Consider the following 115,343-nt stretch of genomic DNA (forward strand, 5'->3'; position numbering starts at 1 on the left):
ATAAGAATATCGTTTGGCCATTTGATCGCCAGTTGATCCTCAGCCCTGATGAGAGGTTTGAGTACATCGTAGATCGCTAGTGCCGTCAGCGGAGCAATCGTTGACTGGGTGGAGAGTTCTTCTGGCGGCAAAACCGTCATGGTCAAAGCGACATTCCCTGCAGGGGTTTCCCACGGCCTGCCTAGTCTGCCTCTTCCTTCAGTCTGCTGATGTGCATAGACAGCAAATGAAGGTTTTTCTCCTTGCTGAATGAGCCTTTTCGCTTCATTATTTGTACTATCAATGGTGTCATATTGAAAAATCTTCATGTGTTCTCCTTTTGTTTCTTCTTGATATGGTCTTTTTATTATAACAAAATGAAGCTTACACGTTGATGAGGCTGCATGCTACCCATTTCGCTGGGCTTGAAATGTCTCTTTTTCTTCCTCTGTAAATGGGACAGATGCGCCTGTTTCTTTATTAATTTGCACCATGGTGACTGAGCCTGTAAAGCATGGTTCCTGCTGCTCGTTTTCTCCTAAATAATGAAGGATGAGTGAGCTTGATCCGACTTTTTCCGGCTTTACATACACACGAAGCCGCTCCCCAATCTCCACCTGTTTGATGTAATCACATTGCAGGTTTGCCACGACTGTAATCGTCTCTTTCACACGTTTCATTCGTTTATCCACAATTCCTGTTTTTTGAAAAAAGGCAATCCGTGCTTCTTCAAAATAAACAAAAGGGGTGACATTGTTCATATGGCCGAACATATCCGTTTCTGAAAAACGGACAGTCGTTTCGACATAAAATCGAAAGGATGCTCTCCATTCTTCAAATGGTTCCTCAATATATGATGGAAGTCTCACTTTATCATCTCCTTATTCATTAATAAACGCCTCTCCCATATTGGAAGAGGCGTTTATTTTGTGTTCCATCCAGCCTCTTGTAAACACTCATCATGATTGGCAAAGAGGACTGAATGTGATGTTATTCTGCGTGATCGCTTCCGAAGAAGTTACGGAAAGCTTGTAATGTTGTATCTCGGTTAAGTGCTGCAATTGACGTTGTCAGCGGGATTCCTTTCGGACAAGCCTGCACACAGTTTTGAGAGTTCCCGCAGTTCGCAAGACCGCCGTCTCCCATAATTTCTTCTAGACGGTCAGACTTATTCATCGCACCTGTCGGATGTGCATTAAATAGACGAACTTGCGAAAGCGGAGCAGGGCCCATAAAGGAAGACTTATCATTTACGTTTGGACAAGCTTCAAGGCAGACACCACATGTCATACATTTAGAAAGCTCATACGCCCATTGACGTTTTTTCTCAGGCATTCTTGGTCCAGGTCCAAGATCATATGTGCCATCGATCGGCACCCATGCTTTTACTTTTTTCAAGGAGTTGAACATGCGGCTTCTATCAACCTGCAAGTCTCTCACGACCGGGAATGTCTTCATCGGCTGGAGACGGATCGGCTGATCTAACTGGTCAATTAGTGCTGTACATGACTGGCGCGGTGTTCCATTAATAACCATGGAACAAGCGCCGCACACCTCTTCAAGACAGTTCATGTCCCAGTTGATCGCCGTTGTTTTTTCCCCTTGTTTATTGACCGGGTTACGTCTAATTTCCATGAGTGCGGAAATGACGTTCATATTTGGGCGGTAAGGGATTTCGAATTCCTCATCATAAGGCTTTCCATCTGCTGTATCTTGACGTGTGATTATGAAATGAATTGTGTTTTTTTCACTCATCTTATTTCTCCACCTTTTTCTTCGAGTAATCTCGTTTACGAGGTGCAATTAACGATACATCGACGTCCTCATAGTGGAATGCAGGCTTTTGATTTTTCCCTTTGAACGTAGCCATCGTTGTTTTAAGGAATTCTTCATCGTTTCTTTCTGGGAATTCCGGTTTATAGTGTGCGCCTCGGCTTTCATTCCGGTTATATGCCCCGATCGTAATGACTCTTGCCAGCTGTAGCATGTTGTCAAGCTGACGTGTGAAGGCAGCGCCTTGGTTGCTCCATGATGCGGTATCATTGATGTTGATCTTCTTGTAGCGCTCCATTAGTTCTTCGATCTTCTGATCTGTTTTTAAGAGTTTGTCATTGTAACGAACCACTGTAACGTTATCCGTCATCCATTCTCCAAGCTCTTTATGAAGCACGTACGCATTTTCAGTACCATCCATGCTGAGGATGTTGTCCCATTTCTCCTGCTCTTTCTTCACGGCGCTGTCAAATAGTGCAGAAGAAAGGTCTTCCGCAGATTTTTCAAGACCGTTAATGTACTTCACCGCATTTGGTCCAGCGACCATTCCGCCGTAAATCGCAGAAAGAAGTGAGTTTGCACCAAGTCTGTTTCCGCCGTGCATTGAGTAATCACATTCTCCGGCAGCGAATAGACCTTTGATATTCGTCATTTGATCATAATCGACCCATAATCCGCCCATAGAGTAATGAACAGCTGGGAAGATTTTCATCGGCAGCTTACGCGGGTCGTCACCCATGAATTTTTCATAGATTTCAATGATTCCGCCAAGCTTAATATCAAGCTCTTTTGGATCTTTGTGAGAAAGATCCAGATACACCATGTTCTCTCCGTTGATGCCAAGCTTTTGCTCGACACATACGTCAAAGATTTCACGCGTTGCGATGTCACGCGGTACAAGGTTCCCGTATGCTGGGTATTTTTCTTCAAGGAAGTACCAAGGCTTCCCGTCTTTATATGTCCAAACACGTCCGCCCTCACCACGAGCTGATTCACTCATAAGACGAAGCTTGTCATCTCCTGGGATCGCTGTCGGGTGAATTTGAATAAATTCTCCATTTGCATAATGCGCACCTTGCTGATAGACGATAGATGCTGCAGATCCAGTGTTAATCATAGAGTTTGTTGATTTACCGAACACGATTCCAGGACCGCCTGTTGCCATGATGACTGCATCTGATCGGAAGGATTCAATTTCCATTGTCGTCAAGTTTTGCGCGACAATCCCGCGGCATACTTCCTCGTCATCTAAAACAGCGCCAAGGAATTCCCAGCCTTCATATTTCGTGACAAGTCCTGCTACTTCATAGCGGCGAACCTGCTCATCCAGTGCATATAATAGCTGCTGGCCTGTTGTAGCTCCAGCAAACGCTGTACGGTGGTGCTGTGTTCCCCCGAAGCGGCGGAAGTCCAATAATCCCTCTGGTGTTCTATTAAACATAACACCCATACGATCAAGTAAGTGGATAATGGACGGCGCTGCTTCACACATTGCCTTTACTGGCGGCTGGTTGGCTAAGAAATCTCCGCCGTATACCGTGTCATCAAAATGCTCATAAGGTGAATCTCCTTCACCTTTTGTATTGACCGCTCCGTTGATTCCGCCCTGTGCACATACAGAATGCGAACGTTTCACAGGTACGATTGAAAATAGTTGAACAGCTGTTCCCGCTTCTGCTGCTTTAATAGTTGCCATGAGACCAGCTAAGCCGCCTCCGACAACGATGATGCTAGAATTACTCATTGTAGCCCCTCTCCCTCTTCTACTAATCTATTTCCTCTTAAACAAAAGCGAAAATTGCTCTTAGCCCTACATATGAAAGCGCTATAAATATACCTAATGTCACATATGTGGAGATTCGTTGTGAGCGTGGTGAAACGGTAATTCCCCAGCTGACAGCAAATGACCACAAGCCATTAGCAAAGTGGAAAATAGTAGATAAAACGCCGACAATATAGAAGCCTAGCATAAATGGAGAGCTTAAAATATTCGCCATCATGTCATAGTTGACTTCAGCTCCAAGCTGAGCTTGAATTCGTGTTTCCCATACGTGCCAAGAGACAAAAATCAATGTGATAATACCTGAAATCCTTTGCAGTCTGAACAGCCAGTTTCTTAAGTAACTGAAGCGAGACGTGTTGTTTTGTGCCGTAAAGGCTATGTACACCCCATAAACTGCATGATAGATCAGTGGTAAGAAAATCACGAACAGCTCAAGTGCATATCTGAAAGGAAGCTGTTCCATAAAGTGTGCAGCTTTGTTAAACGCCTCTGGTCCATTCGTCGCAAAGTGGTTAACCACTAAGTGCTGTATTAAAAATAGACCGACCGGAATGACGCCAAGCAAAGAATGCAATCTCCGATAAAAAAATTCTTTGTTCCCCGACATTACTTTACCCCCTAGAAAAAAAGTGCAATTGCTTGAAAATTGTCTTCCCCCGCTTCTTTCAATTGTAAGCACTTTATTCAAATTTATTGACAATTTCATTTTACTCCTATGTCAAATAAGCGTCAAGAAACCGCGTACATAAATTAAAATTTTCCGAAATTTAAAAGTTTTAAATCAAAATTCGTTTTACTACAATAAGAATTTCTTAGACTTCAGGGAAAACTCTGTCATCATATGCCCACATAAGCTATAATAAATTGTTGAAAGAGGGGAGCCGTACAATGAATAAATTCGAATCTAACTTAGAACAGCTAAAAGAAATTGAAGTCAATGGATTTGCCTACGAGCTGATACGCGAAGTTCTGCTGCCTGATATTCTTGGTCAGGACCATTCATCTATGATGTATTTTGCGGGTAAACTGCTTGCTCGTAAATTTCCTCAAGAGTCATGGGAGAAGATCCCCGAATTTTTCCATGATGCCGGATGGGGGACTCTCACGATGGTCCATTCGAAAAAACAGGAAATTGAGTTTGAGCTCGAAGGTCCGCTAGTATCAAATCGACTCACCTATCAAAAGGAGCCATGCTTTCAGATGGAAGCGGGTTTTATTGCTGAACAAATTCAGCTTCTAAATGAGCACGTGGCTGAATCCTACGAACAAGTGAAAAAGCGTGCTGAGAAAGTCATTTTAACCGTTAAATGGGATTTAAGAGACCCTAGCTAATACTCTTGATAAAAGGTGCGGACTTCAGGTCACGCCTTTTTTTATATGTCTACATCTATCATAGCATACTTAATGAAAGGGTTTACGCCCGTTTCAGCCGAATCCGAATCCATATAGAAAAAAGAGGCGACCCTCTTTCGTGAGATCACCTCTTTACCTTTTTAAGAGTGAGCAGCGGCGCTCACCTTTGATAAATCAAACGCGTCATGCAGCGCTTCAACCGCTTTGACCATATCATCACGGCCAACGACCGTTGAGACTTTGATTTCAGACGTACTGACCATTTTCACTTGAATGTCTTTTTGCGCTAACACAGCAAACATTTCAGCAGCTACCCCTGGATTTGAGACCATTCCAGATCCCACGATGGATACTTTCGCTAATTTGCTTTCTGTCTCAATCTGTTCGTAGCCAAGCGCCCCTTTATATTCTTCTAATACTTCAACTGTTTTGGACAAATCATCCGTTTTCACAGAGAAAGAGATCGACGTCTGGTTGGTGCTTGTGGCAGACTGAATGATGATATCAACATTGATATTCTGTTTCGCAAGCGTCGTAAAAATGGTCGATAATGTTGTTAAACCGCTTGAAAGTCCGCACACTGTCACACGTGTAATCTGATCTTCAAATGCGATGCCTCTGACGACTAAGTTTTGTTCCATGGATGATTCCTCCTCAATTAACGTACCCGATTCATTTTCAATACTAGAACGGACTTCTAGCGGGACTTGATAATTTTTCGCAAATTCAACAGCTCTTGGATGCAGAACCCCAGCTCCTAAATTAGCCAGCTCAAGCATCTCATCGTATGAAATGCCTGCAAGTTTCCGCGCAGATGATACATAACGCGGATCTGTCGTAAACACTCCTGGTACATCTGTATATATATCACATTTATCAGCTTTTAGTGCGGCAGCCAGAGCCACAGCTGTTGTATCTGATCCGCCGCGGCCAAGTGTTGTGATATGTAAATCATCTGCAATTCCTTGGAAACCTGCCACAACAACGATTTTCCCCGCACTTAATTCCTCTTTTATTCTTGATTCATCAATGTCCACGATTCTTGCATTTCCGTGTACATGCTCTGTTTTCATACCAGCCTGCCAGCCTGTAAAGGAAATGGCATCATAACCTCTTCTTTGGAGTGCCATCGCTAATAATGAAATGGTCACTTGCTCACCAGTTGCGAGCAGCATATCCATTTCTCTTTTGCTTGGATCGTCTGTGAGTTCTTTCGCTAGGTCTACTAGAACATCCGTTGATTTGCCCATCGCTGAGACAACCACAACCACATCGTGTCCTGCCTCGCGTTCAGCGATCACTCTCTCTGCGGCATTGCGAATTTTTTCTGTCGACCCAACGGAAGTTCCGCCAAATTTTTGTACAATTAGTCCCATGTCTACCACCCTTTTTCAAAAGTTCACGTGTGAGAGAAGAGGCAGCTTGGAGACTGTCCGCTCACTGCAAATAAAAAAGCAATGAGAGAACAAATCTCCCATTGCTTTAAAATCATCATTAAACGATGCAAACAATGAGATAGCCCTCCAAGAAATGAATTCTTGACAGCCCTACATTTCTTCAATGTACAGCCAGCGAATAAAATGAGTGGATTTTATTCACTTCGGCGACGCTCCCCTTTCAGCCCTCTTCTTAGATCCCATCGATCTCCGAAGGCTTACTCTTGAAGTTCGCACCTCTATCTTCAACAAACAACACGTTCATTTATTAAATTAGTCACATCTTAACAGACTTTTGGTAAAAGTACAATCTATTTTTTTAATGCTTCCATTAAAAGTTCAGCCGTCTGTTTCGGAATGCCAGCCTCCTGAAAGTCTTGGATAGAGGCTTCCTTCATCTTTTTCACAGAGCCAAAATGTTTGAGGAGCTGCTTTTTACGCTTTTCTCCGATACCTGGTACATCGTCTAAAATAGACTGGAATGCATTTTTTCCGCGGAGCTGCCTGTGAAAGCTAATGGCGAAGCGGTGCACTTCATCTTGAATGCGCTGCAATAAGTAAAAGGCCTGGCTATTCCGCTCCAGCGCAACAATTTCAAGTGTATCTCCCATCATGAGATTCGACGTCCGGTGTTTTTCATCTTTTACAAGACCTGCGACTGGGACAGACAGATTCAATTCATTTTCAAGCACATCGATGGCTGCGTTGATCTGTCCTTTTCCTCCGTCAATTAAAATTAAATCTGGCAGCGGCAGTTCATCCTTTAACACGCGGGTATATCGTCTTCTAATGACTTCACGCATGGATGCATAATCATCTGGCCCTGAGACGGTTTTAATTTTGTATTTTCGGTATTCCTTTTTATAGGGTTTCCCGTCCTGAAAGACGACCATGGCAGAAACCGGGTCTGCCCCTTGAATATTTGAGTTATCAAATGCCTCGATTCTGTATGGCATATAAATATTAAGTGCATCCCCGAGCTGCTTCACCGCACCAATTGTCCGCTCTTCATCACGCTCAATGAGCGAAAATTTTTCTTTTAAAGCGATTTTGGCATTTTGATGCGCAAGTAAAAGCAGATCCTTTTTCTTTCCTTTTTTCGGCTGGTGAACGTTCGTCTCAAGCAATTGCTCAATCATCTCTTGATCGACACTGTCCGGAACCAGAATTTCCTTCGGCAGAAAATGGTTGTTCTTTTCATAAAATTGCCCCATAAACGTGAGGAACTCCTCTTCAGGGTCCTGATACATCGGAAACAGGCTGACATCACGTTCAATCAATTTCCCCTGTCTGATAAAGAAAACTTGGACACACATCCAGCCTTTATCATAGGCATAGGCAAAGACATCTCGATCTGATAAATCACTCATCGTCATTTTCTGTTTTTCCATCGTTGAGTCGATATATGCAATTTGGTCTCTCAGTTCTTTTGCCCGTTCAAACTCTAAATTTTCGGCGGCTTCCTGCATCTTTTCGGTGAGTTCTTTTTTGATTTGCTGATGTCCACCGTTTAGAAACCTTGTGATTTCGTCTACGAGCTGCTTATTCGTTTCCTCGGAAATATCATACACACATGGTGCAAGACATTGTCCAAGATGATAATAAAGACAGACACGGTCAGGAAGGGTGGCACATTTTCTCAGTGGATATAGGCGGTCGAGCAGCTTTTTTGTTTCTCGAGCTGCTTGTACGTTTGGGTATGGACCGAAATATTTTCCTTTGTCCTTTTTTACATTGCGGGTGACGATCAGCTTAGGATGGCGTTCATTCGTAATTTTTATAAAAGGATACGTCTTGTCATCCTTGAGCATGACATTGTATTTTGGGTCATATTTTTTGATTAAATTCAGCTCTAAAATGAGCGCCTCGATATTAGAAGAGGTGACAATGTATTCAAAATCTTCAATTTCACTGACAAGCCGCTGCGTTTTGGCGTCATGTGATCCAGTGAAATAAGAGCGCACCCTGTTTTTTAAAACCTTTGCTTTTCCTACATAAATGATCGTATTTTGTCTATCTTTCATTAAGTAACAGCCTGGCTGATCCGGCAGGACTGACAGCTTTTCTTTGATTAGTTTGTTCATATTTTCATCCGTCCTTGTTTTCCTCTTTCACTCCTTCTAGTGTATCACGAACATTTGTTTTATACCATGTTGAAAGAAAAGCGGCTCTCGTCTTTACGAGAACCGCTTCAATGATTATGCCGCTTGGACATAAATCGGTTTATAGATGTTTGTTGACAAGCTCAGCAAGTGCTTCTTTTGGTTTGAAACCAACAGAAGTTTCTACAACTTCACCGTCTTTTAAAACAAGAAGTGTTGGGATACTCATAACGCCGTATTTACCAGCAGTTTCTTGGTTATCGTCTACATCAATTTTTACAATTTTCATTTTGTCGCCCATTTCTTGATCAAGTTCTTCAAGAACTGGAGCAATCATTTTACAAGGTCCACACCATGGTGCCCAAAAGTCTGCAAGAACAACACCTTCTGCAGTTTCTTGTGAAAATGTTGCGTCAGTAGCTTTTACGATTGCCATTATTCATTCCTCCAATGTAAATTATGCTTTTTAGTATAGCATCTACCAATGTGACTTGCGAATGAAATGCTTACGAATCATTTTTTAGGAAATGAATTAAAAAACAAACCGTATAATCGCACCAATAACAACAATCGCACCGATGATCATGAGAATGGTTCTAAGCATATGACATGACACCCTTTCCGCTTCATTTACAATGTATGATGCCCCAACATTCTTCTCATCAAACATCGAAATATGCAATTAAGCGAGGTCGACAGTTATCATGACCACTGACATTGGCGGCAGCTCCACCGTTAATTCGCCGGACTTTACAGTCATTTGCTGAAAGTCTTTTGGCTGAACAGAATGAGGTTCATCGAATGTATTATGGGCATTCATGCGATCAGCCGTCAGCACACGTCCAGTGACTTTCGTTTGTTCATCAATCCCTTCAATGGCAAGGGATATATCTGTTTGTTCATGCGGATTCAAGTGACAGTAGCTAATATGCATCTTCCCTGATGAACGCGAGGCTGACACACTGACCTGAGGAATTTTTTCACCTCTTCGTTCATACGGCGGTGAAACGAACTCCACTTCAAGCGCATCTTCCTCTTGATGCACTTGAAACATGTGAAATACATGATACGTAGGTGTCAGAAGCATCTTTTCGTCCTTTGTTAATACCATCGCTTGCAGCACATTGACCGTCTGAGCAATATTCGCCATATGAATCCGCTCGCAATGGCGATGAAAAATATGAAAATGGAGGGCGGCCACAAGGGCGTCTCTTAGTGTGTTTTGCTGATATAAAAACCCAGGATTTGTTCCTGGCTCTGGGTCATACCATGTCCCCCATTCATCAATAATCATCCCGATCCGCTTGTCTGGATCATAACGATCCATGATTTCTCCATGGTCTTTGACAAGCCGTTCCATCTCATAGGCTTTTCTCAGCGTGATAAACCATTCATCTTCATCAAATTCAGTCGCTGACCCCTTTTTCTCCCATGTACCAGGTACGGTGTAATAATGTAAACTGAGCCCATCCATCCACGGTGCAGCCCGCTCCATCAATACTTTCGTCCAATTCACGTCATTAGAGTTCGCACCGCAGGCGATTTTATAAATACGCTGCCCTGCAAATTCTCTTACGTACGTTTGATAGCGTTTATATAAATCTGCATAGTATTCAGGCGTCATATTCCCGCCGCAGCCCCAGCTTTCATTGCCTACACCAACATAGGTCAGCTTCCAAGGTTCTTGTTTTCCATTTTGAATGCGCCAGTCTGACATAGGTGTCCCTTTCGGAAATGTCATGTATTCGATCCAATCGGCTAATTCTTGAACAGACCCGCTTCCCACATTGCCGCAAATGTATGGCTCACATTCAAGCAGCTCACACAATGCCATAAATTCATGCGTACCAAATGCATTGGATTCAACCGTACCACCCCAATGGGTATTGACCATTGGCTTTCGTTCACTCAGATCACCTACACCATTTGCCCAGTGATACTCGTCTGCGAAACAGCCCCCCGGCCACCTCAGCACCGGAATATGTAATGCTTGAAGAGCCTTCAGCACATCGGTACGAATCCCCTCAATATGATCAATCTCTGAGTCTTTTCCTACCCAAATCCCGTCATAAATCCCTCTTCCTAAATGCTCCTGAAAGTGCCCATAAATGTGTTTAGAAATGCGTCCAATCACGTCATTGATTTTTACTGTCCCCTTCACTTGTCAACCGCTCCTTTTCTTCTTGATTACATACAAAAAAACCCAGAATACCTAGGCATTCTGAGTGTATGAGCGTTACGAGTGGATATTCATCTTTTTTAACTCTTCATTCAAAAGCGGTACCACTTCAAACAAGTCACCGACAATTCCGTAATCGGCGATTTTGAAGATTTCTGCTTCTGGGTCTTTGTTGATTGCCACAATGACTTTACTGTTGGACATTCCCGCTAAATGCTGAATCGCTCCTGATATCCCGCAAGCAATATAAAGGTCAGGTGTGACGACTTTTCCCGTTTGACCAATTTGCAGGGCATAATCACAATAGTCAGCGTCACAGGCGCCGCGCGAGGCTCCGACTGCTGCCCCCAGCGTCTCAGCGAGTTCATTCAGCGGTTCAAAGCCTTCCTTGCTCTTAACCCCGCGCCCTCCAGCAACAATGACCTTTGCTTCCGATAAATCTACACCTTCTGACGTTTTTTTAATGACTTCCTTCACGATCGTCCGAAGGTTCTGAATATCGACAGAAACTGGTGTGACTTCTCCGCCTCGTGACGCATCACGCTCAAGTGGTGCCACATTGTTTGGCCGGATGGTCGCTAGAAGCAGGCGGTCTGTCGAAATGACTTTTTCAAAGGCTTTTCCAGAGTAAATCGGTCTAGTGAAAACAAGATGTTCACCGGTAACGCTTACATCGATCGCATCTGAAATCAAGCCAGTCTGGAGACGTGCAGCTATTTTCGGCGACAAGTCTTTTCCGATCGACGTATGGCCAAAGAGCACAGCATCCGGATCGACCTGATCTAATATGGCTTGAAGTGCCTGCGCAAAACCATCTGACGTATAATATGAAAGGTGCGGATGCTCCACAATCATGACATGATCCGCTCCATAGTAAAGCAGTTCATCTGCTAGGTCTTTGACGTCATCCCCTATTAACACGCCAATGACCTCACCGCCACCTGCCACTTTGTGAGCGGCAGCAATGGCTTCAAATGTCACATTTCTTAACTTACCGTCACGACTTTCTCCAAGTACAACAACTTTTTTACTCATCTTCAAGCTCCCCCTTGTTCTCGTGATATCGTAAAGTGGATGTTTAGATGACTTTTGCTTCATTTCTGAGTAGATCTGTCAGTTCTTTGACTTGATCCTGAAGCTCGCCGCTCAGCACCTTGCCACCCTCTTTTTTCTCCGGTAAGAAACGTTCAATTGTTTTGATTTTATATGGTACATCGTCTTCATCCAGATCTAAATCATCAAGTTCCAATTCTTCTAAAGGCTTTTTCTTTGCCTTCATAATGCCTGGTAATGATGGATAGCGAGGCTCATTGAGTCCTTGCTGAGCTGTGACGACAAGCGGGAGTTCGGCAGAAATGACTTCCACATCCCCCTCTGCATCTCGTTCAATCGATACAGAGCCGCCGTCAATTTGAATACTTGTTATCGTAGTCACATATGAAAAACCGAGTAATTCAGCAAGACGCGGGGCTACCTGTCCAGAGCCGCCGTCAATGGCTACATTCCCTGCTAAGATCAAGGAAGCCTCTTTGTCTTTTAAATAGTGATAAAGAATAGTAGAAGCTGAATATTGGTCCCACTCTTCTAACTCATCCTCCACATTTAATAAGACGGCCCTGTCACAGCCCATAGCAAGCGCTGTTCTCAGCTGTTTCTCTGCATCCTCACCGCCAACTGTCACAACGGTCACTTCTCCCCCGTGTTCATCGCGAAGCTGAATGGCTTCTTCAATGGCATACTCGTCATAAGGATTAATAATGAACTCTGCTCCATCTTCTTGAATTGCACCAGACTGAATCGAAATTTTCTCTTCCGTGTCAAACGTACGCTTCATCAAAACAAATATATTCATTTATTTCTCCCCCTTGTGTCGTACTTATCCCTTATTCCCCTTTAAAGTTCGGTTTGCGCTTTTCGATAAAGGCCTGGATGCCTTCTTTGGCGTCATTTGATTGGAAAACCTCACCAAACTTTTTGGCTTCAAGCTTCATTCCGCCGTCATATGAATACAATTTTGTGGCGTTCAATAAATCAAGCACATATTCAAGTGATTTTGGGCTTTTCGCGGCAAATTTCCCCGCAAGTGTTTTAGCCGCTTCGAGCGCTTCTTCCTCTGTTTCTGCCAGCTTTGTAACAAGGCCGCACGTAAATGCTTCTTCACCTGTAATCGGTTCAGCTGTTCCCATCATTTCAAGTGCTTTAGCAGAACCAACGTAGCGCGGGAGGCGCTGCGTGCCGCCGAATCCTGGAATAATGCCAAGGTTTAGTTCTGGCAGTCCAAGCTTTGCATCTTTTGTTGCGATTCGGATATCACAAGACATAGCAAGCTCAAGGCCTCCGCCTAATGCTGCTCCGTGAATTGAGGCAATGACTGGCTTTGGACACTGTTCAATCCGTTCAAAGACTTGCTGTCCTCTATCAGCGAGGCTTGCATAATCAGACTCTTCCTGTAAAGTCGTAAATTCTTTAATATCAGCACCTGCTGAGAAGAATCTGCCTTCTCCGTGGATCACAATCGCTCTTACTTCTTCATTCTGTTCGAGCTTATCAAACATGTCATTAAGCTCAGTGAGCAGCTGAGAGGATAAGGCATTTGCAGGCGGGTTCTGAATCGTAATGAGCGCTGTCTGTCCTTCATGATGTAAGCTGAGTATTTTTTCCATGTCAATCATCCTTTTTCACCTTGTCTTTAGGATTGATGTATTCCGTTTAACAGCAGATCATGTACATTTTCTGCGAGTGCAGGCAGATCATACTTTTGATCATTCATGACCCATGTTGTTGCGGTTTCATCAATCGTCCCAAATACCATTTGTCTTGCTAAGCGGACATCTAAATTTTGTCTGAATTCTCCTGTTTTCTTTCCTTCTGTTAAAATCGACTCGAGCATATTTAAATACCCTTTTAGCACCTCATTGATTTTTTGCCGCAGCTCAAGGTTTGACTGCCTGAGTTCAAGCTGTGTCACAAGAGCCAAATGATGATTTTGCGCCAGCATGCGAAAATGCTCCTCGATCAACAGTAGAAGCTTTTCTTTTGCAGACGGCTTCTTTTGAATATCTGTCTCCATCCGTTCGATGAATTGTCCCATTTTTTCTTTGAACAATGAGATGAGAATATCCTCTTTGTTTTTGAAATAAAGATAAATGGTTCCGTCTGCCACCCCTGCTTGTTTCGCAATCTTTGAAACTTGTGATTGATGATAGCCGTTCTCCGCAATCACCACAACTGCTGCATCAATAATTTGCATGTACTTCGGTCTTTTCTGCTTCAATGTGCTTCGTCCCTTTCTAAATTGAATGAGCATTCATTCATAACTTTATGTTAAAAAGAAACGGGTGATTTGTCAAGTGATCTTCTTCTTTCTTTTCAACCTTTATCATACCAGAGCAGCCTGTCAGCATTCAAATCATCCGGTCGCTCGACCGGATGATGAAGGTCGTTATTTCTTCAATTGATCGACAGGTGTCTCAGATGATGAAGCTTGCTTTCTTTTTTCTTCTTCAATTAATACTCTGCGCAAAATTTTTCCGACAGCTGTTTTAGGCAGTGATTCTTTAAATTCATACACGCGCGGTACTTTAAATGAAGCAATTCTCGTTCTGACAAAGCGATCGAGTTCATCCTCTGTTAAATAAGCATCCTTTTTCGGTACAACAAACGCTTTGACTGTTTCGCCTCTATAAGGATCTGGTATACCTGCGACAACGACTTCTTGTACAAGCTCATGCTCATATAGGGCTTCTTCGACCTCTCTTGGGTAAATATTATAACCGCTCGCAATAATGACATCTTTTTTCCGGTCAACGATATAGAAAAAACCGTCCTCATCCATATACCCAATATCTCCGGTGAAAAACCATCCATCCCTTAATACAGCTGCTGTCTCCTCTGGCTGATTCCAATAGCCTTTCATAATTTGCGGCCCTTTGACGATAATTTCTCCGTGCTCATACGGCTCTTTAAGGCCACCCGTTTCCTCGCAATAAATGCCTGCGTCTGTCCCAGGCCACGGACAGCCAATGCTGCCTGTTTTGTTCGCTCCCCATAAAAAGTTAGAATGGGTCACTGGTGAAGTTTCTGAAAGACCATACCCCTCTACTAAACGCCCTCCTGTTAATTTCTCAAAGCTCTGTTTGACTTCAACAGGAAGAGCCGCCGAGCCGCTTAAACATGCAGTGATGGACGACAGGTCATATTTTTCAATGTTCGGATGATGCAGCAAGGCAATATACATGGTGGGTGCACCTGGAAAGAGCGTCGGTTTCTGTTTTTCAATCGTTTTGAGGGTATCAGCTGCGTCAAATCGCGGAAGGAGAATCATTGAATGCCCTTCTTTGACAGCAAGATTTAATACGGTCGTCATTCCGTATACATGAAAAAACGGAATGATGCCGAGGATTCGTTCTTTGCCTCTTGTCGTTTTATACATCCAAGAAGCGCACATTTCAGTATTCGCTAAAATATTTTCATGCGTCAGCATGACCCCTTTTGGTAAACCGGTCGTTCCGCCTGTATATTGCAAAACAGCGACATCCTCTTTCGGTTCAAAGGCAAGCGCCGGAATCTGTTCTTCTGACGATTCTTTCATGATTTGTGAGAAGTGATGAATGGTCTCACTTTTCTCGACTTCGATGACCATTTTATTTTTTCTTTTTTGGACGATAGGAAACAGAATGTTTTTCGGAAATGGTAAATAATCCTGTAGTTTGGTGATGATCAAGTGCTCCATACTTGTCAGCGCTTTCATTTTATAGGCCTTTGGATACAATAAATCCAGTGTAATCAGCACTTTTGAGCCGCTGTCCTCCATTTGATATGCCAGTTCTTTCTCCGTATAAAGCGGGTTCGTTTGAACAACAATGCCGCCTGCAATTAAAACAGCATAATAAGAAATGACAGATTGAGGACAGTTTGGCAGCATGATCGCTACTCTGTCGCCTTTTTTCACGCCAATTTTCATCAGGTAACCAGCTAGTTTCAATGCTTCTTCCTGGAGCTGTTCATAGGTGATGTTTTTTCCTAGAAAATGAATGGCTGTATGCTCAGGTGCAGCCTCTGCGGAGCTGAATAAGTAAGATTGTAACGTCTCATTTGGGATGGTGAGTTCGTGGGGAATTTGATTCGGGTAATGCAGAAGCCAACGTTTATCTGACTGCATAAAAACCCTCCTTCCTGAACTTTCGTACTATTTTATTATAGCAAACTTTTCCTTAAGGCAGTTTGCTTTTTTCAAATAGAGCTTGGTTCCATGCCATCTTTATTTCTTCCCTGGTGTTTCGATTGATGCTCTTTTTCCTTCATGATGCCACTTTTCATATAATCCACCGATTGCACGGAATGACTCATTTACTCTCTCCACGATCTGTTGATGGATACTCGGGTCATTAGGTAAATGAGTCTGGATGTTGTCGACTTGATACTGCCTCATCATGTCTATGTAGACTGTCAGAAAGATTGTGTCTTCTAAAATCCAGTAAATGACTTCATCTGCCGCTTTTGTTCTTTTGTGAAGCATTTGGATTCCTCGTTCATATTGAATGAGAATATAACCGCTCGAATCAATTTGAATATAAGGACTCAAATCATCAAAAAATCCAGTCGTTTGAAATGGACGTGCAATATACGGTTCATATATGTCTCTTGGCAGGGAAGTCATTTGGAGACAAGTATCAATACGCTTTATGAGTTCGTCTTTTTGCAGAATTTGTTTCATGTGATTCGCCGCCTTCGGGTGAGATAAAAGCTGCCAAGGATTCCCTGACAGCTTTCTCACTTTGTCTTCTTCATTTCACAGGAACATGTAAACGGCACCAATGACCGCAAAAGTGCAGGCAACTACGATTAATACTTTTGCTAGCTTTTCCATGTCGTCTCCTTAAATGCCGGCTGCTACTACGTAAGACAGCCCAACTGAAATAATGAGTGAAATAAACCCGACCGCTCTATTATCATTCTCAATCTCTTTGTCTACTTTAAATCGCGGTGTTAAAAATTCAAAAATGAAATAGCTGACAAGCAGCATCACAAAGCCGTATACGCCCCATCCAACCATTTGCAGAAGGGAATTGTGCTGTGCGATTGAATGCTGAAACACATTCGCAATCCCAAAAATCTTTCCGCCTGTTGCCATGGCAACAGCTAAGTTCCCACGCTGGATCTCTTCCCAGTTTTTATAGGAGGTAACGAGTTCAAAAATGGTTAGAAATAAGACAAGACATAGGACGGCCACGCTGTAATAGGCGGCAATTTCCACAAGTTCATTTTCCCAAAAGGCTTTCATGCGTTTTCTCCTTTTTACTTTAATTCGACGATGGTAACGCCTGATCCTCCCTCGCCTTGTTCCCCAAAACGAGCATTTTTCACACTTCGGTGCTGTTTCAGTAATTCCTGAACCCCTTTTCTAAGGGCGCCAGTTCCTTTTCCGTGAATGATTGACACTCGCGGATAACCAGCTAAGACAGCATCATCTAAATATTTCTCGACTCTGCTTAAGGCATTTTCATAACGCTCGCCCCTTAAGTCAAGCTCAAGCGATACATGATAGTCTTTTCCTTTGACTGCCGTAATGGCTTTTTCCTGCTTAAATTCAGGTGCTGATTTGATAAATTCCATATCTTTTTCTTTTACTTTCATTTTCAGAATGCCCATTTGGACACTCCATTCTTTGTCACCTGTTTGTTCAAGCAGCGTTCCTTTTTGCCCGAAGGTGAGCACTTTCACTTCGTCGCCTGATTTTAGCTGTCTTGCTGCTTTTTTCACCGGCTCTGGCTTTTTCTTCCGGTCAAACTCAGGAACTGCTTCTTCAAGACGCTTTCTCGCATCGATGAGTTCATGCTCTTTGAATGAGCGATGCTCATTTTTTATCGACCGAAGCTCTTGAATAATATCTTCTGCTTCTTTTGAGGCTTGTTCAATTTTTTTTGCCGCTTTTTGTTCAGCTTCTTCAAGCAGTTTGTCCTTTTGCTCATTCCATTCAAGAATTTGTCTCTGCAATTCTTTATGAAGCTTTTCTGCTTCTTTTCTATAGATTTCTGTCTCATGCAGCTCTTCTTCTGCTTGTTTCTTGCTGTCTTCTAATGAAGCAATCATTTGGTCTACTTCATTATGTTCGGCATGCATATCCGCTTTTGCCCGGTCAATGAGGTGATCTGGCAAACCAAGACGTTTAGAAATTTCAAATGCATTACTTCGTCCGGGCACACCGATGAGCAAGCGGTACGTTGGTGATAAGGTTTCAATGTCAAACTCCACGCTCGCATTTGTGACACCTTCTCGGTTATATCCGTAAGCCTTCAGTTCAGGATAGTGAGTCGTTGCGATGACGCGTGCGTTTGTCTGATGCACTTCATCTAAGATACTCATGGCCAGCGCGGCACCTTCAGCAGGGTCTGTTCCTGCCCCTAATTCATCAAATAACACGAGTGAATTAGATGTCAAATTCTTTAAGATATCCACAATATTGACCATATGAGATGAGAACGTACTCAAGCTTTGCTCAATCGACTGTTCATCTCCAATATCAGCAAAGACTTGGTCAAATACCGCCACTTCCGATCCTTCTTCAACTGGAATATGAAGGCCTGCCTGCGTCATCAGCGTCAAAAGACCAAGCGTTTTTAAGGTAACTGTCTTACCCCCTGTATTTGGACCAGTAATGACAATGGTTGAAAAATCTTTGCCGAGCTCGATGTCATTTGCCACAACCTGATCCCTAGGCAACAGAGGATGTCTTGCCCGCTTTAAATAAATCTCCCCTTGATCGTTCACAGCAGGCTTTGTGGCTTTTTCTGCCTTTGCATATTTGGCTTTAGCAAAAATAAAATCTAGCGTTTGAAGCTCCTTTACATTGTGAAGCAGTTCCTCAATATGTTCTGACACGCTCGCTGTCAGCATTTGCAAGATCTTTTCGACCTCTTGTTTTTCTTTTAAACGGGTTTGCTGCAAGGTGTTATTTAAATCCACAACCACTTGCGGCTCAATAAATAGGGTTGCTCCTGATGAAGATTGATCGTGAACAATTCCGCCGTAATTCGAGCGATACTCCTGCTTTACTGGAATCACGAACCGATCATTACGAATGGTAACAATCGTGTCTGACAGCATTTTTGAAGCAGATTGTGAGCGAATCATGGATTCTAATTTATCTCGAACTTTTGATTCTAATGAACGTAATTGCGTACGTATTGTTCGTAGCGCCGGAGTTGCGTGATCAAGCACTTCACCATTATCACCGATACAGCTTTCGATTTCTTTTCTGACTTCAGGCAGCAAAATCAGCGTCTCTGCATATATATGAAGGCGCGGTATATCTACACCATCTTCATACAGTGACGTGAGAAAGTGCTTCATATTTTTCGCAGTGTATAATAGCGCTGCAATTTCCATGAGCTCAGATGGGCTTAATGTACTGCCGATTTCTGCCCGTTTGACCCCGCGTCTAATATCCGTCAGCCCGCCAAATGGCACCGATCCCTTTAAGCGGATGACATCCTGTGCTTCAGCTACCTCTTCCAGCAAATGCTGAATGGTTTCTATATCCGTCAGCGGCGTTAAATCTTGCGCTCTTTCTTTTCCTAATGAGGATGCGGTATAGGACATGACTTTTTCTTTTACTTTATGAAATTCTAATGATGCTAACACTTTTTGTTGCAGCATGGTCCAGCCTCCTAACGACTACCTGTCACGCGTTAAAAACTTTTTGATCTCGCTTAGAGAAAAAGTATTCACGACATTTGCTTTTGGTGTCCAGCCTTTTCTTGCAGCTGTTACACCAACTTCCATATGATCCAGCATGGCGATATTGTGTGCATCTGTATTGATCATGATGTTCACACCTGCTTCGTTTGCTTTCATTAAATGCTCTGTTTTCAAATCAAGTCTTGACGGGTTGCTGTTGAGCTCTAGTGCTGTCCCCGTTTTCTTCGCAAGCTCTATGAGCTGATCTATATTTAAGGCATAGCCGTCCCGTCTGCCGATCAAACGGCCGGTTGGATGTGCAATTAAATCCACATGCTGATTCCGCAGGGCATTTTCAAGACGCTCCATAATGACTTCCTCCGGCTGAGAGAAGCTGGAATGGATAGACGCAATCACAAAATCCATGTCTGCTAAAAAGTCATCATCATAATCTAATGATCCATCCGGGAGAATATCCATTTCGACCCCTTTGAAAATGTGAAAATGCTCGAATTCTTGATTCAGCTTGTCAATTTCTTTTGCTTGCAGACGTAAACGTTCTTTTGTTAATCCGTTTGCTACTTTTAAATATTGCGAGTGGTCTGTAACCGCCATGTATTCATAGCCTTTTGCGATACATGCCTCTGCCATTTCGCGAATAGAAAATGCGCCGTCACTCCATGTCGAGTGCATATGAAGGTCGCCTTTAATATCTTTTAACTCTACAAATTGCATACTTTCTTTATACGTATCAATCTCCGCTCCGGTTTCACGAATTTCTGGCGGAATGAGCGGAAGTTCAAAATGCGCATAAAAAGCGGCCTCGTCTTCAAATGTTTTGACTTCTCCAGTTTCAATTGTTTCCACACCATATTCACTAATACGCTCTCCGCGTTCCTTCGCCAGCTGGCGCATGCGAATATTGTGATCTTTTGAGCCGGTGAAATGGTGCAGTGTTGTGGCAAACTGCTCTGTTGTCACAAGCCGGAAGTCTACACTGATCTCAAAATCAAGGGCAAGAATGACAGATACCTTCGTATCACCGCTTGCAATGACGTCTTTAATATCTTCAAGTGCAACGAGCTGCTCTCTGACTTGTTCAGGATTGTCAGTCGCAATGATATAATCTAAATCTTTGACAGTTTCCCGTGCACGTCTTAGACTGCCAGCTCTTGAAAAACGAAGAATACCCTTCATCTGTTCAAGCGCATGATCAATCCGCTCTGCCACATCTAATGCAAAGCCAATTGGCAGTCGTTCTGGCTGCTTTCCGGCCTCCTCAAGAGCAGCGAGAATCTTTTCTTCTGTTTTTTTACCGAAGCCAGCAAGCGCTTGTACTTTTTCCGCTTCACATGCTTCCTTTAACGATTGTGCATCATGGACACCAAGCTCTTGGTAAAGCTTAGCAATCTTCTTCCCGCCAAGTCCTTGCAATTTTAAGAGCGGGACAAGTCCTTCAGGCACTTCCTTTTTTAATTGTTCGAGTGTTTCTGATCGTCCTTTTTCGATATACTCTGTGATCACAGCAAAGGTTCCTTTTCCAATGCCGGGTAATGCTAATAGATCATCTATTTGAGAAAGGCTGCGGTCGTCTTGTTCCAGTGCCGCTGCTGCTTTACGAAAGGCAGAAATTTTAAAAGGATTATCTCCTTTTAGTTCCATATATACTGCAATTGTTTCAAGAAGTTTGATAATATCTTTTTTATTCATCTCTCATCCTCCAGCCGCTTTGGCATCTTCCTATATAAATATACAAACTTTCCCTTCATCCTACAACTTTCTGTCATGGAATGAGAAAAAACTTCTCCAGGAAAGGAGAAGTTTTTAAACTCCATACGTCGACCATAGGTCTTTGACAAGACCGGACAGGTAAGGGGTGTTGTTTACGATCACATCTGCTAACATTGATTTGCTCATCATTGTTTGCAGCGCATCTACTGGAAGTAATGCAGCGACAAACAATAGAATAAACACAAATAGATAGGTTTCCAGAAATCCTAAAACACCGCCAAGCAGTTTGTTCACCTGTTTAATCACAGGTATACTTGCAATGGTTGTGAGCAATCCGCCAATGATGGCGAGCAGGATTTTGGTCAAGATAAACAGAATGATAAACGCAATGGTATTATAATAAGCTGTTTCTAGATTCCCGCTAAAGAAAGCGAGCTGCGGTTGACCGCCGCTAAAATTAGGTGCCGGAATCCACGTAAGCTGTGGTGCAAGTGACTGATAAAACATGGAAGCCACTAAGATAGAAACAACAAAGCTGATCAATTTAATAAATTGAAGAATAAACCCGCGTTTTAGACCGACAAGCGTTCCCATAAGAAGCAAAAACAAAATGATGATATCGATCACGGTAATTTCATTCCTTTTCTTTTAGCTGAATCTCTAATTTTTCGTATTGCTCTTTTAATTTCAAGTAGTCGTGGACGACATTGACTGCTGTCAGTACAGCTAATTTGTTTATATCAAGGTATGGATTTTTTTCATTTATTTCTCTCATTTTATCATCAACAATTGACGCAACATGCCGCATATGCATCTTCGTTTCTTGACCGATGATCGTATAGGACTGTCCGTATATCTCAACTGTTGTTTTCGTTTTACCGCCGTCAGACAACGTTTCTCCTCCATTCCACGAGAATCCTAGTCTCTATCATAACATGTTTAGACATTGAATGGAAAGACGAGCCCTTACCTGTTATGGTACACTTTAGAAATGATATCAAGGTAAAAAGGAGTTATCCACTGTGCCCCAATCCGTTTTAAAAGCAACATCAGAAGACCTCAAAAAGATGAAGAGCGCGTATGCGCACCATTTAACAGACACTTTGCCGCCAGGCGCCCTCTTTCAAGCAAAAGTCCCTGGCTGTACGATTACAGCCTATCGATCTGGGAAAGTGCTCTTTCAAGGACAAAAGGCAGAAGCTGAAGCCAGTCAATTCAGCCACTTGCAAGCAGCTGATACGAAAAGTCAAAAATCTCCTGCTGTCACAAAATACAGTCCGCCGCCTGGCATTGCTTCCATGTCGGTCGTCGGGTCAGATGAAGTAGGTACAGGTGATTATTTCGGACCGATCACCGTCTGTGCGGCCTATGTTGATGCCAGCCAGCTTGCTTTAATGAAAGAGCTTGGCGTAAAAGATTCAAAAGGATTAAAGGACCCGCAAATTATCAACATTGCCAAAGATCTCATCAAAACCATTCCGTTCAGCCTTCTCGTTCTTCGAAATGAAAAGTACAATACGATGCAGGAAAAGGGCATGAGTCAAGGAAAAATGAAGGCACTGCTTCATAACCAAGTCATCACATCTGTGCTAGAAAAACTCAACGGAAAGCAGCCTGAGGCCATTTTAATTGACCAATTTGCAGAACCAGGCATTTATTTCAAGCATCTTGCTGGGAAAAAAATTATCCGGGAGCGGACGTATTTTAGTACAAAAGCAGAAGGCATCCATTTGTCAGTCGCTGCAGCTTCCATTATCGCAAGGTACGCCTTTTTAATTGAAATGGACAAATTATCGCAGGCTGCAGGTTTTGACATCCCCAAAGGGGCCGGTCCTCATGTAGACAAGGCTGCCGCCAAGCTCATCAAAATGCATGGTGAAGATGCTTTACGTCAATTTACAAAGCTGCATTTTGCCAATACACAAAAAGCGAAAAAAATGCTATAAAAAAAGCTAGGGCTCATGAGGGGACTGACCCCATAAGATGAGACAAATAAAAAACACCTTCAAGTTTGAAAATGGATCGTTGTGATCCGAAATAAAACATGGAGGTGTTTTTCTATGGGGACAAGAGTGAGTTATCCGGTTGAAGTCAAACAGAAGGCTGTAGAAATGAGATTGGCAGGCTTATCAATGAAAGAGATCATGCAAGAATTGAATATCAAAAATAAAACGCAGGTTCAAACATGGGTGAGGTGGTATCATGCTGGGGATACACACCGGTTCGAACAGCCTGTTGGAAAACAATATACCCATGGAAAGGGTCCCGAGTACTCTTCCGAATTAGAGAGACTGCGGGCAGAAAATCGCTATCTGAGTCAACAGAATGAAGTTTTAAAAAAGTACAACGAATTGGAAAGGAAGTTGATAAGAAAACGTCAATCAAACGGGTAGAAGAATTGCGCAAAAAGATGACAGTACAGGACATCTGTGTCCATTTAGGCATCTCTCGCGCTTCGTTCTATAGATGGAAAAAGAATCTGACTCAGAATCATTCTAAAAGACAACTAGAGAAACAAATCGGCACGTTGTGCCGAGAGCACAAGTATCGATATGGATACCGAAAAATTACAGCCATACTAAAAGTGGGAATGCGTATTAACCATAAAACTGTTCAACGTATCATGCAGAAAAACCAGTGGCAATGCTGGGTTAAAATGAAAAAGCGTAAGAAGAATGGGCAACCCTATGCCGTGGCTGGTAATATACTCGATCGGAACTTTCAGTCTGATCGCCCTCTTGAAAAACTAGTAACGGACATCACGTATTTGCCTTATGGACAGAAACAATTGTACCTTTCCAGTATATTGGATTTATATAATGGAGAAGTGATTGCTTTTACGATCGGTGATAAGCAGGACACAGTCTTTATCTTAAACACACTTGATCAGCTCCCAGCACTGCCTGAGAACTGCGTGTTACATAGCGACCAAGGTTCTGTGTATACATCTTACGAGTATCAGAAAGCTGTTCATATAAAAGGCATTACCATGAGCATGTCCCGTAAAGGGACGCCCGCTGATAATGCCTCCATCGAATCGTTTCATTCCTCACTAAAGTCTGAAACGTTCTATCTTAACAGCATTGATCGAACTACGACCACCATCGTAGAACGCACTGTCAAAGAATACATTTATTATTATAACAACATTCGTATTCAAACGAAACTAAATAACCAATCACCGATCAACTATCGGCAATTGGCTGTATAAAGGTGTTTTGATCCCTGTCTCAATAACGGGGGTCAATCCCCCATGAGGCCATAGCTTTTTTCTTTAACCGCGCAAGACGGCTTGATACGTATCTTCTAATGCTTTCAATACTTTTGTATGAACAGCTGTGACTTCTTCCTCGGTCAACGTTTGTTCAGGGTTTAAATATTGAAGAGAGAATGCCACAGATTTTTTGCCTTCTTCCATATGTTCCCCTTCGTATACATCAAATACAGATAGGTCTGTGAGTAATGGACCGCCTGCTTCATAGATCACACGCTCCAGCTGTCCGCTTGAGATATGCTGATCGACAACAAGTGCAATATCTCTTGTCACAGCAGGGAATCTCGGAATCGCTGTATATTTCATATCCTTCGTTTCAGACGTCATCACATCTGTTAAATCAAACTCGAACACATACGTTTCTTTTAGATCCAATTCTTTTTCAACGACTGGATGCAGTGCGGCAACAAAGCCAATGACTTGACCGTTTAAGTGAACCTCTGCTGTTCGCCCTGGGTGAAGACCCTCACGCTCTGCTTGAACATATGTGATTTGGTCTGACACACCAAGCTTTTCAAACAATCCTTCAGCAATTCCTTTCGCTACATAAAAGTCGACAGCTTTTTTCTCGCCCTGCCAAAGATTTTTATGCCATAAGCCTGTCAGCGCACCAGCGACATGTTCTTTTTCCACTGGTTTTGCTCCTTCAGCTTCTGCTAAGAAAACAGATCCCGTTTCATAAAATCCAAATGAATCGGCTTGTCTTGCCAAGTTATATGCTACAGAATCAAGTAAGTTTGGCAGGAGACTTTGTCTCAGCACACTGCGTTCCTCACTCATTGGCAGAGAAAGTCTCGTTTCATAAGCTGGATGAAGGGCAAAAGCTGTGGACTTATGCTGATTCGTCAATGAATACGTAATTGCTTGAGAAAGTCCTGCGCCCTCTAAGAAACGTCTTACCTTTCTGCGCTTTACTTGGTATGGCGTGAGACCGCCAACGGTGCCGGCTGTCGCAGGCAGTGTAGATGGAATATTATCGTAGCCGTATAATCTTGCGACTTCTTCAATGAGGTCTTCTTCAATCGTAATATCCATTCTGCGGGAAGGAACTGTTACGACAAGAACATCATTTGATTCACCCACTGTAAAGCCTAGTTTGTTGAAAATCTGAATCATATCTTCTTTTGAAATGCTCATTCCAAGCACCTTGTTCACACGCTCAGTTGATACGTGAATGACATTCATACTTGTTTCAAGGTGATTTTCCTCAACTGTACCACTTAGCACTTCACCGCCTGCATACATACTGATCAGTTGAGCTGCTCTTTCTGCTGCCGGCTTCGTACGCTGCGGATCGAGTCCTTTTTCAAATCGTGTGCTTGATTCACTGCGAAGTCCTAAGTCTCTAGATGCTTGACGAACTGTTTGACCATTAAAATATGCCGCTTCTAAAAGGATCGTCGTTGTCTCATCACGCACCTCTGATTCAAAGCCGCCCATGACGCCAGCTACCGCGTGCGCTTTCGTTCCATTCGTGATGACCAGATGCTTTGATGATAATGTACGCTCTTGCTCATCGAGTGTTTGAATGATTTCGCTGTCAGACGCTTTACGTACAACCACCTGCTTTGAACCAAAGCGGTCATAATCAAAGGCATGAAGCGGCTGGCCGTATTCAAGCAGTACAAAGTTTGTAATATCCACGACGTTGTTAATTGGACGGATGCCTGCATTCATCAATCTTGTTTGCATCCAAAGCGGTGCTGGTCCAATCTTTACATTTTTAATGATCTTCGCTGCATAAAGTGGATTCGCTTCTTGATCCTCAATTTTAACAGAAATATAGTCTGCTGCTTTTTCGGAAGAAGTGTCATGTGCCGTATCAGGAAGCTTGATGTCTCTTCCTAAAATGGCGGCAACCTCATAAGCCACACCCAGCATATTCAGGGCATCGGCACGGTTTGGTGTTAAGCCAAGCTCAAGCACCGCATCATCTAATTGAAGTGCTTGGAGGGCATCATCCCCTGGTTTCACGTCATTCGGGAAAACAAAAATCCCTTCTGCATATTCCTTTGGTACGAGCTTGCTCTCTACGCCTAATTCTTGCAGAGAACAAATCATGCCATGAGACTCTTCACCGCGCAGTTTTGCTTTTTTAATTTTAAAGTTGCCAGGAAGGACTGCGCCAACCGTTGCGACGGCCACATACTGTCCTTTCTCCACATTCGGAGCCCCGCAAATAATTTGCACCGGTGCGTCTTCGCCGATATCAACAAGACATTTGTTTAATTTATCCGCATTCGGATGCTGTTCCCGCTCAATGACGTGTCCAATGACAACTCCTTTGATGCCTTCGCCTTTATATTCAACGGCTTCCACTTCAATTCCGCTTCTTGTGATTTTTTCTGCTAATTCAGCCGGCTTGATGCCTTCTAAATCGACATAGTCTTCTAACCATTTATATGAAACAAACATGTTGATTTCCTCCTCTTAGTCCTGCTTGAATTGCTTTGTGAATCTAATGTCATTTGTGTAAAAATGGCGAATATCATCAATGCCGTATTTCAGCATCGCGATCCGTTCCACACCCATTCCAAAAGCAAAGCCTTGGTAAGTTTCTGGATCAAATCCGCTCATTTTCAGGACATTCGGATGAACCATTCCTGCACCTAAAATCTCAATCCAGCCTGTTCCCTTACATACAGAGCAGCCCTTTCCGCCGCATTTAAAGCAAGACACATCGACTTCGACAGATGGTTCTGTGAATGGGAAAAAGCTTGGACGCAGTCTAATTTCACGATCTTCCCCAAACATTTTTCTTGCGACTGTCTCCAGCGTTCCTTTTAGATCACTCATGCTAATATTGTGATCGACGACCAGCCCTTCAATTTGCATAAATTGATGTGAATGAGTCGCGTCATCACTATCACGTCTATATACTTTCCCAGGACAGATGATCTTCACAGGACCTTGTCCTTTATATTTCTCAAGTGTACGTGCTTGTACTGGTGATGTTTGTGTTCTCATCAGTGTATCTTCGGTAATATAGAAACTGTCCTGCATATCACGTGCCGGATGCTCCTTTGGAAGATTCAGCGCTTCAAAGTTATAATAATCCGTTTCCACCTCAGGACCTTCCTCAACGGTATAGCCCATTCCGATAAATAAATCTTCAATGTCTTCGACAACTATCGTTAATGGATGTCTTGCTCCCATTTTGATTGGACTTGCCGGCAAAGTAACATCGATCGTTTGGGAAGCAAGTTTTTTCTTCACTTCTTCTGCTTCGAGCTGTTCATTTTTTTCAGCAATGACACTAGCAATCTGCTCTCTTACTTCGTTTGCGAGTGCCCCCATTTTCGGTCTTTCTTCTGCGGAAAGCTTGCCCATTCCGCGAAGTACTTCTGTAATCGGCCCTTTTTTCCCTAAGTATTGAACACGAATGTCATTAACCTCTTTGAGCGAGCTGGCTGCTTCAACCTTTGCTATCGCCTCTGTTTCAAGCTGTTTTAACGTTTCTTGCATGAGTGTAATCCTCCTTTTGATATACAAAACCGCTCGGATAAACGGCTGTTTGATCGTTTGAAGACAATAAAAAAACTCGTTCCTCCATAAAAGAAGGGACGAGTTGTGGTCGCGGTACCACCCTTGTTAAGCACAAATGCATGTGCGAATAAGCTTCATTGACATAACGGAATCGAACGAATCCGGTTCACCTTTACGCAAAACCTGCGGTCCCGGTGACAACTCCAGAGGTGAATTCCTGTTTCAGCATTCCTTAAATGCACTTTCAGTCTACGATGCATTCTCCCTAAAAGGCCGCTTCTTGAAACAATCTTCCTCTATCATGGTTTTTAAAATATTAGTTTTATTATAGTGAAAATAAACGCATGTTGCAACATTATCCACGCAAATGATAAACAAGAACAGCGGCTGCAACAGCTACATTTAATGATTCTGCCTGCCCATACATTGGTACATATAAATTTTGATCTGTCATTTGCAGAATGTCTGGATCAATACCTGCTCCTTCATTTCCAACAATTAATGCAAACGGACCTTCTGCCGTTACGCTTTTATACTCTTTCGCATCATTTAAGGCACTTCCGTATACAGGTATGCCTCGTTCTTTCAGCTCCGTGATCGCCTGTTGAAGGGTTTGCTTTAAGATAGGCAGGTGAAAATGAGACCCTTGTGCCGAACGGAGCGTTTTTCCGTTAAACGCATCAACTGTTCCTTCTCCTAAGATCACGGCATCAAGACCAGCGGCATCTGCTGTTCGAATGAGTGTGCCTAAATTCCCCGGGTCCTGCACTGCGTCTAATAAAAGAAGCCGTTCAACCTTCTTTTCTTCAAAAACAGGAACTGTACAGACTGCGGCAATGTGCTGAGGCGTTTCTGTTTCTGTCATGGCAGAAAAGGCCTCTTCGCTCAGTTCATAAAGCTCAATGTCAGGCTGGATATGAGAAGGGAGCATATCGGGCGAGGTGACCATTAATTCCTTCACGATCCCGCTCTTTAATGCTTCTTCGACTAAATGTATTCCCTCAACGAGAAACAGCCCCGTTTTCGTTCGTTCTTTTTTCGTATGGAGCTTCTTCCACTGTTTAATGTTTGTGTTTTTAGCTGATTCTATATATTTCAAGCGACGTTAACTCCTTTAATTATCATGAATTTATTATATCTCATGCACACTACATAATAAACCTGTCTTTGAGACAGAATAGGGCTATTACCATCAAAAAAGGAGTGTGGGCAATGGATTTTAATTTAAGAGGCGCAGTCATTCAAAACATTACTGGCCATAATCAAGAACAGCTTGAACATACGATTTTAGATGCTATTCAAAGCGGCGAGGAAAAAATGCTGCCAGGTCTTGGCGTGTTGTTCGAAGTGCTATGGCAAGAAGCATCAGAAAACGAGAAAAATGAGATCCTTGAAACATTAGAACAAGGCTTAAAGCCTCAGCAGCAGCAATAAAAGAAGCCGGTTTGCTTATAAAAGCAAGCCGGCCTTTTTCATTTAACCAGTGATAGGCGTTTCCATTCGAAGCGCTGGATCACGCCAGATTTCGACCCATTTTTTAATCGCAAACACAATAATCACAAAACCTAAGATCAGCATGATGATCGACAGCACCGCATTCAGCACGCTGTAACCGGATGCTTCAGGATTGAGATATACATTTGCTACCATCCAATAGCCTGCATAATTCACCGTCACATATAAGTAAGCAAGCGGAATTAAACAAGTCAGCATATATCGCCTTTTATCTGCAATTTTTAATACAACGGTTGCCCCGATGATCAACCCAACCGAGGCCATTAACTGATTTGAAACCCCAAACAGCGCCCAAATAGATCCGATGTCCCCTGAGTAAAGTAAGTATCCCCACATAAAACAAGCAAGCGCACTTGCAAACACCGAACCAGGTACCCAGTCAGTTCGTTTAAGCGGTTTATATGCTTCACCTAAGAAGTCTTGAATCAAATAGCGTGCTACACGTGTCCCCGCATCAATAGCAGTTAAAATAAAGACAGCCTCAAACATAATGACGAACTGGAAGAAGTAAGAAGCCAAATGACTAAAGAACGGAATCCCCGTAAAGATATACGCCATCCCTACCGCTAATGTTACGGCTCCACCCGTTCTTCCTTCTAAGTCAAGGCCGATTTCCTTACTCAGCTGCGGAAGATTTTCGACACTCATACCGAGTGTGCGGAACACTTCTGGTGTACTGTTTATGGCAAAATAATCCCCTGGATGCAGGGCAGTAGCCGCGATTAAAGCCATAATCCCAACTAAGCATTCTACCAGCATTGCGCCAAACGCAACAGGCTTCATATCACTCCATCGGTCCAGCATCTTAGGTGTTGTCCCTGAGCCAACAAATGCGTGGAAACCAGAAATGGCACCGCAAGCAATGGTAATCGAAATAAATGGCCAGACAGGACCAGCTAATACAGGTCCTCCTCCATTCACAAACTCTGTAAACGCCGGGAATTGAATGGACGGATTCACGACAAAGATTCCGGCAATCAGCGCAATGAATACACCAATTTTCATAAAGCTACTTAAATAGTCCCTCGGTGCAAGCAGCAGCCAAACTGGCAGAGCCGCAGCAAAAAACGCATAGATCGGCAGGGCAAGAGCAAGCGTTTTTGTATCAAGTGTTAAAAAATCACCTAGTGCCGTTCCTTGAATATTTGGACCAAGGAATACACCAAACATCAGCAAAATAAATCCCGCAGATGTCGCCAGCTTTAAATTGCCTGTTTTTTTATAATACAGACCAACCCCCATTGCAATTGGAATCGTGATCCCAACTGCAAATGTCCCCCAAGGGTTACGTTCTAAAGCATGAAGCACAACCATAGACAAACCTGCCATTGTGATGGTAATAATAAACAGCATTGCAAGCCCTGTACAAAACCCGGCAACAGGTCCCAGCTCTTCCTTCGCTACCTCTGATAATGATTTCCCCTTTTTTCGCATCGACGCAAATAATACGACTAGATCATGTACAGCTCCGCCTATGACTGCACCAATTAAGAGCCAAAGGAGACCAGGTAAATACCCAAATTGAGCGGCTAAAATCGGACCCACTAACGGACCAGCAGCTGCAATCGCAGCAAAGTGATGCCCAAATGTGACCCATTTATTTGTCGGCACATAATCTTTCCCGTCCTCTAGCGTGTGAGCCGGTGTAGGATGATCATCTGTGACCTTTAATACTTTGACCATCATAAATGTGCCATAAAGACGATAGGCAATCGCTAAAATACACATAGATCCTATTACAATTGTAACCGCATTCATTTAACCATCCCCTTTGTATAAACAATTTGTTACAAATATAACATAAATTGATTGATTTTTCTTTCTTTTAAAACCAAGTTGACAAATAAGAATAATGTGTTTACTCTTAAGGTAGCTTCACCTACTTCCATAAACTCTCTTTTGACAGGGCATTCTATGGCTCTGTCCTTTTTATTGCTTTCATCTTACAAAAATAAACGCTCGATCACATGTGCCTTATTCACTAGGAAACATTCCCTTCTTTTGTTAAAAATAGTTCTTTTGACGCAACTTGAAAAACATCGTTCATTTCCTGGGAAATTCAATAAAAAAACCTTTCCCCTGTACTGAGGAAAGGCATTCTTACTTAAGAACCGTACGTAATCTGTTCAACGGTTTTTTGATCAAGTCTTTTGATCACTTCTGTTAAAAGCTTCACTGCATTTTCATAATCATCTCGGTGAATCATTGCGGCATGGGTATGAATATATCTGCTCGGAATCCCGATAGATAGTGATGGAACACCATGACCTGTTAAATGAATACCGCCAGCATCTGTCCCGCCGCCAGGCATTGAGTCATATTGATAAGGAATGTTCAGCTCATCCGCTGTTTGGACAACAAAATCACGAAGTCCTTTATGAGAGACCATTGAAGCATCAAATACAACAATCGTAGGGCCTTTGCCAAGTTTGCTAGTTGCTTCTTTCTCAGTGATGCCCGGTGTATCTCCTGCTACACCTACATCAATGGCAAATCCAATATCAGGCTGAATTGTAGCCGCTGCTGTTTTGGCTCCGCGCAGGCCGACTTCCTCTTGGACAGTTGCGACGCTGTAAGCAATATTCTCATGCTGAGCATTGTGTAAATTTTTCATGACATCAATGGCCACTGCACAGCCAATGCGGTTGTCCCATGCTTTTGCAAGGAGCATTTTTTCATCATTCATGACTGTAAACTCAAAGTAAGGAACGATTTGATCTCCAGGCAGTACACCCCACTCCATTGCCTGTTCTTTGCTTGACGCCCCAATATCAATAAACATATCCGTAATCTCAATTGACTTTTTGCGAGCTTCAGGTGACAAAACGTGTGGTGGCTTTGAACCAATTACCCCTGTGATCTCTCCCTTTTTCGTCACAATGGTGACACGCTGGGCGAGCATGACCTGTGACCACCAGCCGCCGACTGTTTGAAAACGAATGTAGCCTTTGTCATCAATTTTTGTCACCATGAATCCTACTTCATCTAAGTGACCAGCGAGCATAATTTTAGGTCCGTTTGCGTTTCCTTCCTTTTTAGCAATCAAGCTGCCAAGGCGGTCTGTAGAGACTTCATCTGCATATGATTCTATGTATGTCTGCATGACTTTTTTGACATCACGTTCATTTCCTGGAATCCCTTTTGCATCCGTTAGGTCTTTCAGCATAGTTAATGTTTGATCGAGCTTTGTCATTCCATTTATCCTCCTTTATCTTCATGGTGCATTCTTATTATACAAAACCTCTTTCGTTCAATACGATCTTTTTATGAATATTTTTTCGTTTTACGAAATATTTTTTTAAAAAAAGTTGAAACCTTTTGGCGTTTTCATTCGTAGTACATCAGATAACGGTATTGGAGGTGCATCCTGTCATGTTTGTAATCCTCATGAGACTAGCTCTTGTTGCACTGCTTGTCTACATCTTCTACATGGCGGTAAAATTCTTCTCAAATCCGAGAAGAAAGCTGAAACAAGCACAATTAAAAGAAGGCTTTTATTTTATGGACGAACAGCAAAATGCGCGCAAAAATTTTAATTTCGTCTATAAAGGTGTCTTGTTTGAAGGGGAGAAGCATGTTCCTTCTAAGGATCATCCTCTGTTTGTCCACTCCATTTACGTTTGGACGGAGTCACCTGAGAAGCTGAGTGAATTTACATTAGAAGACTTTGAAAAACTGGAGGAAAACATTATCGAGCGTTATCCTCAAACAAAAATTGATTGGGATCAGCCTATTAAAAAAATCAAACAAAAAAAAGGAGCAGACACGCCGTCCTAATGGCGTCTGCTCCTTTTCAAATAACTTGGATATATCCCAATAGGATCAACTGCAAAATAATTAATAAAGGCATGCCGATTTGAAAGGCAGGATGCTTTGTTTTATGCCGGAAATACTGCATTCCTAGATACGATCCGGCAGCGCCAAAAAGAACCGCAGCACTCCATAAATGCGCCTCTGAAATTCTCCATTTATGTGCTTTGGCCCGGCGTTTGTCTTCCCCCATGAGAAAAAAGCCATAGCCATTCACCAAAATAAGCAGCAGGATTAAAGCCATATTCATTCACCTCACATGATGAGAAAAAAAGATCACCCCTCGAAGGAATGATCTTTTATAAAACTTACTTGTCTAGTTGTGCTTTTGCAGCATCAGCAAGCTGATTGAATGCATTTAGGTCATTCACAGCAAGGTCAGCAAGCATTTTGCGGTTTACTTCGATACCAGAAAGCTTTAAGCCATGCATTAAACGGCTGTAAGAAAGACCGTTCATACGAGCTGCAGCGTTGATACGAGTGATCCATAGTTTACGGAAGTCACGTTTTTTCTGACGACGGTCACGGAAAGCGTAGTTTCCAGATTTCATCACCTGTTGGTTTGCTACTTTGTATAATCTATGTTTTGAACCGAAATAACCTTTTGCTAATTTAAGAACCTTTTTGCGACGCTGACGCGACACAGTTCCGCCTTTTACTCTTGGCATTGTAATTCCCTCCTATGATTCCTATTCCAAATTACTTAATGTTTGCAAGTTGTTGTTTGATACGTTTGAAATCTCCAGCACTTACGATTGCGCTCTTACGCAATTTACGTTTTTGCTTTGTAGATTTATTAGCGAACAAGTGACTTGTGTACGCATGAGAACGTTTAAGTTTACCAGAACCTGTTTTTTTGAAACGTTTAGCAGATCCGCGGTGAGTTTTCATTTTTGGCATTGGATGTTTCCTCCCTCTGTTACTTTACTTTTCGACTTTTGGTGCAAGCATGAGGAACATGCTGCGTCCGTCCATCTTAGGTTTTGTTTCTACTGTTGCTACTTCAGCGCAAGCTTCAGAGAAACGGTCTAACACGCGCTGTCCGATTTCTTTATGCGTAATCGCACGGCCTTTAAAGCGGATAGAAGCTTTCACTTTATCTCCCTTTTCAAGGAATTTGATTGCATTACGGAGCTTCGTGTTAAAATCATGTTCATCGATTGTCGGGCTCAACCGAACTTCTTTTAAGCTAATGATTTTTTGATTCTTACGTGCCTCTTTTTCCTTCTTCTGCTGTTCGAATCGGAACTTACCATAGTCCATGATTCGGCAAACAGGTGGTTTTGCATTTGCAGCAACTAACACAAGGTCAAGATTGGCTTTAGCAGCAATTTCCAGAGCTTCCTGGCGGGTTTTAATCCCAAGCTGATCGCCATTTTGTCCGATCAAACGAACTTCACGCGCACGAATACCTTCATTAACTAATTGATCTTTGCTAATAGTGAGCCACCTCCATGAGATTTTGAATTGAGTTCACAATTCATTTTGACCATTTCGTTGTATGTTTTACAGGCAAACAAAAAGTGTGGGCATATAAAACACCCACACTGCGAACATTTGCATGAAAAAATAAATGTACGGTCAACCTGTCAACTACAAACATGTGTCAATCAGGTGAGAAGCGGGTGCTTCTGCTTGTGATATCTATTCAATTCGTTAACTATTCTACACAATTTTCATTTGTCCGTCAAGTAACCGAACTCTTGAAACAACTTTTTCAGTTTAACATGATGAGACGAATTGGGCAAGACTTTTTCACACCATGACGCCATCAAAGAATCAACTGCATAAAGATTGGGATGACGATAACGGTCACAACTCCTACGACTACAACGGCGATACTTGCCATCGCTGCTTCTACTTCTCCCATCTCAATTCCAACAGAAACCCCAAGCGCATGTCCTGATGTACCAAGTGCAAGACCTTTTGCCACTGGGTTTTTAATGCGAAACAATTTTAAGAAGAAAGCACCTAGTGCATAGACAATGACTGCGTTAAATATGACCGCAAAGGCTGTGATATCTGCGATTCCGCCAATATCCTTTGCAATTGGAAGAGCAATCGCTGTTGTCGCTGCTTGCGGAAGCATGCTTTTCATCACAGCCGCATCTAAATGAATTCCTTTTGCTACGAGATATACGATCGTAATAGAACAAAGTGAACCTACAAAAATAGCAGATAAAATTTGCCACCAATATTTTTTAAGCAGGGCTCTCTGCTTATAAAGCGGGATAGCGAAAGCAATCGTGGCAGGCTCTAAGAAAAATTTGATAATCTTGCCGCCCTCATTATAATCTGCGTAGGAAAAACCGCCAACTTTCAAAAATAAAATGCCTAGTACCATCGCCACAAACAGCGGGGTGAACAAGAAGAAGCCTTTTGATTTTTTAAATAAGAATGTCCCTATTCCAAAAGCGACCAATGAGACGACTATGCCAAAATAAGGGCTCATCGTACTTGTACCCATTTTGCATCTCTCCTTTAATGCGTACTTGAAGCTGGTTTATTTGAATGAGAAGGAGCAGATTTACTCTCCTTTGTCTCTTTACGTTTCTGCGGTCTTTCTGATAATTGCATGAGAAGCTGCGAAAGCAGCCCTGTCGCTGCAAGTAGCATAATGGTTGCAATGATAATGACACCGACGACTTTCACACCTACTTCTTGCATGACACCTAGTGATTGAATCACTGAGATCCCAGAGGGAACAAATAGAAAGCTAATGAGTCCTGTCAATGATGTACCTAATTGCTCCACCTGCTCTAGTTTAACGATTTTCGTTGTTAACAAAACAAATAATAGAACCAAACCAATGACGGATGCGGGCATCGGAATCGGTAAATACATTGAAATGAGATTAGAAACGAACATTACAGTTGCAAAAATAAATGCTTGAGATAGAAATCCATATACTTTCGTGGCTCTCATGCCCCTTCACCTCTTTCTTCGACTGCCCTCAGTATAAGGTATGAAATAAATGAATGAAGCGTTTACAATAAAACTCGCTGGATTCAATGACTGAAATGCAAAAAACGAGTATTGAAATACAAACAAAAAAAGCCCTCCTACTCTAGCAGGAGCGACTTCTTTAATTCTTTCGCATATGTACGGCTGACAGGAATGATGGACCCGTCTGTCATATGCAGATTATACGTCGAATTAAACCACGGCTGTACTTCTTTCATATGAGAGGTATTCACGATATAGCTGCGATGAACCCTCATAAAGTAAGCCTCAGGAAGTTTCTTTTCAATGACCACAAGCGGTTCTGAGACCTCATACATGTGATTCTTTGTTTTCACGACCTTTTTCCCCTCGCTGAGTCCTACATACATGATCTCTTCAACTTGCAGGATCACAATTGAGTCATCGACTGAGATCGCTAATTTTTGCTGGCGGGGCGCTTTCTCATCTGACACCTGGTGCTCTTGCGTCTCAACAGATTTCCATTTTTTAAACTTCTGGATGGTCTGGAGCAGCCGCTCTTCATCAAATGGTTTTGTTAAGTAATCAAGCGCACTTACCTCAAACGCCTTCAGCGCATATTGATCAAAGGCTGTCGCAAATACAACCGCTGGCGGATCAGACATCCGGTTAAGCCTTTTGGCAATATCAAATCCGTTCTCACCAGATAAATCAATGTCTAAAAAGAGCAGATCCGGCTTATGGTCGACCATCCGATCAAAAGCAGATTCTATATTTTCTGCTTCCTCTATTTGAACATCCTCTTTCGTTCTTCGTAATAAGTATTTTAATTCATCTCTTGCTAACACTTCATCATCTACGATTAATACTTTCATCAACGAGAATCATCCTTTTTTACATAGTCCATCGGAATGCGAAATGAGATGTCAGTGCCTTGGTCACTATGAATGGATAAAGCGGCTTGTCTGCCAAAAATTCCTCTTAACCGCTGATCTAAATTATAAAGGGCTGTCCCTGTTCCTTCTAGTGATTCGACAGGCGCTTTTAATAGCTGAGCCATCTTATCATCTTCAATCCCCTGTCCATTATCTGTCACTTTCATATAAACATGCCCATCTTTCATCAAAGCGGATACGATGACTTCACAATTCGTTTGATGTTTAGGAAAAGCATGTCTCACTGCGTTTTCAACAAGCACCTGAAGCACAAAGGGCGGAATCATCACCTGCTCCAGCTCCTTTTCAATTTGAAAGGTCACATGGTACTTATTTGGAAACCTTGCTTGTTCAAGTGATAAATATGCCTCCACATGCTGAATCTCTTTATGCATTGGAATCAGCAGCTGGCGGGCACCTTGCATATTTGAACGAAAATAAATACTGAGCTGCAGCAGCAGCTTCCTTGCCATCTCCACATTGGTTCTGCATAAAACAGAGATGGTATTAATGGCGTTAAATAAAAAGTGCGGGTTCACTTGTGCTTGAAGTGCTTTGATCTCTGCATCTTTTAGCAGGCGGCTTTGAGTTTCCGCCTCCCCAAGCTCAAGCTGTGTGGAAAACAGCATCGCCAAACCTTCTGCAAGCTCCTCTTCCACCCTGCTTAATCCGACCGGAGAATTGAAATACATTTTTAACGTTCCAATCGTTTGACCGTTAGAAGTGAGCGGCAGCACGATTGCAGCTTCAAGAGGGCAATGGGCGACTGAACAATTGATTTCGTCCTTTGAATGTGCCTTCATAATCTTACCGCTCATCAATACTTGTTTGGACAGCCCCGTAATCAGGCTTTTAGATGGAATATGATGATCTGTACCATCTCCGACATGCGCTAAAATCTTTTCCGTGTCTGTTAAGGAGACCGCATCTGTTTCAGTTAACCGATGAATGATCTCCGCCACACTTTTACATGACTGTTCATTTAACCCTTGGCGGAAAAAAGGCAGTGTTTGGTCGGCGATCAAAAATACACGATGTGTCTGCATCGCTTTTGCCTGCTCTTCTTGCCGAATGACTGACTGTAAAATAGATAAAAAGATAAAGCTGCCGATTCCATTTACAAAGATCATCGGCAAAGCGATGATACTGACAAGCCCCCATGCATCCGCAAATGGCTTTGCAAGCAGAAGGATAATGACCATCTGTAATGATTCCATCGCTACACCAAAAAGAGCTGCTTGGCGAGGTGTCACCATTCGATTCCTCCGCTTAAATCTGCTGCCGACATAGCCTGCAATGATACCGGCTAAAATGGAAGAAATCGCACAGCTGAGCGCGGTGCTTCCTCCTAGAGAATAGCGATGAATTCCAGCTAAAAACCCTGTGCCAATCCCTACAAACGGTCCCCCGATCAAACCGCCCATTTCGATCCCCATAATTCTCGTATTGGCGATAGAACTTGACGAGCCGAGATGATAAGAAAACTCATGATTCATGACAATTTGCTGCTGGATTTCAATTCCTGTGTAATTGCTGATAATACTAAAAGAAGCAAAAATGAAGACAAGGATTGCCTTTTTTCGAAATCCTTGATTATGAAGCAATAGATTGCGAAAGCCCTTCACATGGGCAAGCACAAATCCTAGAATAACAATGATCCCCACACGCTCGATCATCATGATAATTAAATGAAGCAAACCGGCCACCTCAAATGATGTATGTCATATCTACTGTCTTTCTATTCTATCATGTGCGGTCAATGATCAAAGATCTCTCAAATCTTTTCTTTATTGCCCTCTTCTTCTATTGTAAAATGAACATGAGCCTGTCACTTGCAATTGAAGGTAACACATACATAACAAGGGAGAAGATCATGAAAGCCGTATTTTTCGATTTAGATGATACTTTGCTTTGGGATGAAAAAAGCATTCATACAACTTTTCAAGAAACTTGCCGGGAAGCGGAAAAGAAATATGGACTTGATCCAGAATCGTTTGAACAGATTGTACGTGAAGAAGCAAGAAAGCTGTACTCTTCCTATGAAACATATGATTATACTGTCATGATCGGCATTAATCCTTTCGAAGGACTGTGGTCCAATTTTAGTGAACCGATTAGCGAAGGCTTTCAAAAGCTGAACGCCATTGCACCAGAGTATCGTAAAAACGCTTGGACCAACGGCTTAAAGACAGCGGGAATTGACGATGAGGCATTTGGACAATATTTGGCTGATTTCTTTGCAGCAGAGCGCAGAAAACGCCCATATGTCTATGAAGAAACATACCCTGTTTTAAACCGCCTGAAAGGCAGCTATGAATTGCTCCTTTTAACAAACGGAGATCCTAGCCTTCAAAAGGAAAAACTGGCAGGTGTTCCTGAGCTTGCCCCTTATTTTAACGAAATTGTGATTTCAGGAGATTTCGGAAAAGGCAAACCCGATCCTGGTATCTTTGAGCATTGCCTTCAGCTGTTAAACTTAACAAAAGACGAAGTGATCATGGTTGGAGATAATCCAAAAACAGATATTCTCGGCGCATCTCGCGCTGGTATCCAAACCGTTTGGATCAATCGCCATGGCAAGAAAAATGAAACAGATGTGACGCCTGATTACGAAATCAAAGACTTACATGAATTGTTTGATATATTAAAATAGAACAAAAAAAACACCCTTCTCCAGACGAGATTGGGTGTTTTTGTATTCTTAGAGCTAAATGATTGCCGCTAGATTTTGCGCTTGCCGGTCTAAGCCGCGTGCTGCTTCTCCGACAATAATGAATTCCTCGCTTGCCTGCTTCACAAGATCACGGTTAGTAAACACGGTTGTCTTTGCCCGGCTTGTTCCGCTGCTGACTTTCTCTACTTCTGCATGGATCGCCTTCACGTATTGATCTACCTTGACGATCGCTTCTTTTGAATTTGTCGCAAGCTTTCGAATTTCTGCAGCCACTACACTAAAGCCATTTCCATAGGAACCCGCATGTGCCGCTTCTATTGCTGCATTTAAGGCAAGCAGCTGGGTTTGTGAAGAAATGCTGGTGATGGTTGCAGCAATGGAGCTGATGGACTCTACCTGCTCCGTTAATCCTTTTAGCAAGCTCATATTTTGATCGGTTTCGTTTGCTATATGATCAAAGGAAGCATTGACACTTTGACTATGCTGAATGCCAACTTCTGCTCGTTCCATTAATCTTGCAGACATCTCCTTTAAGTCTTCTACAACCTGTTTCATCGAGAGTTCTCTCTCCGTAATATCTGTCGCCACTTTCACAACACCCACTACAGTTCCTTCTTCATCTTGAACTGGTGAATATGTCGCTTCAAGCCATAAGCTCTTGCCGTTTTTTGTGATCCGCTGCACCTTTTCTTGAAAAACTTGACCTTCTCTCAAACGCTTCCAAAACATGTGATAGCTCGTGTGTTCTGTAATATGCGGAGGACAGAACTGTCTATGTTTAAGACCGATCATCTCTTGTTTAGAATATCCCATGGCTTTTGCAAAAATATCGTTCACCCATAGAACTTCACCTGTCACATTAAATTCGATCATTGCCAGCGAGTGCTCTAATGCACGAAGAACAGCTGATTGCTCCAATACTTGTGACGATAAATTGTTTGTTGTTTGCATCATCGCTTTCATTCCCCCAATTTGTCTCAAACCAACAGTACATACTTACCCTTACATTTGTACCATGTAAACGTCTCTTTTTCGATCACTAGTGGAAGTGTTCTCCAAAAAGAAAAAGCCAGTGATCTAAAGAGAATCACTGGCCGCTTCTTATTTTTTTGCTTCTGCTACTGCATGTTTCACAAAGGCTTCAAGATCCATTGTTTCTGAATCTTGTTCCCCGTATTTTCTTACATTGACAGCGCCATTTTCTGCTTCTTGATCTCCTACGACAAGCATGTACGGAATCTTTTGCATTTGTGCTTCTCTAATTTTGTACCCAATTTTTTCATCGCGGCTGTCAAGCTCTACACGAAGGCCTTCAAGCTGCAAACGTTCTTGTACTTTTTTCGCATAGTCTAAATGAACAGACGGTGAAACTGGGATGACTTGGAATTGTACAGGTGCAAGCCATGTTGGAAGGGCTCCTTTGTACTCTTCAATTAAGAAGGCAACGAAGCGTTCCATTGTAGAAACAACACCTCTATGAATGACGACTGGACGATGGTGCTTTCCATCTTCTCCGATATATGTGAGATCAAAGCGTTCTGGAAGTAAGAAATCAAGCTGTACAGTGGATAATGTCTCTTCTTTTCCAAGAGCTGTCTTCACTTGTACATCAAGCTTCGGCCCATAAAATGCTGCTTCGCCTTCTGCTTCATAGTAGTCATGACCAAGCTCGTCCATTGCATCCTTCAGCATCGATTGTGCTTTATTCCACATCGCATCATCATCGAAATACTTTTCAGTATCTTCTGGATCACGATAAGATAAGCGGAATGTGTAGTCATTCAAGCCAAAGTCTTGATACACTTCTTCAATTAAGCGAACTGTACGGATGAACTCGTCTTTGATTTGATCTGGACGAACAAAGATGTGTGCATCGTTTAATGTCATACCGCGAACACGCTGAAGGCCGGATAAGGCACCTGACATTTCATAGCGGTGCATTGTACCAAGTTCTGCAATTCGAATTGGCAATTCGCGATAGCTGTGCGGCTCGTTTTTGTAAATCATCATATGGTGCGGACAGTTCATCGGACGAAGAACAAGATCTTCGTTGTCCATTTCCATTACTGGGAACATGTCTTCTTGATAATGCGCCCAGTGTCCTGATGTTTTATACAATTCAACACTTGCAAGAACTGGTGTGTACACATGTTCATAGCCAAGACGCACTTCTTTATCGACAATGTAACGCTCAATGACGCGGCGGATTGTAGCGCCTTTTGGCAGCCAAAGCGGAAGTCCTTGACCAACCTTTTGGGAATTCGCAAACAGTTTCAGCTCTTTTCCAAGCTTACGGTGATCGCGTTCTTTCGCTTCTTCCAGCAGACGTAAGTGCTCATTTAAATCTTCTTTGCTGAAGAAAGCTGTTCCGTAAATACGCTGAAGCATTTGGTTGTTACTGTCACCTCTCCAGTATGCACCGGCAAGGCTTAACAGTTTAAATTCTTTGATTTTCCCTGTAGATGGCAAGTGAATCCCGCGGCAGAGGTCAAAGAATTCACCCTGCTCATAAATCGTCACAGCTTCACCTTCTGGAATCGCCTCTAACAGTTCAAGCTTCAATTCATCACCAATCGCTTCAAAGCGTTTTTTCGCTTCTTCTCTTGATACTTCAATTCGCTCAATTGGCAGATTGCTGTTAATGATTTTCTTCATTTCTTTTTCAATCTTTGGTAAGTCTTCAGGTGTGATGGCAACATCGATGTCCACATCGTAGTAGAAGCCATTTTCGATGACAGGACCTACGCCAAACTGAACGTGATGCTCTTTTCCATACAGACGTTTAATCGCCTGCGCTAGCAAATGTGCTGTGCTGTGGCGCATAATGTCGAGTGCTTCTTCACTTTTATCTGTGATGATCTCGATTGTTCCACTTTCTAATAGCGGCGTACGCAGATCTATTTCTTTACCGTTCAATTTACCGGCAAGTGCTTTTTTCTTTAGGCCCGGGCTAATTGATGCCGCGATGTCTTCTGTTGTAGCTGTTTTGTCAAACTCCTTGACTGCTCCATCTGGAAATGTAAGTTGAATTTGTTCTGACATCTCTGGTCACTCCTTTTTTTGGCAATATAAAAACCCCGCCCCCTGGAAAGGGACGAGGTTGAATAAACGGAATCGTGGTTCCACCCTTTTTCCCGTACTTGCAGCTTGCTTTTTCATAAGCAAATACGGCTTGCGGTTCGATAACGGGAATTCCCGTCAGCCATTACTAAAAAGTTCACAGCTGATGTTCAAAGGTGGTAAAGCAAATGGTCCTCTGCTAGGAAGCTTTCAGCCGCGGCTTCCCTCTCTTTAAGCGGGTGTTCATTTGTTCATGTCCTTATCAATACGGTCTCTGTATGAAGTTACACCGTATTATAAAACGTTTTTTCGTGAAAATCAAGAAAGCTTTTCACTTTTCTTTTCGAAATGGTCATGTACAAATTGAACATTCTGCTCTTGGAATGAATGGGACGGGAACAACTCGACCCTTTCTTGAAAAATATTTTGAATGGTTTGCACCATCGAGTGACCTGTATCATTTGTAAATAGGTCAATTTTTTGCGGTGCAATGGAGACAAGCGGTGCAATCAGCTGCGAATCAATATACATTGGATGCTCTCTTACAAACTGTCTGTCTATGTATTGTTTTTGATCACGCTCAGAAGCGTAGCGAAATTCCCAAATCACCAGGCGGTCCTGATGCACAACATGTACTTTTTCGAGCCTAGGCTCTCTTGCCATCACATAGTCTCGAAGCGATTGAATGAAATTTTGATACTCCTGCTCCATTTTGTATTCTTCAATGGACACTTCAACATAGTTTTTCAGCCTTCGGTCATACTCTGACAGCCTAAATGTCATAAATGAACCAATTGAAAAAACGCCTTGCTGTAAAGAAATCGCCTCAAGCTCCTTTTTTAAAAGGGCTTCTCTTGATGGGTCTTGCTGAATGCCGGGAATATCATCTAAGTCCCCGTTCATGATACTGTGTGCGATGGAAAGAATTTGGTGCTGCTCTTCGGGATCTTTAAACAAATAGGTGTTTTCAAGGATGCTGCGCATGCGCTCATTTTCTTTGCATTCCAAAAAAAAGTGAACCAATAATGGCCGCACAATGTGCTCAAGTGCTTCTTTGGATTCCTTCGCCTCTATGAGAAGCCGGTCTTTCCCTTGTTGAATTGACATGTGATGCCGACTGTCTAAGTGTTCAGCAAGATGTAAAAAAGCGGCGGTATCATATTCATCTTCAAAGATTATTTCAAGCATGTTTGTCCCCCCTAACGACATCTGTTACATATATATGGAGGGAACATAAAAAATAGACGCCTAAAATAAATCAGGCATCTTTCTTTTTAAAATGAGTGGAACAGAGATAAAGATCAAATAAATCAAACAAACAACCGCTAAGGCGGCATAATTGCCGCTGACAAAGCTTGAGCCGAGAACATTTAACGCAATTGTACCCGGTATTAAGCCTAAAAAAGTGGCTGTCACAAATGCACGATAATTTGCACGTGAAGCAGCTGCCGCATAGCTGACAAAATCAAAATGAATCGGTGCAATACGCAATAACAAAATATAAAGAAATCCATGCTCCTGAATGCGGGACGTCACCGCTTTCAGCTTCCGGCTGTTTGATTCCGTTTCCTTCTTTTTTGCACGAAAGGTTGAAGCAATCATGAAAGAGCCTGTTGCCCCGGCTGTCGCTCCAATGAGGGCATAAATCGTCCCAAGGACACTGCCGAATGCCAAACCTGCCGCCAAAGAAAAGACCGTAATCGGGACGAGAACAAACGGGCGGAAAAGAGATAAGAAAAGAAAAACAAAGGGAGCCAGCATCCCAAATTGCAGCACCCAATTCTTCACATCTTTCGGCGCCAGCTGAAGATGCTGTTTATTCAGCCACCACAGCGCAGCAGCAAGAATGCCAATCACAAGAAAAAGCAGCCATTTTCTTTTGTTCATTTCATTTGCTCCTCCTTCAGGTGACATACGCTTTTATAAATGACGGCGGTTTTCTCCTTCAAGCAGCACCGGCTCTGCTAAATAGAGAATCCGTTCCATTAAACGAGCGGCTTTGACCTCTTCTTTTTCCCCCCGCTGTGAATACGTAAAGTGATGCTTCAGCTCATTTGGTGAGAAATTAGAAGAGAAAAATGTCGGCAGCTGCTCTGCCATACGGTATTGTAAGATCGTACCGAGCAGTTCATCCCGCACCCAGCTTGTCATCGATTCTGCCCCAATATCATCAAGCATTAAAATCGGAGTGGACTTGACCATATTCAGCTTTTCTTCTAGCGTATGATCGGCTAATGAATTTTTTAACTCTCTTACAAATTCAGGCACGTAAACAAGGAGAGATGGGTATTCTTTCTCCGCTAGCTGCTGCGCAATAGCTGCCAGTATATACGTTTTCCCTACTCCAAACTTTCCGTGTAAATACAAGCCTTTTCCTTTTCCAGTCTCATCATAGCTTTGGAGGAATTGACCTACTTTTTGGATGACCTCTTGTCTTCCTACAACGTTCAGATCAGCAAACGTCGCTTGAAGGACATTTTGCGGAATATACATGCTTTTCATCAGCTCTTGCTGTTTTTTCTGTCTATCGAGCCGCAGCTTGACCAGGCAAGGGGAATATTCAATATCAATACTCTGCCCTTTGATCACAAGCTTCGGGTGATACCCATCTAAAATCGCATTGACGTTTTCGTCATCTAAGCAGTAAGAGCAGCCCTTCGACTGCTGCACATATTCAAAGAGCCGGTTCAAGCTGCGATTGATCATGTCTTCATGTATCTCTTCTTGATGCTTCTGTAAAAAGGCCTTTACATCTTCATCAGATAACACACTTTCTTTAATCTGATTGTATCTCTCGCGAAAATCTACTCGTCCTTTTAGCTGTTCAAATGAACGACCGATCGGTTTCATCCCATCTCACCTCACCTTAATGTGCATTGTACTTTTTCATATTCTTAAACTGATCTAACAGTTTTTCTTTTTCTCGTTCGAGGTCTTCTGTAGACAGATTGTCCGTTTGCTCTTTTGCCGGCTGTTCTTTTGTTTCAGTTTCTTTCATCCAGTCAGGCAGTTTCTCTTCCCGGACAACTTTTCCTGTACCATATGGGCTGCGCTGCTTTTTCTGCTGCGCCCACTCTGTCATTTGTCTGTTCTCTTCTTTGGCAATTTTCATGGCAGCTGCTACGGTTTTGATTTTCTTTCTCACCCAATGAGCGGCGATTTTTTGCATATATGTTTTTGACAGCTTCATATCTGTTTTGAGTAATGTATAGTAGATGAGAACATTCATGACACCTGGCTCTAGCTGCTGCTCGAGCATGATATCTTCGACAATTCTTAAGTCGGCATACGTTGGCTCAATACCATCTGCCATGTCTTTTAGCAGCTCTCTAGGCGAAATATGATCCAGCTTTTCAATCAATTTTGCATCTGGAGTATCCGCTGCCGGCGTCTTTGAAGCATCTTGTCGCAAGTGTCTTGGCTGTTTTTGATCAATCAGCTTTGGCTGTTCGCCTCTGTATTCAATTTGGTACCAGTCTCTTGCTGCTTTTCTCAGCTCTTCTGTTGAGATCATTTGATCCGAACCGCATGCACCTGCTACAATATTTTGCATTTGAAGCGGGGTGATGCCGTATACAACAGCTAACTTCTTAATTGTTTCTTTTACCTGCTTTGTCAAAGCCTTTCTTGGAATCATCATGTCAGACATACCGGCTAATAATAGATCGAAATCAAAGGATTCGTCTGAGAGCGGTGCCGGCTGACTCGATCCAACGGTCACATATTCATAGCCTTGATCAAGCGATGACACCTGATGAATTTCTTCTGTCATCTTGCGCTCGCCTGGCTGCAATACGTGAAAGACTTCTTCAAACGAACGTGAAATGTTCTTTGCTTCTGCAGGAACACCCGGATAGGAGAAATAATCGCGCAGCTGCATATATTTTGCTTTCTCTACACGATGGTACAGCAGGACATTCAGCATACCATCTTGAAAAAATTCATCTGGTCTTAGCGGTGGTACAAGCTCATATGTAAACAGTCTGCCTTCTTCCGTTTCCTGTTCATATGTGCGGAGTAAGCCGATCGCTTCAAGCTTTAAACGTTCCTCAAAAATATCATTTAAATTCGTCTGCAGCATGACCATGAGCTGCCGATGAGGTGCAGGTTTTCCCCACATACGATTTTGTTCCAGCTCACCCCACAGCGTCATGTATAAGCTGAAAGCGGACATGCCAATAAGCGGCTGATATAAAAGAGTGATGAGCTGTCTATCGATGTCACCGAGCAATGAAGCGCTTTTGACGACATACGGATCGACGGCTAGCACTTCCTTCCAATGCTCTGTCATATGCTGATCCTCCCCATGAATTGCGATTGTTTCCATTGTACACTCTTTTTGCGTTTTACGCTTTACGCAGGAAAAAGAGCATGAAGAATCTCCAGCTCTTTTTAGCGTTCTTTCTTTAATAGATCTTTTAATTCATCAATAAAGACATTGATGTCTTTAAACTGCCGGTAAACCGAGGCAAACCTGACGTAAGACACTTCATCAATTTTCGCCAGCTCGTCCATGACCATTTCACCTACAAGCTCGCTTTTCACTTCTGACATGCCTTGATTGCGCAGTTCTTTTTCGATATTAAAACAGACATCTTCCAGCTGCTTTAAAGCGACAGGACGCTTTTCACACGCTTTGATGAGTCCTCTCAGCATTTTTTCGCGGCTGAATTCTTCTCGAATCCCTTCTTTTTTCACCACAATCAGCGGTAATTCTTCTAATTTTTCAAACGTCGTAAAGCGATATTGGCAGCTTTCGCACTCTCTTCTACGACGGATGGATTTCCCTTCATCTACTGGTCTTGAATCAAGCACCCTTGTGCCAAGGTGCTGACATGTGGGACATTTCATTTCATCAGCTCCGATCTATTCTTGGAAGTTGTTTGTCTAGTTCATCATAAAGGGACAGAACGGTCTTTTGACTATAGCCGAAATCTGTTGGCAGGGCCGTTTCCGTTGTCACATTAAAATCGACAGCTGTTTCAAAAGGACGAATTGAAATGACAGTCGCCACGAGAAAGGCTTTTTTCGGCAATCGTATGTTTGCGCTGATTTCACCTCGTTCTGCTGAAACAGATGTCACTTGATAAGAATCGCTTCGGGAAAGAATGGTTTCCACCGCTTGAAAAACTTGTGCATTCGTCGATTTGTAGTAATGGCTTTTCAGTTCTGACACTGGATGCTCGTCAGATGTTTCTGTATGGTTTGACATGAATCGCTTAAACTTTTGTCTTAAAGTCATACACGTATCCCCTTTGCCATAATGCCTCTTTCTTTATTTTATAAAAAAAACCTTTGTTTTCCTAGAACAAAAGTATAGACAAGCTGGGGAATGTTGGATTTTTTATCAAAAAATATAAAAAGGAGCATAACACAAAGGCATTCAATGCTTTTGGCCAGCTCCCATTGCAATCTTTTTTATGTTTACAGTGCTTTGGCTTGTGCCTGTTTGACTTGTACAGGTCCCATGCCTCGAGGAATTTCGATGTTTTCTCTTGTTTCAGCACCTAATTCATCTCCGATATGATCTGCTGCAATATTCGGATCTAGGTCACCGCAAGTATAAACATCTATGCTCGCATAACCATGTTCAGGAAAGCTGTGAATTGTCAGATGAGATTCAGAAATAATGACAACTCCACTTACTCCTTGAGGTGCAAATTTGTGAAAAGCAACCTCTCTTACCTCAGCTCCTGATTTCAAAGCTGCATTTACAAACGTTTTTTCAATAAAATCCATGTCGTTCAGTTTATCACAGTCGCATCCCCATAGCTCGGAGATAACGTGACGTCCGATTGTTTCCATCATGGACCCCCCTTTAAACAAGAATGAAAGAGTGAAGTTCTAAGCAGCCGGACCGGACATATACCACGGGGGAAAGTTAGTCCTAAGAGGTCCTAACCCTTTAAGTATACCCGAATGAGTCTGCGAACAAGAAGTTCACGAAAAATAGTATACTTTGTTTAGACCCATTTTGCAAGCTGTGTTTTTAGTGGGATTTTCTCTCATTTCTTGAAAAGGGACGATCATCTTCTTCATTTCAAACAGCAGACAGCTCTTTCATTTGTGCGCCGACAAACTTCACAAGATCAACCACTCGGCATGAATAACCCCATTCATTGTCATACCATGCAAGAACTTTCACTTTTCTCCCTTCCATTACCATCGTTGTCAGTCCATCAACAACTGCTGAATAAGGATTCGTGTTAAAGTCTGTAGAGACTAGCGGCTCATCTGTGTAATCTAAAATACCGGCAAGAGAGGTTTTAGATGCATTCGAGAAGGCTGCATTGACTTCTTCTGCTGTCACATCTTTTTTCAAGTCAACAACAAGATCAACCATCGACACATTGGAAACTGGTACGCGGAGTGCAAGTCCATGCAATTTCCCTTTCATGTGCGGAAGCACTAAAGAAAGCGCTTTAGCGGCACCCGTCGTAGTTGGAATAATAGACTGAGCACATGCTCTCGCCCGGCGCAGATCCTTATGCGGGTTATCGATATTTTTTTGATCATTTGTATAAGCATGAACCGTTGTCATTAAACCATTGTCGATGCCAAATTCATCATCTAACAGTTTCACAACTGGTGCTAAACAGTTTGTTGTACAAGATGCGTTTGAAATAATGACGTGCTTTTCAGGATCAAGATCATCCTCATTGACACCCATCACAATCGTAATGTCTTCATTTTTACCTGGAGCTGTTAGAACGACTTTTTTCGCTCCGGCATCTATATGGCCCATCGCTTGATCTTTTGAATTAAATTTACCTGTTGCTTCAATAACGATATCAATCCCAAGCTCTCCCCATGGAAGCTGCTTTGGGTCTCTATTATTAAGCAAAAGCACTCTTTTGCCATTCACAATCAAGGCGTCATCTTCTGCTGTCACATCACATTCGTAACGTCCATGATTTGTGTCATATTTAATTAAATGTGCTAGCGTTTCGGCAGGATAGCTTGCGTTCACCGCTACAATTTGAATTTGATCATCAAGCATTGCTTTTCTGAAGACCATGCGTCCAATTCTGCCAAACCCATTGATCGCTGCTTTTACCTTCATGAACAGGTCACTCCTCTATTATGTGTTATACTTAATAAATTTATTTATGAAATTAGTATATCACATTAGAATGTAATTGCCAGTATATAAACGTATATTTTCTAAAAAGGGCTGTTCTTTTCAAAGGAAATCAGAATAAAGCATAAAAAAAGAAGAGTACGTGTATGTACTCTTACTTATCTGTATGTTCCCATTCATTTAATATGTTCTGCAATTGCTTTCTGATAAACGCGAGATCTTGTGTGTTCTCTATCACGCGGTCTGCTTGTCGACATTTCTCCTCAAGAGGCTGCTGAGAGTGAATACGATTCAGTGCTTCTTCCTCGCTGAGGTCATTTCGATTCATGAGCCGCGACAGCTGCAATTCGGGCGTTGTATACACCACAATGATCCGGTCGACGAGGCTTTCCAGCTGACTTTCAAACAAAAGCGGGATATCGAGAACAACGAAGGTTTCCTTCTGACTAACCCCTTCATCTCGCTGTTTGAGCATTTCTTTTCTCACTTCAGGATGAACAATCGCATTCAGCTGCTTTCTTTTCTCTTCATCAGAAAAAATGATGGCTCCAAGCTGCTGCCGGTTCAGCTCCCCATTTGGCAGGAGAACATCCTCACCAAAGGTTTGAACGATTTGTTGAAGAGCTGGTGTTCCTTTGGCAACCGCTTCTTTTGCAATGACATCTGCGTCCACGACCCGGATGCCCTGCTCTTTTATCATTTGCGAGACGGTGCTTTTTCCACTAGCAATCCCGCCTGTTAATCCAATGACAAGCGTCAATTGATTTCCTCCTTTACAGCTTCCACACCCCAATTAAAATGAGCAGAAGCCCTGGTAAGCATGCAAGTTTATCGATCCAGCGCCAATTTGCCAAGTAATGACCGGCGCGGAGCCCGATACACACAAAGAGTGAGCTCATCACGGCCACAGTGATACTCATGACAATTGGAGAAAAGCCTAGAATCGCAGCGCCAATCCCTGCGCCAAATGCATCAATGGATAAAGCAATCCCAAGAAGCACCGCTTCCATTCCATTGATCGTCCCAGAACGGTCAATATCTGCACTTGTCGGCTTTCGCAAAATTTGAATGACAAGACCAAGCGATTGCACTTCCACATTAAGCAATGTCTTTTCATGAAGAAGCAAATCACGCTCTTTCGCTGGTTTGTAAAATTGATAAAGGACCCAAAGACCAATGGCAATCAAAATGCCTCCACCAAGTTTATCTGTCACTGAGACAGGGAGGAATGTCGTCAGCAGGCTGCCAATCAGCATGGAAATGAGGAGCACAATCCCCGAACAGCATGCAATAATGACAATCGCTTTAAATGGAATTTTCATTTTACGAAGTCCATACGTAAAACCTACTGAAAAGCTGTCAATGCTGACTGCAATAGCTAAAAACAGGAGCGAAATCGAAATCATACCTGAACTCTTCCTTTCTGTTCATGCAACGATGATCAAGAGTCTCTAGGCGTTCTTAGACTCTTCTTCACTATATGAAGAGCAGGTGGGCTGTGTGTCAGTCTACACCTTGCTGAAAAATGAATGTTTTTTATCGTATGCACAGCAAAAAGGAAGCATGCTGATGGCTGATTTTATTGAGGACGTTTTTGGCAGGTTACACAAAAATGAGTGCCGCGCCCTCCGACTACTGTTTTCTCAATGATGCTTCCGCATGTTTGACAAGGCTCTCCCCGCCGGTCATACACAAGAAGCTGCAGCTGAAATGTGCCAATATCACCTTGTGAATTGATATATGAGCGAATCGTGCTGCCTCCTGCATCTACCGCCACTTGTAGTGTATCGATAATATGCCTGTGAAGCACTTTGCACGATTCAAGGCTGAGCTGATTCGCTTTTGTTTCTGGATGAATGCCTGCTTTAAACAACACCTCATCTACATAAATATTACCTAGTCCCACGACAATCTTTTGGTCAAGCAGCGCTGTTTTGACCACACGGGATGTTTTTTTCAATTGCTCCCATAAATATTCTGGAGTGAATTGATCATCAAAAGGCTCATACCCCAGCTGTGAGAGCGGGAGTTCCTTTTTTTCTTCACCCGGCTGAAATAAATGCATCGTGCCAAATTTACGCACATCATGGTACCGAAGCTCAGTACCATCTGTAAACGTAAAGACGACGTGTACATGTTTATCGTATGGCTCATGCGCTTCATGTACACGGTATTTCCCTTCCATCCTTAAATGGGAGACCATTACGTAGTGGTCTAAATGAAAGAGCAGGAACTTTCCTCTTCTTTCTATGGTTTGTATCGTTTCTCCTACCATCCTTCTTGCGAACTCTTCCGGCTCCCCAGGACGTTTGATGATATTTGGCCATTTGATATCGACCGTTTCAATCGTTTTTCCTTCGACTAACCGCTTGAGTGTGCGCCGGACGGTTTCAACTTCTGGTAATTCCGGCATGCTCCCCGCTCCTTTTTCTCTCTCTATTATTTTGCGTCGTACCAAGATGGGCCTGAAGCAAAATCAACTTTTAGCGGCACATCTAGCTGAAGTGCATTTTCCATGACTTCAGGGACAATTTTTTCGAGTATGGCAATTTCTTCTTTCGGCGCTTCGAAGATCAATTCATCGTGCACCTGTAATAAAAGATTTGCCTGCAAGTTTTCTTCTTTTAATTTACGCGCCATATCAATCATGGCTTTTTTAATAATATCAGCTGCGCTTCCTTGGATTGGTGTGTTCATGGCTGTTCGTTCGGCAAAGCTTTTGATATTAAAATTACGGCTTGTGATATCCGGGATATACCGTCTGCGTTTAAGAAGCGTCGTGACATATCCTTTTTGTTTCGCTTCCTGCACAATCTCTTCCATATAGGTTTTCACGCCTTTAAAGCTTGTTAAATAGCGTTCGATAAAGGCAGCTGCTTCTTTCCTTGTAATTCCAAGGTTTTGAGACAACCCATAATCACTGATCCCATATACAATTCCGAAGTTGACAGCCTTGGCTTGCCTTCTCATAGAGGAAGTCACTTCTTCTTCTGAGACATGGAACACATCCATCGCTGTCTTTGTGTGAATATCCATATCTTGCGTAAACGCTTCGATCAAATTCTCATCCTGAGAAATATGAGCGAGTACACGCAGCTCAATTTGTGAATAGTCAGCAGCAAACATGAGCCAGCCTTCTTTTGAAGGGACGAATGCTTGACGAATCTTTCGTCCTTCCTCTAAACGAATCGGGATATTTTGCAGGTTGGGATCTGTTGAGCTTAGTCTTCCTGTTTGCGTGAGCGCTTGATTAAATCGTGTATGCACTTTATGGGTATCCTTGCGCGTTACTTTCATTAAGCCTTCCACATAGGTCGATTGGAGCTTTCCAATTTGGCGGTAATGCAGAATGGACCGAATGATCTCGTGCTTATCTTCAAGCTTTTCAAGAACATCCGCAGATGTCGAGTAGCCCGTCTTTGTCTTTTTAATAATCGGCAGGCCTAATTTTTCAAAAAGAATCACGCCAAGCTGTTTAGGAGAATTGATGTTAAACGTTTCACCTGCTAAGCGGTGAATGGTTTCTTCATATTCTTTCAGCTTTTTCGTTAACTCTTCACCCATCTTCTCTAGGCGCTCAATATCTACCTTTACCCCAAGGGATTCCATTTCACCTAAGATGAGGGCAAGCGGCAGCTCTAAGTCTTCATATAGTTCATGCTGATCATTTTTTTCTAGCGCTTCAAGTGTTAAATCATGCAGAGCAGAGATCGCCGCTGCTTTTCGTCCAAGATGTTCCTTCAGTTCATCTTCAGGTGGAATCGCCTGCTTTGCTCCTTTTCCGTACACTTTTTCATCAGAAAGAGCGATGTTAAGACCATATTCCTTCGCCACACTTGCGACGTCCTCATACGATTTCTGAGGGTTGACGACATAGGAAGCGAGCAGAACATCGTTATCGACACCTTTTAGATCGACATCGTGCCATCTGAGGGCGACAACTGCTCTTTTTGAATCAAAGACCCATTTCTTCTTCGTTTCATCCTGTACCCATTGTTTAAATGCATCTGATTGAAGCGCATCTTCTTTCGTGATAAAAAACGCACCATTTTCATTATGGATCGCAAAACCAATCAAATCTGCTTCATGATAATTATCTCCAAGCTGTTCTACCACAAGGGCGGCATGATCTGTCAGCATCTCATCCGTTACTTCGGTCATTTTTTTCACTTCTAATGCTTCTACTTCGACCTGTTCACCTGTTTCTGGTGCTTCTCCTAGACGTTCTAGCAGCGTTTGAAAGCCTAGTTCTTTATAAAGAGAGATCACTTGATCCATATGAGGACCTTCATATGCGAGATCCTTGCTTGATACATCAATTGGCGCTTCTACAAGAATCGTTGCGAGTTTTTTACTCATCACTGCCTGCTCTTTATATTCTTCAAGCTTTTCTTTGAGTTTTTTCCCGCTGACTTCGTCAATATGTTCAAGCAGGTTTTCAACCGTTTCAAACTGCTTTAACAATTTAATCGCTGTTTTTTCACCTACACCTGGCACCCCTGGGATATTATCTGAGGAATCTCCCATCAAACCTTTCATATCGATGATTTGATCTGGGCGCAGGCCATATTTCTCTTCAATATGAGCCGGTGTGTAATATTCTACTTCTGTAATGCCTTTTTTCGTAATTGCTACCGTCGTATGGTCTGTTGAGAGCTGCGTTAAGTCCTTATCTCCTGAGAAAATTTTGACTTCAAAGCCGTCTTTTTCTGCCTCCACAGCCAATGTCCCGATAATATCGTCTGCCTCGTATTGAGGAAGCTCGTACCTTTTCACCTGATAGGCATCTAATAGTTCACGGATAAACGGCATTTGTTCTGATAGCTCTGGCGGCGTTTTTTGTCTTCCGCCTTTATATTCTTTAAATGTCTCGTGGCGGAACGTTGTTTTTCCCGCATCAAATGCGACAAGCATATGGGTTGGCTTCTCGTCCTCGAGCATCTTCATTAAGATCATCGCAAAGCCATAAATGGCATTTGTATGGACGCCTTTATCATTTGATAATAGCGGCAATGCAAAAAAGGCTCGATATGCGAGACTGTTTCCATCCACTAGTACTAATTTCTTTTTGTCTGTCATGTTTTAATCCTCCATCGGCTGAGCCATTTCAGCCGTCTCTTTCACACATTGTATCATCATTTTATCAAAGTTTATTTTGAAAAGAAAATAGTCGAACCTGCATAAAAAAAGGGACGAAAACAACAAGTGTTTTCGTCCTTACAAAATTGGCTCCTTGGATGAAGGGGTTCCTATTCATCCTACCAATGATTGTTTAACTAAACATGAATCCATTGTAAAGATCATGTAAATTTTAACGTGACTTTCCTTTTTTCCCTATTTTGATTTCAGGCTCACTGTAAAAGTCGTTCCTTTGCCTTGTTTGCTATGGACCGAAATCGTCCCTTCATGCGCCTCCACAAGGTGTTTGACAATGGCAAGACCAAGTCCTGTACCGCCTGAATTTCTACTTCTATCTTTATCAATTCGATAAAATCTCTCAAATATTCTTGGAATCTCGCTTTTCTTCATGCCGATTCCTGTATCTGCTACATCAAATTCATAGGCGCCTTTCCGCGGTCTTGCCGAAATGGTGACACTCCCTCCCTCTGGTGTATAGGTAAGGGCATTGTTCACGAGATTGAGGAAGATTTGCTTTAACCTCAGCGGATCTGCCATCACATAGACAGGCTCTTTCGGGATTCGCACTTGTAATTGAATGCCTTTTTCTGCGGCCTTTTGTTTTAAAAGGACTTCAATCTCTTGAATGATTTCTGTCGCATTGGCGTCTTGAATATTCAGTTTGAAATGCTGCTGCTCGATTTTGGAAAGATCGAGTAAATCTTGAATCAGAGTTTCGAGACGGACACTCTCTTTTAGAATGATGGAAAGGAATTGTGTCAGCGCTTCTTTGTCATCAATCGCTCCATCAAGAAGAGTTTCGGAGAATCCTTTAATCGACGTAATCGGTGTCTTTAATTCGTGAGACACATTGGCGACAAAATCTTTTCGCATCTGCTCCAGCTGCTTTGTTTCTGTCACGTCATGAAATACAAGGACAATTCCTTTCCATTCATCGTCTGTACTTAAAATGGGAACACCATCCACCTGGAAGTAGCGCCGTTCAATGTCAACGGCCAGGCGTAAAAACTTCCGCACCTTCGTTTCTGTCATAAAAATTTCGTCAATCAGCTCAATAATTTCTTCATGTGTAAATGCTTCATGGTACAGCTTGTGCATGTAAATGTGCTTTTGCACCTTAAACTGCTTGCGGAAAGTTCGATTGACTAGGTTAATATACCCCATCTTATCAATCAAAATAATTCCTGCACCGATGTTTTCAATGACTGTTTGCAGACGGTCCCGCTGCATTTCCCCAGTACTAGTCATTTCTTGAAGGCTTTCTGCCAGGCGCTTCATTGAGGTGTTAAGCTCACTTGTTTCAATGATGAGCTCTTCATAATGATTGGTATCATAGTTCCCGCGTTCCAGCTGTTTGGCTACCTTTGTGGCATAATCTATCGGTTTTACATATTTCATCGACATGCGGTATCCAAAGAAAACGATAATAATAATCGCCGAGCCAAGACAAACGGCTAATGCGAGCCAAAGCTGGCCGTCAATTTCATTTAAAGGCTGGAATGACGCATGGAGAAATAAATAACCCACCGGTTTGTTTTGTTTCAGGATAGGGACGGCGTAATGAAACAGCGCATCCTTCTCATCCTCAATGACGACGCCTTTTGTTTGAAGGCGTTCATTGTTCAGTGTGTTTTGAATGATGCCCCTTTGCTCCGCTTGACCCGTTGTATGTATGATATTCCCCTTCAGGTTCACAATTGACGCATTCATATCGAGATGCTGCTTTGCCTGATTGAGGATCTCCTTGTTTTGCTTCGCCTGCAGATCATCACCATCCATGGAAGAAAGAAGAAAGCTCGATTCATTTTCCATTCGTTCCGTTAATTTTGTTTCATAAAAAACATGGAACATGTGATCCAAAAAAAGGCCAAGCGCAACAAACACAATAAAAAGGAGAAAAATAAGTCCCGAAAACAAGCGGGTTCGAATTTTACTCATTTGGCTTTGGCTCCTCCAATTTGTAGCCTAAGCCGCGAATGGTTTTAATGTATGTTGGTTTTTTCGTATTCTTTTCAATTTTGTCCCGCAAGTGGCTGATATGTACATCCACAATACGAGTGTCACCTGCAAAGTCATAATTCCAAACGGCACTTAACAGCAGATCACGTGTGAGGACACGTCCTTTATGCTTGGCCAAATAAAGCAGCAGTTCAAATTCCTTCGGCGTAAGCTCTAGGCGTTCTTCTTGGAAGTAGACTTCGTAGTGTTCTGGTAAAATGCGCAGTTCACCAATTTTGATTTGGTCTGCAATGATCTCTTCCTTCTCCTCTTGCGCGGGGACAGGCTGAGATTGCTGCGCTCTTCTCAAGATGGCTTTTACCCGAGCACCCACTTCTCTAGGACTGAATGGCTTTGTCATGTAATCATCGGCTCCAAGCTCAAGGCCGAGCACCTTATCAAATTCATCGTCCTTTGCTGTCAGCATTAAAATAGGGAACATCATTTTTTGAATTCTCAGTTGTTTGCACACTTCAATACCGTCCATCTTCGGAAGCATTAAATCTAATACAATGAGATCAGGCTGTTCACTTGCTGCTTTTTCAAGTGCTTCTTCCCCATCTCTTGCTGTGACGACATCATAGCCCGCCCTTTCAAGGTTATAGCTTAGAAGTGTTACAATCGATTCTTCATCATCCACAACTAATATTTTTTTATTCATGTTGTGCCTCCAATTAGTGATTTCCCCTGCATCCGTTTTTTGTATCTTATGTGAAAAGCGAGAAGTCATGCTTTCTCTTTCATTTTAACGAAAGCTTAACAAGAGGACAATTTAAAATTTCGACAAGATTGGTTTTGTAAACAAAAAGAAGGCCCCTCATAAGAGAAGCCTTCTTTTTTTCATATTAAGACAATACTTTCATGACGTTCTTAACAGATTCAACAGAACGGTCAAGCTGACTTCTTTCTTCTTCTGTCAACTCAAGCTCAATGATCTGCTCAAGGCCGTTTCCACCTACGATTGTTGGTACTCCAAGGTAAATGCCTTCGTAGCCATATTCACCTTCAAGGTATGCAATCGTTGGGATGACGCGGCGCTGATCTTTTAGAATCGCCTCAACCATTTCTACGAGTGAAGCAGCAGGTGCATAATAGGCACTACCGTTACCTAATAGGTTTACGATTTCGCCGCCGCCTTTTCTTGTTCTTTCAACAATCGCATCAATACGATCTTTTGGAATCAATGTTTCAAGCGGGATACCGCCTGCATAAGAGTAACGAACAAGCGGAACCATGTCATCGCCATGTCCACCAAGGACAAAGCCCGTCACATCTTTGACAGATAGGTTTAATTCTTGAGCAACAAACGTACGGAAGCGTGCTGTATCAAGAATGCCCGATTGTCCAATGACTTTTTCTTTTGGTAATCCTGATTCTTTATAAACTGCATATGTCATTGCATCAACAGGGTTTGTTAACACAACAATAATGGCTTCTGGAGAATATTTAACGATTTCGCGTGTCACGCTGCGCATGATTTTTTCATTTGTGGACACGAGATCGTCACGGCTCATTCCCGGCTTTCTTGCAATTCCTGCCGTAATGACCACGACATCAGAACCGGCTGTATCTTCGTAGTTAGAAGTGCCTGTAATATTCGCATCGAAGCCTTGAACAGGGCTTGCTTCCAGCATATCAAGAGCTTTCCCTTTTGTTGGGTTCTCAAGCTGCGGGATATCAACTAATACGACATCCGCTAATTCTTTTTGAGCCGTTAGAAATGCTGTAGTTGCTCCAGTAAAACCTGCTCCGATGACAGATACTTTTTTACGCTTGTTTGCCATTTCCTTTTTCCCCTTTAACTATAAAGTTTAAGAATCAAGACAAGTTTTTGATGAGCTCGTCAGCAAACTCAGAACATTTTACTTCTGTTGCGCCATCCATTAATCTAGCAAAATCGTATGTGACGACTTTAGATGCAATTGTTTTTTCAACAGATTGAATCACTAGATCAGCTGCTTCCTGCCAGCCAAGGTGCTCAAGTAAAAGCACGCCTGATAGAAGAACAGAAGATGGATTCACTTTATCAAGACCAGCATATTTTGGTGCTGTTCCGTGAGTCGCTTCAAAAATAGCGTGTCCTGTTTCGTAGTTGATGTTCGCACCTGGTGCGATACCAATTCCACCAACTTGTGCTGCAAGTGCATCAGAGATGTAATCTCCATTTAAGTTCATTGTAGCCACAACATCGAACTCAGCTGGACGAGTTAGGATTTGTTGAAGGAAAATATCTGCAATGCTGTCTTTGACAATGATTTTGCCAGCAGCTTCTGCTTCACTTTGCGCTTTGTTTGCCGCATCTTTTCCATCTTGTTCTACAATACGATCATATTGTGCCCATGTAAAGACTTTGTCGCCAAACTCTTTTTCAGCCACTTCGTAGCCCCAGTTTTTGAAGGCACCTTCTGTAAATTTCATGATGTTTCCTTTGTGAACAAGCGTCACAGATTTACGGCCTTGGTCAATTGCATATTGGATAGCCGCTCTGACAAGACGGGATGTACCCTCTTCAGAAACTGGCTTGATTCCGATACCTGACGTTTCTGGGAAACGGATTTTGTTCACACCTAATTCGTTTTTCAAGAAGTCAATTAACTTCTTCACTTCGTCTGAACCTTTTGCATACTCGATACCAGCATAGATATCTTCTGTGTTCTCACGGAAGATCACCATATCTGTGTCTTCTGGACGTTTCACAGGAGAAGGTACGCCTTTGAACCAGCGAACAGGACGTAAGCATGTGAATAAATCAAGCTCTTGTCTAAGTGCCACGTTTAATGAACGGATTCCTCCGCCAATTGGTGTTGTTAGTGGTCCTTTAATCGCAATTAAGTATTCACGAATGTCTTCAAGCGTTTGCTCAGGAAGCCACTCTCCAGTTTTATTGTAAGCTTTCTCACCTGCATATACTTCTTTCCAAGTGATTTGCTTTTCACCTTTATATGCTTTTTCTACAGCTGCTTCAAGTACTCTTGATGCTGCTTTCCAAATGTCAGGACCGATTCCGTCCCCTTCGATAAACGGGATAATTGGATTATTTGGTACATTCAATACGCCGCCAGTAACTGTAATTTTTTCGCCTTGTGACAATGATATTACCTCCCAGGTTATGTAGTGAATATTTGAAACTTCTTGGCTTGATGTCTGCAAACAAAGAAGTTTTTCACGTGATTCGTTTTTTGTTGATATGGAGGCTGATAAGCCTTTTGAAATCAGCCCCCGCTTATTCTATAAACATTAGTCTCTTTCACTGATCGGAACAAAGGTTTGAAGATCAGGTCCAATGTAGTCAGCTCTTGGACGGATGAGTCGGTTGTTATCATATTGCTCTAGAATGTGAGCAATCCATCCAGAGAATCGGCTGATCACGAAAATTGGTGTAAACAAGTCATGATCAATGCCAAGACTGTGATATACAGATGCAGAATAAAAATCAACATTTGGTGGAAGATTTTTCTCTGATGTCACGATTTCCTCTGCGCGAACAGACATTTCATACCATTTCGGCTCGCCAGTGAGGTTTGTTAAACGCTGGCTCATTTCTTTTAGATGCTTTGCACGCGGGTCACCTTGGCGGTATACACGGTGGCCAAAGCCCATAATTTTTTCTTTCTTCTCTAGCTTACCATGAATATAGGAATCTACGTTTTCAACTTCGCCAATTTCTGAAAGCATCTTCATCACGCCTTCATTAGCGCCGCCATGAAGCGGTCCTTTCAGCGCACCGATCGCCGCTGTCACACCAGAGTAGATATCTGATAGTGTAGCAACACATACACGTGCTGTAAATGTCGATGCGTTTAATTCATGATCCGCATGTAGAATAAGTGCCTTATCAATGGCTTCAATTTCTACTGGTGACGGCTCTTCGCCATTTAGCATATACAAGAAGTTTGCAGCATAGCTGTATTCTTCTTTTGGCTGTACAGGCTCAAGTCCTTTGCGAATGCGTGAAAACGCAGCGACTAGTCCAGATATTTTCGCCTGTAAGCGAATCGCCTTTCTGTAATTTGCTTCTTTGTCCATAACCTCTGATTCGTCATCAAGTAAACCTAGTAAAGATACTGCTGTACGAATCGCAGACATTGGATGAACCCCATCCAGCGAATAAGATTTAAAATGCTCAATGATTTCTTGCGGAATCTGAGCATTTTCATTGAGCTGCTGTTTTAATTCACTCAGCTCCTGCTCATTCGGCAGCTTTAAGTGCCATAACAGGTAGACAATTTCTTCGAATGTAGCTTTTTCAGTTAAATCATCGATATTGTACCCTACATAAGTAAGAGTATCATCAATAATTGAGCTTACGGATGAAGTTGTTGCCACGATACCTTCAAGACCTCTTGTTGCTGTCATGTTCAATCTCCCCTTTTTAAAAAGATTCCCCTTCGTTGCAGAATTCTCACTTTTTGAAAGCGCTATCCAATCCGAATAAGATGACAGGCTCAGAAAAGAAAATGCTTACATTTACCTATACGGTTAGAGCGCTTTTAGCCTCATATCTCTTGTGTGATCAATGAGTTCAAAATTAAGCCTATTCCCATTATAAACAATAATCAGACATTTGTTAAATGTTTAACTATAATTTTTTTTGATATTTTTTTCTTCAGTCTCCCATATCAGGCATGGAATAAAGGGATTTTGCTTCTTTTAATATATTTAATTATGTTTTTTTGCAAAAGCTCACGCAAGAAAAAATTTAAAAAAGAAAGTGGCAGGAACCACTCTCTTTTCACCCGCTGAAAAATTTCACAGCCTGCATCGCCAAATAAGCAATTCCTGCCCCGATAAGCGGCCCAACAGCCACTCCTTTAAATAAGCTGACTGCCAAAATGGTGCCGAACACAAGCGCTGCCGTAATATGCGGATCATTTTCGAGCAGCACAATCCCGTTTTTTGCAATTAATGCTACTAATATACCCGCTCCAAGAGCTATCCAAGCATAGGAAGATTTCATCGCTTCTCCAAGCTGCTTAAATCCAATGTCACCTGTTGCAATCGGGACCAGCACAGCAATGGTAATAACAGTGACTCCCCAATTAATGCCTTTAGATTGGAGAACCGGGAAAACTTTTTGATCCAGGCCAATCAGCTTAATCGCGATCAGCACAGAGACCGCTACAATTAACGAATTGTTTTTTGCAATAAGTGCAATAACGAGTAAAAGTACCAAAAATAAATTTGCTTGAGTAAACATACGCCGCTCCTTTCTTTCTTTCTTTTTATTGCGACCTTTTCATATTACTAATCTTTTTGAATAAAATGAAGTATCGGACATGCTTGTTTTTTGGAGGGGATTGTGTGAATCACGCCTATGTGGCCATTTTTCTGCGCAGTTTGATGATGATCAGCATTGCTGTTTTTGCTGTTGTCTTTTTATATCAGTCTTTTCCGTTTTTATATCCTTTTTGGATTGCCCTTATTGTGTCTTGTTTGATTCATCCTGCCGTATGCAAAATCGAAGAGATCACCGGGATGCCGAGAGGATTTGTTGTGGTCATTGTGCTCTTGCTCTTTTTAGTCGCAGCCGCCGGCTTAATGACGCTTTTAGTAGCGGAAATCATTTCAGGAAGTGCTTATTTGGCAAAGGTGCTGCCCCGCCACCTTGATCAAATGATTGGTATTATAGAGCAATTTTTCACAGACAAGATTCTGCCTTTATATCATGATGTGACGGCCCAATTTAATACGCTTCAAGCAGGTCAAAAGGAATCAATTTTGGGACAAATTCAAGCACTCGGTGATGAAGCGGCCGCAAAAATCGGGACTTTTCTTTCAAAAACACTTGAGCTTATTCCGGCTTTTTTAGGTCTTTTGCCTGATGCAGCAGCCACTCTGTTATTTTCTGCTCTGGCAACTTTTTTTATCACAAAAGACTGGTTTACGTTAAAAACATATGGCTCACGTATCTTTCCCGCAAAATGGATGCAGCATACACGCGCCATATTATCTGAAATCAAAAAAGCCATTACCGGCTTTATGAAAGCCCAGCTCCTGCTTGTGGCCATGACGATTGGTATTGTATTGATTGGACTCATCATTTTAAAGGTTAAGCATGCCTTCGTAATCGCTCTATGTATCGGGCTCGTCGATTTACTTCCATACATCGGGAGCGGCACTGTTTTTCTACCGTGGATCATTTATTCTGCTATGACAGGAAATCTTTCCCTTGCCATTGGACTGGGCATTTTGTATATTGTCGTCCTCATTCAAAGACAAATATCAGAGCCAAAAGTCTTAAGCAAATCCATCGGACTTAATCCTTTAGCAACGCTTGTGGCGCTATTTGTCGGGTTAAAATGGTTTGGTTTTCTTGGACTTGTAATTGGCCCAGCTTCCCTTGTCGTGTGGCAGGCGTTCCGTAATGCAGGAGTTTTCAGAGATATTTATGAGTACATTCGGTATGGCATGCAAAAATAAAAGAGACCTTCAGGCTGAAGGTCTCTTTAACGAATGATCGTGTAGCGGTTACGATTAGACAGGTTTCTAAGCCAGCGTTCAAAGAGCGGCTTGATTCCCTTTCTCGTCACCGGAATGAGCAGCAAAGCCCCAATGAGATCCGATAAGAAGCCTGGAATGAGCAGCAGCAGACCGCCAATCAGAATACAAAAACCATCGACAATCGCTCCCCCTGGCATCTTTCCATATTGCAAATCTCGCTGCACTTTTTGGAAGGCTTCTATTCCTTGTTTTCTTGCGAAATAAGCACCTAATGCACTTGTCAGAACGATGAGCAGCATGGTTGGCAAAATGCCAATGACTTTACTTGAGATTAAAAATAAACTAATTTCCACCGCAGGGAACAGAATTAATAATAGTAGAAAATATTTCTTCAACCATATCACCTCATGGGGTATCTTTCATCGAAAGCTGTTTACTTTTTTTAGTGTAACATAAAAAAAGAGAGGAGTCAGACAACTCCCCTCTTGGATGTTTTAAAGGACGCTTGCACGGCCTTTGTAGATCGCTCCGCGTGCTGGATCTACTGTAATCTCTTCGCCTTCTTTTAAAAGTGTCGTGGCGCTGTCAAGACCAACAATCACTGGAATGCCGAGGCTTAGTCCTACAACTGCTGCATGGCTTGTTAAACCACCTTCTTCTGTGATAAGGGCAGATGCTTTTTCTAAAGCTCCCATCATATCACGATCTGTGCAGTTTGCAACTAGGATCGCACCATCGTACATTTTTTCTTCTGCTTCTTTTCCGCTTTGTGCAACGACAACCGGTCCAAATGCAGATTTACGGCCAATCCCTTGACCTTTCGCAATGATGTCACCGACAACATATACTTTCATTAAGTTCGTCGTACCTGTTTCACCAACTGGCACACCTGCTGTAATGACGATTAAATCGCCGTGTCTTACATAGCCTGTTTCAATTGACTTTTCTACTGCATTCTCAAGCATTTCATCAGTAGACGTCGTTTTTGATCCGCTCTTTGCAAATACACCGAATACGAGTGAAAGCTTTCTCGCTACAGATTCGTTTGCAGTAACTGCTACGATTGGTGCTTTTGGTCTATATTTTGAAATCATTCTTGCTGTATGTCCGCTTTCTGTCGGTGTCACAATGGCTGCTACATCAAGCTTCATTGCTGTATGTGCAACAGATTGACCGATCGCGTCTGTAATGCTGACTTCTACTTCTTCGCTTCTGCGAGAAAGAATGGCTTTATAGTTTAGTGCTTCTTCTGAACGTGATGCAATGTTATGCATTGTTTGTACGGCTTCTACTGGATATGTTCCTGCTGCTGTTTCACCAGAAAGCATAATCGCATCTGTGCCGTCAAAAATAGCATTTGCCACGTCACTTGCTTCCGCACGGGTAGGACGAGGGTTACGCTGCATGCTGTCCAGCATTTGAGTCGCTGTGATGACAGGCTTGCCTAAACGATTGCATTTTTTGATCAGCATTTTTTGAACAAGCGGTACTTCTTCTGCCGGGATCTCTACACCAAGATCTCCACGCGCAACCATTAAACCGTCAGATACCTCAAGGATCTCGTCGATGTTATCAACACCCTCTTGGTTTTCAATCTTAGGGATGATTTGAATATCAGTCGCATTGTTCTTTTCAAGAAGCTCACGAATTTCAAGAACATCAGAAGCTCGTCTCACAAAAGAAGCAGCGATGAAATCGACGCCTTGTTCAATTCCAAACAGAATATCATTGGCATCCTTTTCTGTAATACCTGGCAGGTTCACACTGACGCCAGGTATGTTGACGCCTTTTTTGTTTTTGAGCGTGCCTGTATTCATGACTTTCGTGACGATTTCTTTACGGTCCAGGTTAATTTCTTTTACTTTTAAACCAATCAGACCATCATCTAATAGAATCGTTGAGCCTACTTCTACATCATGAATTAAATCTTCGTATGTCACACTAATTTTTTCCGTATTTCCAACAATGTCTTCCATACTCACGATAAGATCAGCACCAGCGACTAGCTCAATTGAGCCGTTTTCAACTGTACGTGTACGGATCTCTGGACCTTTTGTATCTAGAAGGATCGCAATGTCCTTGCCTAATGTTTTACCTGCTTTACGTATGTTTTCAATGCGTGCACCATGCTCTTCAAAATCTCCATGGGAGAAGTTGAGTCTGGCTACATTCATTCCTGCTTCAATCAATTCAGTCAGCTTTTCAATGCTTTCACTTGCTGGACCGATTGTACAAACGATTTTTGTCTTTCTCATTACTGTTCCTCCTAAGGTCTTCTCGTTTTATATAGAGAGCTCTTGTGAAAGTCGGTACATATTTTTATCGACTGTATGTTTTTTATCTAAGATTTCTAAAATATCGTGATGAACGAGTTCATTGCTTTGAATGCCTACACAGCGTCCGCCTTGTCCTTCAAGAAGAAGCTCGACTGCATATGCTCCTAAACGGCTTGCCAGCACTCGGTCAAACGCACTCGGAGAACCTCCGCGCTGAATATGTCCTAGGACAGATACACGTGTTTCAAGGCTTGTCTCCTCTTCAATCCGCTTACCAAATTCAACACCGCTGCCTACGCCTTCTGCAACGATGATGATACTATGCTTCTTGCCGCGTTCGTGACCTCTTCTTAACCTAGCAATAATTTCATCCATGTCATAGTCTGCTTCAGGAATCAAAATAGATTCGGCTCCGCCCGCAAGACCTGACCAAAGAGCAATATCACCAGCATGTCTTCCCATTACTTCCACTACGTATGTACGTTCATGAGATGTGGCTGTATCACGAATTTTATCAATGGCATCAATGACAGTATTCAGTGCTGTATCAAAGCCAATAGTGAAATCAGTACCTGGGATATCGTTGTCAATCGTGCCTGGAACACCTACACATGGAAAACCGAGCTCTGTTAATTTCTTTGCTCCCATAAATGACCCGTCTCCACCAATGACTACAAGTCCTTCAATACCGAATTTTTTTAAGTTTTCAATTCCCTTTTCACGACCTTCAACTGTCTTGAATTCAGGACATCTTGCCGTGTAAAGTTTTGTTCCTCCACGATGAATGATATCGCCTACTGAACCTATTTCGAGTTTCTCAATTTTACCGTTAATTAGACCTGAGTATCCATTATAAATACCGTAAACTTCAACATTATGGTAAATTGCTTTCCTTACAACTGCGCGCACAGCTGCATTCATTCCTGGGGAATCCCCACCGCTTGTTAAAACTCCTATACGCTTCATCTTTTTCACCTCAGAGACCATATATGAATTAAACATACCATTTCCACTGCTTGAAAACAATCATGAGCAAATTTGGATGTTTTCAATACGAATTTCTAAAACCGTACTTATTATACAATTAAATAAACTGTTTTTAAACAAAAGTTAAGAACGTCATGAAAGCAACTCTCTCTGAAATCTGTAAAGGCAGGTGCTAAAAGCCTTGTCATATCAAGGTTTTTAGACGTTTCAAATTTTATGAAAACAAAAGAAAATTATTTTCAAATAGCGCTTACATGAAGACGGTTTTCATGAAAAAAGATGAAAAAAATAAACGCCAGCCAAAAAGGCTGTACGTTTATTTAGTTTACCCCAATATATTGATTTTCAATCGAGACTTTCCCGATTGCTTTGTATTTTTCATATCTTTGTTCGACTAGTTCTTCAGGCGTTAGTTTGAGCAAAGATGTAAGTGACTGTTTTAATGTTTTTTCCATGTAAGCTGCTTGTTGTTTCACGTCTCGATGTGCTCCACCTTGCACTTCTTTAATAACATCATCTATAATATCTAATTCTTTTAGGTCTGGAGCGGTAATTTTCATTGATTCTGCAGCTTTTTTCGCAAGTGATGAGTCCTTCCAGAGCAGTGCTGCTGCACCTTCAGGTGAAATCACTGAATACGTTGAGTTTTCTAGCATGAATAGGTGGTTTCCTACGCCTAAGCCTAGTGCACCGCCGCTTCCGCCTTCTCCAATGACAATACAGACAACTGGCACACGAAGTCCTGCCATTTCGAATAGGTTTTTCGCAATTGCTTCACTTTGTCCGCGCTCTTCAGCCGCTTTACCAGGATAAGCTCCTTTTGTATCAATAAAGCAAATGATCGGGCGATTAAATTTATCTGCTTGTTTCATCAAGCGCAGCGCTTTACGGTAGCCTTCTGGATGAGGCATTCCGAAATTACGGCGCAAGTTTTCTTTTGTATCTTTACCGCGCTGATGGCCAATAACCGTAACAGGAAGCCCTTTAAACGTGGCAATTCCTCCAACGATCGCTTCATCATCACCATAAAAACGGTCACCGTGACATTCGAAAAAGTTGTCAAACAGCTCTTGAATGTAATCGAGAGTTGTTGGGCGCATCGCATGCCGAGCAATCTGCACTCTGTCCCACGGCTTTAAATTTGTATAAATGTCTGCTTCAAGCTTGCTCAGACGTGTTTCAAGGCGCTCAATTTCTGCACTTAAATCCATTTCTGAGTTTTGTGTGAACTTTTTCAGTTCATCAATTTTCGCTCGAAGTTCAATGACAGGTTTTTCAAATTCTAGTTCTCCAGCCACTCTCGTTCACCTCCTGTGCTGTGTAGTGCTAAGATTCGGCCTAGGGTTTCTTTCATTTCTGCACGATGAATCACAGCATCAAGCTGTCCATGCTTCATTAAAAATTCAGCCGTCTGGAAGTCCTCTGGCAGGTCTTCACGAATCGTTTGTTCAATGATTCTGCGGCCTGCAAAACCAATTAAAGCACCAGGTTCTGCAAAATTGTAATCACCGAGAGACGCAAAACTAGCTGATACACCGCCAGTTGTTGGGTTCGTCATCACAGAGATAATCAAACCTTGATCCTCGCTGAACAGTTTTAATGCTGAACTTGTTTTTGCCATCTGCATGAGACTGAGAATTCCCTCTTGCATTCTCGCTCCGCCAGAAGCAGTAAAGATAATAAATGGCACCTTGTCCGCTTTTGCTTTCTCGATCGCCAGCGTGATCTTTTCACCAACAACGGATCCCATGCTGCCCATACGGAACGTGGCATCCATGACAGCAATCACAGCACTTTGGCCTTCAATTTCACCTTTACCTGTGACAATGGCTTCATTCAAAGATGTCTTTTCTCTGTCTTTCTCAAGCTTTTCTTCGTAGCCTGGGAAACCGAGCGGGTTTGATGAAATAAGGTGCCCGTTAAATTCTTCAAATGTGCCTTCATCTACAAGGCTTTCAATACGCTGTTTTGCATTCATTTGCAAATGTCTGCCGCAATTCATACAAACACGTAAATTTTTATCTAGTTCTTTGGTGAGCATTATTTTTTTACATTGCGGACATTTGGTCATGATGCCTTCAGGCACATCTTGACTTGCCTGTTCAGAGGGTACAGATGCATATTTTTTCTTTTTACTGAAAATATTCTTGATTGACAAATGACTACCTCCCTTTTTGAAGGGTTTTTTCTTTACACGCACATCCACTATTATAGGACATGTCATAACTGTACCGAAACTATTGTACTTTTTTTGTCAAACGCTGTCATCCTTCATTAAATTTTTTCAGTGGGGAATTGATGAGAAATGAGTATGTGTTTGGGGCGCTGAGCAGTTGATATGTTTGAATTGTGAACGTCTACAAAAAAATCTCATTCCGGATGAAAAAATTTTCGCATAAGAGAGGAAATGGTGCACGTTTTTCTCCAGTTTCAGAAAGAACGTGCACACTTTTCCAGTTGATTATTCGCCGATAATCGTTAATTTTCTTGTTTTTTCAGCGACAGCTTCTGGGTCGACCTTGATTCTTGCAACGCCAGTTTCCATTGCTGCTTTTGCCACCGCTTTTGCTACCGCTGGTGCTACGCGTGCATCAAATGGTGCAGGGATGACATATTCAGCTGACAATTCTTCATCTGAAACAAGAGACGCAATTGCTTCAACAGCTGCGATTTTCATTTCTTCGTTAATGTGAGTTGCACGTACATCTAATGCTCCGCGGAAAATTCCTGGGAATGCCAGTACGTTGTTCACTTGGTTCGGGAAGTCAGAACGGCCAGTTCCTACAACACTTGCTCCTGCTGCATGTGCATCTTCTGGCATGATCTCTGGATTTGGATTAGCCATAGCAAAGATGACAGGATCTTTTGCCATTTTCCCAACCATTTCTTTTGTTAAAGCGCCTGCTACAGAAACCCCGATAAAGACGTCTGCGCCTTCAATGACCTCTTCTAATGAACCTTCTTTGCGGTCTTGGTTCGTGAATTTAGCTACTTCGTTTTTCACTGCATTCATACCGTTCGGGCGGCCTTCGTAAATAGCACCTTTCGTATCACACATAATGATATCACGTACACCGAAATGATAAAGAAGCTTGATAATCGCAATTCCTGCTGCTCCGGCGCCGTTTGCCACTACTTTGATTGAAGACATGGATTTTCCAGATAGCTTCAGTGCATTCACAAGTCCTGCTACTGTCACAATGGCTGTTCCGTGCTGATCATCGTGGAAAACTGGAATGTTTGTCTCTTTTTTCAAGCGCTCTTCGATGATAAAGCAGTTAGGCGCTGCAATATCTTCAAGGTTCACACCGCCAAAAGTCGGCTCAAGAAGCTTCACTGTTTCAACGATTTTGTCTACATCGTTCGTTGCAAGCGCGATTGGGAAGGCATCTACGCCTGCAAAGCTTTTGAATAATACAGCTTTCCCTTCCATTACTGGAAGAGATGCTTCTGCACCAATATTTCCAAGTCCTAAAACAGCGCTTCCGTCTGTGACAACAGCGACCATATTGCCTTTCATTGTATAATCATACACTTTGCTTGTGTCGTCATAAATATCTTTACATGGTTCTGCAACACCAGGTGAATAAGCCAAGCTCAAGTCTTTCGCATTTTTCACTTGTACTTTTGATTTTGATTCGAGTTTGCCTTGATTCTCTTTGTGCATATGTAATGCTTCTTCTCTTAATGACATGTGATGAACACTCCTTCAAGTGGAAAATGATTTAATGATTTGCTAAGTTATAAGCACATACTGGCAGTTTTAAATAAACAGAATCTTTAAAATGATAACACAATAGGTGAATTTGTAAAACATATTCAGGCGATTTGTCATCATTTAATCACAACGTTTTGTTCACCGAGCAGCTCTTTTAACTGGAAAATTACAGCATGATCTGCATGAACTTTGTATGCATCTGGAAGTCTCATCGTCTTTTTTTGCTTCTCATAATACAAATAGACATCTGCTTTTCCGCTGTGCATCGAAAGGACTCGTTTTACTTGCTCTAGCAGCTCCTGCGTATGATTCTCTTCTTTCACACGAATGTAGACAGACTCTTTTCTTTTTGCGTCCATCTCTTCCAGCAAAGCAGCTTCTTGCACGATGATTTGACTGCTGTCATTTCTGACCTCTACTCTGCCTTCAACATAAAGCATGTTGCCCTCCTCAAGTAAGGGGGACAGCTTTCTAAATTGCTCTGGAAAGACGACGCCTTCCATTTCTCCCGTTTCATCCCCAAATGTAACAAATGCCATCGATTGTCCATTTTTTGTGCGAATCGATTTCACTTTTGTCAAAAGACCACCCATTGAGATTTTACGCTTAATATAAGAAGAAAGTCTGATGATTTCCACTGCACCATTCTCTCTTAAGCGGTCTCGGTACGCTTGTACTGGATGATTTGATAAATATAACCCGAGTGCCTCTTTTTCAAATTGCAGGAGATCAACAAGCGGCATTTCTTCTATCTCCGCATATTTTGGCTTAATGGAGAAGGTTGTATCCCCAAGAAAGTCCAGCTGATCCTCTGGATTTAAAAATGACACGTGATCTAACGCAATATCTATCGATGCTAATAACGAAGCACGATTGGGATAAAACTCATCCATCGCCCCTGAAAAAATGAGCGCTTCAATTGTTTTTCGATTGACACTCTTTGGTGATACTCTTGCGCAAAAATCAAATAAATCTTCAAACGGCTTTTCCTGTCTTGCTCTGTATATATCCTTTACAGCTGACACTCCGACATTTTTGATCGCTCTTAAGCTGTAGCGGATCTCCCCTTTTTCAACCGTAAATGGAAACTCACTCTTATTAATAGAAGGCTTCAACACAGATATCCCTTTTTCCTTCGCCTCATAGAAATATTGAGCAACTTTGTCTTCATTTCCAATTACACTCGTTAAAAGACCGCACATAAAATATAACGGATAATGCGCTTTTAAATAAGCAAGCTGAAAGCCAATCATGCTATATGCAACAGCATGGCTTCTATTAAAACCATAGTTTGCAAATTTGACGATTAAGTCATAAACGTCATTTGCAATGTTAACAGGATACTCCTTTTTTAGGCATCCTTCAACAAAATGGCTTCGCTCTTCATCCAGGACCTTTTTATCCTTCTTTGAAACAGCTCTTCTTAATAGATCTGCCTCGCCCAGCTGAAAACCAGCCATCTTTGCTGCAATCAGCATGATTTGCTCCTGATAGACAATGACCCCATATGTATCCTTTAATATGTCATACAAATCAGGATGAGGATAGGAGACCTTGACTCTGCCATGCTTTCGGTCGATAAAAAGCGGGATATTTTCCATTGGACCTGGACGATAGAGAGCATTGACCGCCACGATGTCTTCTAAACTAGACGGCTTTAGGCGCCTTAGCACCTGACGCATCCCCTGTGATTCAAGCTGGAATATTCCAGTTGTATCGCCCGCAGATAACAATTCAAACGTTTTCTGATCCTCATATGATATGTCACTAAAGTTAATGTGGACGTTTTCCTGTCTTTCAATCTGGTTTTTAATGGATTCAATTAATGTTAAGTTTCTGAGCCCTAAGAAATCCATCTTTAAAAGTCCGAGATCTTCTAAATAATTCATGGCATACTGCGTTAAATACACACCTTCATGGCCGTCTTGAATTGGAACGACCTCTGTCAGCGGCTCCTCGCTCAGCACAACCCCAGCTGCATGTGTCGAGGTGTGTCTCGGTAAGCCTTCTACTTTTAAAGCAGTTTGGAAGACCTTTCGAAGCTCTTCAGATTGCTGAAGCATCGCTTTTAATTCAGAAGATGCAGTCACCGCTTCTTTCAGCGTCGTTCCTGGCTTTGATGGAATCAGCTTGGCAAGACGGTCCGCTGCCTTTGAATCAATTCCCATCACACGACCAACATCCCTTAAAGCAGCTTTTGCTGCAAGTGTCCCAAACGTGACAATTTGCGCTACATGCATATCTCCGTATTTGTCTTTTACATAAGAAATGATTTCATCTCTTCTCGTGTCGGGGAAATCAATATCAATATCTGGCATGCTGATCCGCTCTGGATTTAAGAAGCGCTCAAATAAAAGACCGTGACGGAGCGGATCGACATCTGTAATAAACAGAACATATGCAACAAGTGAACCCGCTGCTGATCCCCGTCCAGGGCCTGTGACAATCCCTTTGTCATGCGCATACTTCATAAAATCCCACACAATGAGAAAATAATCACTGAAATTCATTTTTTGGATAATGCTCAGCTCATATTCAAGCCTTTTGACATACATGTCATTTGAAGCAAGCTTTCTTTGCTTCATCCCTTCTGCGCACACTCTGCGTAAAAACTGATCTGCTGTTGATTGATCAGGAGTCGGATAGGAAGGGAGTTTTGTCTGCCCAAGATTTAAATCAACTTCACAGCGGTTTGCAATCTCCACCGTTCTTGTCAGCAGCTCTCGATCATCTCTATACCATTCCAACATTTCTTCAAAGGATCTGAAATGCTTTTCTCCTCGGTCTTCCTCTATCTCTGAAAGCTGCTTACCTGCTTTAATCGCTTTTAAGCACGTATAAGCCATTTTGTCTTCTCGATTGATATAGTGAACATCACCCGTCGCAACAAGAGGAATGTCTGCACTATGTGAGACGTCCCGCAGTTTGCCGGCGAGCGATTCGTCCTGCTGAAATGGCTGAAGTGCGATATACACATGTCCCTCGCCGAATATATGCTTCAATTGTTTAGCGGCTTCACGCGCTTCTTCTAACTGATCATGCTGCAAAAGCGTTTCAATATACCCAGATGCGCCTGGTGTGATGGCAATGAGCCCGCGGTGATAGCTTTTAAGCCATTTTTCTTTCAGTCCGGCTTTTGATTTTGATTTCAGCACACTGCTGATTTTGATTAGGTTTTGATAGCCTTCATTGTTTTTTGCAAGGAGTACCAAGGGATAAGCCTCTGTCTCTTGTTCATCTATGAAGACAGAAGCTGTTAAACCGATAACAGGCTTGATGCCATGTTTTTTACATTCCTTATAAAATTCAACCGTGCCATACATCACATGGTCATCGGTAAGAGCGAGCGCCTTGCAGCCAAGTTCTTTTGCTTTCAGCACAAGCTCCTTTACTTTAGCTGCACTGCTTAACAAGCTGTATCCACTGTGGACCTGAAGATGAACATAAGACATGCTTAATCCACTCCTTTCGTCTAAAGTCATTCTTTCATTATAAAACGCGATGCGATGAGAAACAAATGTTCTTTCTTTTCTGTCCGTTCATACTTGTCCAGCACACGCCATATATTGAATAGAGTGAGGTGGACAAAATGGATGTGAAGGAAGCTTTTATTCCGAATTTTATCAGTTGTTATTTTATCGCCCTTGGGGTCATTTTGGGTGGTGCTATCATAGGCGGTGTTGGTGCGTATTTATCTGGTCAGCCGCCTTTATCCGTTATTACTAGTCTTGCCAACCGTTTAAAGATTTGGGCGCTTGTCGCCGCTATCGGCGGAACATTTGATGCTGTTTATAGCTTTGAACGAGGCATTTTTGAAGGAAACACACGTGATATTTTCAAGCAGATTTTATTAATCATCTCTGCCATGGGCGGTGCACAAACGGGGTATCTCATTATTACGTGGCTCACCCAGGAGCATGTGTCATCATGAGGGTGCCGGAGCTGTATAAACGCCCAGGCTGGCAGCGTTTTTTTGCAGGAATGATGTTTGGTGCGATTGTAAGCTGGCTTATTTTTCTCTTTACATACGGAACCTTTCAGGAAAAGCAAGTGACACTGCTGAGAAGCCAGCAGCATCATATGGACAGTCTGAAAGAACAAATCACACTCTATCGGGAAGATTTGCATAAGTTAAATGAGGATAATAAGAAGCGGCTGCTGATCCAAAGCGTAGATGTTCATCTCGTGAATCGTGAGCAATATAAAATCCCAGAGCCAGATACGCTAAAGTTTGAAGATCAGGTCAAGGAGGATATCTCAGAAGTCATTACAAAAGATATTGAAAGTGTCTATAAAACAAAGGAATTACTAAAACGGACAGTGGAAAATAAAGAATATACCATTCGGGAAAAGGCATATCGCGCGAAAGTGACAGAGCTGACAATTTATACGAAGCTTTCACTTGAAGTACGTATTTCATTTGCTGAATAAAGAGGTTGTGGAATTTTTATGAATTTCTGCCCTCAATGATTTCTTTTCACGCTTCATTTTTATACACTAAAAGTAGAACGAGATCTTAAATAGAAAGAGGTGAGGACAATGGAGGTTTACAGCTATCGTCAAATGGCACGAGACAAAGCAAGCCGGATCAAAGACGGCATGTGTGCTTATGCTGAGACAGAAATGATGGCTCATTTAATTAAAAAAGAATTAAAGCATCAAAATCTCCAAGCCTATGAAGATTCAACAGACATCGGCTGCTGGTTTATTCCTGTATGCAAATAACCCTTTTCTCCATGACAAAAAAGAGAGAAGGGACTTCATATCCCTCCTCTCTTATGATGATGATTTACATACTTCCTCTAAATCACGCAAAATCTCATCTGCTACGGCCCAATCATAAATGGACGCACCGGCTGCAAGCGGGTGGCCGCCGCCATGATATTTTTTCGCAATGGTGTTAATGACGACGCCTTTAGAGCGGAATCTCACACGAATCTGATCGTTTTCTTCCACAAAAAAGACCCATGCCTTAATACCTGCAATATTTCCCAGTGTCCCAACAAGCTGTGAGGCTTGCTGCGCTGTTGTTTGGAACGATTCCAAAATTTCACGCTTAATGAAAACAGATGCAACCCCGTTCTCTGACAAAGAAATATGTTGAAAAATATAGCCATTTAATTTCACGACATTCAAATCTGTCTCATACAATTGATTGAAAAGATCTGAAGATGAAAATGGATATTCGATGAGTTCCCCTGCATATTTGAGTGTCTTTTTCGTTGTGTTTGGGAAAAGGAAGCGGCCTGTGTCTCCTACAATGCCGGCATAGATCAATTCAGCTGCCTTTGTATTCAGCTGATATCCTTCTTCTTTCCCCTCTAAGTATAATTCATAAATCATCTCGCTCACAGAGCTTGCCTCTGTATCCACCCAAAGCAAATCACCATAAGGATCTTCATTCGGGTGATGGTCGATTTTCATCAGCTTATCGCCCATTAAATAGCGCTGATCATCGATTCTTGCTTGATTGGCTGTATCACAGACAATGACAAGGGCCCCTTTATATACGTCGTCTGGCACCTCATCGAGTTCATATAAAAATGAAAGGGATGGCTCAGGCGTTCCTGTCGCATAAATATTTTTTTCTGGATAGGTGGCACGCAAGATTTCCGTAAGGCCGCACTGCGATCCATACGCATCAGGATCTGGTCTTACATGTCTATGGATGATGATGGTGTCATATAATGATATGGTTCTAATCAGTTCTTTTTTCATAAAAACTCCTTCTCATGCGATACTCTTTTTATTATTAAATCATAATCTATCGTGACGGAAAAGTGAGGAATAGACAATTTATTCTAGTAAGCAAGCCTATTTACGTTTAAAATAGGGTTGTAACCACTTACAATGGAGGCTTGGCACATGCTTGTTTTGATTGTGTTTATTATTTGTTCTGCCATGTTTTATTTATACTACAAAGCTAAAAATGTCCGGACGAACCGGCCAGTCGAAAAAAAATTCTGGTCGGCGAAATCCAGTATGGCCCTTGGCTGCTTTGTCCTGCTCTTCGGTGTGAATCAATTATTTTTAAACCGCTCGTCACTCGCATTTGTCATCGGATTTATTTTTGTTGCTGTTGGTATCGGCAGTACGTGGGCTGGGTATAAAGCCTACAAGCATTATCTTCCGCTCTTTTTAAAGGAAGGCGAAAAAGATCACGCGTAATAAGGAAAGGGGCGACATGAGTTCGCCCTTTTTATCATTATCCTCTTTCCATCAGCTGCACCATCAGCATCGCTTTGCCTACGATATTCGATTGGTGATAAACCTCCACTTCCAGCTTTCCAAACTTGCGTCCTACTTCTAAAATATTCGGCTTAATCTGGATGGTGGATTCCATTTGGACCGGTTTTAAGAAATAGACAGAGAGACTCTCGACGATCAGTTCGCCCTTTTTATGAGATTTTAAGAAGCGGTTGGCAGATTCGATTAAAATTTGTGTGAACACCCCATATGAAATGTTTCCAAGCTGGTTCGTCATTTGCGGGGTAACCTCGTATTGATAAACCGCATCCGCTTTTGGTTTCTCTGTATCGGCTTCTTTAAATCCTCTTGAGACAACATCATCCAGCTTTTCTCCGACCTGCGGCTGCTTTTGAATCATTTGGAGCGCCTTGAGCACATCCTGACGGCTGATCATACCGATCAGCTTCGCATGATCATCCACAACTGGCAGCACCTCAATGCCTTCCCACACCATCATTTGTGCAGCTGAGGCGACAGATGTCTTGCCAATGACCGTCAGCGGATTTTTCGTCATCACTTTTTCAATCGGTGTGGAGCGGTCATGCCCCGCAATATCCTTTGAGGTGAGGATTCCGTGAATCTTCATTTGATCATCTGCGACCGGGAAACGGCCGTGGCCAGTTTCATAATTCTTTTCATACCATTTTTCAAGCTTATCCTCTGGTGATAAATACACGGTGCGTTCAATCGGCGTTAAAATATCTTCTACAAGCACAATTTCTTTTTTAATTAATTGATCATAAATGGCTCTGTTAATGAGAGCCGCTACGGTAAATGTATCGTAGCTTGTCGATAAAATTGGCAGCTCCAGCTCATCTGCGAGCTGAATGATTTCATCATCTGTTGAGAATCCGCCTGTGACAAGCACAGCCGCCCCTGCCTCTAATGCCTGCCTGTGGGCATTGACACGGTTTCCGACGATGAGCAGGTTGCCAGCAGCCGTATAGCGCATCATTGCGTCCAGCTCCATCGCTCCGATAACAAATTTATTTAACGTTTTATGTAAGCCGGCGCGTCCTCCAAGGACCTGACCATCAATGACGTTGACCACTTCTGCATATGTGAGTTTTTCAATATTTTCTTTTTTCTTTTGTTCAATTCGAATGGTGCCGACTCGTTCAATGGTACTGACGAATCCTTTATTTTCAGCATCTTTGATGGCCCGGTAAGCGGTGCCTTCACTCACTTTCATTTCTTTCGCTATGCGCCGGACAGAAATTTTCTCTCCGACATCTAATGAATCAATATACGATAAAATTTGCTCATGCTTTGTCGCCAATCCCGTTCACCCTTTTTGTTTTCAGCGTTTTCATCTATGTTTCATTATAAGGGCAGGATGCTTTTAATAGCAATTTGTCTTTTCTTTCAGCAGATGAAGGCAAACAAAAAAGCCGGCATTTGGGGACTGACCCCCGTTTTTGAGACAGGGATCAAAACACCTTTATACAGCCAATTGCCGATAGTTTATCGGTGATTGGTTGTTTAGTTTCGTTTGAATACGAATGTTGTTATAATAATAAATGTATTCTTTGACAGTGCGTTCTACGATGTTGGTCGTAGTTCGATCAATGCTGTTAAGATAGAACGTTTCAGACTTTAGTGAGGAATGAAACGATTCGATGGAGGCATTATCAGCGGGTGTCCCTTTACGGGACATGCTCATGGTAATGCCTTTTATATGAACAGCTTTCTGATACTCGTAAGATGTATACACAGAACCTTGGTCGCTATGTAACACGCAGTTCTCAGGCAGTGCTGGGAGCTGATCAAGTGTGTTTAAGATAAAGTCTGTGTCCTGCTTATCACCAATCGTAAAAGCAATCACTTCTCCATTATATAAATCCAATATACTGGAAAGGTACAATTGTTTCTGTCCATAAGGCAAATACGTGATGTCCGTTACTAGTTTTTCAAGAGGGCGATCAGACTGAAAGTTCCGATCGAGTATATTACCAGCCACGGCATAGGGCTGCCCATTCTTCTTACGCTTTTTCATTTTAACCCGGCATTGCCACTGGTTTTTCTGCATGATACGTTGAACAGTTTTATGGTTAATACGCATTCCCACTTTTAGTATGGCTGTAATTTTTCGGTATCCATATCGATACTTGTGCTCTCGGCACAACGTGCCGATTTGTTTCTCTAGTTGTCTTTTAGAATGATTCTGAGTCAGATTCTTTTTCCATCTATAGAACGAAGCGCGTGAGATGCCTAAATGGACACAGATGTCCTGTACTGTCATCTTTTTGCGCAATTCTTCTACCAGTTTGATTGACGTTTCCTTATCAACTTCCTTTCCAATTCGTTGTACTTTTTTAAAACTTCATTCTGTTGACTCAGATAGCGATTTTCTGCCCGCAGTCTCTCTAATTCGGAAGAGTACTCGGGACCCTTTCCATGGGTATATTGTTTTCCAACAGGCTGTTCGAACCGGTGTGTATCCCCAGCATGATGCCACCTCACCCATGTTTGAACCTGCGTTTTATTTTTGATATTCAATTCTTGCATGATCTCTTTCATAGGTACGCCTGCCAATCTCATGTCTACAGCCTTCTGTTTGACTTCAACCGGATAACTCACTCTTGTCCCCATAGAAAAACACCTCCATGTTTTATATCGGATCACAACGATCCGTTTTCAAACTTGAAGGTGTTTTTTATTTGTCTCATCTTATGGGGTCAGTCCCTTGTGTGCCAGCTTTTTAATATGGATTAAATTTCGATTGATACCCCGCTTTTTAACACATGACCGACGCCGCCATGCAGGCTGTCTGCAAATGCATGAGGATCCTGTTCAATTGGCGGGAATGTGCTGTAGTGAATCGGAACGACCTGTTTTGCCCGCAGCCATTCTGCTGCGATTCTTGCATCTTCCGGTCCCATCGTGAAGTTATCACCGATTGGAAGAAAGGCAAGGTCAATATGATTCAGTTCACCGATCAGCTTCATATCTGAAAAGAGCGCGGTGTCTCCAGCATGATAAATCGTTTTGCCCTCTGCTGTGAATAAAATACCTGATGGCATGCCTGTATACGTAATTGTTTTCGTTTCTTCATCAATGACAGCTGAACCATGAAACGCTTGCGTGAGCTTCACTTTACCAAATTCAAACTCACGTCCGCCGCCGATATGAAGCGGGTGCGTTTTCACCCCTTGCCAGCTTAAATAAACGGCAAGCTCATTTGGTGCAACGACGAGAGCGTCATTATTTTTAGCAATTTCAATGGTGTCACCAAGGTGATCTCCATGTCCATGTGTCAGTAAAATGACATCCGCTTTCACATCTTGCGGTTTGATCTCTGTATGCTTATTCCCATTTAAAAATGGATCAATCCAAATATGATATCCGTTTGTTTCAATGTGTACAACTGAATGTCCATGATATGTAGCTTTCATGTAGTATATCCACCTTTCAATTTTGATCTCATATCATTTATTCCCTCTATAAAAAGCTGAAAAACTTAATGCCTGTGAATGACGTTAAGACCACCTGTTGCTTCAATGACGGTGCCTGTAATGAGGTCTGAACGGTCATCGCATAGAAATGAAATGATGCGTCCTATATCCTCACCAGTGCCAGACCTGCCTATCGGCGTTTCATCGTCTTTGATTTGACGGGCTTTCTCTATTGTCGATTCTTTCATGTCTCCAACGATTTTGCCTGGACAAACCATATTAGCAGTGATGCCATTTTCGGCTTCTTCAATCGCAATGGTTTTCGTCAATGACGCAAGGCCCACTTTTGCCGCTCCAAAGGCTGATCTGTGCATCCAGCCTGGCGCATGGTCTGCACCTTGGAAGCCATAAGTGATAATGCGGCCAAAGCCTTGTTTTCTCATCGTTGGGATGACCATTCGGAACAAATGGAATACTGCTGATAGGTTGCCTTCTATCATTTGATACCATTCATCTTCAGAGTAATCCGCCAGTTTTTTTCGTTCAAAAATATAAGGACCGGCATTGTTAATCAAGGCATCAATCCGTCCAAATCGCTCTGCTGCCAGCTCTACCATGTTTTTTAAATCTTCTTTTTTTGTCACATCACCTTGGACAAATTGAAGCTTATCTTCGTACTGGTATAATTCTTCTTTCATCTGCCGGACAGCTTCATCATCACTTCGATAATTCACTGTCACAGAATACCCCATATTCAGTAAAGACTCGGTGACTTTCCGGCCAAGTCCTTTAGAACCCGCTGTTATTAATGCGTGTCGCACACAATCTCCTCCTAAAGCAAAGGTTGCAAGTTCACGTGTTTCTTTTGTTATCTTTACTTTACTATAAACCGGCATCTGGCGCACTTATGAACCCTTTATCGATATGAGTTAAACAGTATAGGGTGATTCATCCACTTTTTCAGATCCCATGAGCCATGGATATCGAGCAGCAGAGAAACAAAACGATAGCACTCTCTCACCTCATGAAGATCACGAGGAAGCGGGCAAATCTCTTCATAGCCCAATTGAACATTGCGGGCGGCTTCTTTCGTCAAAAGGTATTCCAATGCAATAAAATCAAACGCAGCTGGTCCATATACGACATATTCTGTATCAACTAAACTCGTCACTTGATCATCTTTTTCAATATATTGAGATGGATCTAAATCAATTAAAATGAGACTGGCTGAATCAGGAGGCTTCAGCTTTTCAATCTTTTGCTGCACCATTTCTGCATAACAGTGAAATTCAGGCTGATCCGCGTAATAGCGGCCTATGAGTTTGGATACAGTCTTTTTTAACACAGCATGGAATTCTCGCAAATGCTTCTTTTCAGCTCCGTATACTGCACCAAAAAAGTCAGTACGATATGAATGAAGATGCGCTAGTTTCCTCCCATAATCCTTATAAAAGGCTGATGAACGTCCCTCAAAAGATGTGAAAGGTGTTCCTTCTGCTTTTTCCATTACATAAAAATATCTTCCTGCCTTCTTCACTTTACGAATAACTTTTGGAATATGAAAGGAATTCGTATGAGACAGCTTTTGATTGATTTGATCGATATGCTCTTGTACAGTACGGTCATCTACTCCATAGATCATCTTGATCCCAGACACAAATTCACTTTCTTCTCTTGCAGTTTTAGGAGATTTGACTATATATTCCGTTTTATCTTGCAAGGAGATCAGCCACACATCATTAGCCCGTCCGTCATATTGTTCTCCTAACGTTTTCACTGATACGATTGGTTGATGAAACAAAGCCTCAAGCGTTTTCTTCATGATCTGCTGTCACTCCCTCTTCTGTTTGACGCCGGTATGCTTTCATTTCTCCAATGATCATCAATCTCCTTTTTCCATGACAAAAAAACCATCCGTATAAACGAATGGTTTTAATAAGTTACGCCAGGCAGGCTTTTGCTTTTTCTAAAGCGAGCAGGATTTGTTTGAATCCAGTTCCGCCTGCACTTGTTCTTTTTTCAACCGCAACATATGGATCAAGAACAGTGTAAATGTCTTGTTCAAAAAGCTCGCTTGCTTCTGTGAATGTTTCAAAAGAAAGATCACTTAGATAGATACCTTTTTGAATACATGTATACACAAGCTTGCCAACGATTTCGTGTGCTTCACGGAATGGCATGCCTTTTTTCGCAAGGTAGTCAGCCACTTCTGTCGCATTTGAGAAATCTTCTTTTGTTGCCTTTTTCATGACATCTTCGTTCACTGTCATCGTTTGAATCATGCCTGTGAAGATTTGCAGGCTGCCAGCGATGGTTTTCACTGTATCAAACATGCCTTCTTTATCTTCTTGCAGATCTTTGTTATACGTAAGCGGCAAGCCTTTCATAATCGTGAGAAGCCCCATCAGGTTGCCATACACACGGCCTGTTTTCCCGCGGATTAATTCAGCCATATCCGGGTTTTTCTTCTGCGGCATCATGCTGCTGCCTGTTGCATACGTGTCATCGAGTTCAATGAATTTGAATTCTTGCGAGCACCATAAAATGATTTCCTCACAAAAACGTGAGAGGTGCATCATCACAAGACTGCTATTAGATAAAAACTCTAAAATGAAGTCCCGGTCACTCACACCATCGAGGCTGTTTTCGTAAATGTGGTCAAAGCCAAGCTGCTCTGCTGTATATTCACGATCAATCGGGAATGTCGTTCCTGCTAACGCTCCGCATCCAAGCGGAGATACGTTAATTCGCTTTAATGAATCTTGGAAACGCGCTTTGTCACGCTCAAGCATCCAGAAATAGGCGAGCATATGATGGGCAAACGAAATAGGCTGAGCACGCTGCAGGTGCGTATATCCTGGAAAAATCGTTTCAATGTGCTGTTCTGCCTTTTCTACAAGCACCGTTTGAAAGGAAGAGATCAGTTCAATGATATGCTCGACTTGGTTATTCAAATACAAGTGCATATCGGTTGCAACTTGATCATTCCGGCTTCTCGCTGTGTGCAATTTGCCGCCAAGCGGACCAATCTCATCAATGAGCATTTTCTCAAGGTTTAAATGAATGTCCTCATAATCGACTGAGAATTCCAGTTCATCCGCCTCTGCCTTTTTCATGAGCGTATTTAGTCCGTCTTTGATGGCAGCGGCCTCCTCATCACCGAGGATACCGCATTTATTCAGCATACTTGCATGAGCAAGGGAGCCGGTCAGATCTTCTTTGACTAATTGTTTGTCGAAATGAATGGACGCGCCAAACTCATCGACCCATTTTTCTGGTGTTTTTTGAAATCGGCCTCCCCAAAGCTTTTTCATGCTTTAACCTGCTCCTTTTTATTCACGATGCTGTTTACTTTTGTCGGTAAGCCCCAAAGATTAATAAATCCTACAGCTGCATCATGATCGAATTCATCTGCTTTTGTATAAGTGGCTAGATTTTCATCATAAAGTGAATATGGTGATTTACGTCCTTCTACAATGGCATGACCTTTAAATAGTTTCACACGTACAACACCTGTTACGTTCTGCTGTGTTTCTTGTAAGAATGCATCTAGTGCTTCTTTAAGCGGTGAGAACCATAAGCCGTTGTATATTAATTCAGCCATTTTTTGTTCTACGATTGGTTTAAAGTGTGCGACTTCTTTGACAAGCGTTAAGTCTTCAAGCTCTTTATGCGCTTTTAGAAGTGTGACAGCACCTGGGCATTCGTACACTTCACGAGATTTGATGCCGACAAGACGGTTTTCAACGTGATCGATTCTGCCAACACCATGCTGTCCAGCGACTTCATTTAAATGAAGGATGAGATCAGATAATGAATACTGGATACCGTCAATGGCTGTCGGTTTTCCTTTTTCAAACGTGATTTCAATGATTTCAGGTGTGTCAGGCGTTTTTTCAAGTGGATTTGTCAGATCGTATGCACCTTCTGGCGGCGCAGCCCAAGGATCTTCTAAAATGCCACATTCGTTACTTCTGCCCCAAAGGTTTTGGTCGATTGAATATGGGCTGTCTAAGTTAATCGGAATTGGAATACCGTGTTTTTGTGCATAATCGATTTCTTCATCACGAGACCATTTCCATTCACGCACTGGTGCAAGAACTTCTAGGTCTGGATTCAATGCTTTAATGGATACTTCAAAACGAACTTGGTCGTTCCCTTTTCCAGTACATCCATGAGCAACTGCTACTGCATTTTCTTTTTCTGCCACTTCCACTAATTTTTTTGCAATAAGCGGGCGGGATAGTGCAGATACTAGTGGATATTTTCCTTCATACATTGTGTGTGCTTGTAATGCAGTGAGTGCAAACTCTTCAGCAAATTCTTCTTTTGCGTCAATCATGTATGATTGAACAGCTCCGACTTGAAGTGCTTTTTGTTGAACGAATGCTAAATCTTTTCCTTCACCTACGTCCAAGCAGCAAGCAACAACTTCGTATCCTTGCTCTTGTAACCATTTAACTGCAACAGAGGTATCAAGACCTCCGGAATATGCTAATACGACTTTTTTATTTTGTGACATGATTGAAAAGCTCCTCTCGCTTGTTTTGATTCTGTGAATGTCTTTTGCATAAAAATAAGTTTTAATTTATAAACATGCATTTAGTATGTATACACTGTAACAAGGAAAAATTGTTTTTTCAACCCCTTTATGAAAAAAACTCTGCCAAATTTTCTTGGCAGAGTCATTTTGGGCTATTTTTGATCTTTTTCAAGCTCTCGTAAGACATGAGGAAGCTCTGGAATCACGAGTTTGGTCATAGCTAAACGAACGGCCCCAGTAGATCCCGGCGTGGCAAAGACAGCCTTTTGATTGATGACCCCTGCCGTTGCCCTGGATAAAATAGCAGCTGAACCTATGTCTTCTGTATAACTGAGCATGCGGAAGATTTCACCAAAGCCAGGCAGTTCCTTGGAAAAAAGAGGGGTGATCGCTTCAATGGTCACATCCCTTGCGGCAATCCCTGTTCCGCCATTTAACAAGACGGCATCTATTTTCGGTTCGCTTGTTCCTACGAGCACAGCGTCTTGAATCGATCCTATATCATCTTTTACAATATCGTATGCAAGAACAAGATGTCCCTGTTCTTTGAGCAAATCAATCATCAGACGGCCGCTTTTATCTGTATCTTTCGTTCTTGTATCACTGACCGTAATGACTTTCACATAAAGCCTTTCTTTCGCCTCACGTTTATGTTCTGTCACGCTCATCTTTCGCACCGCTCCCTTTTGCTTCGTATTGGACAACATTATAGCATGCTGCTTTTAACAGAAAAAAGCTCTTTTCCAATAAGGAAAAGAGCTCAGCGTGTAGACAAACCCTCGCATTCGTTGTCAGCTCTGCGCGCTGGTGCTCACGAATGTCAAATTCGCTCCGCTCCAGTGCTCGAGCTTCCTAGACTTCAAAGGTTTTCTTTCACGCTGAAAAGAAGACAAAGGGCTAAAATAAAGATCATTTTAGCCCTTTGTCAACAATCTGAAAAGCTCTTTTCCAATAAGGAAAAGAGCTTTTCAAACTTGATTACGCTAAACGCATAACATCTCTTGCAATCATTACTTCTTCGTTTGTAGGGATGACGATCACTTTTACAGGAGAGTGCGGGTAGCTGATGAATGCTTCTTCGCCTCTCATGTTGTTTAGGGAAGGATCCCAGTAAACGCCCATGAATTCTAGTCCACGAAGTACACGTGCTCTTACTTCTGAACTGTTTTCACCGATGCCAGCTGTGAAGATAATCGCATCTACGCCATTCATTCTTGCTGCATAAGAACCGATGTATTTATGAATACGGCTCGCAAAAATATCAAGAGCAACTTCTGCACGATCGTTTCCTTCTTCTGTTGCTTCTTCGATATCACGAAGGTCACTTGACAGACCAGACACACCTAAAAGACCACTCTTCTTATTCAAAGTAGAAAGCACTTCTTCAGCAGTATGTCCTGTTTTTTCCATAATAAATGGAATAAGGGCAGGGTCAATGTTACCTGAACGTGTCCCCATTGCAACACCAGCAAGTGGTGTAAAGCCCATAGATGTATCGATTGATTTTCCGCCTTCAACTGCTGCGATACTCGCACCATTTCCAAGGTGGCAAGAAATCAGACGAAGCTCTTCAAGCGGACGGCCTAATAGCTCTGCTGCACGCTCTGTAACGAACTTGTGGCTTGTCCCGTGGAATCCATATTTACGAATACCAAATTTTTTGTAGTAGTCGTACGGAAGGCTGTATAAGTAAGACTGCTCTGGCATTGTTTGGTGGAATGCTGTATCGAACACAGCAACCGCTGGTACGTCAGGCAGAATTTGTTTGAATGCTTTGATTCCTACAACGTTTGCAGGGTTGTGAAGTGGTGCAAGCTCTGAAAGCTGATCAATGTCATTGATCACTTCATCAGTTAAAAGAACAGAATCGCTGAATTTCTCTCCGCCGTGAACAACGCGGTGTCCTACGCCATCAATTTCATTAAAGTCTTTGATGATGTGAAATTCAGTTAGTTTTTCAAGCAGCATTTTGACCGCTACTGCGTGATCTGGAATATCTGTCACTTCTGTTTTCTTTTCTCCATCTACAGAAATCGTGAAGATACTGTTGTCCATTCCGATTCTTTCAACAAGCCCTTTTGTTAAAACGGTTTCTTCCGGCATGTCGAACAATTGGAATTTAAGAGATGAGCTTCCTGCGTTGATTGCAATAATTTTGGACATTACTGTCGCTCCTTTTACTCAGTTGTTATATAAGGTTTCACGTTTTTTCCGGTGCTATATTCAACCTGTTTGACGGGTCTTTTATAGTTTAACGATAAGTCCGAAAAATATCTGACTTTTTCATTTAAACATTGAAAACTTTGCATTTCAAGTGCACCTTCAAACTGTTATCGCTTACATCAATAAGTCGTTATTTTCTGAATAGTAAAATATCCAGATTATTGACAAAGAGCTAAAATGATTTTTATTTTAGCTCTTTGTTTTCTTTTCAGCGTGATAGAAAACCTTTGCAGCTCTAGGAAGGGCGAGCACCGGAGCAGAGCGAATTTGGGATTCGTGAGCACCGGAGCGCAGACCTGCGGGCGAATGCGAGGGTTTGTCTACACGCTGAAATAGCCAGAAATCACTCTGGCTATTCTTTCGTTTCTTTTTCTTCTATAAACCACTGGTCTAGTTTTCTCATCACACCGACCATTGCTTCCTTCTGTGAGAAAGATGGAAGATTGGCAAACAGCATTCGTTTTGGTGCTTTCAGCCCTTCTTTTTTCTTTTGCATCACAAATAAGCTTTTGGCGTGTTTTTTATCCTTAAACATGGACACTGGCAGCTGAATTAACGCATTCATATACGCATGATCTTTGATGAAATCCTTTAATTGTACGCTCTCTTTTCCTTCAAACAAATCATTTGGAATGATGAAGAATAAGAAGCCGCCTTCTTTCGTGTAGCGAAGGCTTTGTTCAATGAATAAATAATGGGCAAAGGCATGTCCTTCTTTTGCCTTTAATTCAAAGTCTGCTGCACGCTCATCATTTGGATAATAGCCCACTGGGAGACTGCATACAGTGACATCTGCCGGTGAGATCAGAAGCGGCTCAAGACTGTCCTGGTGGAAAAGCTCAACTTCTTTCTCCTCTAAATTCGCCTGGGCCCAAGCAATTTTAATGAGCACATCATCAATTTCAGACGCAAAGCCGCGTTTTGTTTCTGCAGTGAGATTATTTAAAACAGCAAGAAGTAAGTTTCCTGTTCCCGCTGCTGGATCAAAGACTACAAGCTCTTTTTGACCGTCTAAAAATTTATTCACCAAATAGCTGACAAACAGTCCAATCGTATCTGGTGTCATCTGGCGATTTGGGTGAGAAATATCCTTTTGACCTTTCAATACGGCGAGCTGAAACGCTTTACGAATCTGCTCATGATCATAAGAAGCAAAATCTGCTTTTTCTATTAAATCCTTTAATAAACCGTTTCGATCATTTGCTTGGAAAAAGGCTTCTCCTGCTTCTGCCAATGCTTCAATATAGGAAATGCCCTGTTCCTTTTTTAATCGAATAGAAGCTGTATCGAGCAGTTCAAAAATAGTACTTACTTGATCTTTCTGCAATGCTTTTCTCTCCTCGCTTTGTTAAAAGCTATATGTTCTCATTGAAAAGAGCCCCAGGATGAAGCCGGAGCTCTTGTCGATGCTGCTTTTATAACAGTGATTTTGCAGCTTCAATGGCTTTTTCATAATTTGGGTGATTCGTTGCTTCACTTACGTATTCAGTGTAAACCACTTTTCCGTTAGGGTCTAATACGAAGACTGCGCGTGCCAATAAACGCAATTCTTTCATATACACTCCGAATGCTTCACCAAATGACATATCTCTGTGATCAGATAATGTTTCGACATTTTCAATTCCGTTTGCTCCGCACCAGCGTGCTTGTGCAAATGGAAGGTCTGCACTAATCGTATAAATATTGACCGGACCTAAACCCGCTGCCTCTTCATTGAAACGTCTTGTTTGTGCGTCACACACACCTGTATCAATAGAAGGAATCACTGAGATGATCGTCACTTTTCCTGCTAAATCAGAAAGTGAAACTTCTCCAAGTGAGTTCGTTAATACCGTAAAATCAGGAGCCTGCTCGCCTACTTTTACTTCATTTCCTACAAGCGTGACAGGACTTCCTTTAAATGTGATCGATGCCAAAACAATTCCTCCCTTTTCAAATGTATGGTTCTATCATAGTAGAGAAAGCAAAAAACTGCAAAGCCTAATCGTCCATTTTGCAAAAAAAGTTAACTGCAGCGCAGCTAACTTTTTAAAGGTCTATGTCATCTAGTTTTCGTTCTTTGTGACGGTGCTCCCGCTCATCCTTCTTAAACATGTGCTGAAGACGTTCAATTGCTTGAGGAGCAGAATCCAATATTTTATCGAGCAGATGTGTGTGTTCATCCAAATGAAGCATTCGAACTCCGTTTGTTCCAACAATTAAGAAGGCGATTGGTGTAATCGACACCCCGCCGCCGCTTCCGCCGCCAAATGGGAGTCTCGGCTCTTTTCGTTCCTGTTCATCAGAACGTTTTTCTTTCTTTTGGTTCCCGTTAAATTCACTGCCGCCGGCTGCAAATCCAAAACCAACCTTTGACACAGTGAGAATGACACTGCCGTCAGGGGTTTCGACTGGATCGCCGATGATTGTATTCACATCTATCATTTCTTTTAAGTTTTCCATCGCTGTCTTCATGAGACCTTGGATTGGATGATCTGCCATTTTCGGGTTCCTCCTTAAACAGATGATTCATTCTTCGTTGCTTGAAGAGAGGCACTTTTTCTCGCCTTTCTTCCTTTTAACCAATGGACAAGTAAACGAATGGCTGCAAGCATAGCATGTCCAATACGAAAATATGCTATACATGTAAACTGAGTCTGTGACACATTGTGCTGAAAGGCCGGAATGACTTCATACACCGGTTTATGCTTAAAGGTGAGATGCTCCTGCATAAAGGCAAGCAGTGCTCCTTTCACTGACCACACACCTCCGGCTGCTACACCTGTTAAAGCGGCGTCATGAAAGCCGATCCATGTCGACCAGTGAAATGAGACAACCCTTATGTGAATGAAGAATTTGCGCATGATCCGGTTTAAATCGACAATCTCTTTTGTGATGCGCTCCATTTGATGAAGGATTTGCTTCATATCACGTGTTCCTACTTTTTTATGCATCGATTCTTTTTCGTGATCAAGGTTTTTAGCGCTTTCCATTTTCTTTTCACGAATATCAATCGTTTGGTCTTCTGGATTGACCCTCACCATCGGAATTTCTTTTTTGAGTCTGATCAATCCATATAAGGTGATGACCTTCAGTGCAATGTGGTCATTGTCGTTTGTATGCGAATAGTCCAGCGAAATGGTTACTTTCATGAAAATCAACAAGATCACAAGAAGCAAAAACGCTGCGATCCAAACGTAAAGCACTGTGCTCACTTCCTCCATAACAAATGATGCTTTCCCTACGATTATGGCTCTCATTCTGGATTTTATACCCAATCAACAAAAAAGAGTTTGACCGGTACCCGGCCAAACTCCTCTGATTATACGTTTGATTCTTTTTTTTCATATAAATGTTCATGGACGACCACCGTATCGGCAAAGTAATCATGAACCCCTTGCTTTTTCGGTGAGAACCCAACGATAGCATAGAGAATAAAGATCGTATTAATGTAGCGTCCCACAATCTCTCTAAAGAAAATAACATCCCATGAGAGCTTCTTTTCAGGCTGAAGTGAGGCCACTTTAATCCCAAACACCATCTTGCCAAGTGTTTGTTGAAAGATTTTCGTCATGATGGCGAAATAAAGGAGGAATACAATCGTCGTTGTGACGGAAAATGGAGAAAACCATCCCCCTCCTTTGGACCAGCCAAACAGACTAAAGATTGGAGAAACCGTCAAATGGTTTACACCCCAGACGACGAGCCAATCAAGAATAAATGCCCAAAATCTAATCCAAAAACCTGCAAACGCCTGTGCTTCAATTGAAGCGCGCTTCACAAAGGCCGGCTTCGATTCTTCCTCTTGGCTGCGGCTTTCGCTTACTTCATCGAATGTAGAATCCATCTATGATCCCTCCTTTATTTTGAATAGAGATACATCGGTTTAGACCCATTTGAGCCAGCCAGTGTTTCTTTTAAATTCAGAAAATCAATTTCGCTTTTAAAGAGCTTGCTTGCACTCATGTTTAAAAGAGAGTTCCAGCCAAAGCTTTGAGAATAGCTGACCACTGTTGCTCCTTTTAAGCCTTTTTCATTTTTCTTCATCGCTTTTAATGCATCTTCATAATACCCAAGCTCATCGACTAATCCGTTCGATTTTGCCTGTGTCCCGTCATATACTCGGCCGTCAGCAATTTTCTTGACTTCCTGTTTTGACATGCCGCGTCCTTCAGAGATCACTTTGACAAATCCTTCATAAGAGTTATCGACCATGCTTTGCATGATGTTGCGCTCATCTTTTGTCATATCACGGTTTGGAGACATGATATCTTTGAATTTCCCGCTCTTAATCGTTTCATATTTAATACCCAGATTATCTGCGAGCTTAGAATAATTCAAGCTTTGCATGATGACACCTAACGATCCTGTTAATGTTTCAGGTGAAGCAAAGATTTTCTTCGCTGGAGTTGACACGTAGTAGCCGCCTGAAGCTGCCATTGAACCCATAGATACGTAAATCGGCTTCTTCGCTTTTTTCACTTCTTCTAATTTTTTATGTATTTCAGCACTTTCATAGACACCGCCGCCAGGAGAGTTTACGCGCAGCAGTACACCTTTTACAGAAGCATCCTCTTTCGCTTTATCTAGTTCCTTGAGGAATGCACGATGATCATAACCTTCTCCGCCTAATAGGCTCGATGCGCCGCCATTATCTTGAATGGTTCCATTAATCTCAAGAACAGCAATCTTGCCTGCACCGCTGCCATTCTCTAGTACCTTCTCTTCTATTTCATCCCCGAATTGATAGCTCATTTTATTGTCATTGAAGCTATCGAACAAGGCCATCGTGACACTAATCACAATTGAAAATCCGAAAACACCAAGTGCAATAATTAGCGCTGCCCATCTTTTCGCATTCATCTTTTTCTCCTCCTTTTTATCTCACTTCATTCATACGAATGCCCGCATGAAATGTTTCACAGCAATTGTGGTTTTTTTACATTTCATGTAGGCATATGATAGCACCTCTCTTAAATAACGATCAACTTTACATCGTCTGCGTAGACAAACGCATGACGAAAAATTGGCTTTTTTATCCTCTCCCTGCACCTAATAGGCTAGATCTTCACCGCAACGAAACACCTAAACCATTCTTTCATGAGAAAACAGATATTCAATTATGCTCAGAATCCAGCCATTTCAAATCACTCACATCGACTCATTTCTCATAAAGCCATCCGATCCTCAGATGGTTCTTTCTAAAGTTTTTACTTTCATATGAAAAAAGTGTAAAATGTGAGCAAGGGTTTTCATGTAAGCCCTTTATCATTGAAAATTATTTTTGACAGCAAAGGGGAGAACGTCAATGACAGATAATCGTCGCAATGTATTTTTCTTTTACAAAAAAGATCATGAATTGGATGGACACATTTCTTCTCTCGAGAAGCTCGCTACCGATCAGGGCTTTCACGTCGTCAAGCGTGCAGAGGATGCCCATATTATTGCTTCAATTGGCGGGGATGGCACATTTCTTCAAGCAGTACGTAAAACAAACTTCCGGGATGACTGCTTGTATGTAGGGGTATCAAAATCAGAAAATACGCACTTATACTGCGATTTCTCGTTAGAGCATTTTGATAAAATGATTGATGCCATGAACACTGAACAGCTTGAAGTGAGAAAATATCCGATCATCGATGTAAGCGTTGACAGCACAAACCAGTTCCATTGCTTAAATGAACTGTCGATCCGCTCCAGCATTATTAAAACATTTGTGATCGATGTGTATATAGATGATTTCCACTTTGAAACTTTTAGAGGCGACGGCATGATTATTTCCACTCCGACTGGTTCAACGGCTTACAATAAATCCGTGAGCGGCGCCGTGGTTGATCCGATGCTTCCTTGTATGCAAGTCACAGAGCTTGCATCGCTGAATAATAACTCGTACCGTACATTAGGCGCTCCTTTCATCTTGAGCAGTGACCGCAAGCTGACGCTCAAGGTAGTGCAGGATGGAAACGATCATCCAATTATCGGGCTTGATAACGAAGCGCTCGGCACAAAACACGTCAAACAAATTGACATTGGCCTTTCAGGAAAAGTCATTAAAACGGTGAAATTAAAAGACAACTCTTACTGGGAAAAAGTAAAGCGCAGATTCCTTTGAGAATTTGTCCGCGACTGAAAGCTCCTTTACGGGGCTTTTTTTATGTCTTTTCATTCACGGTCATGGTTATGGTATGATGTCACAAGTATGAATGTACGAAAAGGAGAACACGATGACATTACAACATTTTGATCAATATCCATTAAGTGATGAATTGAAACAAGCGTTAGAAGCGCTTCGCTTCCATACACCTACACCCGTTCAGCACGAGACATTATCCGTTGCTTTTTCAAAGCAGGATTTAATCGTCAAATCTCAGACTGGGAGCGGCAAGACTGCAGCTTATGGTCTGCCGATTTGTGAAATGGTTGATTGGGCTGAAAATAAACCTCAAGCCCTCATCCTCGTTCCGACACGAGAACTCGCCATGCAGGTCAAACAAGACCTCACAAGCCTTGGGCGATTCAAACGAATCAAAGCCGCAGCCATTTATGGAAAAGCCTCTTTTCAAGCGCAGAAAGTAGAGCTTTCACAGAAAAACCATATTGTGTGCGGGACACCAGGCCGCATTTTGGATCACCTTGAGAAAGGCACCCTTTCTTTAGAAAATCTCAAATTTTTCGTGTTAGATGAAGCGGATGAGATGCTGAACATGGGGTTTATCGATCAAGTCTCTTCTATTATTCAGTATCTGCCGCCAAAGCGCATGTCGATGCTGTTTTCAGCGACAATGTCTGATGACATGAAGAAATTGAGCGAACAGTTTTTACAATCACCAAAAGTCATTGAGATTGCACGTGAAGTAACGTCTGTACAGCAAATCACCCACACCGTCATTGAAACGGAAGAAGAATCGAAATTCTCCCTTTTACAGCGTACGATCGTCATTGAAAATCCAGATAGCTGCATTATTTTCTGTAATACACAAGACCGGGTGAATGAACTTACGATAAAGCTGGACGAATGGGATGTGCCCTGTGACAAAATTCATGGCGGCATGAGACAGGAAGACCGGTTTGATGTGATGGATGAATTTAAAAAAGGTGAATTCCGTTATCTGATCGCAACAGATATAGCAGCCCGGGGGATTGATGTCAGTGATATGACACATGTCATTCATTATGATCTTCCTTATGAAAAAGAGCGCTATATTCACCGGACTGGCAGAACAGGCAGAGCGGGAAAAAGCGGGAAAACGATTGCATTTATGACAAAGAATGCAAAGCCGCTTATTGATGAATTAAAGCAGGATGCCGGCATAGATTTTCAAACTCAGCCTTATCCAACAAAGGAAGAAGCAGAAATGCATGTAGAAAGCTTTGAAGAAAAGATTGAAACGCCTGTTCAAAAGGAAAATAAACAGGCAGGCGTTGAGAAAGATATTATGAAGCTTTATTTTAACGGCGGAAAGAAAAAGAAACTGCGGGCTGTTGATTTCGTTGGAACCATTGCCAAAATAGAAGGCGTTGCATTCGATGACATTGGGATTATTACGATTCAAGATACGAAAACATATGTAGATATTTTAAACGGCAAAGGCCCTCTTGTGCTGAATGCCATGCGCCACACACCCATTAAAGGCAAGCAGTTAAAAGTACATGAAGCACGTTCATAAAAGTGAGGACCCAGCGCCTTTACTTTTTTTATTTATATTGAAATAAGCTCAAAACCGTGTCCCATCAGCCTTTTTGATGACAAACATGACAAATGTCATATTGAATACATGATGGGTGCTACTATGAGCATGACACCTTTCCTTCTATACTTTGAAGTAGAAAGAAACGGAAAGGACTTGAACGTTCATGACGACTTCAACAAACACACAGCAGCAAGCTACTTTAAGAAAACAAGTGGGTCAATTCTCTGGTGCTGATTCGAAAAAAAGTATCATTCAACTTTTCAATACATTTATACCATTTTTTGGACTTTGGTTTCTAGCCTATTATAGTCTCAATATCTCCTACCTTTTAACCCTCTTCTTTGCGGTTATTGCAGCTGGGTTTTTAGTACGTGTCTTTATCATTTTTCACGACTGCTGCCACCAATCCTTTTTTAAACAAAAGCCGCTGAATCACCTGTTCGGTTTTTTAACGGGGGTACTCACCCTTTTCCCTTATCTTCAATGGCAACGAGATCATTCAATTCACCATGCCACAAGCAGTAATTTAGACAAACGAGGTACTGGCGACATTTGGCTCCTAACAGTCAAAGAATATCAAGAAGCATCAGCATGGACGAAATTTCGCTACAGATTTTATCGTAACCCTTTTGTGATGTTTATTTTAGGACCGATCTTTGTCTTTCTGTTAAAAAACCGTTTCAACGTCAAAAATGCTCGTAAAAAAGAGCGTTGGAACACGTATTTCACAAACATGAGCATCATTGCGTTAGCAGCCGCAACATGTCTTCTTTTTGGCTGGCAGGAGTTCCTGCTTGTTCAAGGTCCGATCTTCCTGATCTCAGGATCTATCGGTGTATGGTTGTTTTATGTACAGCACACGTTTGAGGACTCTTATTTTGAAGCAGATGAACATTGGAATTATGTGCAGGCAGCTGTTGAAGGAAGCTCCTTTTACAAATTGCCAAAGCTCCTTCAATGGTTAACAGGTAATATCGGCTACCATCATGTCCACCATTTAAGCCCAAGAGTACCGAATTATCTTTTAGAGCATGCCCATGACCAAAGTGAACCGTTGCAAAATGTCCCGACCATCACGTTGAAAACAAGCCTTGAGTCGATGAAATTTAGACTGTGGGATGAGGAAACGAAAGCATTTGTGACGTTTAGAGAAGCACGGCAATCTAAGAAGATGAACGTCCCTGTTATCAAAGGAGACATTCTCAAGAAAAATGCATAATCGGCGCAGGCTCTTTCTTACACGAGAAGGGGCTTGTTGTCATTGACAGGATGCATCAACAGGCTGAATTTGATAAAGTAAGGAAAAAGAATGAGAAACGAAAAAAGGTGGCACACGGATGAAAAAACAGTTTAAACTTCAAAAATTGCATGGGATTTCTCCCTATATATGGGCCATTTTTTTCATCCTGCCCTTTTATTTTATCCTTAAGACACCTTCGACTTTAGGTATTGTGATCGGCATTATTTTGAACGTCGTCTTTTTCGCTGTGTATCGTTTTGCCTTTGTCGCAAAAGGCTGGTCATTATATGTCTTCGGCCTTTTATTGATCGGCATTTCAACTGGTTATGTGATGCTCTACAGCTATATTTATTTCGCTTTTTGCATCGCCTATTTTAACGGACATATTAAACGAAAAGTTCCCTTTTATATCTTGTACTATATCCATCTGGCGAGCGCCGCCGTGGCAGTGAACTTTAGTTTGATCTTAAAAAAGGGCTGGTTTCTCACACAAATTCCTTTTGTCGTGATCACCCTGATTAGTGCCATTCTTCTTCCTCTCAGCATTCGAAGCAGGAAGGAACGGGAACGGCTTGAGGAGAAATTAGAATATGCCAATGAACGGATTGCAGATCTTGTGAAGCTTGAAGAAAGGCAGCGCATTGCACGCGACCTGCATGACACCCTTGGACAAAAGCTTTCTTTGATCGGTTTAAAAAGTGATCTTGCCCGTAAACTCGTGTATAAAGACCCTGAACAGGCTCGTGCCGAACTCAAAAGCGTCCAGCAGACCGCCAGAACGTCTCTCAATGAAGTGCGGAAGATTGTTTCCTCCATGAAAGGCATCCGAATCAAAGATGAAATGTCGAACATCGAGCAAATTCTCGAAGCAGCTGGAATTGAATTGATTTATGATGAAAAGGAAGCACCGAAACACATCTCACTTCTGAACGAAAACATTGTGAGCATGTGCATCAAAGAGGCGGTGACGAATGTCGTCAAACATAGTGATGCAACGGTTTGTAAAATCACCATTCACCAAAAGTCAAAGGAAGCCATCATCACCGTTGAGGACGACGGAACATTTAAAGGCGACTATCCATCCTCTCAAACGAAGGGCCACGGCCTTTTAGGAATAAGAGAAAGATTGGAATTTGCAAATGGCCGCCTGCGTATTGAAACAAAGGACGGGACAAAGCTCATTATGAGCATTCCAAATGATTCAGCAGCAAAAGAAAAGGAGGGAATGAAATGATCAACATCTTTATCGCGGAAGATCAGCAAATGCTGCTTGGTGCACTCGGTTCACTTCTCGATTTAGAAGACGATATGACGGTTGTTGGGAAAGGTACAAATGGCCAAGATGCCATCGATTTTGCCAAAACACACCCTGTTGATATTTGCTTAATGGATATTGAAATGCCGGGAAAATCCGGACTTGATGCAGCGGAAGAGCTCAAAGGATCAGATGTGAAAATCATCATTTTAACGACCTTTGCCCGCTCCGGTTATTTTCAAAGGGCGCTAAAAGCGGGCGTCAGCGGCTACATGCTGAAAGACAGTCCAAGCGAGGAGCTGGCAAGTGCGATTCGCAGTGTAATGAAAGGGAAAAAGGTGTATGCCCCTGAATTGATGGAAGACTTATATAGTGATGAAAATCCTTTAACGGAGCGTGAGAAATCGGTCCTTGAACTTGTCGCAGACGGTAAAAACACAAAAGAAATTGCAAAAGAACTCAGCATTAAAAGCGGCACTGTCCGGAACTACATTTCCATTATTTTAGATAAGCTGGAAGTGAAAAACCGCATCGAAGCCATTACCCGCTCAAAAGAAAAAGGCTGGTTTAAATAAGAAAAAAGATCAGGACACATGCTGCCTTGATCTTTTTTTATTGAAAATCCCCCTTTATTTTTGATGACCAGCTATCAAAATGTCATTGACAACAGCCTACAGTCCTATGATATGATATCCAAGTGATAATAATTATCATTATCACTAATACAACCAATATCCGGCTTATGTGCCGATTTCAAAGGAGTCTACATTCATGAAGAAAATATTGTTCCCTCTGATGCTCATCTTTGTACTTGCATTGAGCGCATGTGGCAATAGCAGCAGCTCTTCCTCAAATAAAGGAAATCAATCAGCATCATCAGACAAAATTACATATCAATCTGAAAATGGGCCTGTGGAGCTGCCAGCGCATCCTAAACGTGTTGTTGTTCTTGCTTCTTACGCAGGTAATGTCATGTCACTCGGTGTGAACCTTGTCGGTGTTGACTCTTGGTCTAAAAAAAATCCGCGCTTCCAAAAGGAATTAAAAGATGTGGAAGAAGTATCGGATGCCAATGTAGAGAAAATCATGAAGTTAAAGCCTGATGTCATCATTGGCTTAAGCAATACTAAAAATGTAGAAAAACTCAAAAAAATCGCACCTACCGTTTTGTTTACGTATAACAAAGTTGATTACCTTCAGCAGCACATTGAAATTGGAAAAGTTTTAAACAAAGAAAAAGAAGCAAAAGCTTGGGTAAAAGATTTCAAAAAACGCGCAGCGGAAGCTGGAAAAGAAATCAAAGCAAAAATCGGTGAAGATGCAACAGTTTCTGTCTTTGAAAGCGGCACAAAAGATCTTTACGTCTTTGGAGATGCATGGGGCCGCGGAACAGAAATCCTCTATCAAGCAATGAAACTGAAAATGCCTGAGAAAGTGAAAGAAAAAGCATTAAAAGCCGGCTACTACGCGGTTTCACAGGAAGTCATTCCTGAATTTGCTGGAGACTATATGATCATTAGTAAAAACAGCGAAATGGACAATTCCTATCAAAACAGTGAAATTTACAAATCCATCCCAGCTGTCAAAAAACATCGTGTGTTTGAGGCCAATGCAGAAGAATTCTATTTTAATGACCCACTCACATTAGATTTCCAACTATCATTCTTTAAAAAGCACTTTTTAGGTAAATAAAGCTGAAGCAAGGGACCTCTGCCCTTGCTTTTTTCTTGTCTGCTTCTAGCGGCAGAGCCTTTTTTCCGCTACAATGACAACAAGCGAATACAAAAAGTGTGGTGCTGATTTTGTTTAAGATTTTACTGATTGAAGATGATACAACCCTCTTCCAAGAAATCAAAGAACGTCTAGTCAACTGGTCCTATGATGTCTATGGGATTCAAGATTTCCATCAGGTGCTGCAGGAATTCACGTCTGTCCAGCCTGATCTCGTCATTATTGATATACAGCTGCCAAAATACGATGGCTTTCACTGGTGCCGGATGATTCGGCATCATTCAAATGTTCCAATCATCTTCCTCTCCTCAAGAGACCACCCTGCTGATATGGTCATGTCGATGCAGCTCGGAGCCGATGATTTTGTGCAAAAGCCCTTCCATTTTGACGTACTCATTGCCAAAATTAGTGCTGTTCTTCGCCGCGTGCATGATTATAATGCAGAACCGGCCAGCCTAAAAGTATGGTGCGGCGCTGCGATTGATCTAGAAAAAAACACCGTGACAAATGAGCACGGTGAGGTTGAATTAACAAAAAATGAGTTATTTATTCTCAAGGAATTGATTCAGCATAAAAATCATATTGTCAGCCGTGAATCACTCATTCAAGCATTGTGGGAGGATGAACGGTTTGTCAGTGACAATACACTGACTGTAAACGTCAACCGCCTCAGAAAAAAACTAGACGAGATCTCCCTTGGCGCCTTCATTGAGACAAAAGTGGGTCAAGGCTATCTTGCAAAGGAAAAGGATGATCAATGATGCTGCAAGCATTTTTAAAAGAACGAAGAAGCTGGATTCTTTTTTTTCTTAGTTTGCAGCTCCTCATTTTGTTTGTTGCTTATTTGGATACGACCATTCCAATCGCTTCTCTTTTTTATATTGTGCTATTGTCTACGTTTCTCATGATTGTCTTTCTCTTTCTCCGATACCGAAAAGAAACGGCTTATTATGAGAGGTTGAAAAAATGGGATGATGACATTGAACATCAAATACGGCTAACCCCCTCTTCCCCATTTGAGCAGCTCATCCATGATGCAACGTCAGAGCAAATCGCACGCTACCGGCAGATGGCAGCAGAGCAGAAAATCGCTCTCGAAGAAGAAAAAGATGAATTGCTCTCTTGGATACATGAGGTCAAAACACCGCTTACAGCGATGCGCTTAATGATTGACCGCTTAACAGATCAGCCGCTGAAATCAAATATGACGTATGAGTGGATTAGAATACATTTATTACTTGATGCCCAGCTGCACCAAAGCAGAGTACGTCATATCGAAAATGATTTATTCATTGAAAAGCTCGACCTGCAAAGCATCATAGCGAAAGAAATCAAGGCGCTCCAATCATGGTGTATGCAAAAAGGAATCGGCTTTGAGCTGGCGCTGGAGGAACGCACCGTATTAAGTGATATAAAATGGTTATCCTTTATGATCAGACAGGTACTCACAAATGCAGTCAAATACAGCCATTCTTCCGATATTGTCATTGAAAGCAAGCAAATAAATGACCAAGTCATGCTGATGATCACAGATCAAGGCAGAGGAATTGATCCAAGAGACATCTCTCGTATTTTTGAAAAAGGCTTTACCTCAACTAGACATCACAATGACACCGCCTCAACAGGAATGGGGCTCTATTTAACGAAAAAAGGAGCAGACGCTCTTCATATCACGATCGAGGTCAACTCCACGATAGATCAAGGGACAACCTTCACCTTCATCTTTCCGAAAAAGAATGATTTTGTTCATATTGCGAGCATGTGACAACAATGTCACATGCTCGTCTGTTTTGTTCGCCAAATCGAAGGACGTTTGGCAGGCTTCTTTTTATACTAGAGTTATCAATTAAAAGAAAAAGGGGTTCAGCAAATGAACATTTTAGAAGCTCGCAAAATTTATAAAAGCTATGGAAATAAATTCAACAAACAAGAGGTGCTCAGCGGCATTGATTTGACCATTGAAGCCGGGGAATTTGTCAGTATCATGGGGCCTTCAGGCTCGGGGAAAACAACCCTTCTGAACGTATTGTCGTCTATCGATCATGTGTCCAGCGGATCCATTCGTATTGCAGATGCTGAGATGACGCAAATGAAGGATCAGCAGCTTGCGGAATTTAGAAAAAAGCAGCTTGGCTTTGTTTTTCAAGATTATAATTTACTTGATACACTCACAGTCAAAGAAAACATCCTTTTGCCTTTATCCATCTCCAAAACGCCAAAAAAAGAAGCTTTTGAACGTTTTCAACAGCTTGCAGAAGACATGGGGATTTATGAACTAAGAGACAAATACCCGAATGAACTCTCTGGCGGACAAAAGCAGCGGACATCGGCGGTTCGTGCCTTCATTCATGAACCAAGTCTTATTTTCGCTGATGAACCTACAGGGGCACTTGATTCCAAATCGGCATCTGACCTGCTCAACAAGCTGCAAGATTTCAACCGTAAACGAAAAGCGACCATTGTGATGGTAACTCATGATCCTGTCGCAGCCAGCTATTCAAGCCGCGTCATTTTTATCAAGGATGGACAGATTTATACACAGTTGAATAAGGGCGCTTTAGAAAGAAAAATGTTTTTCGAGGATATTATGAAAACGCAAGGTGTCTTAGGCGGTGTGAAGCATGAACATTAATCAGCTCATCTTCCGTAACTTGAAGAAAAATTTGAAGAATTACTATTTATATGTGTTTGCTCTCGTATTTAGTGTCGCGCTCTATTTTTCCTTTGTCACCTTGCAGTACTCACCAGCACTTGATGGTGTAAAAGGCTCCATTAAAGGCGGCGCTTCAATTAAAGCAGCTTCGGTTCTGCTCATTGCAATCGTCGGTATTTTCCTGCTATATGCAAATAGCATTTTTATTAAGCGCAGAGGAAAAGAAATAGGTCTCTTACAGCTCATTGGTATGACGAAACAAAAAATTGCCAGACTACTCAATACAGAAAACTTTATCCTATACGTGACAGCCATGGTTATCGGCATCATTGCCGGCTTTATCGGTTCAAAGCTGATGCTGATGGTGTTATTTAAAGTAACCGGCGTGAACGCCATCGCCAATCTGCATTTTTCAGGCATGGCCCTTCTGCAAACACTTATTGTCTTTTTCATTATCTATGGATTGATTATGCTGAGAAATAGGCGTTTTATTAAAAAACAGACGATTTTATCTTTGTTTAGAACAACATCTTCGACAGAACAGCGTGTGAAAAAGATCTCTGTGTTTGAAATCATCATTGGGGTTTTCGGTATTGTCTTGATCAGCTCAGGCTATTATATTTCTTCTAAGCTTTTTACCGGCTCGTATACGTCAACGCTTGAGTTACTTTTAGCCATGATTTATATTCTAGCCGCTGTCATCATCGGTACTTTTCTTTTTTACAAAGGCTCTGTATCTTTCATTGCCAATATCGTACGTAAAAGAAAAAATGGCTATCTCGCCATTCATGAAGTGTTATCTTTGTCATCCATTATGTTCCGGCTAAAATCAAATGCACTGCTTTTGACGATTATTACAACCGTATCTGCACTTGCCATCGGTTTGCTGGCTCTTAGTTACATTTCCTATTACTCAGCAGAAAAAACCGCTGAGCAGCAAATTCCAGCTCATTTCGTCATGGGCTCAGAAAAAGAAGCAGCCACCTTCACCCGTGCACTTTCTGACAAACATATTGCTTATGAGCAAAAGCAGGTCAAAGTGATTCAAGCGAAATTTGATGCGAAAAAAATCATGGATTCAGAGTTGAAAAATATGAATAATGATCCAGGCGTATTGACACTGCCTGTGATCAGTGAGAAAAACGCACCAAATATTCATGTGGAGAAAAGCGAAGTTATTTTAAGCGGCTACAGTGATCTCTTAAAGAAATTCATGCCGATTCAAAGCTCAGGCGATGTGAAGCTTCTCATCAAGAAGCCTGTTGATTTGAAAGTGATAGATATGAAGAAAGATTATCTCATTTCTTACAACTTCACTTTTGGCGGTCTGCCTGTTGCCGTCGTGAGTCAACATGTTTTTGAGCAGCTCGACCAACAGAAAGATCCAAAGCTGCAGCTTAAGAATAACCAATATAACGCAGTCAATATAAAAGATGATAAAAATCTTGAACAAGCAAATCGCGTATTTACAACTTTAAAACTAAGTGACAACAGCATGTCTCAATTAGCTTCAGCTCAGCAGCAAAAACAAACAATAGGACTAATGATGTTTGTGGTCGGATTTTTAGGTCTCAGCTTCCTTGTCACATCAGGCTGTATTTTATACTTTAAACAAATGAATGAAAGTGAAGAGGAACAAAGCTCCTACACGATCTTGCGTAAGCTTGGTTTTACTGAGAAGGATCTATTAAAAGGCATCCGGCTGAAACAGCTGTTTAACTTTGGGATTCCGCTCATCATCGGATTGCTGCACAGCTACTTTGCTGTACAATCAGGCTGGTTTTTGTTCGGCGGAGAATTGTGGACTCCAATGCTTATCGTCATGTCGATTTACACTGCCCTCTATTCTGTCTTCGGATTCCTGTCTGTCCAATATTATAAAAAGGTCATCAAAGAATCCTTGTAAACAATTCCCCATAGGCAACGCCTATGGGGTTATTTTATTTACGAAGGTGTCGATTCAAACTTGTGTGATAAAATATGGTCTCTTGCTGTATAAGCTTTTCGTTTGACCTCTTCTAGGTTCACATCAACAAGCTTTCCGTTTCGTTTCACTGCTTTTCCAGCCACATAAACAGAATCAACATTTGAAGGATGTGCCGTTTGGACAACCGCGCCAGCCGGATCTGTCATCGGCAGAAGATTCATGCTTGTCCGGTCGATTAGGATGAAATCAGCTTCTTTCCCAGGTGTAAGCGACCCAATTTTATGATCGAGCTGTAATGCACGAGCCCCATTGATCGTCGCAGCCTCAAGCATTTGATGAGCAGACAGCCCAAGTTCAGGCCCCGGCATGACCCCATCCATTAACAACGATTGATTTTGGATCGCGCGCTCTGCTTGAAGTCCGAATTTCATTTGGGCAAACAAATCTCCTCCTGTCGCTGTCACTACGTCTACACCGAGTGTTGGAAGAACACCTTGTTCAATCGCAAGTCCTGTGACAGGATAACCGTGACCCATCATCATTTCAATTTCAGGGGTAATGGATATGGAGCTTCCGCTGTCTGCCAGCATCTTCATTTGATCCGCATCAATTGCATTAATATGCACCATGTTCAAATCCGGTCCGAGTAACCCTGCTAAGTGAAGCCGCTCAATCGATCGATCCTCCGCTCCCCAATTCCCAAAACCGATGTGCATACTGCATAGAGCATCTAGAGACCGGGCTGTTTCAATTTCAAATACCGACGTCTCCCATGATGAAAACTCTGGTCCACGAATCGCAAGTCCCATTGTTAAAAGCTGATCTGATGATTGAAAATGCGCTTTTTTCACACGTGCTGCGTCCTCCATATTAGTGAGCGTACTCTCTCTATCCCAATATTCAGCATCTCCAGAGGACCCAAAAGCAAAAACAGCTCGTATGCCCGCATCTTTTAATCCTTCAATGAGCTCTTCTGTATGATCCATTGAATTGATCATCGTCCAGTCTAAAAACGTGGTCACACCTGCATCTAAAGCCTCTAATGCCCCTAAATAATTGGCGATTCGATCGTCGGATGGGCGTCTCATCGCTCCATAGTTGCCATAATAGATTTTGCTCAAATATGTCTGCAAAGACCAATCCGTCCCTATGCCCCGGATGACAGACTGCCACACATGCCGATGTGTATCTACAAGACCTGGCATGATGACCATATCAGATGCATCAACGATGTCTGCATCACTTACTTCAATTGAAGGCCTAACTTCTAAAATATGCTTCCCTTCAATTAACAAATCTCCCTTTTCAAGAAAACCTAAAGATGGATCCAGTGTTAAGAGAGCTGCATCTTTAAACAATGTTTTCTTCATCCATATCCCCCTTTTCAAATGACGAGGATAAATGCCCCGCCTCAATGACATTTTAAAACATAACAGGATCAAATTAGAAAAAAAGTGACTTATCTCAACATATGAAGAGCAGACGTTTCTGAAATAGTTCTTTCGATCATCCCAAACTCAAAGAATTTCATAGGTTTGATTCCGATATATTGTAAGGCTGCTACACTTTCCAACATAAAAAAAGCGCAGGATCATTACGTCCAAACGCTTCTTTGTTTGATTCTCTATGTACCTTACACAATCAATTGATACGCAATGTATAATGCAACCAACCAGATCATGACCGCCGAAGCCTTATTAATACGGTTCATCCATTTGCCGTTTGTATCTAACTTTCCTAACATCTTCCCTAAAAGGGCGAGCCCCATAAACCATAACCAGGACACGATGATACAAGCAAGTGTAAACGCCAGCTTTTCTGCTCCGTTATATTGCAGCGAATTCGTACCAATGACACCTATCGTATCGAGAATCGCGTGGGGATTTAAAAGAGAAACTGAACAGGCAAATACAATTTGTTTTCTTGCAGGCATTAATTTCTGCTTCTCTTCATCACCTGATGATGAGCTTGTGTTCCATACAGACCATCCCATATACACTAAAAAACAGAAACCAATGATATAAAGGCCGATTTGCAGCACAGGAATGGTAAACACCACAACAGAAACACCTATGACAGCTAAAGCAATTAAAAGTGTGTCACAAAGAGCAGCTGTGATGACGACAGGCATTGCTCGATATAATCGAGGCTGCAGCGCTCCTTGTTGAAATACAAATACATTTTGTGCACCCAAAGGTAAAATGAGACCAAAGGCAAGCACAATTCCATGAATGATCGCAATGGACATCTACTAACATTCTCCTTTTTCAGCAATTCCTACATATTTTAACACAAAGCCCCCTGCCTGCTTTCAACGAATTTCATTTTCCGTACAAAAAAAGCGCCGGATGCTTCCATCCGAACGCTTCTCGCTTCTTTATTATTGACCTTTTCGTGCAAGCTCTCTTTCTCTCAGCTCTACACGGCGAATTTTCGCTGACGGAGTTTTTGGCAGTTCGTCAATGAATTCGATTTCTCTTGGGTATTTGTACGGTGCTGTTGTGTTTTTCACATGTGTTTGCAGCTCTTTGATCAGTTCATCACTTTGATCAGTTCCATCACGAAGGACGACGTAAGCTTTGACGATTGATCCTCTGATTTCATCTGGGCTCGCCACAACTGCACATTCCTTCACTGCTGGATGCTTAATCAGTGCATCTTCTACTTCAAACGGTCCAATTGTATAGCCCGAGCTGACAATGATGTCATCTCTGCGGCTTTCAAACCAGAAGTACCCATCTTCGTCTTTTTTCGCGCGGTCACCCGTAATAAAGTAATTGCCGCGGCGCTGCGCTTTTGTACGCTCTTCGTCTTTATAGTATTCCTTAAACAAAGCCGGCGTTTCAAGATGCACCGCAATGTCACCAATTTCTCCAGGTGCGCAGACGTTTCCATCCTCATCAATGATATCTACTTCGTTGCCAGGGGTTGGTTTTCCCATACTGCCTGGCTTGATGTCCATTCCTTTTAGCACCCCTACGAGCAGTGTGCTTTCAGTTTGGCCATAGCCGTCTCGTACTTCTATATCGAAATGCTTTTTGAATGTATCAATGACTTCACGGTTCAGCGGCTCTCCCGCAGAAACAGCACTATGCAGCTTCGGCAGCTCGTACTGACTCAAATCATCTACTTTTGCCATAAAGCGGTATTCTGTCGGTGTACAGCATAGGACATTGATTTCATTATTTTGAAGCAGCTCTAAGTATGTATTTGGATTGAATTTCCCTCCATACACAAATCCTTCTGCTCCACTTCCTAACACAGATAAGAGGGGGCTCCACACCCATTTTTGCCAGCCTGGTCCTGCTGTCGCCCATACTTTATCTCCTTCATTAATGGAGAGCCATGCTTTGGCAGCTGTGCGTAAATGTGCATACGCCCATCCATGTGTATGAACAACCCCTTTAGGGTTCCCTGTTGTACCTGATGTATAGGATAAAAACGCCATGTCTGTGCGCTTTGTTTCTGCCAATTCAAGTTCGTTTGATTGCTCTTCCTTTTGCGCTAGAATGTTTGTCCAGCCATGATCATTTTCACCGATTGAGAATGTTTTAAAATCGTTTGGCTGTTTGGTTCCGTCGAACGATTGAATGAATGAAGAATAAACGATCGCTCCTTTTGCTTCTGCGTGTTTAATTCGGTAATCTAAATCTTTCGCACGCAGCATTTCAGAACAAGGAATCACAACCATTCCTGTTTTCAAAATGGCTAAATAAATGCTGTATGCCTCGAGCATGCGCGGCACCATCACAATGATTTTATCGCCTTTTTTAAAGCCTGCTTTTAATAAAACATGTCCAATTTTATTTGCCTCTTCCACTAATGCTGCATACGTCACATGTGCTTCGCGGCCATTGCCGTCCTGCCAGTGCAGGGCCATTTTCTCCTTGTCATGACTGAACGCTTCAATCTCACTGACTAAGTTATATTGCTCTGGTGCAATTAAGTCTTCTCTTTTCATGGTACAGCTCCTTTTAGCCTCTTTCTTATGAAACGAAACATGTTTCAATTTACCTATTCTAACACTCATAACTGAAAAATGCTTGAATTAGGACCTACTCCTAGTATTATGCCATAATTTTTTTCATTCGTCTCCTTTTTTAAAAATATTCTAACTATTTATATGTACAATAAGAAAAGAGCGGGAAGGATCCCGCTCATAAGCCATAGCTTTTAAATTGTGTGTCTTAGAAAGATCCGCCACCCATATGTTGTTGAGCGTAAGATACAAGACGCTTAGTGATTTCTCCACCAACTGATCCGTTAGCGCGAGATGTAGTTTCTGCACCAAGGTTTACACCAAATTCAGAAGCGATTTCGTACTTCATTTGGTCGATAGCTTGTGCAGCGCCTGGTACTAGTAATTGGTTAGAACTGCTTTGTCTGTTTTGTTGAGCCATGTGTTCTCACCTCCTTGTGAATATAGAATGTGTAGAAACACATGACTTCATGCGATTGATTTTATGGTAATTATTATGAAATTTTCGTTTTAGAATAGATCAGAGAATTCGTCTGCCGCTTTCTTTTCATTTGTCACAATAATTGTTTCAATTTGCTCTACTGCCTCGTCCAGCATCGGCTCGAAATCAGCAAAGCTTTCGTAGCGTTCTACCTTCTCTAGCTTTGGTTTTGTTTTCGGAGACGGCGGCGTAAAAATCGTACAGCAATCCTCGAAAGGCTGAATGCTTGTATCGTATGTGCCAATTCGTCTCGCTTCATCAATAATGTCATTTTTATCGACAGCAATGAGCGGGCGGATGATTGGTGTATTGGTCACATGGTTAATAGCATACATGCTTTCAAGTGTCTGACTTGCCACTTGACCAAGGCTTTCTCCGGTAATAATCGCAAGGGCATCGCGCTTTTCTCTTATTTTGTCAGCTATTTTCAGCATCATTCTTCTTGTTGATGTCATCGTATAGTTTTCTGGTACTTGTTTGTGAATCAGCTCTTGAATTTTTGTAAAAGGTACAATGTGAAGTTTCACTTTGCCTCCATATGCTGCCAGGCATTCTGCAAGATCAATGACCTTTTGTTTGGCACGTTCACTTGTATACGGCGGGCTAAAGAAATGCACAGCTTCAATTTCAATTCCGCGTTTCATCGCTTGATAGCCGGCAACTGGGCTGTCAAAGCCGCCTGAAAGCATGAGCATCGCTCTTCCGCTAGAACCAACCGGCAGGCCGCCTGCACCTTTGACATCTTTAAATGTAATGTACGTTGCTTGCTCTCTGATTTCAATGCGTAAATGCACATCCGGCTGTTTCACATTGACTGTTAAGTTTTCCGTATTCCTTAGAACATGTCCGCCAATTTCACGGTTCATTTCATTTGAATCAAGTTCAAATTGTTTATAAGAGCGTTTCGTTGAGACTTTAAATGTATTTCCTTGTTCATACACTTCCTTTACCGCTGTTAGTGCCGCTTCTTTAATCGCATCTAGATTCGTCTCACATTTAACCGCAAGACTAAAGCTCTGAATGCCAAAGACACTTTTGAGCTGTTCTGAAATCGGTTCAGGGTCTTCTCCATTCAGCATAATCGTGATGCGGTCTCTATCAGATGCAAGTTTTAATGCTTCAAAATCCTTTAAGACGAACCGAATGTGCTGTCTTAGTTTTTCAATAAATTTCTTTCTATTCTTCCCTTTTGTTGAGATCTCACCAAAACGGACTAAAATATGATCATATTTCATACTGTTATCTCATTCCTTTTAATTTTTTCACACTTTGTGCGATTGACGTGATGATTTGCGGCGTTAGCTCTGGTCCTTGTCCATACGTCAAGCTGATTCTCATACTGCTTTTGGCTGCTTCCTCTGGTTTTCCCATTGCCAAAAGTACACGGCTTGGCTCTTTTTTCTTGGCTGAGCAGGCAGAGGTTGTAGAAACATATATGCCTTCTTTTTCAAGCATATGGAGGAGGACTTCAATTTGAATACCCGGCACTGAAAAATTCACAATGTGCGGCGCACTTTGTGCCTTCGGTGTGTTCATCACAATTCCTTCTATCTCTCCAAGCTGTTTTTGCAGCTGCGTTTTTAAGTTCAGCATCTCATCATGATGCTTGTCAAGCTGTTCAAATGATTGTTTCATGGCTTTTGCTAAGCTGACAGCTCCAGCAGGGTTTTCAGTACCTGAACGAAGCCCTAATTCCTGCTCTCCCCCCGTAATGAAAGGGGCGAGCGTGACATCTTTCTTTAAAAAGAGAGCTCCTGTGCCTTTTAATCCATGAATTTTATGGCCTGACATCGTCAAAAGGTCTATATCCAGCTGTTTATTGAGAGCTACCTTGCACATTCCCTGCACCCCGTCGACATGAAAAAGTGCGTTTTCGGCATGCTCACGAATGATGCCAGCAGCCTCTTCAATCGGCTGGATAGCACCAGTTTCGTTATTGACGTGCATCATGCTGACAAGCACTGTATCAGGGCGAAGCATTTCTTTTAAATGAGTCATATCTGCATGGCCATGCTCATTTACTTGAATATAAGAGATGTCAAAGCCAAATAACGCCTTCAGCTGTTCAAACGATTCAATAACCGAAGGATGCTCTATTTCTGTGGTCACAATATGCTTGCCCCGGTTCATTTTGGCAAGTGCTGCTCCTTTAATGGCGATGTTATTCGCTTCTGTTGCACCAGAAGTAAAAATAATCTCATATTGTTTCAAGCCCGTGTAGTGAAGCATTTGTTTTCTCGTTTCATTTAACAGCCGGCTTGCATCTATTCCGAGCTGATGAAGCGAAGATGGATTTCCAAAATAACGTTTACTCACTTGCTGATATACTTGTAAAACCTCAGGGTACGGTTTTGTGGTTGCACTATTATCAAGATACATCATTGCGAAACTCCTTATCCTCTTGCGTTAAACTAATATGATCCGAATTCCTTTTTTTTCAATATAAAGCGGTATATTGACAACCTCATCAATTCACTATATCATGCATAGTGCCATTGTCATATTTTTTCCTAAATTAACAGAATATTTAAACATGGCGGAAAAATAAAATAATAGGGGGATAACCTTATGAAAAATAAGTTAAGTCAAACAGACACATTAGCCATCGGCTTAATGTTGTTTGCACTCTTTTTCGGCGCAGGCAATATGATATTCCCTCCTGTACTTGGACAGTACGCAGGTGAAAACGTATGGCTTGCGATCGGTGGATTTTTACTGACAGGAGTTGGGCTTCCGCTCTTAGGTGTCATCGCCGTTGCCCTGACAGGAACTGGTGCAAAGGGGCTTGCTGACAAAGCTCATCCTACATTCGGTACCATTTTCACTGTCATTTTATATTTATCCATTGGGCCTTTCTTTGCGATCCCTCGTACTGGAACGGTTTCTTATGAAATTGGGCTGGCGCCGTTTCTGTCTGAAGCGCAGTCTGAATCATGGATTCCATTATTCTTGTTTTCGATTGCTTTTTTCGGCATTACCTATGCTCTTGCTTTAAATCCATCGAAGCTTGTTGACCGAATCGGTAAAATTTTAACACCAATTTTACTCGCTGTCATTGCTTTAATTGTGATCAAAGCGATCGCGACACCAATGGGTGGAATTGGCAGTCCGCATCCAACTTATGAAGGAAGCCCGCTGTTTACCGGCTTTTTAGAAGGCTACAAAACGATGGATGCTCTTGCTTCAATCGTTTTCGGAATTGTCGTTGTCACGGCTGTGAAAGAGCGCGGTATGACAGAACGTAAATCGATTGCCGCAGCCTGTATTAAAGCTGGGCTAGTCGCAGCTGCTGGACTAGCTCTTGTGTACATATCACTCGCTTATGTCGGAGCATCAAGCCCTGAGGCAACAGGTATGGTCGGGGCAAATGAAGGTGGAAAACTCCTTTCGCTTGCGGCGAACTTTTTATTTGGTTCTGCTGGTAATATTGTGCTAGGGGCTGCGATTTTATTTGCATGTTTGACCACAAGTATTGGACTGGTTTCATCCTGCGGGGAATATTTTTCTTCACTATTTCCACGCTTTTCTTATCGCACTGTTGTTTTAGTTGTATCTTTATTCAGTACATTTGTGGCAAACCTTGGGCTGGCGCAAATTATTTCGCTCTCTGTTCCGGTTCTTGTTGCGATTTATCCGTTAGCCATCGTGATCATTCTCTTATCTTTTCTTGATCGCTGGATCAACGGAAGACGGATTATTTATATCGCTTCACTCATTTTTACAGGTATCTTTGCCGTCATCGACGGGTTAGTGGCAGCAAAGATTCCTCTTGGCGGTTTAAATGAAATTTTAGAAGCTACTGTTCCTTTATACAAACTTGGGATCGGCTGGGCTATCCCTGCCGTACTTGGAGCCATTATTGGTCTTCTTATTTCTTTGTTTACGAGCCCACCTAAACAGCCTGCTTAATCAAGCATCAAATCAAACAACATCCCCTTCATAGGAGAAGGGGATGTTTTTGATTGTTCTTCATATACTAAAATAGAAAAATTCATGACTTTTGTATGAAAACACATGTTGACATCAGGCGTACATCCTTTATAATTAGTGAATGTTAATGAAGAACCGTTTTAGCAGCTAATTAACAGAATATTTCAACATAATATTGGAGGCTTTATATTCAATGAAGGCAACATTGTCGACGAAAGATACGATTATTATAGGTTTTATGTTATTTGCTTTATTCTTCGGCGCCGGAAATATGATTTATCCGCCAGAGCTTGGGCAATATGCCGGAACAAATGTTTGGAGAGCAATGGGCGGATTTTTATTAACAGGTGTCGGTTTACCTCTACTCGGGATTATTGCGATTGCTTTAACAGGGCGTGATGCAAAAGGACTTGCAGATAAGGCTCACCCAGTGTTTGGAACAGCATTCACCGTCATTTTATATTTATCCATTGGGCCGCTTTTCGCTATTCCGCGTACAGGAACAGTTTCGTATGAGATTGGGGCATTACCATTTTTATCAAGTGTGCCAGCTTGGCTGTCCCTTCTTTTATTTACACTCGTCTTTTTCGGTATTACGTATTATCTTGCTTTAAATCCAACGAAAATCGTGGATCGTGTAGGGAAAATATTAACACCGATTAAATTTACGATCATTTTTATTATCATTGTCAAAGCCATTTTGACACCGATGGGCGTCATTGGTACACCAGATGTATCTTATAGCAACGGATCGTTTTTCAAAGGATTTTTAGAGGGCTATAAAACGATGGATGCTCTTGCTTCTATTGTATTTGGAATTGTTGTCATCAACGCGATTAAAGGACGCGGTGTGACAAGTAAAAAGGCACTGGCTTCTGCTTGTATCAAAGCGGGTTTGATTGCAGCTGCTGGATTAACCTTCGTTTACCTGTCACTTGCGTATCTAGGTGCTTCTAGTACACATGCCATTGGATTCGTTGGAGATGGAAGCAAAATCTTAGCTCAGTCTTCTCAGTTCCTTTTCGGCAGTCTAGGAAATATTGTGTTAGGTGCTGCCATCACAGTCGCTTGTTTAACAACAAGTATCGGTCTTGTCACATCATGCGGAGAGTATTTCTCAAAGTTACTTCCCAAGCTTTCTTATAAAATGGTCGTGACACTTGTTACATTGTTTAGTTTCATTATTTCTAACTTTGGACTTGCTCATATTGTTGCTTTCTCTGTTCCAGTCTTAACAGCGATTTATCCGCTGGCGATTGTGATCATCGTTCTATCACTTGCTGATAAATGGCTTGGACATAGACAACCAGTATATGTCCTCTCGTTAATTTTGACAGGGTGCGTGAGCTTATTTGACGGCTTAGCAGCAGCGAAGCTTCCAATCGGTCCAGTAAAAGACATTTTCCAAACAGTGCTGCCTTTTTATGACCTTGGCATTGGCTGGCTTGTCCCTGCGATACTTGGAGTCGCTATTGGGTTCGTGATCTCCCTTTTCACTTCTTCTGCTTCAGAAGAACCCCAGAAACAGGCATCATAATACAAAAAAGCTGAAGTCCTATCAATGGACTTCAGCTTTTTTATTGATGCTGATATTCTTTTTCGTGCTGTGCTAATAGCTTCTGAACGGCTCCAGGTGATGCTTTTTCAACAGCTGCTGCTGCTATATCAAATGAACCGTTATAATCATACGCATAAAATCTTCGCTCTGCCTCTTTTAATTGTTCTGAAAGAATATGATTTTGGCTTCTAAAACGATTGCCGTATTGAATGATTCGTTCAATTTGATCCACTTTAGTGAGCATTTCTTCCGTCTCATTCACAACATGTCTCACTGTGTCAGAGGCTTCTTTTAATTGCCCATTCACGGCTGGCATGTTGAGCGGCAGGTTCTCCAGCTGCTCGTGCACTTGCTGAATCATCTCCTGCGCTTTTCCAGCCTGCTCTTTCATGTCAGCAGGTACACCTGGAATATTGCTTTTTTGCAGCTGGCGCACTGTATCTGTCAGCATCGTTTTGAGCTCAGCCAATGTTTCTCTCGCTTGCAGCTCTTCTTTTCTTAATGATTGAAGATGATCCTTAAATGTTTCATGCAATGCTTTTGCATCATCGATAAAGGTCTCAAGCTGATTGATTTCATTCATTAATAATGAATATGCGACATGGTCACGATCAAGCTTCTCACGAATTTGTTTCATGAGCTTTTCGATTTCTTCTAAGCGTTTTTCAAACGCCTTCTGTTGATCAAGCTCTCCGGCTGTCAGTTTGTAGCTTTCTTTTACAAGAGCTGTTTCTGCCTTTGTTTGGGTGTGATCCTGCTCGAGCTTTTCAAATGCTTCCGTCAGCTCAGGCATTTTGCTTTTGATTTCCTGACCTGCTTCTACTTCCGCTTCCAGCTGATCATACAGCGTCTGAATGGCATCATCAATCATTTGCAAAATGCTTGATGCTTCTTCCAGATTGAGTTCATCAATCAGCAGTTTTTCCGCACGGGTCAGCTGTTTGTTTAAATTCTCAAGCTCTTTAGTGATCTGAATGTGCTCGAGCTTGTAGCCTTTGTCTGTCATTTCTTTATATCCGTCTTTCAGCTTCGTCAGCTGGCCTGGTGCGGTTTGTTTGCAGTCTGCAATGAGCTTCGGTACATCATTGATATACAGCTGAAGCTGATCAAGTCTGCGGTCTTGCTCAAGCAAAATCTTTCTTGCTTTCATATAGTTGCCGTTTTCTGTCTCTTCCTCGTACTGCTTGATCCCTTCCCAGGCTTCATCTAAATCCTGCTCCATTTTGTCATAAAGGGTGCCGTATAAATGGCTGTACGCAAGCAGATTTTTTCGAACTGTTTGATATTGTTCTTTGACCTTTTCAATGTCCTTGCGATTTTGCTCCTCGCTTGTGACAAGGTCTGCAATCTCTTTTAAAATGTCTTCAATGTTCGAATCAGCAGCACCGAGCAAGTCCTGAATGTGCGTAAGAACCTGCTTGGCTTTGGAGAATCGATATTTATCAGAATACTCTTCTGCATCATATAATAGCTCCTCTACCTTTGGAAGATGGGCTGTGACGATATCGTCCCACTCTGCACGCCATCTTTCAAAAAATTGCTCTGTTTCTCCGGTCATTTTTAAATGTTTGATCTTTGAAATTTCTTCTACAATTGATCTGTTTAAAATTTCAATTTTCCATGCTTCCAATCGGTCAATCTCTTTATATATATTTTTTCGCAGGAAATAACCGACTGAAAACAAAGCAAGCAAAATGACAATTAAACCGATGATTAACTCCATAATGAGCCCCCTTGTTGTGATCTAAGTGATGTCAGGGTAAAAGTGTCCCGAGTAGACCTGAGAACCCTTTCGTGTCCGCTTTGCATTTGTTTTTTTATAAGCAGGATCGTATGTTTTCCAATACGATCCATTCACGGTTTTATGTATGTTTTTTCAAGAAAGTATTTGTGCGCTTTCTATCATTTGATCACACGTATCAATGTGACCTGCTTTTATGTATGCGGAAGCTGTCGTTTTCATTGTTATTATGATACCATGTAACCAGCATTTTTGGTCATGATTTTTCATTATTTTCGCTGATAAACATCACGTTTTTCAAAATATCGACAAGAGGTGACGACATGCTGAAACAAGATGCACATCTACATACACCGTTTTGCCCGCACGGTTCGCTTGATTCTTTTCATTCTTATATTGAAAAAGCCATCAAAAAGGGATTTGATTCCATAACCTTT

At 42.1% G+C, this 115,343-nt stretch carries 107 protein-coding genes, 1 riboswitch and 2 other annotated features (2 of these 110 only partly in view); of the genes, 24 read left to right on the forward strand and 83 right to left on the reverse strand.

Translation table 11 applies throughout. The annotated features are described in order from the left end of the window. The 5 genes from M1D81_RS13320 to M1D81_RS13340 form a co-directional block, all read right to left on the reverse strand. Positions 1–308, reverse strand: partial view of a biotin--[acetyl-CoA-carboxylase] ligase gene (locus M1D81_RS13320; RefSeq protein WP_456266652.1) — the beginning only. 412 nt of this gene lie to the left of the window's left edge; the window shows 308 of its 720 coding nt (coding positions 1–308); its start codon is at positions 306–308; the stop codon falls past the left edge of the window. Positions 309–386: 78 nt separating this feature from the next. Further along, positions 387–848, reverse strand: a complete 462-nt coding sequence (locus tag M1D81_RS13325) for an acyl-CoA thioesterase (RefSeq protein WP_024423210.1) — start codon at positions 846–848, stop codon at positions 387–389. A gap of 121 nt (positions 849–969) precedes the next feature. Beyond that, on the reverse strand, positions 970–1,734 hold the full coding sequence (gene sdhB, locus M1D81_RS13330) for a succinate dehydrogenase iron-sulfur subunit (protein WP_456266651.1): 765 nt from the start codon (positions 1,732–1,734) through the stop codon (positions 970–972). A gap of 1 nt (position 1,735) precedes the next feature. After that, the gene (sdhA, locus tag M1D81_RS13335; RefSeq protein WP_024423212.1) at positions 1,736–3,496 is read right to left on the reverse strand and encodes a succinate dehydrogenase flavoprotein subunit; all 1,761 of its coding nucleotides are present in this window, start codon (positions 3,494–3,496) and stop codon (positions 1,736–1,738) included. 37 nt (positions 3,497–3,533) lie between these two features. Next, the gene (locus M1D81_RS13340; protein ID WP_024423213.1) at positions 3,534–4,142 is read right to left on the reverse strand and encodes a succinate dehydrogenase cytochrome b558 subunit; all 609 of its coding nucleotides are present in this window, start codon (positions 4,140–4,142) and stop codon (positions 3,534–3,536) included. 281 nt (positions 4,143–4,423) lie between these two features. Here M1D81_RS13340 and M1D81_RS13345 point away from each other — a divergent pair, with 281 nt between their 5' ends. Further along, positions 4,424–4,867, forward strand: coding sequence for a YslB family protein (locus M1D81_RS13345; RefSeq protein WP_024423214.1), 444 nt, complete (start codon positions 4,424–4,426; stop codon positions 4,865–4,867). Between the two features lie 161 nt (positions 4,868–5,028). On the opposite strand, the gene M1D81_RS13350 is transcribed toward M1D81_RS13345, so the two are convergent. From M1D81_RS13350 to zapA, 15 genes are all read right to left on the reverse strand, one after another. Then, complete coding sequence (locus tag M1D81_RS13350; RefSeq protein WP_456266650.1) at positions 5,029–6,264, reverse strand: aspartate kinase; 1,236 nt, start codon at positions 6,262–6,264, stop codon at positions 5,029–5,031. Between the two features lie 132 nt (positions 6,265–6,396). Beyond that, positions 6,397–6,574, reverse strand: a riboswitch (Lysine riboswitch). Between the two features lie 61 nt (positions 6,575–6,635). Continuing rightward, the gene (gene uvrC / locus M1D81_RS13355) at positions 6,636–8,408 is read right to left on the reverse strand and encodes an excinuclease ABC subunit UvrC (protein WP_024423216.1); all 1,773 of its coding nucleotides are present in this window, start codon (positions 8,406–8,408) and stop codon (positions 6,636–6,638) included. A gap of 139 nt (positions 8,409–8,547) precedes the next feature. Beyond that, positions 8,548–8,862, reverse strand: a complete 315-nt coding sequence (gene trxA / locus M1D81_RS13360; protein WP_007501629.1) for a thioredoxin — start codon at positions 8,860–8,862, stop codon at positions 8,548–8,550. A 246-nt stretch (positions 8,863–9,108) separates the two neighbouring features. Further along, positions 9,109–10,587: an alpha-N-arabinofuranosidase gene (locus M1D81_RS13365; RefSeq protein ID WP_456266649.1), complete on the reverse strand. Its 1,479-nt coding sequence runs from the start codon at positions 10,585–10,587 to the stop codon at positions 9,109–9,111. Positions 10,588–10,662: 75 nt separating this feature from the next. Then, entirely contained in the window at positions 10,663–11,640 is a 978-nt protein-coding gene (locus M1D81_RS13370) for an electron transfer flavoprotein subunit alpha/FixB family protein (protein ID WP_456266648.1), read from the reverse strand. A gap of 43 nt (positions 11,641–11,683) precedes the next feature. Next, positions 11,684–12,457 (reverse strand): electron transfer flavoprotein subunit beta/FixA family protein, encoded by a 774-nt coding sequence (locus M1D81_RS13375; RefSeq protein ID WP_400519909.1) that lies wholly within the window; start codon positions 12,455–12,457, stop codon positions 11,684–11,686. Positions 12,458–12,488: 31 nt separating this feature from the next. Beyond that, entirely contained in the window at positions 12,489–13,268 is a 780-nt protein-coding gene (locus M1D81_RS13380) for an enoyl-CoA hydratase (protein ID WP_025092456.1), read from the reverse strand. A gap of 26 nt (positions 13,269–13,294) precedes the next feature. Further along, positions 13,295–13,879, reverse strand: coding sequence for a TetR/AcrR family transcriptional regulator (locus M1D81_RS13385; protein ID WP_024423221.1), 585 nt, complete (start codon positions 13,877–13,879; stop codon positions 13,295–13,297). A 168-nt stretch (positions 13,880–14,047) separates the two neighbouring features. Next, on the reverse strand, positions 14,048–15,766 hold the full coding sequence (locus tag M1D81_RS13390; protein ID WP_056768086.1) for an AMP-binding protein: 1,719 nt from the start codon (positions 15,764–15,766) through the stop codon (positions 14,048–14,050). Positions 15,767–15,865: 99 nt separating this feature from the next. Further along, on the reverse strand, positions 15,866–16,321 hold the full coding sequence (locus M1D81_RS13395) for an immunity 63 family protein (protein WP_456266647.1): 456 nt from the start codon (positions 16,319–16,321) through the stop codon (positions 15,866–15,868). Between the two features lie 162 nt (positions 16,322–16,483). Further along, the gene (locus M1D81_RS13400) at positions 16,484–16,888 is read right to left on the reverse strand and encodes a DUF350 domain-containing protein (protein ID WP_007501637.1); all 405 of its coding nucleotides are present in this window, start codon (positions 16,886–16,888) and stop codon (positions 16,484–16,486) included. Between the two features lie 14 nt (positions 16,889–16,902). Beyond that, positions 16,903–19,260 (reverse strand): endonuclease MutS2, encoded by a 2,358-nt coding sequence (locus tag M1D81_RS13405; RefSeq protein ID WP_456267114.1) that lies wholly within the window; start codon positions 19,258–19,260, stop codon positions 16,903–16,905. A 21-nt stretch (positions 19,261–19,281) separates the two neighbouring features. Next, on the reverse strand, positions 19,282–20,994 hold the full coding sequence (gene polX / locus M1D81_RS13410) for a DNA polymerase/3'-5' exonuclease PolX (RefSeq protein WP_456266646.1): 1,713 nt from the start codon (positions 20,992–20,994) through the stop codon (positions 19,282–19,284). 114 nt (positions 20,995–21,108) lie between these two features. Next, entirely contained in the window at positions 21,109–21,642 is a 534-nt protein-coding gene (locus tag M1D81_RS13415; RefSeq protein ID WP_024423226.1) for a CvpA family protein, read from the reverse strand. Positions 21,643–21,649: 7 nt separating this feature from the next. Beyond that, complete coding sequence (gene zapA, locus M1D81_RS13420) at positions 21,650–21,907, reverse strand: cell division protein ZapA (protein ID WP_012010831.1); 258 nt, start codon at positions 21,905–21,907, stop codon at positions 21,650–21,652. Positions 21,908–22,037: 130 nt separating this feature from the next. Between zapA and rnhC the strand changes: the two genes are divergently transcribed. Together rnhC and M1D81_RS13430 are read left to right on the forward strand one after the other, a co-directional pair. Next, positions 22,038–22,961, forward strand: coding sequence for a ribonuclease HIII (gene rnhC, locus M1D81_RS13425; RefSeq protein WP_456266645.1), 924 nt, complete (start codon positions 22,038–22,040; stop codon positions 22,959–22,961). A 114-nt stretch (positions 22,962–23,075) separates the two neighbouring features. After that, positions 23,076–24,226 (forward strand): IS3 family transposase gene (locus M1D81_RS13430; protein WP_456266644.1). Its coding sequence is split into 2 segments (ribosomal slippage): positions 23,076–23,349 and positions 23,349–24,226, totalling 1,152 coding nucleotides; the frame shifts between segments, so codons are not numbered across the junction. 63 nt (positions 24,227–24,289) lie between these two features. On the opposite strand, the gene pheT is transcribed toward M1D81_RS13430, so the two are convergent. The 3 genes from pheT to M1D81_RS13445 all read right to left on the reverse strand — a co-directional run bounded on the left by pheT (position 24,290) and on the right by M1D81_RS13445 (position 28,874). Continuing rightward, positions 24,290–26,704 (reverse strand): phenylalanine--tRNA ligase subunit beta, encoded by a 2,415-nt coding sequence (pheT, locus tag M1D81_RS13435; RefSeq protein WP_456266643.1) that lies wholly within the window; start codon positions 26,702–26,704, stop codon positions 24,290–24,292. A gap of 15 nt (positions 26,705–26,719) precedes the next feature. Then, on the reverse strand, positions 26,720–27,754 hold the full coding sequence (pheS, locus tag M1D81_RS13440) for a phenylalanine--tRNA ligase subunit alpha (RefSeq protein WP_456266642.1): 1,035 nt from the start codon (positions 27,752–27,754) through the stop codon (positions 26,720–26,722). A gap of 376 nt (positions 27,755–28,130) precedes the next feature. Further along, positions 28,131–28,874, reverse strand: coding sequence for a TrmH family RNA methyltransferase (locus M1D81_RS13445; protein WP_208945944.1), 744 nt, complete (start codon positions 28,872–28,874; stop codon positions 28,131–28,133). A gap of 113 nt (positions 28,875–28,987) precedes the next feature. On the opposite strand from M1D81_RS13445, the gene sspI reads away from it, so the two are divergent. Then, positions 28,988–29,209, forward strand: a complete 222-nt coding sequence (sspI, locus tag M1D81_RS13450) for a small acid-soluble spore protein SspI (RefSeq protein WP_024425725.1) — start codon at positions 28,988–28,990, stop codon at positions 29,207–29,209. 42 nt (positions 29,210–29,251) lie between these two features. Here sspI and cstA read toward each other — a convergent pair whose 3' ends face one another. Both cstA and M1D81_RS13460 read right to left on the reverse strand, forming a co-directional pair. Then, entirely contained in the window at positions 29,252–31,048 is a 1,797-nt protein-coding gene (gene cstA, locus M1D81_RS13455; protein WP_024425724.1) for a carbon starvation protein CstA, read from the reverse strand. A 346-nt stretch (positions 31,049–31,394) separates the two neighbouring features. Continuing rightward, complete coding sequence (locus tag M1D81_RS13460; protein ID WP_024425723.1) at positions 31,395–32,483, reverse strand: M42 family metallopeptidase; 1,089 nt, start codon at positions 32,481–32,483, stop codon at positions 31,395–31,397. Positions 32,484–32,662: 179 nt separating this feature from the next. Between M1D81_RS13460 and M1D81_RS13465 the strand changes: the two genes are divergently transcribed. Next, complete coding sequence (locus M1D81_RS13465) at positions 32,663–33,067, forward strand: hypothetical protein (protein ID WP_024426127.1); 405 nt, start codon at positions 32,663–32,665, stop codon at positions 33,065–33,067. Between the two features lie 16 nt (positions 33,068–33,083). On the opposite strand, the gene M1D81_RS13470 is transcribed toward M1D81_RS13465, so the two are convergent. The 8 genes from M1D81_RS13470 to M1D81_RS13505 all read right to left on the reverse strand — a co-directional run bounded on the left by M1D81_RS13470 (position 33,084) and on the right by M1D81_RS13505 (position 38,654). Beyond that, complete coding sequence (locus M1D81_RS13470) at positions 33,084–33,350, reverse strand: DUF1294 domain-containing protein (protein ID WP_034279690.1); 267 nt, start codon at positions 33,348–33,350, stop codon at positions 33,084–33,086. 58 nt (positions 33,351–33,408) lie between these two features. After that, positions 33,409–33,768, reverse strand: coding sequence for a 50S ribosomal protein L20 (rplT, locus tag M1D81_RS13475; RefSeq protein ID WP_007501659.1), 360 nt, complete (start codon positions 33,766–33,768; stop codon positions 33,409–33,411). Between the two features lie 31 nt (positions 33,769–33,799). Next, positions 33,800–34,000 carry a 50S ribosomal protein L35 gene (gene rpmI / locus M1D81_RS13480; protein WP_003216324.1) on the reverse strand — a complete coding sequence of 67 codons (201 nt, stop codon included), beginning with the start codon at positions 33,998–34,000 and terminating at the stop codon, positions 33,800–33,802. A 24-nt stretch (positions 34,001–34,024) separates the two neighbouring features. Continuing rightward, positions 34,025–34,540, reverse strand: a complete 516-nt coding sequence (gene infC, locus M1D81_RS13485) for a translation initiation factor IF-3 (protein WP_024425720.1) — start codon at positions 34,538–34,540, stop codon at positions 34,025–34,027. 71 nt (positions 34,541–34,611) lie between these two features. Then, positions 34,612–34,743 (reverse strand) — a sequence feature (ribosomal protein L20 leader region). Positions 34,744–34,871: 128 nt separating this feature from the next. Then, positions 34,872–35,567 (reverse strand): antiholin-like protein LrgB, encoded by a 696-nt coding sequence (lrgB, locus tag M1D81_RS13490; RefSeq protein WP_024425719.1) that lies wholly within the window; start codon positions 35,565–35,567, stop codon positions 34,872–34,874. A gap of 14 nt (positions 35,568–35,581) precedes the next feature. Further along, the gene (gene lrgA / locus M1D81_RS13495; RefSeq protein ID WP_456266641.1) at positions 35,582–36,025 is read right to left on the reverse strand and encodes an antiholin-like murein hydrolase modulator LrgA; all 444 of its coding nucleotides are present in this window, start codon (positions 36,023–36,025) and stop codon (positions 35,582–35,584) included. 137 nt (positions 36,026–36,162) lie between these two features. Then, entirely contained in the window at positions 36,163–36,900 is a 738-nt protein-coding gene (locus M1D81_RS13500; RefSeq protein WP_034624188.1) for a LytR/AlgR family response regulator transcription factor, read from the reverse strand. Beyond that, positions 36,897–38,654, reverse strand: coding sequence for a LytS/YhcK type 5TM receptor domain-containing protein (locus M1D81_RS13505; protein WP_456266640.1), 1,758 nt, complete (start codon positions 38,652–38,654; stop codon positions 36,897–36,899). Before M1D81_RS13505 ends, M1D81_RS13500 begins: the two co-directional genes overlap by 4 nt. 176 nt (positions 38,655–38,830) lie before the next feature. Between M1D81_RS13505 and M1D81_RS13510 the strand changes: the two genes are divergently transcribed. Further along, complete coding sequence (locus tag M1D81_RS13510; RefSeq protein ID WP_456266639.1) at positions 38,831–39,610, forward strand: HAD family hydrolase; 780 nt, start codon at positions 38,831–38,833, stop codon at positions 39,608–39,610. Between the two features lie 54 nt (positions 39,611–39,664). Here M1D81_RS13510 and M1D81_RS13515 read toward each other — a convergent pair whose 3' ends face one another. The 20 genes from M1D81_RS13515 to M1D81_RS13610 all read right to left on the reverse strand — a co-directional run bounded on the left by M1D81_RS13515 (position 39,665) and on the right by M1D81_RS13610 (position 62,106). After that, positions 39,665–40,585, reverse strand: coding sequence for a methyl-accepting chemotaxis protein (locus tag M1D81_RS13515; protein ID WP_456266638.1), 921 nt, complete (start codon positions 40,583–40,585; stop codon positions 39,665–39,667). Between the two features lie 147 nt (positions 40,586–40,732). Then, a complete protein-coding gene (gene thrS / locus M1D81_RS13520) occupies positions 40,733–42,673 on the reverse strand; it encodes a threonine--tRNA ligase (protein WP_024426134.1) in 1,941 nt (646 codons plus the stop codon). A 45-nt stretch (positions 42,674–42,718) separates the two neighbouring features. After that, positions 42,719–42,966 (reverse strand) — a binding site (T-box leader). 43 nt (positions 42,967–43,009) lie between these two features. Beyond that, the gene (ytxC, locus tag M1D81_RS13525) at positions 43,010–43,879 is read right to left on the reverse strand and encodes a putative sporulation protein YtxC (protein ID WP_456266637.1); all 870 of its coding nucleotides are present in this window, start codon (positions 43,877–43,879) and stop codon (positions 43,010–43,012) included. A gap of 60 nt (positions 43,880–43,939) precedes the next feature. After that, complete coding sequence (locus tag M1D81_RS13530; protein ID WP_046312323.1) at positions 43,940–44,578, reverse strand: TVP38/TMEM64 family protein; 639 nt, start codon at positions 44,576–44,578, stop codon at positions 43,940–43,942. 33 nt (positions 44,579–44,611) lie between these two features. Next, positions 44,612–45,541, reverse strand: a complete 930-nt coding sequence (gene dnaI, locus M1D81_RS13535) for a primosomal protein DnaI (protein WP_456266636.1) — start codon at positions 45,539–45,541, stop codon at positions 44,612–44,614. A gap of 16 nt (positions 45,542–45,557) precedes the next feature. Beyond that, the gene (locus M1D81_RS13540) at positions 45,558–46,982 is read right to left on the reverse strand and encodes a replication initiation and membrane attachment family protein (RefSeq protein ID WP_456267113.1); all 1,425 of its coding nucleotides are present in this window, start codon (positions 46,980–46,982) and stop codon (positions 45,558–45,560) included. A 101-nt stretch (positions 46,983–47,083) separates the two neighbouring features. Further along, positions 47,084–47,542: a transcriptional regulator NrdR gene (nrdR, locus tag M1D81_RS13545; RefSeq protein ID WP_003216720.1), complete on the reverse strand. Its 459-nt coding sequence runs from the start codon at positions 47,540–47,542 to the stop codon at positions 47,084–47,086. Positions 47,543–47,546: 4 nt separating this feature from the next. After that, a complete protein-coding gene (locus M1D81_RS13550) occupies positions 47,547–47,933 on the reverse strand; it encodes a hypothetical protein (protein ID WP_024425708.1) in 387 nt (128 codons plus the stop codon). 182 nt (positions 47,934–48,115) lie between these two features. Further along, entirely contained in the window at positions 48,116–48,496 is a 381-nt protein-coding gene (gene speD, locus M1D81_RS13555) for an adenosylmethionine decarboxylase (RefSeq protein ID WP_003216492.1), read from the reverse strand. Positions 48,497–48,731: 235 nt separating this feature from the next. Further along, entirely contained in the window at positions 48,732–49,754 is a 1,023-nt protein-coding gene (locus M1D81_RS13560; RefSeq protein ID WP_024425707.1) for a glyceraldehyde-3-phosphate dehydrogenase, read from the reverse strand. 172 nt (positions 49,755–49,926) lie between these two features. Further along, positions 49,927–50,532, reverse strand: a complete 606-nt coding sequence (gene coaE, locus M1D81_RS13565; RefSeq protein ID WP_456266635.1) for a dephospho-CoA kinase — start codon at positions 50,530–50,532, stop codon at positions 49,927–49,929. 13 nt (positions 50,533–50,545) lie between these two features. After that, positions 50,546–51,178, reverse strand: a complete 633-nt coding sequence (ytaF, locus tag M1D81_RS13570; protein WP_025092255.1) for a sporulation membrane protein YtaF — start codon at positions 51,176–51,178, stop codon at positions 50,546–50,548. A 173-nt stretch (positions 51,179–51,351) separates the two neighbouring features. Further along, a complete protein-coding gene (gene mutM / locus M1D81_RS13575; protein WP_456266634.1) occupies positions 51,352–52,185 on the reverse strand; it encodes a DNA-formamidopyrimidine glycosylase in 834 nt (277 codons plus the stop codon). A 26-nt stretch (positions 52,186–52,211) separates the two neighbouring features. After that, on the reverse strand, positions 52,212–54,851 hold the full coding sequence (gene polA, locus M1D81_RS13580) for a DNA polymerase I (RefSeq protein ID WP_024424786.1): 2,640 nt from the start codon (positions 54,849–54,851) through the stop codon (positions 52,212–52,214). Between the two features lie 255 nt (positions 54,852–55,106). Further along, positions 55,107–56,849, reverse strand: a complete 1,743-nt coding sequence (pnpS, locus tag M1D81_RS13585) for a two-component system histidine kinase PnpS (RefSeq protein ID WP_456266633.1) — start codon at positions 56,847–56,849, stop codon at positions 55,107–55,109. Then, positions 56,842–57,570: a response regulator transcription factor gene (locus M1D81_RS13590; protein ID WP_024424788.1), complete on the reverse strand. Its 729-nt coding sequence runs from the start codon at positions 57,568–57,570 to the stop codon at positions 56,842–56,844. Before M1D81_RS13590 ends, pnpS begins: the two co-directional genes overlap by 8 nt. A 184-nt stretch (positions 57,571–57,754) precedes the next feature. Beyond that, positions 57,755–58,693, reverse strand: a complete 939-nt coding sequence (mdh, locus tag M1D81_RS13595; protein ID WP_008356047.1) for a malate dehydrogenase — start codon at positions 58,691–58,693, stop codon at positions 57,755–57,757. 34 nt (positions 58,694–58,727) lie between these two features. Next, positions 58,728–59,999, reverse strand: coding sequence for an NADP-dependent isocitrate dehydrogenase (icd, locus tag M1D81_RS13600; RefSeq protein ID WP_024424789.1), 1,272 nt, complete (start codon positions 59,997–59,999; stop codon positions 58,728–58,730). Positions 60,000–60,146: 147 nt separating this feature from the next. Next, positions 60,147–61,265: a citrate synthase gene (gene citZ / locus M1D81_RS13605; RefSeq protein WP_087978793.1), complete on the reverse strand. Its 1,119-nt coding sequence runs from the start codon at positions 61,263–61,265 to the stop codon at positions 60,147–60,149. Positions 61,266–61,641: 376 nt separating this feature from the next. Next, a complete protein-coding gene (locus M1D81_RS13610) occupies positions 61,642–62,106 on the reverse strand; it encodes a DUF441 domain-containing protein (protein WP_456266632.1) in 465 nt (154 codons plus the stop codon). Between the two features lie 104 nt (positions 62,107–62,210). Between M1D81_RS13610 and ytvI the strand changes: the two genes are divergently transcribed. Further along, on the forward strand, positions 62,211–63,329 hold the full coding sequence (gene ytvI / locus M1D81_RS13615) for a sporulation integral membrane protein YtvI (protein WP_456266631.1): 1,119 nt from the start codon (positions 62,211–62,213) through the stop codon (positions 63,327–63,329). 26 nt (positions 63,330–63,355) lie between these two features. Here ytvI and M1D81_RS13620 read toward each other — a convergent pair whose 3' ends face one another. The 7 genes from M1D81_RS13620 to dnaE all read right to left on the reverse strand — a co-directional run bounded on the left by M1D81_RS13620 (position 63,356) and on the right by dnaE (position 73,783). Continuing rightward, on the reverse strand, positions 63,356–63,745 hold the full coding sequence (locus M1D81_RS13620) for an FxsA family protein (protein ID WP_456266630.1): 390 nt from the start codon (positions 63,743–63,745) through the stop codon (positions 63,356–63,358). A 99-nt stretch (positions 63,746–63,844) separates the two neighbouring features. Continuing rightward, complete coding sequence (pyk, locus tag M1D81_RS13625) at positions 63,845–65,605, reverse strand: pyruvate kinase (protein WP_456266629.1); 1,761 nt, start codon at positions 65,603–65,605, stop codon at positions 63,845–63,847. Between the two features lie 27 nt (positions 65,606–65,632). Further along, entirely contained in the window at positions 65,633–66,592 is a 960-nt protein-coding gene (gene pfkA, locus M1D81_RS13630; protein WP_024424794.1) for a 6-phosphofructokinase, read from the reverse strand. A 341-nt stretch (positions 66,593–66,933) separates the two neighbouring features. After that, entirely contained in the window at positions 66,934–67,911 is a 978-nt protein-coding gene (accA, locus tag M1D81_RS13635; RefSeq protein WP_024424795.1) for an acetyl-CoA carboxylase carboxyl transferase subunit alpha, read from the reverse strand. Beyond that, entirely contained in the window at positions 67,896–68,771 is an 876-nt protein-coding gene (gene accD / locus M1D81_RS13640; RefSeq protein ID WP_024424796.1) for an acetyl-CoA carboxylase, carboxyltransferase subunit beta, read from the reverse strand. Before accD ends, accA begins: the two co-directional genes overlap by 16 nt. Before the next feature lie 303 nt (positions 68,772–69,074). Continuing rightward, positions 69,075–70,307: an NAD(P)-dependent malic enzyme gene (locus M1D81_RS13645; protein WP_025092260.1), complete on the reverse strand. Its 1,233-nt coding sequence runs from the start codon at positions 70,305–70,307 to the stop codon at positions 69,075–69,077. A gap of 140 nt (positions 70,308–70,447) precedes the next feature. Continuing rightward, positions 70,448–73,783: a DNA polymerase III subunit alpha gene (dnaE, locus tag M1D81_RS13650; protein ID WP_456266628.1), complete on the reverse strand. Its 3,336-nt coding sequence runs from the start codon at positions 73,781–73,783 to the stop codon at positions 70,448–70,450. A 137-nt stretch (positions 73,784–73,920) separates the two neighbouring features. Between dnaE and M1D81_RS13655 the strand changes: the two genes are divergently transcribed. The 3 genes from M1D81_RS13655 to M1D81_RS13665 all read left to right on the forward strand — a co-directional run bounded on the left by M1D81_RS13655 (position 73,921) and on the right by M1D81_RS13665 (position 75,056). Next, on the forward strand, positions 73,921–74,262 hold the full coding sequence (locus tag M1D81_RS13655) for a YtrH family sporulation protein (protein WP_456266627.1): 342 nt from the start codon (positions 73,921–73,923) through the stop codon (positions 74,260–74,262). Continuing rightward, the gene (gene ytrI / locus M1D81_RS13660; protein WP_003216226.1) at positions 74,259–74,762 is read left to right on the forward strand and encodes a sporulation membrane protein YtrI; all 504 of its coding nucleotides are present in this window, start codon (positions 74,259–74,261) and stop codon (positions 74,760–74,762) included. Before M1D81_RS13655 ends, ytrI begins: the two co-directional genes overlap by 4 nt. Before the next feature lie 108 nt (positions 74,763–74,870). Beyond that, positions 74,871–75,056 (forward strand): hypothetical protein, encoded by a 186-nt coding sequence (locus M1D81_RS13665; protein ID WP_003216400.1) that lies wholly within the window; start codon positions 74,871–74,873, stop codon positions 75,054–75,056. Between the two features lie 51 nt (positions 75,057–75,107). On the opposite strand, the gene M1D81_RS13670 is transcribed toward M1D81_RS13665, so the two are convergent. Continuing rightward, positions 75,108–76,049 (reverse strand): DHH family phosphoesterase, encoded by a 942-nt coding sequence (locus M1D81_RS13670; protein WP_024424800.1) that lies wholly within the window; start codon positions 76,047–76,049, stop codon positions 75,108–75,110. Between the two features lie 147 nt (positions 76,050–76,196). On the opposite strand from M1D81_RS13670, the gene M1D81_RS13675 reads away from it, so the two are divergent. Then, positions 76,197–76,499 carry a YtpI family protein gene (locus M1D81_RS13675; protein ID WP_003216665.1) on the forward strand — a complete coding sequence of 101 codons (303 nt, stop codon included), beginning with the start codon at positions 76,197–76,199 and terminating at the stop codon, positions 76,497–76,499. A 37-nt stretch (positions 76,500–76,536) separates the two neighbouring features. Here M1D81_RS13675 and M1D81_RS13680 read toward each other — a convergent pair whose 3' ends face one another. From M1D81_RS13680 to sppA, 15 genes are all read right to left on the reverse strand, one after another. Then, the gene (locus tag M1D81_RS13680) at positions 76,537–77,859 is read right to left on the reverse strand and encodes a DRTGG domain-containing protein (RefSeq protein WP_456266626.1); all 1,323 of its coding nucleotides are present in this window, start codon (positions 77,857–77,859) and stop codon (positions 76,537–76,539) included. 162 nt (positions 77,860–78,021) lie between these two features. Then, positions 78,022–79,172, reverse strand: a protein-coding gene (locus tag M1D81_RS13685; protein ID WP_456266625.1) for an IS3 family transposase whose coding sequence is annotated in 2 segments (ribosomal slippage) — positions 78,022–78,899 and positions 78,899–79,172 — 1,152 coding nt in all. Because the reading frame shifts where the segments join, the coding sequence is not laid out codon by codon here. Positions 79,173–79,291: 119 nt separating this feature from the next. Further along, positions 79,292–79,975 (reverse strand): metal-dependent hydrolase, encoded by a 684-nt coding sequence (locus M1D81_RS13690; protein ID WP_456266624.1) that lies wholly within the window; start codon positions 79,973–79,975, stop codon positions 79,292–79,294. A gap of 65 nt (positions 79,976–80,040) precedes the next feature. Continuing rightward, positions 80,041–80,796 (reverse strand): SDR family oxidoreductase, encoded by a 756-nt coding sequence (locus M1D81_RS13695; RefSeq protein WP_025092263.1) that lies wholly within the window; start codon positions 80,794–80,796, stop codon positions 80,041–80,043. Positions 80,797–80,891: 95 nt separating this feature from the next. After that, positions 80,892–81,797: an aminoglycoside phosphotransferase family protein gene (locus M1D81_RS13700; RefSeq protein ID WP_456266623.1), complete on the reverse strand. Its 906-nt coding sequence runs from the start codon at positions 81,795–81,797 to the stop codon at positions 80,892–80,894. Positions 81,798–81,915: 118 nt separating this feature from the next. Beyond that, positions 81,916–83,289, reverse strand: a complete 1,374-nt coding sequence (gene argH, locus M1D81_RS13705; RefSeq protein ID WP_456266622.1) for an argininosuccinate lyase — start codon at positions 83,287–83,289, stop codon at positions 81,916–81,918. Continuing rightward, entirely contained in the window at positions 83,286–84,497 is a 1,212-nt protein-coding gene (locus tag M1D81_RS13710; RefSeq protein WP_024424806.1) for an argininosuccinate synthase, read from the reverse strand. The genes argH and M1D81_RS13710 overlap by 4 nt, the downstream gene beginning before the upstream one ends. A gap of 173 nt (positions 84,498–84,670) precedes the next feature. Continuing rightward, a complete protein-coding gene (locus tag M1D81_RS13715) occupies positions 84,671–85,186 on the reverse strand; it encodes a MogA/MoaB family molybdenum cofactor biosynthesis protein (RefSeq protein ID WP_456266621.1) in 516 nt (171 codons plus the stop codon). A 310-nt stretch (positions 85,187–85,496) separates the two neighbouring features. Beyond that, positions 85,497–86,681, reverse strand: coding sequence for an acetate kinase (locus M1D81_RS13720; protein WP_456266620.1), 1,185 nt, complete (start codon positions 86,679–86,681; stop codon positions 85,497–85,499). A 412-nt stretch (positions 86,682–87,093) separates the two neighbouring features. Further along, positions 87,094–88,068, reverse strand: coding sequence for a class I SAM-dependent methyltransferase (locus M1D81_RS13725; protein ID WP_025092266.1), 975 nt, complete (start codon positions 88,066–88,068; stop codon positions 87,094–87,096). 88 nt (positions 88,069–88,156) lie between these two features. Further along, positions 88,157–88,657: a thiol peroxidase gene (tpx, locus tag M1D81_RS13730; protein ID WP_024424810.1), complete on the reverse strand. Its 501-nt coding sequence runs from the start codon at positions 88,655–88,657 to the stop codon at positions 88,157–88,159. 112 nt (positions 88,658–88,769) lie between these two features. Then, complete coding sequence (ytfJ, locus tag M1D81_RS13735) at positions 88,770–89,222, reverse strand: GerW family sporulation protein (protein ID WP_007501733.1); 453 nt, start codon at positions 89,220–89,222, stop codon at positions 88,770–88,772. Positions 89,223–89,236: 14 nt separating this feature from the next. Beyond that, positions 89,237–89,944: a DUF2953 domain-containing protein gene (locus M1D81_RS13740; protein ID WP_456267112.1), complete on the reverse strand. Its 708-nt coding sequence runs from the start codon at positions 89,942–89,944 to the stop codon at positions 89,237–89,239. Between the two features lie 98 nt (positions 89,945–90,042). Further along, a complete protein-coding gene (locus M1D81_RS13745) occupies positions 90,043–90,567 on the reverse strand; it encodes an RDD family protein (protein WP_456266619.1) in 525 nt (174 codons plus the stop codon). Positions 90,568–90,581: 14 nt separating this feature from the next. Continuing rightward, complete coding sequence (gene sppA, locus M1D81_RS13750; RefSeq protein ID WP_456266618.1) at positions 90,582–91,583, reverse strand: signal peptide peptidase SppA; 1,002 nt, start codon at positions 91,581–91,583, stop codon at positions 90,582–90,584. Between the two features lie 445 nt (positions 91,584–92,028). On the opposite strand from sppA, the gene M1D81_RS13755 reads away from it, so the two are divergent. From M1D81_RS13755 to M1D81_RS13800, 10 genes are all read left to right on the forward strand, one after another. Next, positions 92,029–92,832 (forward strand): NAD kinase, encoded by an 804-nt coding sequence (locus M1D81_RS13755; protein WP_024424814.1) that lies wholly within the window; start codon positions 92,029–92,031, stop codon positions 92,830–92,832. Positions 92,833–92,944: 112 nt separating this feature from the next. Further along, positions 92,945–94,387: a DEAD/DEAH box helicase gene (locus M1D81_RS13760; protein WP_456266617.1), complete on the forward strand. Its 1,443-nt coding sequence runs from the start codon at positions 92,945–92,947 to the stop codon at positions 94,385–94,387. 187 nt (positions 94,388–94,574) lie between these two features. Further along, positions 94,575–95,630, forward strand: a complete 1,056-nt coding sequence (locus M1D81_RS13765; protein ID WP_456266616.1) for a fatty acid desaturase — start codon at positions 94,575–94,577, stop codon at positions 95,628–95,630. 118 nt (positions 95,631–95,748) lie between these two features. Then, complete coding sequence (locus M1D81_RS13770; RefSeq protein ID WP_024424817.1) at positions 95,749–96,885, forward strand: sensor histidine kinase; 1,137 nt, start codon at positions 95,749–95,751, stop codon at positions 96,883–96,885. Next, complete coding sequence (locus M1D81_RS13775) at positions 96,882–97,481, forward strand: response regulator transcription factor (protein WP_024424818.1); 600 nt, start codon at positions 96,882–96,884, stop codon at positions 97,479–97,481. The genes M1D81_RS13770 and M1D81_RS13775 overlap by 4 nt, the downstream gene beginning before the upstream one ends. A gap of 196 nt (positions 97,482–97,677) precedes the next feature. Beyond that, positions 97,678–98,598 carry an iron-hydroxamate ABC transporter substrate-binding protein gene (locus tag M1D81_RS13780; RefSeq protein WP_456266615.1) on the forward strand — a complete coding sequence of 307 codons (921 nt, stop codon included), beginning with the start codon at positions 97,678–97,680 and terminating at the stop codon, positions 98,596–98,598. 110 nt (positions 98,599–98,708) lie between these two features. After that, positions 98,709–99,398 carry a response regulator transcription factor gene (locus M1D81_RS13785; protein WP_456266614.1) on the forward strand — a complete coding sequence of 230 codons (690 nt, stop codon included), beginning with the start codon at positions 98,709–98,711 and terminating at the stop codon, positions 99,396–99,398. Beyond that, positions 99,398–100,402 (forward strand): sensor histidine kinase, encoded by a 1,005-nt coding sequence (locus M1D81_RS13790; RefSeq protein ID WP_456266613.1) that lies wholly within the window; start codon positions 99,398–99,400, stop codon positions 100,400–100,402. Before M1D81_RS13785 ends, M1D81_RS13790 begins: the two co-directional genes overlap by 1 nt. A gap of 105 nt (positions 100,403–100,507) precedes the next feature. Beyond that, the gene (locus M1D81_RS13795; RefSeq protein ID WP_024426158.1) at positions 100,508–101,269 is read left to right on the forward strand and encodes an ABC transporter ATP-binding protein; all 762 of its coding nucleotides are present in this window, start codon (positions 100,508–100,510) and stop codon (positions 101,267–101,269) included. Beyond that, positions 101,259–103,196: an ABC transporter permease gene (locus M1D81_RS13800; protein WP_456266612.1), complete on the forward strand. Its 1,938-nt coding sequence runs from the start codon at positions 101,259–101,261 to the stop codon at positions 103,194–103,196. Before M1D81_RS13795 ends, M1D81_RS13800 begins: the two co-directional genes overlap by 11 nt. A gap of 38 nt (positions 103,197–103,234) precedes the next feature. On the opposite strand, the gene M1D81_RS13805 is transcribed toward M1D81_RS13800, so the two are convergent. The 6 genes from M1D81_RS13805 to M1D81_RS13830 form a co-directional block, all read right to left on the reverse strand. Beyond that, on the reverse strand, positions 103,235–104,587 hold the full coding sequence (locus M1D81_RS13805; protein WP_056768208.1) for an amidohydrolase family protein: 1,353 nt from the start codon (positions 104,585–104,587) through the stop codon (positions 103,235–103,237). A gap of 263 nt (positions 104,588–104,850) precedes the next feature. Next, positions 104,851–105,465 (reverse strand): LysE/ArgO family amino acid transporter, encoded by a 615-nt coding sequence (locus tag M1D81_RS13810; RefSeq protein ID WP_456266611.1) that lies wholly within the window; start codon positions 105,463–105,465, stop codon positions 104,851–104,853. Between the two features lie 132 nt (positions 105,466–105,597). Next, complete coding sequence (gene mbcS, locus M1D81_RS13815; protein WP_456266610.1) at positions 105,598–107,178, reverse strand: acyl-CoA synthetase MbcS; 1,581 nt, start codon at positions 107,176–107,178, stop codon at positions 105,598–105,600. Positions 107,179–107,404: 226 nt separating this feature from the next. After that, positions 107,405–107,617, reverse strand: coding sequence for an alpha/beta-type small acid-soluble spore protein (locus M1D81_RS13820; RefSeq protein WP_024424829.1), 213 nt, complete (start codon positions 107,615–107,617; stop codon positions 107,405–107,407). An 89-nt stretch (positions 107,618–107,706) separates the two neighbouring features. Further along, the gene (gene thiI, locus M1D81_RS13825) at positions 107,707–108,912 is read right to left on the reverse strand and encodes a tRNA uracil 4-sulfurtransferase ThiI (protein WP_456266609.1); all 1,206 of its coding nucleotides are present in this window, start codon (positions 108,910–108,912) and stop codon (positions 107,707–107,709) included. A 4-nt stretch (positions 108,913–108,916) separates the two neighbouring features. Continuing rightward, positions 108,917–110,059, reverse strand: coding sequence for a cysteine desulfurase family protein (locus M1D81_RS13830; RefSeq protein ID WP_456266608.1), 1,143 nt, complete (start codon positions 110,057–110,059; stop codon positions 108,917–108,919). A 186-nt stretch (positions 110,060–110,245) separates the two neighbouring features. On the opposite strand from M1D81_RS13830, the gene brnQ (M1D81_RS13835) reads away from it, so the two are divergent. Beyond that, positions 110,246–111,586 carry a branched-chain amino acid transport system II carrier protein gene (brnQ, locus tag M1D81_RS13835; protein ID WP_101676762.1) on the forward strand — a complete coding sequence of 447 codons (1,341 nt, stop codon included), beginning with the start codon at positions 110,246–110,248 and terminating at the stop codon, positions 111,584–111,586. A gap of 214 nt (positions 111,587–111,800) precedes the next feature. Next, entirely contained in the window at positions 111,801–113,144 is a 1,344-nt protein-coding gene (gene brnQ / locus M1D81_RS13840) for a branched-chain amino acid transport system II carrier protein (protein ID WP_456266607.1), read from the forward strand. A gap of 40 nt (positions 113,145–113,184) precedes the next feature. On the opposite strand, the gene ezrA is transcribed toward brnQ (M1D81_RS13840), so the two are convergent. Then, the gene (gene ezrA, locus M1D81_RS13845; protein ID WP_456266606.1) at positions 113,185–114,888 is read right to left on the reverse strand and encodes a septation ring formation regulator EzrA; all 1,704 of its coding nucleotides are present in this window, start codon (positions 114,886–114,888) and stop codon (positions 113,185–113,187) included. 341 nt (positions 114,889–115,229) lie between these two features. Between ezrA and hisJ the strand changes: the two genes are divergently transcribed. Beyond that, positions 115,230–115,343, forward strand: the 5' end (the start) of a protein-coding gene (hisJ, locus tag M1D81_RS13850; protein WP_456266605.1) for a histidinol-phosphatase HisJ. The gene runs 702 nt beyond the window's last position; only the first 114 of its 816 coding nucleotides appear in the window; its start codon is at positions 115,230–115,232; the stop codon falls past the right edge of the window.

The organism is Bacillus sp. JZ105 (assembly GCF_053903125.1).

Coding starts and splice junctions, on each gene's coding strand:
- sdhA (WP_024423212.1), bottom strand. CDS start 3,496: ATGAGTAATTCTAGCATCATCGTTGTCGGAGGCGGCTTAGCTGGTCTC.
- M1D81_RS13590 (WP_024424788.1), bottom strand. CDS start 57,570: ATGAATAAAAAAATATTAGTTGTGGATGATGAAGAATCGATTGTAACA.
- M1D81_RS13530 (WP_046312323.1), bottom strand. CDS start 44,578: ATGAACAAAAGAAAATGGCTGCTTTTTCTTGTGATTGGCATTCTTGCT.
- M1D81_RS13460 (WP_024425723.1), bottom strand. CDS start 32,483: ATGACAAAGCTCGATCAAACATTAACTATGCTGAAAGACCTAACGGAT.
- sppA (WP_456266618.1), bottom strand. CDS start 91,583: ATGAATGCGAAAAGATGGGCAGCGCTAATTATTGCACTTGGTGTTTTC.
- mbcS (WP_456266610.1), bottom strand. CDS start 107,178: ATGAAAAGAGAAGACTTAATTGCACCAGAGCAATATAACTTAGTCAGT.
- polA (WP_024424786.1), bottom strand. CDS start 54,851: ATGACAGACAAAAAGAAATTAGTACTAGTGGATGGAAACAGTCTCGCA.
- M1D81_RS13515 (WP_456266638.1), bottom strand. CDS start 40,585: ATGATGCAAACAACAAACAATTTATCGTCACAAGTATTGGAGCAATCA.
- brnQ (WP_101676762.1), top strand. CDS start 110,246: ATGAAAAATAAGTTAAGTCAAACAGACACATTAGCCATCGGCTTAATG.
- speD (WP_003216492.1), bottom strand. CDS start 48,496: ATGGAAACAATCGGACGTCACGTTATCTCCGAGCTATGGGGATGCGAC.
- dnaE (WP_456266628.1), bottom strand. CDS start 73,783: ATGTCTTATGTTCATCTTCAGGTCCACAGTGGATACAGCTTGTTAAGC.
- pnpS (WP_456266633.1), bottom strand. CDS start 56,849: ATGAGTAAAATTCGAACCCGCTTGTTTTCGGGACTTATTTTTCTCCTT.
- M1D81_RS13375 (WP_400519909.1), bottom strand. CDS start 12,457: ATGAATATATTTGTTTTGATGAAGCGTACGTTTGACACGGAAGAGAAA.
- rplT (WP_007501659.1), bottom strand. CDS start 33,768: ATGCCAAGAGTAAAAGGCGGAACTGTGTCGCGTCAGCGTCGCAAAAAG.
- M1D81_RS13760 (WP_456266617.1), top strand. CDS start 92,945: ATGACATTACAACATTTTGATCAATATCCATTAAGTGATGAATTGAAA.
- brnQ (WP_456266607.1), top strand. CDS start 111,801: ATGAAGGCAACATTGTCGACGAAAGATACGATTATTATAGGTTTTATG.
- M1D81_RS13805 (WP_056768208.1), bottom strand. CDS start 104,587: ATGAAGAAAACATTGTTTAAAGATGCAGCTCTCTTAACACTGGATCCA.
- M1D81_RS13740 (WP_456267112.1), bottom strand. CDS start 89,944: ATGGAGGAAGTGAGCACAGTGCTTTACGTTTGGATCGCAGCGTTTTTG.
- M1D81_RS13665 (WP_003216400.1), top strand. CDS start 74,871: ATGGAGGTTTACAGCTATCGTCAAATGGCACGAGACAAAGCAAGCCGG.
- M1D81_RS13370 (WP_456266648.1), bottom strand. CDS start 11,640: ATGAGTAAAAAAGTTGTTGTACTTGGAGAAAGTCGTGACGGTAAGTTA.
- M1D81_RS13675 (WP_003216665.1), top strand. CDS start 76,197: ATGCTTGTTTTGATTGTGTTTATTATTTGTTCTGCCATGTTTTATTTA.
- M1D81_RS13800 (WP_456266612.1), top strand. CDS start 101,259: ATGAACATTAATCAGCTCATCTTCCGTAACTTGAAGAAAAATTTGAAG.
- M1D81_RS13655 (WP_456266627.1), top strand. CDS start 73,921: ATGGATGTGAAGGAAGCTTTTATTCCGAATTTTATCAGTTGTTATTTT.
- M1D81_RS13770 (WP_024424817.1), top strand. CDS start 95,749: ATGAAAAAACAGTTTAAACTTCAAAAATTGCATGGGATTTCTCCCTAT.
- pheS (WP_456266642.1), bottom strand. CDS start 27,754: ATGCAAGAAACGTTAAAACAGCTTGAAACAGAGGCGATAGCAAAGGTT.
- M1D81_RS13340 (WP_024423213.1), bottom strand. CDS start 4,142: ATGTCGGGGAACAAAGAATTTTTTTATCGGAGATTGCATTCTTTGCTT.
- sspI (WP_024425725.1), top strand. CDS start 28,988: ATGGATTTTAATTTAAGAGGCGCAGTCATTCAAAACATTACTGGCCAT.
- M1D81_RS13470 (WP_034279690.1), bottom strand. CDS start 33,350: ATGAATATGGCTTTAATCCTGCTGCTTATTTTGGTGAATGGCTATGGC.
- ytrI (WP_003216226.1), top strand. CDS start 74,259: ATGAGGGTGCCGGAGCTGTATAAACGCCCAGGCTGGCAGCGTTTTTTT.
- dnaI (WP_456266636.1), bottom strand. CDS start 45,541: ATGAAACCGATCGGTCGTTCATTTGAACAGCTAAAAGGACGAGTAGAT.
- M1D81_RS13720 (WP_456266620.1), bottom strand. CDS start 86,681: ATGTCCAAAATTATTGCAATCAACGCAGGAAGCTCATCTCTTAAATTC.
- M1D81_RS13820 (WP_024424829.1), bottom strand. CDS start 107,617: ATGGCTCAACAAAACAGACAAAGCAGTTCTAACCAATTACTAGTACCA.
- lrgA (WP_456266641.1), bottom strand. CDS start 36,025: ATGAGAGCCACGAAAGTATATGGATTTCTATCTCAAGCATTTATTTTT.
- argH (WP_456266622.1), bottom strand. CDS start 83,289: ATGAAAAAGCTTTGGGGAGGCCGATTTCAAAAAACACCAGAAAAATGG.
- ytxC (WP_456266637.1), bottom strand. CDS start 43,879: ATGCTTGAAATAATCTTTGAAGATGAATATGATACCGCCGCTTTTTTA.
- M1D81_RS13345 (WP_024423214.1), top strand. CDS start 4,424: ATGAATAAATTCGAATCTAACTTAGAACAGCTAAAAGAAATTGAAGTC.
- M1D81_RS13810 (WP_456266611.1), bottom strand. CDS start 105,465: ATGTCCATTGCGATCATTCATGGAATTGTGCTTGCCTTTGGTCTCATT.
- M1D81_RS13350 (WP_456266650.1), bottom strand. CDS start 6,264: ATGGGACTAATTGTACAAAAATTTGGCGGAACTTCCGTTGGGTCGACA.
- pyk (WP_456266629.1), bottom strand. CDS start 65,605: ATGAGAAAGACAAAAATCGTTTGTACAATCGGTCCAGCAAGTGAAAGC.
- pfkA (WP_024424794.1), bottom strand. CDS start 66,592: ATGAAGCGTATAGGAGTTTTAACAAGCGGTGGGGATTCCCCAGGAATG.
- mdh (WP_008356047.1), bottom strand. CDS start 58,693: ATGGCAAACAAGCGTAAAAAAGTATCTGTCATCGGAGCAGGTTTTACT.
- M1D81_RS13765 (WP_456266616.1), top strand. CDS start 94,575: ATGACGACTTCAACAAACACACAGCAGCAAGCTACTTTAAGAAAACAA.
- M1D81_RS13795 (WP_024426158.1), top strand. CDS start 100,508: ATGAACATTTTAGAAGCTCGCAAAATTTATAAAAGCTATGGAAATAAA.
- M1D81_RS13670 (WP_024424800.1), bottom strand. CDS start 76,049: ATGAAAAAAGAACTGATTAGAACCATATCATTATATGACACCATCATC.
- M1D81_RS13790 (WP_456266613.1), top strand. CDS start 99,398: ATGCTGCAAGCATTTTTAAAAGAACGAAGAAGCTGGATTCTTTTTTTT.
- M1D81_RS13780 (WP_456266615.1), top strand. CDS start 97,678: ATGAAGAAAATATTGTTCCCTCTGATGCTCATCTTTGTACTTGCATTG.
- M1D81_RS13395 (WP_456266647.1), bottom strand. CDS start 16,321: ATGAAACAAATTCTGCAAAAAGACGAACTCATAAAGCGTATTGATACT.
- M1D81_RS13775 (WP_024424818.1), top strand. CDS start 96,882: ATGATCAACATCTTTATCGCGGAAGATCAGCAAATGCTGCTTGGTGCA.
- lrgB (WP_024425719.1), bottom strand. CDS start 35,567: ATGGGTACAAGTACGATGAGCCCTTATTTTGGCATAGTCGTCTCATTG.
- ezrA (WP_456266606.1), bottom strand. CDS start 114,888: ATGGAGTTAATCATCGGTTTAATTGTCATTTTGCTTGCTTTGTTTTCA.
- citZ (WP_087978793.1), bottom strand. CDS start 61,265: ATGACAGCAACAAGAGGTCTTGAAGGTATCGTGGCAACAACTTCATCC.
- M1D81_RS13830 (WP_456266608.1), bottom strand. CDS start 110,059: ATGATGTATCTTGATAATAGTGCAACCACAAAACCGTACCCTGAGGTT.
- ytaF (WP_025092255.1), bottom strand. CDS start 51,178: ATGATTTCGATTTCGCTCCTGTTTTTAGCTATTGCAGTCAGCATTGAC.
- ytfJ (WP_007501733.1), bottom strand. CDS start 89,222: ATGGCAGATCATCCAATCCAAGGTCTCATGAAGACAGCGATGGAAAAC.
- sdhB (WP_456266651.1), bottom strand. CDS start 1,734: ATGAGTGAAAAAAACACAATTCATTTCATAATCACACGTCAAGATACA.
- M1D81_RS13560 (WP_024425707.1), bottom strand. CDS start 49,754: ATGAAGGTAAAAGCAGCGATCAATGGGTTTGGCAGAATTGGACGCATG.
- thiI (WP_456266609.1), bottom strand. CDS start 108,912: ATGAAATATGATCATATTTTAGTCCGTTTTGGTGAGATCTCAACAAAA.
- M1D81_RS13645 (WP_025092260.1), bottom strand. CDS start 70,307: ATGTCATTAAGAGAAGAAGCATTACATATGCACAAAGAGAATCAAGGC.
- pheT (WP_456266643.1), bottom strand. CDS start 26,704: ATGTTTGTTTCATATAAATGGTTAGAAGACTATGTCGATTTAGAAGGC.
- cstA (WP_024425724.1), bottom strand. CDS start 31,048: ATGAATGCGGTTACAATTGTAATAGGATCTATGTGTATTTTAGCGATT.
- M1D81_RS13510 (WP_456266639.1), top strand. CDS start 38,831: ATGAAAGCCGTATTTTTCGATTTAGATGATACTTTGCTTTGGGATGAA.
- thrS (WP_024426134.1), bottom strand. CDS start 42,673: ATGTCAGAACAAATTCAACTTACATTTCCAGATGGAGCAGTCAAGGAG.
- mutM (WP_456266634.1), bottom strand. CDS start 52,185: ATGCCGGAATTACCAGAAGTTGAAACCGTCCGGCGCACACTCAAGCGG.
- M1D81_RS13755 (WP_024424814.1), top strand. CDS start 92,029: ATGACAGATAATCGTCGCAATGTATTTTTCTTTTACAAAAAAGATCAT.
- M1D81_RS13700 (WP_456266623.1), bottom strand. CDS start 81,797: ATGAAGAAAACGCTTGAGGCTTTGTTTCATCAACCAATCGTATCAGTG.
- M1D81_RS13380 (WP_025092456.1), bottom strand. CDS start 13,268: ATGGAAAAAATACTCAGCTTACATCATGAAGGACAGACAGCGCTCATT.
- M1D81_RS13690 (WP_456266624.1), bottom strand. CDS start 79,975: ATGAAAGCTACATATCATGGACATTCAGTTGTACACATTGAAACAAAC.
- M1D81_RS13465 (WP_024426127.1), top strand. CDS start 32,663: ATGTTTGTAATCCTCATGAGACTAGCTCTTGTTGCACTGCTTGTCTAC.
- M1D81_RS13540 (WP_456267113.1), bottom strand. CDS start 46,982: ATGACAGAGCATTGGAAGGAAGTGCTAGCCGTCGATCCGTATGTCGTC.
- nrdR (WP_003216720.1), bottom strand. CDS start 47,542: ATGAAATGTCCCACATGTCAGCACCTTGGCACAAGGGTGCTTGATTCA.
- M1D81_RS13400 (WP_007501637.1), bottom strand. CDS start 16,888: ATGAAAGCCTTTTGGGAAAATGAACTTGTGGAAATTGCCGCCTATTAC.
- trxA (WP_007501629.1), bottom strand. CDS start 8,862: ATGGCAATCGTAAAAGCTACTGACGCAACATTTTCACAAGAAACTGCA.
- M1D81_RS13745 (WP_456266619.1), bottom strand. CDS start 90,567: ATGGATTCTACATTCGATGAAGTAAGCGAAAGCCGCAGCCAAGAGGAA.
- M1D81_RS13710 (WP_024424806.1), bottom strand. CDS start 84,497: ATGTCACAAAATAAAAAAGTCGTATTAGCATATTCCGGAGGTCTTGAT.
- M1D81_RS13390 (WP_056768086.1), bottom strand. CDS start 15,766: ATGCAGTCAGATAAACGTTGGCTTCTGCATTACCCGAATCAAATTCCC.
- uvrC (WP_024423216.1), bottom strand. CDS start 8,408: ATGAACAAACTAATCAAAGAAAAGCTGTCAGTCCTGCCGGATCAGCCA.
- M1D81_RS13610 (WP_456266632.1), bottom strand. CDS start 62,106: ATGTTTACTCAAGCAAATTTATTTTTGGTACTTTTACTCGTTATTGCA.
- M1D81_RS13715 (WP_456266621.1), bottom strand. CDS start 85,186: ATGAGCGTGACAGAACATAAACGTGAGGCGAAAGAAAGGCTTTATGTG.
- M1D81_RS13550 (WP_024425708.1), bottom strand. CDS start 47,933: ATGACTTTAAGACAAAAGTTTAAGCGATTCATGTCAAACCATACAGAA.
- rpmI (WP_003216324.1), bottom strand. CDS start 34,000: ATGCCAAAAATGAAAACTCACCGCGGATCTGCTAAACGTTTCAAAAAA.
- polX (WP_456266646.1), bottom strand. CDS start 20,994: ATGAATAAAAAAGATATTATCAAACTTCTTGAAACAATTGCAGTATAT.